This is a genomic window from Citricoccus alkalitolerans, assembly GCF_039528175.1.
GTDB classification, from domain to species: domain Bacteria; phylum Actinomycetota; class Actinomycetes; order Actinomycetales; family Micrococcaceae; genus Citricoccus; species Citricoccus alkalitolerans.
This window is the reverse complement of record NZ_BAAALH010000001.1, coordinates 1,032,450-1,116,422: the sequence shown is the minus strand read 5'-3', so window position 1 is coordinate 1,116,422 and position 83,973 is coordinate 1,032,450. Positions and strand designations below refer to the sequence as shown.

Here is an 83,973-nt window from a genome sequence, read left to right as displayed (position 1 = left end):
CGTCGTGGAGCGTTGCGGCGCCGAGTCCGCCAAGTCCGAGATCGTCCACAGCATGGACGAGGCCCTCGCCGCCGCGGAGAAGCTGGGCCTGGCCGGCGTCGACCTGTTCGTCCGTACCCCGGCCAAGGCCGCCGAGCACGCCGACCTCGCGCGCGGCTTCGGCCTGACGCCCCGCGTCCGCCTCCTGGAGGACTTCCCGACGGCGGCCGGCGGCTTCCGCGCCGTCGTCGCCACGCTGCCCCCGCGCGCCGCGGACCCCACCGCCGGCTCCCTGGCGGCCGCTGTGCCGGGAGCGCAGGACGGTGAAACAGTGGGGAGTTCAGAACCCGCACCGTTGCCCCCCCTGCTGGACGCCGCCTACGACCCGTGGCCGTCCGCGCTGGCGCTGGCCTGGCAGCAACAGGGAGGCCAGGTGGTCAGCGGCCTGGAGATGCTGCTGTATCAGGCCGTCGAGCAGGTCCGCCTGTTCACGGAGCGTATCCGCCCTGACGGGACGGAGCCCGACTGGTCCGCCGTCATCGCCGCGATGGCCTCCGCCATCGACCTTCCTGAGCGCTGAATCTGGTCACACGGTCCGGAAGCCTGTGCGGACCATGAGAGAATCGAATCCATGGTGCGCTGGTTGACAGCGGGCGAATCACATGGGCCCGCACTCGTTGGAATCATTGAAGGGATGCCTGCGGGCATCCCCCTGACCACCTCTATGGTGCAGGACGCCCTGGCGCGCCGGCGCCTGGGCTACGGCCGTGGTGCCCGCATGAAGTTCGAGCAGGACCGGGTCACCCTCGTCGGTGGTGTCCGCCACGGTTCCACCCTGGGCTCCCCGGTCGCCATCGAGATCGCCAACACCGAATGGCCGAAGTGGGAGAAGGTCATGTCCGCCGATCCCGTGGACGCGGACGAGCTCGACGGCCTGGCCCGCAACGCCGCCCTCACCCGCCCCCGCCCCGGCCATGCTGACCTGGCCGGCATGCAGAAGTACGGGTTCGATGAGGCCCGGCCCCTGCTGGAACGCGCCTCCGCCCGTGAGACCGCGGCGCGCGTGGCCCTGGGCACCGTGGCCTCCTCCTTCCTGGCGGAGCTCGGCATCCGCACCGTCTCCCACACCACGGCGGTCGGCACGGTGTCCGTGCCGGACGGCGCCGAGCTGCCCGCGCCGGAGGACGTGACCGCGCTGGACGCGGATCCGCTGCGGTGCTTCGACAAGTCCACGTCAGACGCCATGGTCGCCGAGGTCGATGCCGCCCACAAGGAGGGCGAGACCCTCGGTGGTGTCGTCGAGGTCCTGGCCTACGGCGTGCCCGTGGGGCTAGGCAGCCATGTCCACTGGGACCGCCGTCTGGATTCGCTGCTCTCCGGTGCCCTCATGGGCATCCAGGCCATCAAGGGCGTGGAGGTCGGAGACGGCTTCACCACGGCCGCCCGCCGTGGCACCGCCGCCCACGACGAGATCGTCCGGGGCCCAGGCGGTCATCCGATCCGCACGTCCAACCGGGCCGGCGGCATCGAGGGCGGCATGAGCACCGGGGGAGTGGTCCGTGTGCGCGCGGGCATGAAGCCGATCGCCACGGTTCCCAAGGCCCTGCGCACCGTGGACACGGCCACCGGCCAGGACACGAAGGCCCACCACCAGCGCTCGGACGTGTGCGCCGTGCCGGCGGCCGGCGTCGTGGCCGAGGCCATGGTCAGTCTCGTCCTCGCCCAGGCCGTCCTGCAGAAGTTCGGGGGAGACTCCGTGGCGGAGACGAAGCGGAACCTGGACTCCTTCGTGGCCTCGCTCGAACCGCTGCCGGTCTCTGAGGCGGACACGGCGGCCGAGCTGGCTGAGGCGCCCATGGGTGACCCGCTGCAGTGAGTTCCACAACCGGAGGCGGCCCTGGGTGGTCACCTGGCCGGCGGATCGTCCTCGTGGGGCCCATGGGCTCCGGCAAGTCGACCGTCGGACTCGTCCTGGGCCGCGAGCTGGGCCTGCAGCGCCTGGACGCCGACGACCTCTTCGTGGCCCAGCACGGTGCCATCTCGGACTACTTTTCCCGCCATGGTGAACCCGCCTTCCGCCAAGCGGAGGAGGAGGTCATCGGCGAGGTACTCTCCCGCGCCGAACCCTGCGTTCTGTCCCTGGGTGGAGGAGCGGTGCTCAGCGCCCAGACCCGCGACCGGCTGCAGCACGGATCCCATGTCGTCTACCTCACGGTGGCGGAGGACGCGGCCCTGGCACGCCTCAACGGCGGCCTCGGCCGGCCGGTCCTCGCGGGGAATCCCGGCCGCACCTGGCGCCGTATTCTCGCCGAACGCCATGCCTTGTACCGTGAGGTGTCGCAGTGGACGGTGGACTCCACCGGCCGCTCCACCGAAGAACTGGCCACCCATATCATCAGCCTCGTCCGCCAGGCCGAGACGACCACCCCGACCACAGGAGCTGTCCATCCATGACTGAGCCGAACACCCCGTCCACCGAACCCGTCCCGGACGATGCCACCGTCATCCCCGTGGCCGGCGGATCGGGGTCAGCGGGCACCGGCGGCTATGACGTCGTGGTGGGCAAGGGCCTGCTGGGGCGCCTGCCGGGCATGCTGGGACCCTCGGTTCGCCGGGTTCTGGTCATCCACCCCCGGGCGTTGCGAGCCACGGGCGACGTGGTCAAGGCGGACCTGGAGACGGCCGGTTTCCAGGCACTCACCGCGGAGATCCCGGACGCCGAGGAGGGTAAGCACATCCAGGTTGCCGCGTTCTGCTGGCAGGTCCTGGGCCAGAACGACTTCACCCGCTCGGACGCCGTGGTGTCCGTGGGCGGCGGCTCCGTCTCCGACGTCGCCGGCTTCGTAGCGGCCACCTGGCTCCGCGGGGTCCGTGTGGTGCACTTCCCCACCACCCTCCTGGGCATGGTGGACGCCGCTGTGGGTGGCAAGGCCGGCATCAACACCGCTGAGGGCAAGAATCTGGTGGGTGCGTTCCACCCGCCCGCCGGCGTCCTCGCCGACCTGGACACGCTGCTGACCCTGCCGCCGAACGAGCTGGTGTCCGGACTCGCGGAGGTCGTCAAATGCGGCTTCATCGCGGACCCGGAGATCCTCACCATCATCGAGTCCTCCCCGGAACAGGCCCAGAACCCGCACTCGTCCCAGCTGCGCGAACTGATCGAGCGTTCGATCGCCGTCAAGGCGCAGGTGGTGTCCAATGACCTGCGGGAGGCCGGCGCGCGGGAGATGCTCAACTACGGCCACACCCTGGCGCACGCCATCGAACTGGCCGAGCGCTATCAGTGGCGCCATGGCGCCGCCGTGTCCGTCGGCCTGGTGTTCGCGGCCGAACTGGCGCGCTCCGTCGGACGTCTCGATGATGCCACCGCCGATCGTCACCGCACGATCCTGGAGTCGCTCGGCCTGCCGACGTCGTACTCCTCCGGCCGCTGGGAGACGCTGCTGGACGGTATCCGCAGGGACAAGAAGAACCGCGGTGACCAGCTGCGGTTCGTGCTCTTGGACGGCCTGGGCAAGCCGACCACCTATGACGTCCCGGACGCCTCGCTGCTGTTCGCGACCTATCAGGAGATAACTGAGTGATCGCCGGGTAGACCGGTGATGATCCGGCGTGCCGACGCCATCGCCTAGAATGGTCGACTGGACTTCCAGCGAGACCCGCCGACGCCATCGACTGGCCCCTTACCGACAGACGGAGATTGACAGTGGCAACCAGCAACGACATCAAGAACGGCACCGTGCTGAAAATGGACGGCCACCTGTGGAACGTCATCGAGTTCCAGCACGTGAAGCCGGGCAAGGGCGGGGCGTTCGTCCGCACCAAGATCCGGAACATCACCACCGGCAAGCTGGTGGACAAGACCTTCAACGCCGGTGCCAAGATCGAGACCGCCACTGTGGACCGCTCGGACTACGAGTACTTGTACATGGACGGCGAGGACTACATCTTCATGGACACGGACACCTACGACCAGATCCCGGTGAACCCGGCTGTCGTGGGCAACGCCGCCAACTTCATGCTGGAGAACCAGAAGGTCACCATCGCCATGAACGAGGGCACCCCGCTGTACCTGGACATGCCGCCGTCCGTGGTCTTGGAGATCACCTACACCGAGCCGGGCCTGCAGGGTGACCGGTCCTCCGCCGGCACCAAGCCCGCGACCCTCGAGACCGGCTACGAGATCCAGGTCCCGCTGTTCGTGGATCAGGGCACCAGGGTCAAGGTGGACACCCGCACGGGTGACTACCTGGGCCGTGTGAACGACTGACGGGACGACTGACCAACTGTGAGCGCACGAGGCAAAGCCCGGAGGCGCGCGCTGGAGGTCCTCTTTGAGGCCGAACAGCGCGGGACCAGTCCGGATGAGGGCATCACCTCCCGCAGGGCATCCACGGCACAGGTGATCAACCCGTACACCGTGGAGATCATCCGGGGCGTGGTGGCCGAACAGGAGAGGATCGACGAGATCCTGTCCTCCTACGCCCAGGGCTGGACCCTGGACCGCATGCCGGCAGTGGACCGCGCCATCCTCCGGATCGGTGCCTGGGAACTGCTGTTCAACGACGAGGTTCCGGACCGCGTGGCGGTGGCCGAAGCGGTCACGATCGCCAAGGAACTGTCCACGGACGATTCCCCGGACTACGTCAACGGCCTGCTCGGCCGGATCCAGCAGCTCAAGCCGACGCTGTTGGACTGACCGGCCCGCCGGGCCTGATCGCGCCGAAGAGCTCCTGCCGCTGCTGGACCGTCTCCTGGAGTAGCCGGAGCTCTTCGGCGCTGTTGGCCTGGACATCGTGGCCTCGTTCGATCCGGTGCCGCAGGGCCGCCAGGCGTAAGACGGTCTGCTCGAAGGCGCGGTGCTGGCTCCGGGCCCCGTGCCTGCCGGCCCATCGACGGCCCTGCCGCCGTCCCGGGGCCGTGCCGAAGAGGGCGATCTCCTCCGGCCACAGCCATCCCGCCGCTTCGTAGCGGCCCAGCATGCTCTGGGTGAGGCGTCTCTCGGCCCGCAACAGCAGCACGACGGCGGCGATCGCCGCGATGAAGAGCGGGACCTGCAGCACCAGGTAGAACGTGAAGAAGTCGTCGAAGATTAGGGCCAATCCGCCGTTCCACAGGAAGTGCCCGGCTACGGCCGGGACCAGTCCCACCAGGAACCAACCGATCCAGCCGGCCCGGCCGAGCCGGTCCCTGGTGACCTGCCGCTGCGCGGCCACCCCCAGGAAGAACCCGATCCACACGGTGAACAGCACATGGGCGAAGGGCGAGAACAGTCCCCGCAGCACGAAGGTGAACGCCAGCTCGGTTCCCCACCCGGCCTCGGTGTAGGCCGTGCCGAAGTACAGGATGTTCTCCGTGAACGCGAAACCCGCCGCCACCATGCCGGCGTAGACCACCCCGTCCACGGGACCGTCGAAGTGCCGGCGGGCCGCCAGGAAGATCACCACGAGGCCGGCGCCCTTCATGGCCTCCTCGATCACCGGGGCCTGCACCACCGTCCCGAAGGTGTCCGAGTCCAGCGAGGACAGCCCGCTGAAGGTCTCCATGAACACCTCGCCCAGTGCGAGGGTGCCGAGCACGGACACCCCCGCGCCCCACAGGAAGGCGAAGGCCAGCCAGCCGCGGGGCTCAGGATCCCAGCGGTCGACCCACAGCAGCGCGGCCACCACGATGCCGAGGGGGACCAGGGCCAGCAGCCCGACCACGAAGAGCGTCTCGGTGCCCAGGACGCCGACCAGGAACAGAACCACCAGTGCGCCGACGGCCGCGGCCGCCACGAGCAGGGCGATGTCCCAGGCGTTGGAGCGGCGGTTGCGCCGAGCGATCAGGTGCGCCGGGGGATAGGCGGCGGACGACGGGCCGGAGGACCCCGGGTGGCCGGCCGGGGTCAGTGGTCCTGGCCTGTTGGGCGGGAGTGGTGTGGAGCGGTTCACCGGCTGCGTCATGGAACCATCCTGACACCAGGTCGCCCCGCCGCGGTGATAGTGTTGACGCCGGACCAAACACACCCCACCCGGGGTTGCGTTTCCTTTAAGTTCCGTCCTGTGAGGCGGGGAAGGAGGCATGTGTGCAGGCTGAGAGCCGCGCTGTGCGCACCGTCCGGAATGTCCTTTCCGCGGCGGATATCGATCGGGCACTGACCCGGATCGCCCACGAGATCCTCGAGGCGAACCGTGGGCCCTCCGGCCTGGTCATCCTGGGCATTCCCCGCCGCGGCGTCCCCCTGGCCGAGCGTCTGGCCCGCAAGCTCGCCCGCATAGAACCGGACTTCGACGCCGGCTCCTCGACCGGTGAACTGGACGTCACCCTCTACCGGGACGACCTGCGCCGCTCCACCTCCCGCACCCCCGCGCCGACCCGCCTGCCGGACACCGGAATCGACGGCGCCACCGTGGTGCTCGTGGACGATGTGCTCTATTCCGGGCGGACCATCCGTGCCGCCCTGGACGCCCTCAACGACTTCGGCCGCCCGGCCGCCGTCCGTCTCGCCGTCCTCGTGGACCGTGGCCACCGTGAATTGCCGATCCGTGCCGACTTCGTGGGCAAGAACCTGCCCACCTCCACGGCCGAGCGCGTCCAGGTCCGACTCGTGGAGATCGACGGGCCGGGCGGCACCGCCGAGGTCACCGAGGACGCCGTCTCGATCACCGACCACGCGGAGGCCAGCGTCCGGGGTGAGGCCCGGTGAAGCACCTGCTGTCCACCCAGGACCTCTCCCACGCCGACGCATTGCGCATACTCGACACCGCCGAGGAGATGGCTACGGTCTCCGGGCGCGAGGTCAAGAAGCTTCCCGCCCTGCGCGGCCGCACCGTGGTCAACCTCTTCCTCGAAGACTCCACCCGGACCCGGATCTCCTTCGAGGCTGCAGCCAAGCGCCTCAGCGCGGACGTCATCAACTTCTCGGGGAAGGGCACCTCCGTCTCCAAGGGCGAATCCCTGAAGGACACCGTCCAGACCCTCGAGGCCATCGGCGCGGACGCGATCGTGATGCGCCACTGGGCCTCCGGGGCAGCAGCCCAGCTCGCCGACTCCGGCTGGATCCGGTCGGCCGTGGTCAACGCCGGGGACGGCACGCACGAGCACCCCACGCAGGCGCTGTTGGACGCCTTCACGCTGCGCCGCCACCTGGCGCTACGGAACGGCACGGAGCCGCACGGCGCGGACCTGGCCGGGATGAAGGTCGTCATCGTCGGGGACATCCTGCACTCACGGGTGGCCCGCTCCAATCTGTGGCTGCTGACCACGCTCGGGGCCGAGGTCACCCTGGCCGCCCCGCCGACCCTGGTACCGGTGGGTGTGGAGGACTGGCCCTGCACGGTGACGTACTCACTCGACGAGGCCCTGGCGGGCGCACCGGACGCCGTGATGATGCTGCGCGTCCAGTCCGAGCGCATGCATGACGCGTTCTTTCCTTCGGCCGCCGAGTACACCCGGTCCTGGGGACTGACGGATGAACGGCTCGGGATGCTGGAGGCCAGCGGTGTGGAGGACGCGGTCATCATGCACCCGGGTCCCATGAACCGCGGCCTGGAGATCTCCGCGGCGGCCGCGGACTCCGCGCGCAACACGGCCCTGGAACAGGTCGCCAACGGCGTCTCCGTCCGGATGGCCGTGCTGTATCTGCTCCTGTCGGCCTCCGACAGCCCCGACCCGTCCACCCCGACCACACCGTCCAACCGGAAGGCCACCGCATGAGCGCCACCTTTGACCCCCGCAACAGGTACCTCATCACCGGCGGCACCCTGCCGGATGGCACCACCTCGGATGTCCTCATCGAGGACGGCCTGTTGGCCGCCGTCGGGCAGGACGCCCGCGCGCGCGGAGGCGCGACGCCCTCGGCTGAGGCAGCCGAGACCATCGACGCCACCGGCCGCATCATCCTGCCCGGGCTCGTGGACCTGCACACCCATCTGCGCCAGCCTGGCCGTGAGGATTCGGAGACCGTGGAGACGGGCACCCGGGCGGCCGCCCTCGGCGGCTTCACCTCGGTGCACGCCATGGCGAACTCGACGCCGGTCGCGGACTCGGCGGGCGTCGTCGAGCAGGTGTGGCAGCTGGGCCGCGAGGCCGGCTGGTGCGATGTCCATCCCGTGGGCGCCGTCACCGTGGGCCTGGGCGGCGAACGCCTCGCGGAGCTCGGTGCCATGGCGCAGTCCCGGGCGGAGGTCCGGGTGTTCTCTGATGATGGCATGTGCGTCTGGGATCCGGTGCTGATGCGCCGGGCACTGGAGTACGTGAAGGCCTTCGACGGCGTGATCGCCCAGCATGCCCAGGAGCCGAAGCTCACCGACGGCGCCCAGATGAACGAGGGCGCCCTGTCCTCGGTCCTGGGCCTGGCCGGTTGGCCCGCCGTGGCGGAGGAGGCCATCATTGCCCGGGACGTGCTGCTGACCCAGCACGTGGGCTCTCGGCTGCACATCTGTCACGTCTCCACCGCCGGCTCCGTGGAGATCATCCGCTGGGCCAAGGAGCGCGGGATCGAGGTCACCGCCGAGGCGACCCCGCACCACCTGCTGCTGACCGAGGAGCTCGTCCGCACCTACAACCCGGTCTACAAGGTCAACCCGCCACTGCGCCGCGAGGAGGACGTGATGGCGTTGCGCGAAGGCCTGGCCGACGGCACGATCGACACGATCGGCACCGACCACGCCCCGCACACCGCGGAGAACAAGGAATGTGAGTGGACGGTCGCGGCCATGGGCATGACCGGCCTGGAGACCGCACTGCCGGTGGTCCAGCAGGCGCTCGTGGACACCGGGTTGATGGACTGGGCGGGGATCTCACGGATCCTCAGCTCGACGCCGGCCCGCATCGCCCGTCTGGCGGACCAGGGCCGGATTTCCCCGGAGGGCGTCTTCGAGCTCGGCGCCCCCGCCAACCTCACCGTCTACGATCCCTCGGTCACCCGGGCCGTGGACCCGGAGTCGCACGCCACAAAGTCCCGCAACAGCCCCTTCCGGGGGATGGAGCTGCCCGGCCAGGTCACCGACGTCTTCAACCACGGGCACCCGGTGGTGCGTGACCGCGCCCTGGCCACGTCCCGGGCGCAGAACCAGCAGAACCAGCACCAGCAGCAGACAGGAAGCGCTCAGCAGTGAACGATGATTTCAGCGCCGAATACACCCTCATCGCGTTTCTGACCGGCCTCGGACTGGTGGTGATCGTGGCCCTCATGTGGTGGGGATGGCGCAACCGCAAGCGACGCCAGCAAGACATCGCAGCCCCCGCCTCTGTGCCCGCCGACGTCCTGGAGTCCGAGCCCCTCGCCGGGGCCGAAGGCATGTACGTCACCACGGTGCGGGGGCGGGACTACCTGGACCGGATCGCCGTCCATGACCTCGGATTGCGCACCAACGCCCGGTTGGAGGTGCATCGTTCCGGCGTGGCCCTGCTGCGGGAGGGCGGGTCCAACCTGTTCATCCCGCAGGCCGACCTGCGCCAGGTAGGCCTCGACTCCGGCATGAGCGGGAAGTTCGTGGAGAAGGGCGGCCTGCTGGTGGTCTCGTGGAGTTTGGGTGACCACGAGGTCTCCACGGGGTTCCGGACCCGCAGCGCCGATGACCGTGACCCGCTGCTGACCGCCATCCAGGCCCTCGTCGACGGTGGGCTCCCGGCCGCCCCGATGGCCGCCTCCGCGCCCTCACCCGACGCCTAGAACCGGCCTATGCAGCACACGCCGCACACCACCCCGCACACCACCCCCCACACACCCGCAGACCCACCCGCAGATGGAGAACAACTCGTGAGCCTCTTGAACCGCGAGCCGGCCGTACTGGTCCTGGCCGATGGAACCGTCCATCACGGCCAGGCCTATGGCCAGACCGGAACCACCCTGGGCGAGGCCGTCTTCACCACCGGCATGACCGGCTACCAGGAGACGCTGACCGATCCGTCCTACGCCCGCCAGATCATCGTCCAGACGTTCCCGCACATCGGCAACACCGGAGTCAACACCGAGGATGCCGAGTCCCGGGCCATCTTCGCCGCCGGCTACGTGGTCCGCGAGGCGGCCCGCGTCCCGTCGAACTGGCGCTCCGAGCGGAACCTGGACGATGAGCTGGAAGCCCAGGGCGTCGTCGGGATCCAGGGCGTGGACACCCGTGCGGTGACCCGGCACCTGCGCTCCGCCGGTGCCATGAAGGCCGGGATCTTCTCCGGCGCGGCCGCCCGGCGTCCGCTCGCCGACCTCGTCGCCGAGGTCCAAGCCCAGCCGTCCATGGCCGGTGCCCGCCTGGCGGATGAGGTGACCACGGAGTCCGCCTACGTCGTCGAGCCAGCCGAGCACGGCTGGGAGGGCGAGCCGCTGCACACCGTGGTGGCGCTCGACCTCGGCCTGAAGGCCGCCACACCGCGACACCTGGCCTCCCGCGGGATCCGGCTCCACGTACTGCCCGCCACCTCATCCTTCGAGGACATCACCGCCTTGAACCCGGACGGCGTGTTCCTCTCCAACGGCCCCGGCGACCCCGCCACCGCCGACGACCAGGTGTCGTTGCTGCGGCAGGTCCTCGACGCCGGGCTGCCGTTCTTCGGCATCTGCTTCGGCAACCAGGTCTTCGGCCGGGCCCTGGGCTTTGGCACCTACAAGTTGCCCTTCGGCCACCGCGGTCCGAACCAGCCCGTCATGGACAAGTCCACCGGGCGCGTGGAGATCACCTCGCAGAACCACGGCTTCGCCGTGGACGCCCCGCTGGGTGAACCGGTGATGGCACCCGAGGCCGTCTATGGCCGCGTGGAGGTCTCGCACTGGTCCCTGAACGACCAAGTGGTCGAGGGCCTACGGCTGCTGGACCGCCCCGCCTTCTCCGTCCAGTTCCACCCCGAATCGGCCGCCGGCCCGCACGATTCGGTTCCCTTGTTCGACCGGTTCATCGCGATGATGACCGAGCAGTCCTCTACCTCCGAAGGAGCCTGAGCCACGATGCCCAAGCGCACCGATCTGAAGTCCGTCCTGGTCATCGGCTCCGGCCCGATCGTCATCGGCCAGGCCGCCGAGTTCGACTACTCCGGCACCCAGGCGATCAGGGTCCTCAAGGACGAGGGCCTGCGCGTGGTGCTGGTCAACTCGAACCCTGCCACCATCATGACCGACCCCGAGCTGGCCGACGCCACGTACGTGGAGCCGATCACCCCCGAGGTCGTCGAGAAGATCATCGCCGCGGAACGCCCGGACGCCTTGCTGCCGACCCTCGGCGGCCAGACCGCCCTGAACACCGCGATCGCCCTGGACAAGAACGGGGTGCTCGAGAAGTACGGCGTCGAGCTGATCGGTGCCAACATCGCGGCGATCGAACTCGGCGAGAACCGTGAGTTGTTCAAGGGCGTCGTGGAGCGTTGCGGCGCCGAGTCCGCCAAGTCCGAGATCGTCCACAGCATGGACGAGGCCCTCGCCGCCGCGGAGAAGCTGGGCTATCCCATGGTGGTCCGCCCCTCCTTCACCATGGGCGGCCTGGGCTCCGGCCTGGCCTACAACGAAGATGACCTGCGCCGCATCGCCGGCGCCGGCATCCAGTACAGCCCCACCTCCGAGGTCCTGCTCGAGGAGTCCATCCTCGGCTGGAAGGAATACGAGCTGGAGATGATGCGGGACCGCAACGACAACGTCGTGGTGGTCTGCTCCATCGAGAACTTCGACCCGGTCGGCGTCCACACCGGCGATTCCATCACCGTGGCGCCGGCCATGACCCTGACCGATCGCGAGTACCAGGCGATGCGGGATATCTCGATCGCCGTGATCCGCGAGGTCGGTGTGGACACCGGCGGCTGCAACATCCAGTTCGCCGTGGACCCGGCCACCGGGCGCATCATCGTGATCGAGATGAACCCCCGCGTCTCCCGGTCCTCCGCCCTGGCCTCCAAGGCGACCGGGTTCGCCATCGCCAAGATCGCCACCAAGCTCGCGCTCGGCTACACCCTGGACGAGATTCCGAACGACATCACGCGGAAGACCCCCGCCTCCTTCGAGCCGGTGCTGGACTACGTGGTCGTCAAGGTGCCGCGCTTCGCCTTCGAGAAGTTCCCGGCGGCGGACCCCACCCTGACCACCACCATGAAATCCGTGGGCGAGGCCATGGCGATCGGCCGCAACTTCTCCGAGGCCCTGCAGAAGGCACTGCGGTCCCTGGAGCAGAAGGGCGCCGAGCTCTCGTTCGACGTCCCGGACGCGGACGAGGTCGCCACCCTGATCGAGCAGTCCAGAATCCCGACGACGGATCGCCTCGCCCAGGTCCAGCGCGCCCTCCTGGGTGGCGCGAGCCTCGAGCAGCTCTTCGAGGCGACCAAGATCGACCCCTGGTTCCTCGACCAGCTGGTACTGATCAACGAGGTCGCCACGGACGTGGCCGCGGCTCCCGAGCTGGACGCCACCGTCCTGCAGTACGCCAAGCGCCACGGCTTCTCGGACACCCAGATCGGCCAGCTGCGTCACCTGGACCCGGCCGTGGTGCGCGGCGTCCGGCATGCCTTGGGCATCCGTCCGGTGTACAAGACCGTGGACACCTGTGCCGCCGAGTTCGAGGCCTACACCCCGTACCGGTACTCCAGCTACGACCTCGAGGACGAGGTCACGGACCATGCCAAGCCCTCGGTGATCATCCTCGGCTCCGGTCCGAACCGGATCGGCCAGGGCATCGAGTTCGACTACTCCTGCGTGCACGCCACCATGGCCCTGCGCGAGGCCGGTCACGAGACCGTGATGGTCAACTGCAATCCCGAGACCGTCTCCACGGACTACGACATCTCCGACCGCCTGTACTTCGAGCCGCTCACCCTGGAGGACGTGCTCGAGATCATCGCGGCCGAGGAGCGCAGCGGCGGCGTGCTGGGCGTCTTCGTCCAGCTCGGTGGCCAGACCCCGCTGAAGCTGGCCCAGGAGTTGGCGGACGCCGGCGTGCCGATCCTCGGCACCTCGCCGGCGGCCATCGATCTCGCCGAGCACCGTGGCGAGTTCGCCCGCGTCCTCGACGAGGCCGGGCTGGTGTCCCCGAAGAACGGCACGGCCGTCTCCTTCGCCGATGCCAAGCGCGTGGCCGACGAGATCGGCTACCCCGTCCTGGTCCGTCCGTCCTACGTGCTCGGCGGCCGCGGCATGGAGATCGTGTATGACGAGGAATCCCTGCTGCGGTACATCACCAACGCCACGGAGATCACCGCGGGCCACCCCGTGCTGGTGGACCGCTTCCTCGAGGACGCGATCGAGATCGACGTGGACGCCCTCTTCGACGGCACCGACCTGTACATCGGCGGCATCATGGAGCACATCGAGGAGGCCGGCATCCACTCCGGCGACTCCGCCTGCGTGCTCCCGCCGATCAACCTCGGCCCGGACACCCTGGCCCGCGTGCGCGAGGCCACCCGCGGTATCGCCGCCGGCGTCGGCGTGCGCGGACTGATCAACATCCAGTTCGCCCTGGCCTCGGACATCCTCTACGTCATCGAGGCCAACCCGCGAGCCTCGCGGACCGTGCCGTTCGTCTCCAAGGCCACCGGTGTCCAGCTGGCCAAGGCCGCCGCGCTGATCGGCACCGGGCGGTCCATCGCCGACCTCAAGGCCGAGGGCAGGCTGCCCTCCGGTCATGACGGCTCGTCCCTGCCCCTCGACGCCCCCGTGGCCGTCAAGGAGGCAGTGCTGCCGTTCGCCCGCTTCCGCACCAGCGAGGGCCGGGTCGTGGACTCCCTGCTCGGGCCGGAGATGCGCTCCACCGGCGAGGTGATGGGGGTCGACAAGTACTTCGACACCGCCTTCGCCAAGAGCCAGGCGGCAGCGAACAACCCGCTGCCGACCTCCGGACGGGTCTTCGTGTCCGTGGCGAACCGAGACAAGCGTGGTCTCGTGATGCCCGTCAAGCGGCTGGTGGACCTCGGCTTCACCATTGTCTCGACCGGCGGCACGGCAGAGGTCCTGCGCCGCAACGGCATCCATGCGGACGTGGTGGACAAGATCGCCGACGCCGGCACCGGCACGGATCCGGCGAACACTGGTGCCGGCACCATCCTGGAGCAGATCGAGGCCGGGGAGATCGCCCTGGTGGTCAACACGCCCTCCGGAGGTGATGCCCGCGGTGACGGCTATGAGATCCGTGCGGCGGCGACCTCGATGGGGATCCCCACGATCACCACGCTCGCCCTCTTCGGTGCCGCCATCCAGGCCATGGAGGCGCTGCGTGAGTACACCTGGGACGTCACCTCCCTGCAGGAGCACGACGCGCGGCTGGCCGCGGCCGTCGCGCGCTCCGGCTCCGGGGCATGACGGCGCCGGTGACCGGATCCGTCGACGCCGGTCGGGCACCGTGGGGTGCCCGGCTGGCCGCCGCGATGGATGCGGCCGGTCCGCTGTGCCTGGGCATCGATCCCCACCCGCAGCTACTCCACGACTGGGACCTTCCGGACACGCCCGTGGGCCTGGAGCGATTCTCGATGACGGCCCTGGAGGCCGCGGCGGGAGAGGGCGGGTCCTCCGCCGTCGCCGCCATCAAGCCGCAGGTCGCACTGTACGAGCGGCATGGCTCGGCCGGCTTCGCCGTGCTGGAGCGGCTGCTGCGGGAGGCCCGAGACGAAGAGGTGCTGACCATCGCCGACGCCAAGCGCGGGGACATCGGGTCCACGATGACCGGCTACGCCGAGGCGTGGCTCTCGGACGACTCACCGCTGGCCGCCGACGCCGTCACCCTCAGTCCCTATCTCGGCTATGGCTCGTTGGCCCCGGCCCTCGAACTGGCCGAGGCCACAGGGCGGGGCGTCTTCGTCCTGGCCCTGACCTCGAATCCGGAGGGCTCCTCGGTCCAGCACGCCGTCGGTGTGGAGGGATCCGTGGCTCGGACCATCACCGCCTCGGCCGCCCGGGACAATGTGCGGGCGCTGACCTCCAGTCACGTCACCGGCACGAAAGGTATCGCCGGCACGGCCGGCACGGCCGGCGCCGATGTGGGTACCAGGGCCGGGGCCACGGTCCGACCGGCCCTGGGGCCGGTCGGTCTCGTGGTCGGCGCCACCGTGGCCGGCGAGGCCGAGCGGCTGGGCCTGGACCTGGCCGGCGTCCGAGGTGCACTGTTGGCTCCGGGGTTCGGCGCCCAAGGCGCCTCGGGGGCGGGCATGCGAGCCGGGTTCGGTTCGGCCTGGCCCTCCGTGCTGGCCACCTCCAGCCGCGCCATCCTGCGCCGGGGACCGTCCGTCGGCGGACTGCGCGAGGGCATCCGGGAGGCGCTGGAGGATCTGGGTCGGTAGCGGTGTGGCTCCTGTACGCGGCATGGACGGCATAGCCGTGACCTGATCGTGATCTATTGGGGCGTACCGGAGTCCCTGAGTGAGACCTGCATCACCGTTCGATAAACTTCAGCACCCCGATAGTGGGCTGCAGACCTGGCCGGGGTTGATCGGGTACTTTACGTCCAAGTCACGGCGATATCGCCGTGACGGTTGAAACCTAGTCCCCGAGGTGGAACGTCATGGCCCTGAAGGAATTGTCTGCCGCAGAACGGGAAGCGGCCCGGAGTAAGGCCCTGCAGGCACGCACGGCGCGTGCGGACCTGAAGGAGTCCTTCCGGTCGGGCGAGTCCAGTCTCGAATCGGTCTTCGCAGCGGCGGACGAGGACGCCGCCATCGGGCGGATGCGCACGGTGGACCTGTTGCAGACCCTGCAGGGAGTGGGCGAGGTGCGAGCCGCGAAGATCATGGAAGCGTGTGGGATTTCCCCCAATCGGCGCCTCCGCGGCCTCGGCCGCAGGCAACGGGAGGCGTTGATCGCCTATATTGGCCGGTAGCCCTTTTCCGGGCCGCGCCATTCCCACAGGAGGTTCATTGACCACCCCCGACGTCCCTGCCGCCCGGCCGGTCAGCCTCCGCCCCGAGCACCGGTCCGCCGCGGGTGCGGAACGCCCGCGCGTCACGGTGCTCGCGGGCCCGACCGCCGTCGGCAAGGGCACGGTCTCCCAGTTCATCCGGGAGCACTATCCCCAGGTGTGGCTCTCCGTCTCGGCCACCACGCGGCAGCCGCGGCCCAATGAACGGGAGGGGCAGCACTACTTCTTCGTGGAGCCTGAGCACTTCGATGAGCTGGTGTCCCGGGACCAGATGCTGGAATGGGCCGTGGTCCATGGCGTGAACCGCTATGGGACCCGCCGAGACACGGTCCAGCGGGCCCTCGATGACGGCCAGCACGTGCTGTTGGAGATCGACCTGCAGGGGGCGCGGCAGGTCAGGCAGGCCATGCCGGAGGCGACGTTCGTCTTCCTCTCCCCGCCGAATTGGGACGAATTGGTCCACCGGCTGGTCGGCCGCGGCACGGAATCTCCGGAGGAACAGCGCCGACGGCTGGAAACGGCTAGAATGGAACTCGCTGCCGAGCCGGAGTTCGATGCCGTGGTGGTCAATGACACCGTGGAACGCGCCGCACGGGAGTTGGTCCGCATCATGGGATTGGACCCCGACGACCACCTCTAGGCCGTCCGGCCGGACCCCAGCGCGACGACCGTGAGCGGTCGTCGGCAGCGGCGCAGACAACGCATCAGCAACAGAATCACCAACCGTGGAGAACTAGTGACCGAACAGTACGAAGGCATCGTCAACCCGCCCATCGACACCCTGCTGGAGAAGGTTGACTCGAAGTACGCCCTGGTGCTTTTCGCCGCCAAGCGTGCCCGCCAGATCAACGCGTACTACTCGCAGCTCCATGAGGGCCTGTTCGAGTACGTCGGCCCGTTGGTGGACACCAAGCTCAACGAGAAGCCGCTGTCCATCTCCATGCGGGAGATCGAGGAGGACCTCCTGGAGGCCACCCCGATGACCGAGGAGCAGATCGCCGCTGAGACCGAGGGCGACTTCGGCACCTTCGAGCTGCAGAGCTCGGCCGAGGCAGCCTTCTCCGACGACGCATTCTCCGCCGAGGGCGTGGGTGGAGAGGCTGCAGTGGAGATCACCGAGATCGCTGACACCGAGACCGCCGACGAGGACGAGCAGCAGGCCTGACCTCGTTTTCGACTCCGGGAACGAGCCGACTAGGTTTGACCCATGAGGATCGTTCTCGGAGTCACCGGCGGTATCGCCGCCTACAAATCCGCACTGCTGTTGCGGCTCATGACCGAAGCCGGTCACCAGGTGGACGTGGTCCCCACGCCTGCCGCCCTGAATTTCGTGGGACAGGCCACTTGGGAGGCGCTCTCCGGCCGCCCCGTGCGGACGGACACCTTCGAGGCCGTCGAGACGGTCAACCACGTCAGGCTGGGCCGTGAGGCTGAGATGGTCGTGGTGGCTCCCGCCACCGCCGATTCTCTCGCCCGCACCGCCGCCGGGCTGGCCCCGGACCTGCTCGGAAACGTCCTGCTGACCGCCACCTGTCCGGTGCTGATGGTCCCGGCCATGCACACCGAGATGTGGACCCACCCGGCCACCGCCGCCAACGTCGAACTGCTTCGTTCCCGCGGTATCACCGTGCTCGATCCAGATTCCGGGCGGCTCACTGGCCGGGACACCGGCCCCGGGCGGTTCCCGGAGCCGGACCGCATCTGGGCCGAGGCACAGTCCCTCGTGGCTGACGGTCTGCGGTCCAGCCGTCCCGCCGCCCAGCAGAATGGGGCGCTGGCCGGACGTACCCTCGTCGTGACCGCCGGGGGCACCCGGGAAGCCCTCGATCCGGTGCGCTATCTCGGCAACCGTTCCTCCGGCAAGCAGGGCGTGGCCGTGGCCGAGGCCGCCCTGGCCGCCGGAGCCCGGGTCACCTTCATCGGGGGCGCCATGAGCGTGGAACCGCCCGCGGGGGCGGAGGTGGTCCGGGTGGAGTCCACCCAGGAGCTGCGTGATGCGGTCATGGCCCACGCGCCAGGTGCCGAAGCCCTGGTGATGGCGGCCGCCGTCGCCGATTTCCGTCCCGCGGAGTACGTGGACACCAAGATCAAGAAGGCCGAAGACGGCTCCAACCCGGTGATCCGCCTGGAGCGCACCCCGGACATCCTGGCGGAGGCGGTGCAGGCCCGGGCCGCCGGACTGCCGATGCCGGGCACCATCATCGGATTCGGTGCCGAGACCGGTGACGCCACCGCCTCCGTCCTGGAGTTCGGGGCTGCCAAGCTCGCCCGCAAGGGCTGTGAGATGCTCGTGGTCAACCAGGTCGGCCGGGACAAGGTCTTCGGCCAGGACACCACCGAGGTCACCATGCTCTTCGCCGACGGGCGTGAGCCGGTGGCCGCGGCGGGAGACAAATCGGAGGTGGGCGTGGCGATCGTCACCGAACTGGCGGGCTTGCTGGGCCCGATCGGCCGGCTGGATAGGATGGATCAGTGACTGACGCACAGATGGCAAAAGATTCCGGGACCACCGGCTACGAGTCCTACCAGGGCATCGGGGGAGGCGAGCTCCGGCTGTTCACCTCCGAATCCGTGACGAGCGGTCATCCGGACAAGATCTGCGACCAGATTTCAGACTCCATCCTGGACGCGATCCTGGCCCAGGACCCGAACGCCAAGGTGGCCATCGAGACCCTGACCACCACGGGCCTCGTGCAGGTCGCCGGCGAGGTCAACACCTCCGCCTACGTGGAGATCCCCCGCATCGTCCGGGACACGATCCTGGCGATCGGCTATGACTCCTCGTCCAACGGCTTCGACGGGTCCAACTGCGGCGTCAACATCTCGATCGGCCAGCAGTCCTCCGACATCTCCGATGGCGTGCTGAAGTCGCTGGAGAACCGGGAGGGCTCCGCGGACGACATCGACCTGCAGGGCGCCGGGGACCAGGGAATCATGTTCGGTTACGCCTCGAACGAGACCCCGGTGTACATGCCGGCCCCGATCTACCTGGCGCACCGGCTCTCCGAGCGGCTCACCGCCGTGCGGCATCTCGAGCAGACGCCCATGCCGTACCTGCTACCGGACGGCAAGACGCAGGTCACCGTCGGTTACGGCGAGGACGGTCTGCCGAAGACCGTGGAGACCGTGGTGGTCTCCACCCAGCACCTGGACGAGGTCACCCTGGATGAGTTGCGCCAGGACGTGGTGGAGCACGTCATCCGGCCCGTGCTGGCCCAGTCCGGGCTGGAGACCTCCGGCGCCGCGTTCATCGTCAACCCCGGTGGCAAGTTCGTCATCGGTGGGCCCGTGGGTGACGCCGGCCTCACCGGGCGCAAGATCATCGTCGATACCTACGGGGGCATGGCCCGCCACGGCGGCGGTGCCTTCTCCGGCAAGGACCCGTCGAAGGTGGACCGCTCCGCGGCCTACGCGATGCGCTGGGTCGCCAAGAACGTGGTTGCCGCCGGCCTCGCCGACCGCGCTGAGTTCCAGGTCGCCTACGCGATCGGCAAGGCCCGGCCCGTCGGCCTGTACGTGGACACCTTCGGGACCGAGAAGGTGGACCAGGCCACGATCATCGAGGCCGTCAACGAGGTGTTCGACCTGCGCCCGCTGGCCATCATCCGGGACCTCAACCTGCTCCGACCGATCTACCGCAAGACGGCCGCCAACGGTCACTTCGGCCGCGAGGACCCCGACTTCACGTGGGAGCGGCTGGACCGCGTCGACGCCGTGCGTGCTGCCGTCGGTTGGTGACCGGCGAACCCCTCTTCGACCTGCCCGTACCCCCGCCGGTCACGGGACTGCCGGAGGTGGCCGGCGGCTGGCCTGACGATCCCGTGGCACGGGTGCTGCTCGACTCGGGCGTGCCGCACCTGGACCGCGAATTCGACTACCTGGTGCCCCGCTCCCTCGATGACTCGGCCCGGCCCGGCGTGCGCGTCCGCGTGCGTTTCGGCCACCAGGACGTCCTTGGCTGGCTGACCTCCCGCGGTTCTGAACCCTCCACCGGGGCGAAGCTGCTGCCGTTGCGCTCGGTGGTCTCCCCGGAACCGGTGCTGACCCCGGAGATCCTGGACCTCGCCCGAGCTGTGGCGGCGCGCTACGCGGGAAACGTGGCCGACGTGCTGCGGGTGGCCGTGCCGCCGCGCGTCGCGAAGGTCGAGAAGGCTCTGAACGCCGAGGCGGCGGCGCCGGAGGCCACGGGCATCCCGGCCCCGGACACGAAGGGAAGCCCGGCGGCCGGTGGTCCCTCGGGCGCGACTGCGGCCGAGGGCTTTGACTGGTCCCCGCTGCGGGGCGCCGAGGCCTTCTTCCAGCAGGTCCGGGCCGGAGACGGCCCCCGCGCGGCCCTCACCGTGCCGAGCGCCCACGGCGCGTGGGACACCGCCACCCTCCTGGCGGATGCCGCCGCCCGGACCGCGGAGGCCGGCCGGGCCGCCGTCGTGGTGGTGCCTCACCAACGGGACCTCGAACGGCTGTGCCGTGCCCTGGACCGCCGGGTGGGGCCGGAGGGTTATGCCCGTCTGACGGCTGACGACGGCCCCACCCCCCGGTACCGTGCGTTCCTGCAGCTGCGGCGCGGCCTGCGCCAGATCGCGGTGGGCACCCGCTCGGCCATCTGGGCACCCGTGGAGCACCCCGGCCTGGTCGCGGTCTGGAACGACGACGACTCCCTGCACGCCGAACAGCGGTCCCCGTACCAACATGTGCGGGACGTCGCCCTGGTGCGGTCCGAGCTGGCCGGCGCCGGCCTCCTGCTAGCCTCCACGTCGCGCACCCCCGAGGTGCAGCGGCTGGTGGAGTCCGGGTGGCTCGGGGAGCTGGGGGTGGGCCGCGAGACCATCCACGCGGTGACTCCGCGCGTGGTGTCCACGGCGGACTCCTGGGAGACGGAGCGTGACCCGCTGTTGGCCCGGGCCCGGCTGCCCCAGGCGGCATGGAAAGCCGCGCGAGAGGGACTGGAGGGCAAGCACGGCATGCCCGGACCGGTCCTGGTGCAGGTCGGTCGGAGTGGTTTCATCCCAGCCCTGATCTGCCGGGATTGCGGGACCCCGGCCCGCTGCCGTCATTGCACCGGCCCGCTGGGGTTTCCGGACCGCACCGCCTCGGCCCGCAATGAGGCCGCCTGCCGGTGGTGCGGACGGCGGGAGCGGCACTTCGAATGCCCCGAATGCGACTCCTCACGGCTACGCGCCGGCTCCCGCGGCGTGGACCGGACCGCCGAGGAACTGGGACGCGCGTTCCCGAACACCCCGGTGCTCTCCTCCTCCGGGGACCACATCCTCTCCACCGTGGACGACACTCCGTCCCTCGTGGTCGCCACGATCGGCGCTGAGCCGGTGGTGCCGGGCGGCTACACCACGGCACTGCTGCTGGATGGCGACTCGCAGCTGCAGCGCGAGGGGCTGCGTACCCCCGGGCAGGTCCTCTCCCGCTGGTTCGCGGCGGCAGCCCTGGTGCGCTCACGCCAGGACGGGGGAGTGGTGGTGGTGACCGCCTCCCAGGAGGACGTGGTGGGGGCTCTCGTGCGGATGGACCCCGCCGGGTACGCCTCACGCCAGCTGGCCGAGCGGCGGGAGCTTCACCTGCCGCCCGCCGTCCGCATGGCCGAGGTCACGGGCCCGGCGAATGCGGTGACGGCGTTCATGGATCTCGTGGAACTGCCGGGCGCCTCGAAGGACCTGCCGTGGATCGGGCCGGTACCGGTGGAGGACTGGTCCGGCGGCGAGGGACGGGGTGGTGCCGGCGGCTCAGGGCCTGCCGGCCATGCTGAACCGCTGCGTCACCGGGCGCTGCTGTTCTTCCCCTACGGTGCGGCGCGGAGCGTCGTCGAGGCACTGCGGGCAGCCCGCTCCGCCTCGAGCGCGCGGCGACTGACCGAACCCGTCCGTCTGCGGATCGATCCCTTCGACCTTCCGTAGGAGTCCTGCCGTGGTCAGCACCGGCCGAGCTCCGCCCGGAACGCCGAGATCAGCGCGGCGGCCTCGGGGGCGCGCTCGTAGTGGATGAGGTGGCCCACGCCGTCGAGAACCTCCAGCTGGGCGCGAGGAGAGGCCCTGCCGATGCGGCGGGCGAGCTTCCTCTGTCCGCGGACGGAGCCCAGCTCGTCATCAGCGCCGGCCACGAGCAGCACCGGGAGCCGCAACTGCTCGGCCACGTCCAGGACCGATCCTGAGGTGGAGGCCCGGTAGGCCTCGACAAGCACCTGACGGTGGTCATAGGCGGAGAAGTAGTTCTGGTGCTGATCGTGGAGGTAGGCCAGGGTATGGCGGTCCTCGGTCTTGGCCATGACGGTTCCGGTGATCCAGACGACGAGGGGGGAGGACAGCAGGGCGCTCCCAAGCCGTTCGGGCAGGGCCGCCGACACCTCGTAGTAGCCTTCCGCGATGCGGGACATCAGGGCCTTGGAGGTGGAGTCGTCCGCCGTCAGGGCAGGTTCACAGATCGGGTTAAGCAGCACCAGGCCGTCCCAGCGGTCCGGGTCGGCAGCCGCCAGCTGGGCGGCGATCACGGAACCGAAGGAGTGTCCCAGCAGGGTTGGACGTCGCCACCTGCCGGGTGGGGAAGCCGCGTGGCGACCGGCGGAGGTGCCCGTCACCAGGCCGAGGGCCTCCACGGCGCTGCCGAGGACCGTCACATAGTGGGCGACGGTGTGTGGGGCGTCCGGGAAGGCCGGCGAATGGCCGAAGCCGGGCAGTTCGGGCAGGAAGATCTCGCGGCCGGGCAGGCAGTCCGCCAGCAGGGCCAGGCCGTGGTGGTCCCCCCGGAACCCGTGGATGGCCACCATCGGCGTCCGGTGCCGGCCGTGCCCGCCTGGTTCGTCGGCGGACCCGTCGGCGGGGGCGTCCCCGTCCGGAGACTTCACCCCGTAGTGCCACACCGCCAGCGGTGTAGGCCGGCCGGACAAGGGGTCCGGGACCTCGACCATGATCCGCTCCGGGGTCCGCGCGGAGAACCCCGTGATGATCGAGGTGTCCCGCGGGGCCGGGGGGACCACCACGCGATCACGGAGGCGGATGGGCAGGGGACGCGCGGCGGGGGCAGGCAGGGGAGTGCTCACCCCTTCAGGTTAACCAGCTTTTCGCCGGCGTCCTCCGTGTTGTTCCGCCGTTGCGTCCGGTGCGGATGAGCGGGGGTGGATAGGCTTCCGACATGCAGCCAGCCAGCACTGACGTCTCCACGGCCATGGCCTCGCGGCGTGCCGTCATCAGCATAGACCAGGGCACCACCTCGACCCGGGTGGTCGTCATGGCCGAGGACGGGTCCGTCCTGGCCAGCGCCCAGCGGGAACATCGCCAGTACTTTCCGCATCCCGGGTGGGTGGAACACGATCCGGTCGAGATCTGGGAGAACACCCGCGAACTCACCGGCCTCGCCCTCACCCGCGCCCGCCTGCGCACCGCGGACGTGGCCGCCGTCGGGATCACGAACCAGCGCGAGACGACCGTCCTGTGGGACGCGGTCACGGGCCGTCCGGTCCATCGGGCGCTCGTCTGGCAGGACACCCGGGCGGATGCACTGATGGACCGGCTCAAGGCGGACGGACACGAGGACGCCGTGCGCGCCCGGACCGGGCTGCCCCTGGCCTCCTATTTCTCGGCCGGCAAGGTCAGCTGGATCCTGGAGAACGTGCCCGAGGCCGGGGAACTGGCACGCGGTGGCCGCCTGCGGGCCGGCACCATGGACAGCTGGCTGCTGTGGAACCTCACGGGCGGTCCTGACGGCGGCGTTCACGCCACGGATGTCACCAACGCCTCACGGACCCTCCTGATGGACCTGGAGACCCTGGACTGGGACGATGACCTCACCGGACTGTTCGGGATCGATCCGGAGCTGGCGGCGGGCATGCTTCCTCGGATCCACCCCTCGGTGGGGGAGTTCGGGACCATCATCGGTGCCGAGCCACTCAGCGGGCTCTCGGTGTGTGGCATCCTCGGCGACCAGCAGGCCGCGACCTTCGGCCAGGGGGCCTTCAACCGGGGGGACGTGAAGAACACCTACGGCACCGGCTGCTTCCTCCTCCAGAACATCGGCACGACGCCGGAGATCTCGGACCACGGCCTGGTCACCACGGTCGCGTACCAGCTGGAGGACGGGCCCGCCTACTACGCCCTGGAGGGTTCGGTGGCGGTCGCCGGCTCGCTGGTCCAGTGGCTGCGGGACAACCTCGGGATCATCCGGAGCTCGGCCGAGGTGGAAACCCTCGCCGCCTCGGTCCAGGACAACGGCGGAGTATTCTTCGTGCCGGCGTTCTCCGGGCTGTACGCGCCGTACTGGCGCCCGGACGCCCGCGGGCTCATCGCCGGGCTCACCGGCTTCGCGACCGCCGGCCACCTGGCCAGGGCGGCCCTGGAGGCCACCGCCTATCAGTCACGGGACGTCCTCGAGGCCGTGGTGGCGGACGCCGGCCACCGGCCAGAGGAGCTGCGGGTGGACGGTGGCATGACCGTCAACGATCATCTCATGCAGTTCCAGGCGGACATCCTCGGCCTGCCCGTGGTGCGTCCGGAACTCGTGGAGACCACTGCGGTTGGTGCCGCACATGCGGCCGGCCTGGCGTCCGGACTCTGGCGGGACCTTGACGAGGTGGCCGGACTGTGGCGGGAGGGCCGGAGGTGGGAGCCGGCCCTGTCCTCCACGGAACGGGATCGACTCCTGGGCCAGTGGGACAAGGCCGTCCAACGGTCCCTCGGATGGGCGGACCAGGCCTGATCGACGCCGGTCCGGCAGCAGCTCCGGATTCAGAGGGGAACTGTCCGCCGGAGTAGGATGGCTAGGCGCGTCGACCGCCCGGGGGACCGGGCCGGCGTCGTTCTCCGACCATCACACTTAAGGACAGGACCTCCGTGAGCCAGCCAGCGCAAGGTACTCCCCAGCAGGACGAGACCGAGGAGTACTCGTTCGCGGCGCTCGAGGAGCGCTGGGGCGGCTACTGGGAGCAGCACCGCACCTTCGCGCCGCTGGATGACGGCTCCCGCGAGCGCCGCTACGTGCTGGACATGTTCCCGTACCCCTCGGGGGATCTGCACATGGGCCATGCCGAGGCGTTCGCCATGGGGGACGTGGTGGCCCGGTACTGGATGCAGCAGGGCTATGACGTCTTGCACCCCATCGGCTGGGACTCCTTCGGACTGCCGGCCGAGAACGCCGCGATCAAGCGCAACGCGCACCCGGCGGAGTGGACCTACAAGAACATCGACACCCAGAAGTCCTCCTTCCAGCGGTATGGGATCTCGGCGGACTGGTCCCGAGAACTGCACACCTCGGACCCGGAGTACTACCGGTGGACCCAGTGGCTGTTCCAGCAGTTCCACGCCAAAGGCCTGGCCTACCGCAAGGACTCCCCGGTCAACTGGTGCCCCAAGGACCAGACCGTGCTGGCCAACGAGCAGGTCGTCAACGGCACCTGCGAACGCTGCGGCACCCCGGTCACGAAGAAGTCCCTGAACCAGTGGTACTTCCGCATCACCGAGTACGCGGACCGCCTGCTGGAGGACATGCAGCAACTCGAGGGCCATTGGCCCGAGCGCGTGCTGGCCATGCAGCGGAACTGGATCGGCCGCTCCGAGGGGGCCCATGTGGACTTCCGGGTGGAGCCCACCGCTGCCGCCGCCGGGCAGAACGGCCAGCAGGGCCGGGACATCACCGTCTTCACCACCCGCCCGGACACCCTGTTCGGCGCCACCTTCATGGTGGTCGCCGCGGACGCGGACCTGGCACTGGAGCTCGTGGACGCCGAGCACCGCGAGGCGCTCGAGACGTACCGCGAGGGACTCAAGAACGTCTCGGAGATCGAACGCCAGGCCACCGACCGCTCTAAGACGGGCGTCTTCCTGGGCCGTCACGCCGTCAACCCGCTCACCGGGGAGAGGCTGCCGATGTGGGCCTCGGACTATGTGCTGGCCGACTACGGCACCGGCGCCATCATGGCCGTGCCCGCGCACGATCAGCGTGACCTCGACTTCGCCCGCACCATGGGTCTGGACATCCGCCGCGTCCTGGACACCGGTGAGGAGGATCCGGCGGTGACCGGGACGGCCACCACCGGGGATGGAACCCTGGTCAACTCCGGCGAGCTGGACGGATTGGCCAAGGCCGAGGCCATCTCGCGCGCGATCGAGATCCTGGACGAGCGTGGCACCGGGCGAGGCACCGTCAACTACCGGCTGCGTGACTGGCTGCTGTCCCGTCAGCGCTTCTGGGGCGCACCCATCCCGATCGTGCACTGCCCCGACTGCGGTGAGGTTCCGGTGCCTGAGGACCAGCTGCCGATCCTGCTGCCGCAGGACGTGGCCGGCGAGCAGCTCGCCCCGAAGGGCAAGTCGCCGCTGGCCGGCATCGAGTCCTGGGTCAACACCACCTGCCCCCGCTGCGGTGGGACCGCCCGGCGGGACACGGACACCATGGACACCTTCGTGGACTCGTCCTGGTACTACATGCGTTTCGCCTCCCCGAACGATGACGATCACGTGTTCGACCGTGCCGCCGTGGACAGGTGGCTGCCGGTCGAGCAGTACGTGGGCGGCGTGGAACACGCCATCCTGCACCTGCTGTACTCGCGCTTCTTCACCAAGGCGCTGTATGACATGGACCTGATCTCCTTCACCGAGCCCTTCAAGGCGCTGCTCAACCAGGGCCAGGTGCTCAATGGCGGCAAGGCGATGTCCAAGTCCCTCGGCAACGGCGTGGACCTGGGCGATCAGCTGGACACCTTCGGTGTGGATGCCGTCCGTCTGACCATGATCTTCGCCTCGCCACCGGAGGACGACGTGGACTGGGCGGACGTCTCACCCGGTGGTTCGGCCAAGTTCCTGGCCCGCGCGTGGCGTCTGGCCCAGGACGTGGAGTCCTCCGGGGTGGCGCCGGGTACGGATCCCGACGGCGGCTCAACGTCCCTGCGCCAGCTCACCCACCGCACGGTGGCGGACGCGGCCCGACTGTTGGACGATCACAAGTTCAACGTGGTTGTGGCCCGCACCATGGAGCTCGTCAACGGGGTCCGTAAGGCCATAGACGGGGTGGCCGGGGGCGCCGGCGGTACGTCCGGCCTGGGGGCCGGCGATCCGGCCGTCCGCGAGGCCGTGGAAGCTGTGGCCATCCTGCTGAGTCTGTTCGCCCCTTATACCGCCGAGGACATGTGGGCCAAGCTCGGCCACGAGCCGTCGGTGGCGCGTGCGGGCTGGCCCGCCGTGGACGAGGCGCTGCTGGTGCAGGACACCGCCACCGCCGTCGTGCAGGTCAAGGGCAAGGTCCGCGACCGCCTCGAGGTCCCGATGGACATCTCGGCCGCTGACCTCGAGCAGCTGGCGTTGGCCTCCGAGGCCGTGCAACGATCCCTGGACGGCGCCGAGATCCGCAAGGTGATCGTGCGCGAGCCCAAGCTCGTCAACATCGTCGTCTGAAGACCCCCGTCGGAACACGGACGGAGTACAGCGGGAAGGAGCGGGCATGGCCGATCTGGCCGAGTGGCAGAGCGCCATGCTCACGCACATCCGGCAGGTGCGCAGCACGCAGTCGGGATGGGTCCGCTTCGGCCTGCCGCCCTCCCGTAAGGGCCGTACCGCGATCGTGACCGACTCCTCGGCCTCCATCCCCTCGGAACTGCTGGCGCACCCCTTGGCCAAGGGGCTGCGTCAGGTGCCCATGCCGGTCATGGTGGGCGAGCAGATTCACGCCGAGGGCACGGCGGAGCTGATGCGTGAGCTGCCGTTGGCGCTGGCAGCGGGCACCGCCGTCAAAACCTCCCGGCCCTCACCCGGGTCCTTCAGTGCGGTGTACCAGGAACTGGCGGAGTCCGGCTTCGAGCAGGTCATCTCGATCCACATCTCCGGGCAGCTGTCCGGCACGGTGGAGGCCGCCCGGCTCGCTGGGCGGGACGCGCTGATCCCCGTGACGGTGGTGGACTCCCATCTCACCGGGTTCGCGCTCGGGACCCTGGTGCTGGACGCGGTGATCTCGGCCGGCTTCGGGATGGCGCAGGAGCAACTGCTGGCGGACGTGGACGACGCCACCCAGGAGGCCGGGGTCTTCTTCACCGTGCCCAACCTGGACCAACTGCGGCGCGGCGGACGTATTGGCACTCTGGCCGGACTGCTGGGGACGCTGCTCCACGTGAAGCCGGTGCTGACACTGGACAACGGGATCGTCTCCCTCGTGGACCGCCCGAGAACCTCTGCCCGGGCCACCGAGCGGCTCGTGGAACTGACGCAGGAGTTCGTGTCCGGGTCGGAAGGACGGGGCGAACGGATCACCGTCCACGGGTTCGGCAACGAACCCGCCGCCCACGAGCTCGCCGGACGACTGCAGAGCCTCTCGTCCATGCCGGTGCCGGTCATCCGCCTCCCGGCCGTACTGGCCGCCCACCTCGGCCTGGGCGCCCTGGGGGTCACACTGAACCCGATGGCTCCTGCACAGCACCCCCACTAGCCGCGAGCCGTCCCCATCGTCTGACTCCGCCCCTGCCGATCCCGTCCTCCGGCGGCCAGGGTGGACCCCATGGGACGCCACAATCACGCGCTCAGCGATCCGGACGAGGACGACTGGGAGGAACCACCGCCGCCGGCGCCCCTGTGGCGTACCCGCGTCGTCCGATCGGCGGTGCTGCTCCTGGCTGTCGTCGCCGGGACGTGGTGGGCTGTCGGCTGGCTGACATCACCGGCCGGCCCGGGTGGTCCGGGTGCTCCCGTGGCCGCCTCCGTGGAGCACGGCCCGCCCCGTTCGGCTGACCCCGCTCCTCCCGGGCCGGCAGCGGGTGCTGCCAGTTCGGGCGCCGCGCCACCGGTCCCGGTGGAGGATCGCGCATCGTCTTCCGGAGAGGACGCCGGTCCGGCAGGGACCGAGGAAACCGTCACCGTCCATGTGGCCGGAGAGGTCCAGGACCCCGGACTCGTGGCCTTGCCGGCCGGCGCCCGCGTCGACGATGCCCTGCAGGCCGCCGGCGGTCCGACCGAGGAAGCCGTGCTGGACCTGCTGAACCTGGCCGCCCCCGCTGTGGACGGCAGTCAGATCCTCGTGCCCGGTCCTGAGGGTCTGGCCGGGGGAGCGACAGGGGCTGAAGGGGCCGGCGCTCCTCTCTCCGGAGAGGAGTGGAACGGAGGTTCAGGCGCCGGACCGGAGACTGCGGGAGCCGTCAACCTGAACACGGCGGATGTCGCCGCTCTGGAACAGCTGCCCGGTATCGGACCGGCCCTGGCCGGACGCATCGTCGAGCACCGTGACCACGTGGGGCCGTTCGGCTCCCTGGAGGATCTCGACGCCGTGTCAGGGATCGGTCCGGCCATGATGGAGCGCCTCGACGGCCTGGTCAGCTGGTGACGGTCGAGGCCCGGGGCAGCGTTCCGGCGGCCGTCGACCTCCGTTTGGTCCCCGCCGTGGTGCTGACCCTCGCGGCCTGTCTGGCCATACCGTTGATTCCCTACCAGGCGGCCCTCATGGTGCCGTGGATGCTGGCGATCCTGGCCGTCGGAGCCACAGGCTTGATGATGTGGGCATCAGCTGGTCAGGGCCAGGCTCAGTTTCCGGGTCAAGGGCATAGACCGGAGGAGAGCCCGGCCCGAATCGTGGGCCGTCGACTCCGCGGAACCGCCGCCATCACGGCCCTGGCCGCCATCGCCCTGTGGATCGCGGCCGTCGCCGCCGTCCAGGCCGTGGGCGATCGTACGCCGGTCCGCGATTCGGGCTGGGAGGATGCGGTAGCGGCCGAACGACCGTTGCGGCTGTCAGGCGAAGCTGCTGGGCCGGCGGTCCTGCGTGCCGGGACATTCGGCGACAGCTGGCACCTCACGGTGTCCGTGCAGGCGTTCGGGCATCCGTCCCGTGAGATTCCGGGCGGTGTGGAGGTGGTGGTGTCCGGGGGCAATGAGTGGGAGGGGTTGCAGTCTGGCACGGCCGTCTGTTTCACCGCGTCACCGGAGGCCGAGGGAGCCACGGTGTTCGCCCGGGCCTCCACCGCGCCGCAGACCGGGTCATGCACCACTGACGCCGGGGAGCCCGGCCTGGGCGGAGCGCCTACGGGACGGGACATCGTCCGCGCGGCCGTACACCAGGCGGCTGCCGGAACCGTCGGCGCGGCGCCCCAGTTGTTGCCCGGACTGATCCTGGGTGACCGGTCCGCCCAGGATCCCACGCTGGATGAGTCCATGAAGACGTCCGGGCTCAGCCACCTGAGTGCCGTCAGCGGGGCCAACTGCACGCTCATCGCCGGCGCCGTCACCATGGTGTTGAGGTCGCTGCGGGTCCGCCGCCCGGTCGTCCTCGGCGCGGTCCTCGGGGTACTGGTCGTCTTCGTGATCGTGGTGGGCCTCGAACCGTCGGTGATCCGGGCCGCCGTGATGGGCGCCCTCGGCGCTTGGGCCGTGTTCTTCGGCCGGGGCCGCCAGGCGCTGCCCCTGTTGTGCCTGGCGGCTTGCGTGCTGCTGTGCTGGCAACCGGGGCTCGCCGGGGAACCGGCCTTCCAGCTCTCCCTGGCGGCCACGGCCGGTATCGTGTTGGCGGCCCGGCCTGTGGAGCAATGGCTCACCGCCGTCCTGGGCCGCGTCCTGCCGGGTCCCGTGGCCGGGATCCTGGGCGCCGCCCTCGCCGTGACCGCCACCGCGCAGGTCGCCTGCCAGCCCATCCTCGTCGGGATGACCGGCGAGTTCAGTGCCTACTCGGTGCCGGCCAACCTGCTGGCGGCACCGCTGGTCCCGTTCGTCACCGTGCCCGGCACCTTCGCCGCCGTTCTGGCGGTGCCGTGGCCCGGGCTCGCGGCCGCGGTCTTCTGGGTGGTGGGCTGGCCGGCTGCGGGCATCGGCTGGATCGCCTCCGAGGTCTCCGGCTGGCCGGGGGCCCTCCATACGTGGCCGGAGGGGATCCTGGGTGCAGGCCTGGTGCTGATGCACGTGGCCGCCGCCCTCGCCCTCTTGTGGCTGCTGATGCGGTGGGAACGCAGCCGTCCGGCCCGGGTACGGCGCCTTGGCCTTGACAGCAGGCCACGCCCGGCGCCGCCCGGTCACCTCCGCTGGTCCCTCGCCGCGGCATGGACCACGGTGTGCGCGGCCGCCGGAAGTCAACTCGGCTTGGTCATCGCACCGCCCTCCGGATCCCTGCCGGCCGACTGGTCCCTGGCGGCCTGTGACGTCGGCCAGGGGGACATGCTCGTCCTACGGACGGGGGAGCGTGCCGCCATGGTGGTGGACACGGGGCCGGATCCGGTCGCGGCGACCACCTGCCTGGACGGGATCGGCGTGGACCGGGTGGACGTGTTGGTGCTGTCCCATCTGCACCAGGATCATGCCGGGGCCGCGGTGGACATCGTCGGATGCTGTCATCCCACCGAGGTCTTGTACTCAACCCTGGAGTCGACGCCCGGCCCGGGCGTCCCTGGCGCCCGGCAGCCGGCCACGGGGGAGACGGGCAGGGCCGGCGACCGGCCGGCGTCGGGATACTGGGTGGACTGGACCGTGCTGGCAGCGGACCCGCACGCGGACAATGAGAACGATGCCTCGCTGCAGATGACCGCCACCGTGCACACCCCCGAGGGTCACTACACCGTCCTGTTGACGGGGGACATGGAGGAGGAGGCCAGCCGGGCACTGCTGGGACAGCACGTGCTGCCGGAGTCCGTGGACGTTCTCAAGGTGGCCCACCACGGTGCCCGCAACGGGGGCCTGGACGTGGTGCGCGCCGTGGACCCCGCGCTGTCGGTGGTGCAGGTCGGCCGGGACAACGGTTATGGCCACCCGCATCCCTCCGTCATCGGGGAACTGGAGCGGCACGGGCCGGTGATCCGCACCGACCACCACGGGACCACGGTGGTGTCCCTGCGAGACGGGGCACTGGTACCCACCCTCACCGGTGCCCGGGCATCCGAGTTCTCCCGAACCCGGTCGACGGGCGAGGCCGGATAGGATGGCAACCATGCCCGCACCGAGTCGAAGCCGACGATCCACGAGTTCCGGAGCGGACTGGCGCACCGTGAGTCCTGCCTCGATGATGCTGCTGAAGGGCCCCGAGGATTTCATCGCCGCCCGGGTGGTCGACCGGGTCCGCACGGCACTTCGGGAGCGGGACCCGGGCCTTGAGGTCCATCGCCTGGACGCGGCGGACTACGAGGGTGGCCAGCTCTCCGTCCTGGCCAGTCCATCCCTGTTCGGTGAAGCCAAGATCCTGCAGGTTGAGGGACTCCAGGACATGAATGAGGCGTTCCTGACGGACTGCCTCGACTATGTCAAGAGTCCGGCGGAGGACGTCACGCTGATCCTGCGGCACACCGGAGGCAACCGGGGTAAAAAGCTGCTGGATGCCGCCACCGCCGCCGGTGTTCTCGTGGACTGCCAACCGATCAAGTCCGACGCCGAGAAGTCCGATTTCGTCCAGGGCGAGTTCCGGTCCCGGCGCCGTTCGATCGATCCGGAGGCGGTCCGCTCCCTGCTCGATGCCGCCGGTGGCTCGCTCACGGACCTGGCGGCCGCCTGCAAGCAGCTGGCCGAGGACACGGAGGGCACCGTCACGAGCCAGATCGTGGACCGTTACTACGGCGGCCGCGTGGAGGCCACGGCCTTCCGGGTGGCCGATGCCGCCATCGAGGGGCGAGCCGGGCAGGCTACAGCCCTGTTGCGCCATGCGCTGGCTACGGGGGTGTCCGCGCCGGCCATCACCGGTGCCCTCGCCATGAAGACGCGCCAGATCGCCCGGATCGTGGATGCTCGCGTGGGCCAGGGCCAGATCGCCGGTGTGCTGGGCATGGCCCCGTGGCAGGCCAAACGTGTGACCGAGACCGTCCGGTTCTGGAACCCCGCCACCATTGCGGCCGCGATCGAGTGGGTCGCCCAGGCTGACGCCGAGGCCAAGGGCCTGTCCAAGGACGCCGACTATGCGGTCGAGCGGGCCGTCACCCGGATTGCCCTGACCGCTCGACGGTAGTCCTTAACCACGAAGCCCCCGTCCACCAGGACGGGGGCTTCGGTGCCTCGGCACCCTCAGGGGCCGGGCCAGGTCTGAGAGGCTCAGGCCTCGACAGCGTTCACGCGGTTCACGCGCTTGGCGATACCGGACTTGCGGTTGGCAGCCTGGTTCTTGTGGATGACACCCTTGCTGGCTGCCTTGTCCAGCTTCTTGCTGGCCACGGCGACGGCGGAAGTGGTGGCGGCCTGGTCGCCCGCGGCGACGGCCTTGTCCACGGCGCGGATGGCGGTGCGCAGTTCGGACTTCACCGCGTTGTTACGCAGGCGGGCCTTCTCATTGGTGAGAATGCGCTTCTTCTGGGACTTGATGTTTGCCAAGGAAAGGTCTTTCTGTTGTCTTCTGACGTGGTCGGTGAGGGGTAATCCCGAATCCGGCGACTGAGCGGCGTGGGGATACCTGTTGAGCCGTTCCGGGAGTGCCCGTCGACCTGCGCGGACACACAGCTAGTTAGTCTATCACGACCATCCGTTGCGGTTCCGGAGCCCCCGGGACACGGTCTCGAACACCCGCTGATCCAGCACGCCGCCCTCACGGCGGACGTCGCGAGGATTGACCTGCAGGATCCGGTCCAGCTTGACCTCGGAGTTCCGGCCCTGCGGATCCCACGGGCCCGTACCGATATCAATGTAGTCGGCATCCCGGGACGCGGCGTTGTTGCGGTCCCTGCTCGTCAACTGAGCGGCGAGCAGGTGGCCCCCGTTGCGGCCCACCACGAGGACCGGACGGTCTTTGCCCCGGCCGTCCAGCTCCTCAAAGGGCACCCAGGTCCAGACGATCTCGCCTGGCCCGGCCTCCGGGCCGGGAAGGGGGGAGTAGTCGACCTGCGCCCGGCCGTGGAAATCACCGGGGTAGTCAGAGACGCCGCCCGGGCTGCTGGCCTGGCCGCCGCTGTGCTGGCGGGGCGGGGACGGCCGCTGCACCTGCCGGGCGAGGCGGGCCACCCTCCGTCCGATGGACAGGAGCTGGTTGAAGTTCAAAGCCATGGCCTCAAGGTAGCAACCGACGGTCATGCGGGGCCGCCGTCTCTGCGGAAACGTGGAAGAATGGTGGATTAGCCACCCGCTGGTTCCAGAAGGCTGGCCCGCCCTGTTGTCAGAGTTGAAGGAAGATGCCCGTGTCGCCCATGGCGAGCAACGCCCCCGCGCCCGCCGCCACCGATCCCGCGGTTATCAGGAATTTCTGCATCATCGCGCACATCGACCATGGCAAGTCGACCCTGGCGGACCGCATGCTCCAGTCCACCGGCGTGGTCCAGCCGCGGGACATGAAGGCGCAGTACCTCGACCGGATGGACATCGAGCGCGAGCGTGGCATCACCATCAAGTCGCAGGCCGTGCGCATGCCCTGGAGCCTCGACGGCACGGACTTCACACTCAACATGATCGACACGCCGGGGCACGTGGACTTCACGTACGAGGTGTCCCGGTCCCTCGCGGCCTGCGAGGGCGCCATCCTGCTGGTGGACGCGGCCCAGGGCATCGAGGCGCAGACCCTGGCCAACCTCTACCTGGCCATGGAGAACGACCTGGCCATCATCCCCGTGCTGAACAAGATCGACCTGCCCTCCGCTGATCCTGACCGCTATGCCGCGGAGATCTCGGGACTCATCGGCTGCGAGCCGGAGGACATCCTTCGGGTCTCCGGCAAGACCGGCGTCGGGGTCGAGGAACTGCTCGATCGTGTGGTGGAGGCGATCCCCGCTCCCACGGGCAAGCCTGACGCCCCGGCACGGGCCATGATCTTCGACTCCGTGTATGACACCTACCGGGGCGTGGTCACCTATGTCCGCGTGGTGGACGGCAAGCTGTCCCCGCGGGAGAAGATCAGGATGATGTCCACGGGGGCCACCCACGAACTCCTCGAGATCGGCGTGTCCTCCCCGGAACCCAAGCCCTCCAAGGGGCTGTCCGTCGGCGAGGTGGGCTACCTCATCACTGGTGTCAAGGACGTCCGTCAGTCCAAGGTCGGTGACACGGTGACAGGTGCCGGCAATCCGGCGCAGGAGCAGATCGGCGGCTATGAGGATCCCAAGCCGATGGTGTTCTCCGGGTTGTATCCGATCGACGGTTCCGACTATCCCGTGCTGCGTGACGCCCTGGACAAGCTCAAGCTCAACGACGCCGCGCTGGTGTACGAGCCCGAGACGTCCGTGGCCCTCGGCTTCGGGTTCCGCGTGGGCTTCCTCGGCCTGCTCCACCTGGAGATCATCCGTGAGCGCCTCGAGCGCGAGTTCAACCTGGACCTGATCTCCACCGCTCCGAACGTGGTCTACGAGGTCACCAAGGAGGACAAGACGGTCGTGACGGTGACGAACCCGTCCGAGTTCCCCGAGGGAAAGATCAACGAGGTCGCCGAGCCCATGGCCTCGGCGACGATCATTGTCCCCAGCGAGTTCATCGGCTCGGTCATGGAGCTCTGCCAGGGCAAGCGCGGCCAGATGAAGGGGATGGACTACCTCTCCGAGGAGCGCGTGGAGATCCGCTACTGGATCCCTCTGGCGGAGATCGTCTTCGACTTCTTCGACCTGCTCAAGTCACGCACCAAGGGCTACGCCTCGCTGGACTGGAAGGCCGACGGCGAGCAGACCGCGGACCTGGTCAAGGTGGACATCCTTCTCCAGGGTGAGACCGTGGACGCGTTCAGCTCCATCACCCACAAGGACAACGCCTACGCCTATGGCGTGATGATGACCGGCAAACTCAAGGAGCTGATCCCGCGCCAGCAGTACGAGGTGCCGATCCAGGCCGCCATCGGCTCGCGCATCATCGCCCGAGAGAACATCCGCGCCATCCGCAAGGATGTGCTCTCCAAGTGCTACGGCGGCGACATCTCCCGTAAGCGGAAGCTGCTGGAGAAGCAGAAGGAAGGCAAGAAGCGCATGAAGATGGTCGGCCGCGTGGAGGTCCCGCAGGAGGCCTTCATCGCCGCGCTGTCCTCGGACGGCGCGGGTTCCGAGACCGGCGCCAAGAAGTAGGGCGGGGACGAACACACCTTGCCTTCGATCCTTCCCCTCGGCGATCCCGCGCCCGACGACGGCCGGTTCCCCGCAGCGGTGGGGGACCGGGTGCGGGAGGCGGCCGAGGCCGGCCAGCCGCGCACCTTCAGCCTCTACGTACACGTCCCGTTCTGCTCGGTGCGGTGCGGTTACTGCGACTTCAATACCTATACCGCCGAGGACCTGGGTCCCGGCGCGTCCAGGACGTCCTACGCGGACACCGTGGTCGGTGAGCTGGACTTCGCGGCGCAGGCGCTGGCTGGTTCGGGGGTCCCCCCGCGCACGCTGGAGACCGTCTTCTTCGGCGGAGGCACGCCGACCCTGCTGCCCGCCGTAGACCTGGTCCGGATCCTCGGAAGGGCCCGGGACATCTTCGGGATCACGCCCGGAGCCGAGATCACCTCGGAGGCCAACCCCGACTCCGTGTCCCTTGAGTCGTTGCGGGAGATGGCCGCCGGTGGATTCACCCGGGTCTCCTTCGGCATGCAGTCCGCCGTCCCGCACGTGCTGGCGACGCTGGACCGCACGCACCGGCAGGAGAACGTCCCGGCCGCGGTCGGCTGGGCCCGCGAAGCCGGCCTGGAGGTGTCCTTGGACCTGATCTACGGCACGCCGGGGGAATCCCTGGAGGACTGGCGCACCACCGTCGAGGCCGCACTCGCGCTGGCACCGGACCACATCTCGGCCTATTCGCTGATCGTGGAGGACGGGACCAAGTTCGGGGCCTCCGTGAAGCGGGGGACCGTGGCCGACGTGGATCCGGACGACCAGGCTGACAAGTACCTGTTGGCCGAGCGGCTGTTCGCCGCGGCGGGCTACCGCTGGTACGAGATCTCGAATTGGGCCCATGACCCCGAGGACCGCGGCATCCACCGGGCACGGCACAATGTGGCCTACTGGCGTGATCAGGACTGGTGGGGAGCGGGCCCCGGGGCACACTCCCACCTGGCCGGCGTCCGGTTCTGGAACGCCAAGCATCCGGCGGCCTACGCGCAGCGGTTGGCCACCGGTATCTCGCCTTCCGTCGGCCGAGAGCACCCCGACGCCGAGGCGCGATTCCTCGAGCGCGTCATGCTGGGCGTCCGGCTCTCGGACGGGCTCCCGACGGCGGCCTTGGACGAAGCGCCCGACGGTGGCGCCCAGGCCCGAAGGGAGATCGCCGCCATGATCGGTGAGGGGCTGCTCGATGGACGAGCGGCCCTGGCCGGACGCGTGGTGCCCACCCTGCAGGGGCGGCTGCTGGACGACGCGATCGTGCGCCGGCTGGCCGGGTTCTGACTTGTCCGTCCACAACGAGAGGACATTGCACCTCTGGGTCCCCCAGTGGCAATGTCCTCTGGATGTGGATGAAGTGGACCAGCATCGGACCGGCGGACTACGGGATTGGCTACCGGAGTACTACTGAATCAGGCGGAGGTTCAGCGGGTAGCGGTAGGGGCGGCCCTTGTTGCACTGGATGCCTGCTGCAACGCCGGAGACCGTCATGAACAGCCACAGGAGCATGGCGACGATGCCGAAGATGCCCCCGACGATCGGGATGAGGGCCAGCAGGTTCGCCACGATGGCGAGTGCCGTGGGCGGCAGAGTGAAGTTCAGCGCCTCCTTGGCCTCCTGGGCCGTGAACGGTCCGCGGTGGCGGAACACCAGGTAGATCACCAGGGAGGGGATGCATCCAAGGAAACCGCCGAAGTGCGCGAGGGTGGCCCACTGACGGTCCTCGGCCGGCGTCAGCGGCTCGGCCTGGTCCGGTGACCCCTGCAGCTGCTGGTCTCGCCTGGGGGCGGCGCCGGGGCGCGGGCGGTGCGGACTGCCGGGCTGCTGCTGGGACACGTCCTGGGCCTTTCCGTTCGGAGGTGATGGGTGGCGTTCGGTCGTCAGTGTACCGCCGCATTCCGGGAGTTCCCTGCAGGTCGGTATGCGGTCAGTGCTCGACGGCGGTCAGGAAATCGATGACCTCTTCCACTCTCCCCAGCAGGGTCGGCTCCAGGTCGGCATAGGTCCGCACCTGGGACAGCAGCCTCTTCCAGCCCAGGCCGATGTCCTCCTTGGTCCGGTGTGGCCAGCCGAGGCCGGCGAGGATGCCCGTCTTCCAGTCCTGTCCTCGGGGCACCACCGGCCAGGCGCCGATGCCCAGGACGGCGGGCTTGATGACTTGCCAGACGTCCACATAGGGATGGCCGACGATCAGCACGTTGCCGCGGGCCCCGGGCACCTTCATGGCCTCGGCGGCGATCCTCTCCTCCTTGGAGCCGGTCACGAGGTGGTCCACGAGGATGCCGAGCCGGCGCTGCGGACCGGGCGAGAAGTCCTTGATGGCGCCTGCCAGGTCGTCCACCCCGTGGAGCGGCTCAACGACGATCCCCTCAAGGCGCAGGTCCTCACCCCAGACCTTCTCCACGAGCTCGGCGTCATGCAGGCCTTCGACCCAGATGCGGGAGGCCCGCGCCGTGCGGGCGCGGGCATGGTCCACGCGGACGGAGCCCGACGCCGTCCGGGCCGGCTTCGCGGGGGAGGCACCCGAGGTGCCGCCCGGTGCGGGGGGCACCACCTCGACGGGCTCGCCGTCCACGAGGAAGCCATAACCCAGGGGGAAGGACTTCGTGCGTCCCCGGCGGTCCTCCAGGACGACCAGGTGCACGCCACCGGACTTCTCGACCCGCAGGACGGCACCGGTGAATCCGGTCTCCGTGTCCTCCAGGACGGCGCCCTGGTTCGCGGGGACCTTCTCGACGGTGCGGGCGGTCGGGCGGAAGCCGCCGTCGAGGGTGCCCGGGCCCCAGTTGTTCCATTCCACGGGCATCGACGCTAGCAAGAGGAGTCGGCGTAACCGCGCAGCGGCTCGCGCGGCACGCGGTCGGTACCGGGCTGGCGCACGCGGTTGGTGCGGGGCCGGCGATGGAGGGCCGCGGGTCGACACTCTCAGAGGTCAGGGCAAGTGGTGGTACGTCGATTGGACACAAGGTCTAGACTTGGCACTTCAAAGCGTCGAGTGCTAAGCCGGAAGACAGGCAGGAGGAATCGATGAGCGAACAGCCGCGCCGCATGCAGGTGCTGCAGGCCATCGTGGAGGACTACGTGTCCTCCCGCGAGCCCGTCGGCTCCAAGGCCCTGGTGGACCGCCACCAGTTGGGCGTGTCCTCGGCCACCGTCCGGAATGACATGGCCGCCCTGGAGGAGGAGGGGCTCATCGTGGCCCCGCACACCTCTTCCGGACGCATCCCCACGGACAAGGGCTACCGCATCTTCGTGGACCAGATCTCCGAAGTGAAGCCGCTGTCCGCTGCGGAGAAGCGCGCGGTGCAGACGCTGCTGGATGCCAATGGCGACTTCAACGAGATGATGGCCCGCACCGTGCGGCTGCTCGCACAGCTCACCAACCAGGTGGCCGTGCTGCAGTACCCCCATGTGGACTCCTCCACCATCCGGCACATCGAGTTCGTCTCCCTGGCGCCCCGCCGGGCCCTCGTCGTGGTGATCCTGTCCACCGGACAGGTCGACCAGCGGGCCTTCGGTCTCGAGGTCGAGGCCAACGAGACGTCGCTGACCGTGCTGAAGCAGCAGTTCCTGCGCTATCTGGACGGGCTGACCCCGGTCCAGGCCGCGGAGGGACTTCGGCTCGCGCTGGCCGAGGTGCCGGCGGAGGATCGCGATCTTGCCCTGGCCTTCGCCGTCCAGCTGGACCAGATGTTCGCGGCACGCCGGGAGGACCGAATCATCATGGCCGGCACCGCCAACCTGGCACGCTCGACGGGGGACTTCCCGTTCTCGATCGGCCCCATCCTGGAAGCCCTCGAGGAACAGGTCGTGTTGTTGCGTCTGCTGACCGAGATGGAGCAGGATGTGCGTGGCCTCAGCGTGCGCATCGGCTCCGAGAACACCGGCTCCCTGTCCGAGGCGTCTGTCGTCGCCGCCGGATACGGCCCCGGCTCCGGCGCCAAGCTCGGCGTCGTGGGCCCCACCCGCATGGACTATCCGGGCACCATGACCGCCGTGCGGGCGATCGCCCGGTACTTGTCCCGGATCCTGTCGCAATAGCGGCCAGGACCGACATCCACCACCCCACCACCGGAAGGAACACCGCAGACCGTGGCTGACCATTACGAGGTGCTCGGCATTGGCCGAGACGCCTCCGCCGAGGAGATCAAGCGCGCCTACCGCAAGTTGGCCCGCAAACTCCATCCCGACGTGAACCCGGCTCCCGACGCCTCCGAGGAGTTCAAGAACGTCACGCGTGCCTACGAGGTCCTCTCGGACCAGGAGAAGCGCCGCAACTATGACGCCACGGGCCATGAGAACGGCACCGGCGGCATGGGCGGCGGTTTCGGCGGCGCCGATTTCGGTGGTTTCCAGGACATCTTCGAGACGTTCTTCGGCGGTGGCGGTTCCGGCGGCATGGGCGGTGGCCGGGGCGGTGGTCCCGCCAGCCGTGCGCGGCGGGGACAGGACGCCCTCATCACTGCCAAGCTCGATCTCAGCGATGCGGTCTTCGGCACCGAGAAGACCCTCGAGGTGGACACCGCCGTGGTGTGCCCCACCTGTGACGGCAGCTGCTGCCAGCCCGGCACGCATCCGGAGACCTGCACCATCTGCAACGGCCAGGGCGCCATCCGCCGGCCGGTGCGTTCCATCCTCGGCACCGTCATGGCCGCCGAGACCTGCTCTGCCTGCCAGGGCTTCGGGACCGTCATCCCGGACCCGTGCCGGGAGTGCTCCGGCCAGGGCCGCATCCGTGAGCGCACCTCACTGACCATCAAGATCCCGGCCGGGGTGGCCACGGGGACCCGGATCCAGCTCGCCGGCCGCGGCGAGGCCGGCCCCGGTGGTGGCCCCAATGCCGATCTCTACGTGGAGATCGAGGTGCGTCAGCATGAGGTGTTCGTTCGGGACGGGGACCATCTGCTGGCCACCATGAGCGTCCCGATGGCGGCCGCCGCCCTGGGCACCACGCTCACGCTGGACACCTTCGACGGTGAGAAGGAGGTTCCGGTGAAGGCTGGCACCCAGTCCGGAGAGGTACAGACCCTCAGGGGCCTGGGCGTCGGCCGGTTGCGGGGCTCCGGCCGGGGCGATCTCAAGGTCACCCTGCGGGTGGAGACCCCCACCAAACTCGACGACGAGCAGCGCGCCCTGCTGGAGCAGCTGGCCGGTCTGCGCGGTGAGGACCTGGTGCACGGCACCACAGAGCACCGCGGGTTGTTCTCCAAGTTCCGGGACAACCTCAAGAACCTGTGAGCAACCCCCTCTTCTACGTCGGCGACGGCGATCTGGCCCCCGCCTCCGCGGGGGCCACCGTCGTGGTCTCGGGTGCCGAGGCCCGGCACGCAGCCCAGGTCATGCGGCTGTCGCCGGGGGAGCGCGTGGACGTGGCGGACGGCTCCGGCCGGCGCGTGAGCGGCACCGTGCACTCCGCGGCGCCCGACCGGCTGGAGGTCACCGCCGAGACCGTCCATGACGAGCCGGCACCGAACCCTGAACTCGTGCTCGTGCAGGCCCTCGCCAAGGGCGACCGGGACCTGCTGGCCATCCAGACGGCGACCGAACTGGGCCTCGACGCCGTGCACCCCTGGCAGGCCGAACGTTCCATCGTGCGGTGGAAGGGTGACAAGGCGGCCAAAGCCGTGGCCAAGTGGGAAGCGGCCCTGCGCTCGGCCGCGAAGCAGGCGCGCCGCGTCCGGGTGCCGCGCACGGAGAAGATGCTCGACGGCGTCGGTGTCGCCTCGGTCTGTGGCGCCGGTACCCTTGTGCTCGTCCTGCATGAGGACGCGCAGCAGTCCTTGGGCGAAGTCGTCGCCGAGGCGGGGATGCTGACCGGAGGGGCCGTGGAACGGATCGTGCTGGTGGTCGGCCCCGAGGGTGGCATCAGTCCGGCCGAGACCGCAGCCCTGTCCGAGGCCGGCGGGCGTCCCGTGCTGTTGGGGCGCCATGTTCTCCGGTCCTCCACCGCCGGCCCGGCCGCCGTCGCAGTTCTCCAGCAGCTGCTGGGACGGTTCGGGCCTCGGACGTAGACTGGCCTCGTAGTCCACCTGTCCCACCCCTTGTCCCACCAGCCAGGAGCTGAAGCACCTCCCTTGAGTCTTTCCACGGAACGTGACCACATCACCATCACCTTCGCCTCCGCGGAGACCATGGTGCGGACCTTCGGGCCGCAAGACCTGTTGCTGCGAATCCTCGACGGCCTCTATCCGGATCTGACCGTGTCCGTACGCGGTGAGGACCTGGACGTGGAGGGCCCCGCGCCGGACGTGCAGCAGGCACGCCAAGTGATCGAGGACCTGCACGGCCTAGCCCGGCGCGGCACATCGATCACCCCCGAGGTCATCGAACAAGTGTCCAGCCTGGTGCGGGGTGGTTCCGGTGCCCACGCCTCCGGACTGCTCTCCGCCTCGATCCTCTCCAGCCGGGGGCGCAAAATCCGGCCCAAGACGGCGAACCAGCAGCATTATGTGGAGAGCATCGACCAGAACACCATCACCTTCGGACTCGGTCCCGCCGGCACCGGCAAGACCTACCTGGCCATGGCCAAGGCGGTCCAGGCGTTGCAGGCCAAGGAGGTCAACCGGATCATCCTCACCCGGCCGGCGGTCGAGGCGGGGGAGCGGTTGGGGTACCTGCCGGGCTCCCTGAGCGAGAAGATCGATCCGTACCTGCGGCCGCTCTACGATGCGCTGCATGACATGGTCGAGCCCGAGTCCATCCCGCGGCTCATGGCGGACGGGACGATCGAGGTGGCGCCCCTGGCCTACATGCGCGGGCGCACGCTCAATGATGCGTTCATCATCCTCGACGAGGCTCAGAACACCACGGTCGAGCAGATGAAGATGTTCCTGACCCGTCTCGGCTTCGGCTCTCACATGGTCGTCACCGGCGACACCAGCCAGGTCGACCTCCCGCGGGGGACCAACTCGGGCCTGACCCAGTCCGTCTCCATCCTGGAGGGAGTGGAGGACATCGCCGTCATCCGGCTGCAGTCCGCCGACGTGGTCCGCCACCGCCTCGTGAGTAGGATCGTGGACGCCTACGAGAACGCTGGGGGGCGCACCGATGGCCATTGAGATCGTCAACGAGTCCGGTGCTGAGGTCGACGAGGAGTCCCTGCTCGCGCTGTCCCGTTCCGTCCTGGAAGCGCTGCACGTGCATCCGGGGGCCGAGCTCTCCGTGGTGTGCGTGGACGAGGCCGCCATGGAACAGCTCCACCTGGAGTGGATGGACCTGCCGGACGCCACGGATGTCATGAGCTTCCCCATGGACGAGCTCCGCCCGGGCACGGCCGAGGACCCGAGCCCGGAGGGACTGCTGGGCGACGTGGTCATCTGCCCGCAGGTCGCCGCCGTCCAGGCTGCCCGCGGCGGGCACTCCGCCGCGGACGAGGTCCTGCTGCTGCTGGTCCACGGATTGCTCCACCTGCTCGGCTTCGACCATGAGGAGCCCGAGGAGAAGGACGAGATGTTCGCTCTCCAGCGCCAGCTGCTCGGCGACTTCCTCGGCCGCCCGGCTCCAGATCCCACCGAAGCCTGATGCTCACCTCGCTCGTCCTGGCGGTCCTGCTGGCCGCGTTTCTGTTCCTGTCCTGGATCCTCGGTGTCGCCGAAGCGTCGTTGGGCTACCTGTCCCGCAAGGAGGCCGAGGGGATCGCGATGCGCCGCCCCCGCAGCCCGATCCTCACGGTCATGGCCCGGCTGCCGGAGCACCTGCACGCCCTGCGGTTCTGGCGGCTGTTCGCCGAGACCACCGCCGCGGTGGCCGGCACCCTGTTCATCCACTCCCTCACGGGGACCATCTGGATCACCGCGCTGTTGTCCCTCCTGCTGATGGGACTGGTCGCCCTGTTGCTGACCGTGCTCTCGCCGCGCCAGGTGGGGACCAAGCACGATGTCGCCGCCGCCCAGCGCACCGCAGGCCTCGTCCGCTTCCTCACCGCCCTGCTCGGCTCGCTGCCGGCCCGCGTGGCGGCACCCGGCCCCAGGTCGGAGGACGAGGAGGAGGAGGCCGCCGAGATCGAGGAGCGCCACTTCCGTGAGTTCGTCGCCCGGGCCAACGACGCCGATGTCCTGGAGGATGCCGAGGCCGAGCTCATCCGCTCCGTGTTCGATATGGGTGACACCCTGGTGCGCGCCGTGATGGTGCCGCGCACCGATGTCGTCACCGTGGAGACCGGGACCACCCTGGAGGACGCGATGAACCTGTTCCTGCGCTCCGGCTGCTCCCGCATCCCGCTCATCGGGGACAACGCGGACGAGGTCTTCGGCATGGTCTACCTCAAGGACGTGGCCCGCGCGCTGCATCGCGGCCTGGGGGATGGCGCGGCGGATCCGGCCAGCCCCGTGGACGCTGTGGCCCGGGACGTGCGCTTCGTCCCCGAGTCGAAGCCGGTGTCCGTGCTGTTGCAGGAGCTCCAGCGCGAATCCACCCACATCGCGGTCGTGGTGGATGAGTACGGCGGCACCGCCGGCCTCGTGACGCTCGAGGACCTCATCGAGGAGATCGTCGGCGAGATCTCGGACGAGTACGACCGCCAGGACCGTCCCGAGATCGAACCCCTCGAAGACGGCTCGTTCAGCGTGGACGCCCGCATGGGCATTGACGACTTCGCTGAGCTGTTCGGCATGGACCTGGACGACGAGGAGGACGTGGACACCGTCGGCGGCCTGCTCGCCAAGACGCTGGGCCGCGTCCCCATCCAGGGCTCGCATGTGGCCGTCCAGGGCATCGAGCTGACGGCCGAATCCCTGCAGGGCCGGCGCAACCGCGTCGCGCGCCTGGTGGTGAGGGAGTCTCCGCGGGACGGTGGCCACACCCGACGCCGGCCTGGCACCGACCTGCTGCCAGCCCGCCTGACCGATCGCAACGCCGCCTCGGCATCCACCCCAGCCTCCCGGGAGACCCCATGACGACCCTGTTCGACCCCAGCAACGCCCCGGAGGACTTCCGCGCCGGTTTCGTCTCCCTGGTGGGCCGGCCCAACGCCGGCAAGTCCACTTTGACCAACGCCCTGGTGGGGGAGAAGGTGGCCATCACCTCCTCCAAGCCGCAGACCACCCGGCACACCATCCGCGGGATCGTGCACCGTGACGCCTTCCAGCTGGTCCTCGTGGACACCCCCGGGCTGCACCGTCCCCGGACGTTGCTGGGTCAGCGGCTCAATGACCTCGTCACCCAGACCCTCGGCGAGGTGGACGCGGTCGGATTCTGCATCCCCGCTGACGAGAAGATCGGGCCCGGCGACCGCTACATCGCCAGCCAGCTGGCCCTGCTCAACCGCAAGCCCGTGATCGCCCTGGTGACCAAGACGGACAAGGTGAAGCCGGACGCGATCGCGGCCCAGCTGCTCGCCGTCGCCGCCCTCGGCGACGAGGTGCTCGGGCCGGAGAACCAGGGGGCCGGTTTCGCCGCCGTCGTGCCCGTCTCCGCCGTCCAGGGCCACCAGGTGGAGGACGTGGCGAAGGTCCTGGCCGAAAGGCTGCCGCTGTCCCCGCCGCTCTATCCGGACGGCGAGCTCACGGACGAGCCCGAGCTGACGATGGTGGCCGAGCTCATTCGGGAGGCGGCCCTGGAGGGTGTGCGGGACGAGCTGCCGCACTCGGTGGCAGTGGTGGTCGATGAGATGAACCCACGCGAGGGACGGCCTGCCGACCGTCCGCTGCTGGACATCCACGCCAACGTCTTCGTGGAGCGGGACAGCCAGAAGGCCATCATCATCGGCAAGGGGGGCTCCCGACTCAAGGCCATCGGCTCCCAGGCGCGGGGCTCCATCGAGAAACTCCTCGGGACTGCCGTGTACCTGGACCTCCGGGTGAAGGTGGCCAAGGAATGGCAGCGGGATCCCAAGCAGCTGGGCCGGCTCGGTTTTTGATCCCGTCGGTTCCGGCGGTGCTAGGCTGAAATCATGTTCGACCGACTGGACCTCGCCGGGATCACCCCGGACGCCGTTGAAGGGCTGCTACTACGCCGCCGCAACGGGGCTGAGCCGTCGGTCGTGGCGCCCGCCACGCTCTGACGCACTGGGGGCATCGCACCCTGGCCGGGCCGGAACCCCGTTGCGGAGGTAGCTCCACGGTCCTTCCAGCAGCCAGACCCCTCCGGTGCACGCACCGGGTTTCATGAAAGGCAGGCGTCCAGCCCCATGCGCAACTTCCAGAAGTCCTCCGGGATGAAGTTCCAGAAGTACACCCCCTTCCAGGACCAGATCGAGGTCCATCTGCCGGACCGCACATGGCCGGACCAGGTCATCACCCAGGCACCCCGGTGGTGTGCGGTGGACCTGCGGGACGGCAACCAGGCCCTCATCGATCCCATGGGCCCGGACCGCAAGATGCGGATGTTCGAACTGCTCGTCTCCATGGGCTACAAGGAGATCGAGGTCGGCTTCCCCTCCGCCTCACAGACGGACTTCGATTTCGTCCGTCAGCTGATCACCGAGGACCGCATCCCCGAGGACGTCACCATCCAGGTGCTCACCCAGTCCCGTGAGCACCTCATCGAGCGCACCTACCAGGCGCTCGAAGGCTGCCACCGGGCGATCGTGCACCTGTACAACTCCACCTCGGTACTCCAGCGGCGAGTCGTGTTCCGCGAGGACATGGACGGGATCGTGGACATCGCCACCACCGGCGCCCGCCTGTGCCGGAAGTACGAGGAGCAGATGACGGGCACGGAGATCGTGTACGAGTACTCGCCGGAGTCCTTCACGGGTACCGAGCTGGAGTTCGCCGCCCGCATCTCCAACGCGGTCGGTGAGATCCTCGAGGCCTCCACGGACCGCCAGATGATCCTGAACCTGCCCGCGACCGTGGAGATGGCCACCCCGAACGTCTACGCGGACTCCATCGAATGGATGCACCGCAACCTGGAGAACCGCAGCGGCATCATCCTCTCGCTGCACCCCCACAATGACCGCGGCACGGGCGTGGCCGCTGCCGAGCTGGGCTACATGGCCGGAGCGGACCGCATCGAGGGCTGCCTGTTCGGCAACGGGGAGCGCACGGGCAACGTGGACCTGGTGACCCTGGGCATGAACCTGTACAGCCAGGGGATCGACCCGATGATCGACTTCTCCAACATGGATGAGATCCGCCGCACCGTGGAGTACTGCAACCAGCTCCAGGTGGCCGAGCGCGTGCCCTACGGGGGAGACCTCGTCTTCACCGCCTTCTCCGGCTCCCATCAGGACGCCATCAAGAAGGGCTTCGAGTTCATGGACGCGGATGCCGCGGAGGCCGGCACCGACCGGGACGGCATCCCCTGGGGGGTCCCCTACCTGCCGATCGACCCGCAGGACATCGGCCGTTCCTACGAGGCCGTCATCCGGGTGAACTCCCAGTCCGGTAAGGGCGGCGTGGCCTACCTGCTCAAGAGCGAGCACAACCTCGACCTGCCCCGCCGCGCCCAGATCGAATTCTCGCACGTCATCCAGAACATGGCTGACGCCCAGGGCGGGGAGGTCACCGGTGACCAGCTGTGGCAGGTCTTCCAGGACGAGTACCTGCCGGCCGAGTCTGACGCTGACCACACGTCCCGCTGGGGCCGCTACCGCCTGGGCCTCGTCAGCTCGACGACGGAGGAGGACGGCAGCTTCACCATGACCGCCGAGGCAGAGGTGGACGGCGAGAAGCGAGAACGCACCGTCACCGCCAACGGCCCGATCGCCGCCCTGGTGAAGATTTTCGCCGACGATGGCCTGGACATCCGGGTACTGGACTACTCCGAGCACGCGCTGTCCGAGGGCGGATCGGCGATGGCCGCCGCCTACGTCGAGTGCGCGGTGGGGGATCGGGTGCTCTGGGGTGCCGGCCTGGACTACAACACGACCATGGCCTCGCTGAAGGCGGTCGTCTCCGCCGTCAACCGTGCCCTCCGGGACGATGCGGAACTCGCTCAGGCCGTGACCGGTCCGGGGGCCGGGATGGACGCCAGGGCCTAGTGTCCGGTTCGGGTGGACGCTCGACGGGGCGGGGAGGCGCAGGCTATGCGGCGAACAGCTATCGCACACACGCCCTGGTCCTGCGCACCTACAAACTCGGTGAGGCCGATCGCATCATCGTGGTGCTGACCCCCGGTCACGGCCAGATCCGGGCCGTGGCCAAGGGGGTCCGCCGGACGACATCCAAGTTCGGCGCCACCCTGGAACCCTTCATGCTCTCCCGGCTGCAACTCGTGCACGGTCGGAACCTGGACATCATCACCCAGGCCGAGTCCGTCACCCCCTACGGCCAGTGGATCGCCCAGGACTATGACGCCTACTCCGCCGCCTCCGCCATGGTCGAGACCGCCGAGCGACTGACCGTGAGCGATATCGCGGAGGTGCGCGAGGACGGTGGCGGGGTGGAGGGCCCCAGCCAGTACCGGCTGCTCCACGGGGCACTGGCGGCCCTGGCCCGCGGCACCCATGCCCCGAGGCTGTTGTTGTACTCCTACCTGCTGAGGTCCCTGGCCACCGCCGGCTGGGCCGCCAGCTTCACCACCTGCTCCAGATGCGGAGCCCCCGGTCCCCACCGCTCGGTCAACGTCACCCTCGGCGGCAGCGTCTGCGACGATTGCCGCCCGCCCGGCTCGGCCACGCCGGCCCCGGCCACCGTGGAACTGCTCGCGGCCCTGCAGTCAGGCCGCTGGGAGGTCGCCGACGCCGCACCGGAGCCGGCGCGCCGGGAGGCGGCCGGTATCGTGTCCGGGTACCTCCAGTTCCACCTGGAACGACACCTGAAGTCCCTGTCCGTCATGGACCAGAACCCCTGAACCCGAGGACCGAGCACATGCCCTCCCGCCCCTCTGCCCGCCGGCCTGCCCTTGCCGAACCGTATCCGCACCCGTCGGGGGCCCGGCCGCCGCAGATGGATCCGCGGTTCATCCCCCGCCACGTGGCCATCGTCATGGACGGCAACGGGCGGTGGGCCAATCAGCGCGGCCTGCCCCGCACCGAGGGCCACCGGGCCGGGGAGGCCGCACTGCTGGACGTCATGGCCGGTGCCGTGCAGCTGGGCATCGAGCACGTCTCCGTCTACGCGTTCTCCACCGAGAACTGGAAGCGGTCTCCGGACGAGGTCCGCTTCCTCATGGGCTTCTCCCGGGACGTGCTGCGCCGCCAGCGGGACACCCTCGATTCGTGGGGCGTGCGGATCCGCTGGAACGGCCGCCGGCCCCGGTTGTGGACCTCAGTGATCAAGGAGCTGGAGGCCGCGGAGGAGCAGACCCTCGGCAATACCCGCTGCAACCTGACCATGTGCGTGAACTATGGGTCCCGCGCCGAGATCACCGATGCCGTCAAGGCCGTCGCCCGCGAGGTGGAGGCGGGCCGGCTGACGTCCTCCGGGATCCGCGAGGAGACGATCGCCCGGCACCTGGACGAGCCCGACGTTCCGGACGTGGATCTGTTCCTGCGCACCTCCGGTGAGCAGCGGCTGTCCAACTTCCTGCTCTGGCAGTCGGCGTACGCCGAACTCGTCTTCCTGGACACGCTGTGGCCGGACGTGGACCGCACGACCCTGTGGGACGCCGTCGAGGTCTATGCCCGCCGCGACCGCCGGTATGGGGGAGCGGTGGATCAGGCAGGACCGGCGTAGGCCCCCAGCCAGCGGAACATCTCGCGGGCGGCGTCACGCCGGATGGACTGGGGGGAGGCCATCACGTCATGCAGGGCACCGGCGTGCCGGACGACCGTGACGTGCCGGCCGAGCCGGGTGGCGCGCTGGGCCAGGATCTCCACGTCCAGGACGATGTCCGCGGCCGTCATGTCCTGCCGCCACCCCGCTGCGAAGACCGTGCGGTCCGAGAGCATCACGTAGACGGGCTCCGCCAAGGCGAGCCCGTCGGCGACGGCGGCATGGCCTGTCATCACCGCCTTGAGCCAGCCGCCGGGCACCTCGAAGGCGTACTGCGGACGCCACAACGGGTGCAGGTCCCAATCACCGTCAGCGGCGGAGGACACCGTGCGCCAGTAGTGGTCGACCCGGGGCAGCTTGAGGAAGTTCTTCGGCTGCAGCCGCACCACCGGGTCCAGGACGGCCGCGGCCATGTGGCGGACCAACGCTGAGCCCTGCATCTCCAGCCATGGGCTGTTCAGCACGAGTGCCCGGGCCCGGCCTGGATGCCGTGACGACCACAGGGAGAGGATGAGCCCGCCGGTGGAATGGCCCATCAGCACGGGGGTCTGCGGGTGTTCGCGGCCGATGACCCGCAGGGCCTGGCCGATCTCGTCGTCGTACACCTCGAGGTTGTCCGCCCACCCCGGCGTCTGCCCCGGCCGCAATGAGCGACCATACTTGCGCAGGTCCAGCGCGTAGAACGCGTAGCCATGCTCCTCGAAGTGGCCGGCGAGCGGCGCGTTGTAGAAGTAGTCAGACCAGCCGTGGACGTACAACACCGGAATGCGCGACGCCGGCCGGGCACCGATCGCGTCGGCGTCGCCAAGGGAGTCGCCCGTCTCGAACTGGGGGTCATCCGCCGTCGCGCGGACCGGGGCGCGGGAAGGTGTGCGAGCCGTCCGGACCAAGGTCGCCGCGTTGGGTCCCTCCTCGTCCACCTCGAGGGGGATCGTCAGGCGCTCGAAGCCCTCCAGCAGATCCGGAACCCAGACCCCGGGCGGGGAATCCGCCAGGAGCGTGGCCTCCGTGGAAGGGGAGTAGGGGGTGTCCCCGGCGGGCTGGTCGGTGGCGCTCATATGAACGCCATGCTAGAGCCGAAACGTGGGCCGGACCAGCACCGGAATCGTGGTTCCATAAGTGCATGACTGGTCTGCCGCGCGAAACCCGCCTTTATCCCGCCTTCTTCAACACGTTCTTCAAGGGCATGGACGCCGAGAAGGCGCATCACATGGGCTTCTCGATGATCCGTGCTGCGGAGTCCACCGGGGCCTCGGTGGCTCTGCGCCGGGCCACGCGGCCGGCGCAGGCACTGACAACCCGGGTGATGGGCCTGGACTTCCCCTCGCCGTTCGGGCTCGCGGCAGGCTTCGACAAGCAAGGCCTGGGCACGGCGGCCCTGGCAGACCTCGGCTTCGGACACATCGAAGTCGGCACCATCACCGGTGAGGCACAGCCGGGCAACCCCGCTCCGCGGCTGTTCCGTCTGGTCGAGGACAGGGCGCTGATCAATCGGATGGGTTTCAACAACGACGGCGCCCGCGCGGTGGCTCCGCGGCTGAAGGCCACCCGACAGACGCTGACCCGGCGTTTCGGCCGGCGTCGGCCGGTGCTTGGAGTGAACATCGGCAAGACGAAGACGGTGGCCCTCGAGGACGCGACACAGGACTACCTGGCCTCCACGTCCGCCCTGGCCGTCCACGCCGACTATCTCGTGGTCAACGTGTCCTCACCCAACACACCCGGACTTCGTCAGTTGCAGGACATCGAGGCGCTGGCACCGCTGCTGGTCGCAGTGCGCCAAGAGGCAAACCGGACCACGGGCCGTCACGTGCCGCTGGCCGTGAAGATCGCCCCGGACCTGGCCGACGAGGACGTGGACTCCGTGGCAGCGATGGCCGTGGATCTGGGCTTGGACGGAATCATCGCCACGAACACGACCATTGCCCGGGACGGTCTGGCGACGCCCGCCGCGGAAATCGAGACCATGGGGGCCGGGGGCCTGTCGGGGGCGCCGCTGAAGGAACGGTCTCTTGAGGTGCTGTCCAGGCTGCGCGGCGCGCTGCCGGAATCGGTGGCCCTGATCTCCGTGGGTGGGGTCACCACCGGTGCGGACGTCCGTGAGCGGCTCGAGCTGGGGGCGGACCTGGTGCAGGGTTACACCGCGTTCCTCTACGAGGGACCGTTCTGGGCGGCCCGGATCAACCGCGAGCTGGCGCGGTAGTCGCGGCCAGCCGGCGTGGATCAGTCGGGGAAGTGACCGCGCTTGGTCTGCGGCTTGGGCAGACGCAGCTTGCGAAGCTGCATGGCCCGCATGACGCCGTACCAGCGCACGCCGCGCTCGACCTCCCCGAACTTCTCCGCCAGACGTTTCTTCAACTGGAAGGAGATGAGGACGCCCTCCAGCACCACCAGCAGCACGATGGCCCAGAGGGAGAAGGTCAGCCAGATCTGCAGGTCGGACTGGGGCAGGAACGCCAGGAAGACGTATACCAGCACGATCACCATGAGCCATTCGCCCACGCCGGTGCGGGCGTCCACCCAATCACGCGCGTAGCGCTTCTGCGGGCCGCGGTCGCGCAGCGGCATGTTCCGGTCATCGCCGGTCTCCATGGCCACGCGCATCTTCTGGCGCTCGACCATCTCCGCATCGCGAGCGGCCTTGCGGGCCGCCTTGCGATCCTCCGGCACCAGCGGACGGCGGCGGGCGGCCTCCCGCTCCGCGCGCGTCGGCGTCGGTCCCTTCTTCGCCTGATGGCGCGCGGCCGTCTGCTCGGGGGTCTCGATCACGGGCGCCGACTCAGGGGCGGGGGTCTCGGTCTTCTTGCGTCCAAACACCCATCCATTCTAGGCGGAACCGAAGCCTCGCGGAGTCAATGCTGTGACCGCTGTCATCTCGCTAGGCTGGACCTTATGCCTGAGACGCCCCAGACACCGCCCGCCCTGCCCCTCGATCCCGAGACCATCGCGCGGATCACCGCTGCCGTGGAGGAGCGGCTGCCGCAGACGGTGGCCACGCTCAAGGAGCTCGTGGCCATCCCCGGTATCGCCTGGGACTCCTTCGACCGCGCCCCGCTCGAGCGCTCGGCCCAGGCCGTCGCCGCACTCATCCGGTCGCTGGGGCTGGAGGACGTGGAGATCCTGACGGAGACTCTGATGGAGTCGGACGGCACGGAACGCCCGGGGGGACCGGCCGTCGTCGCGCGCCGACCGGCCCAGCCGGGGAAGCCGACAGTGCTGCTCTACGCGCACCACGATGTCCAGCCGGTGGGGGAGCTGGCGCTCTGGGAGACTGAGCCGTTCACCGCCGTCGAGAAGGACGGCCGGCTCTTTGGCCGCGGGGCGGCTGATGACAAGGCCGGGATCATGGTGCACCTTGCCGCCCTGCAGGCCATGCTCGACGCCGGCGCCGACTCGGGCGTGGGCGTCACCTTCTTCATCGAAGGGGAGGAGGAGGCCGGCTCTCCGACCTTCCGGACCTTCCTCGAGCGACACCGGGAGAAGCTGGCCGCCGATGTCATCGTGGTGGCCGACTCCGCCAACTGGAGGGTCGGCGTCCCGGCGTTGACCACCTCATTGAGGGGCCTCGTGGATGGCACCATCGGCGTCCGGGTCCTGGACCACGCCGTCCACTCCGGCATGTTCGGTGGCCCGGTGCTCGACGCTCCGACCCTGCTGGCGCGCCTGATAGCGACCCTGCATGACGAGGAGGGGAATGTGGCCATCGCCGGCCTCGAGCAACAGCACCACTCGTCGATCGAGTACCCGGAGGCGGACTACCGCGCCGACTCCTCCCTGCTGGACTCCGTGCGGCTGGCCGGCACGGGATCCTTGGCCGACCGCCTGTGGAACAAGCCGGCCCTGAGCATTATCGGCACGGACGTGACCCGGCTGGACGTCGCGTCCAACACCCTGCAGCCCGAGGCGCGCGCGAAGTTCAGCCTGCGCCTGGGTCCCGGGATGGATCCGGTCACGGCGATGTCCGCAGTGCGTGCTCACGTGGAGTCGGTCCGGTCCACGGCACTGTTGGGCGCGGAAGTCGTCTTCGAACCCGGGGAGTCCGGACAGCCCTTCGCCACGGACACCTCCGCTCCTGCCGCCCGGACGATGATGGCGGCCCTCCGAGAGGCCTTCGGGTCCGAGCCGGTCGAGGCGGGCATGGGCGGGTCCATCCCGTTCACGGCCGACCTCGTGGAGATGTTCCCGGAGGCGACCCTGCTGATCACCGGCGTCGAGGACCCGGATTCCCGGGCTCATTCGGCCAATGAGTCCCTGCATCTGGGCGACTTCCGACACGCCGTACTGGCGGAGGCCCTGCTGTTGGCCGCCGTCGGCCACTGACCTAGACTCGGCAGATACCGAAGGTCTCGATCCGGTCGTCGGGAATGAACCGTCCGGACCGGGTGTTGGGACCGGGGAGAGTGGCCTCCGGGCCGCCCCACCGATCGGCTCGTTGCCGAGCCGGGGGAGCACGCACGCAGACGAAGGAGCGAGCATGAGCGTTTCCGCAGAATCCACCGAGACCGAGATCCCGACTGCCCAGCCGGCAGAAGGCCTGGACGCCCACGAGGTCCAGTTGAGTGATGTGGCCGCCGCCAAGGTGCGCACCCTGCTGGAGCAGGAGGGGCGCACCGATCTTCGTCTGCGCGTCGCCGTGCAGCCGGGCGGTTGCTCCGGACTGATCTACCAGCTCTACTTCGATGAGCGTGTGTTGGACGGCGACACATTGCGAGACTTCGACGGCGTCGAGGTCATCGTGGACAAGATGAGCGTCCCCTACCTCAGCGGCGCCTCGATCGATTTCGAGGACACCATCTCGAAGCAGGGCTTCACCATCGACAATCCGAACGCCGGCGGCTCCTGTGCCTGCGGTGATTCCTTCCACTAGGTCCTCAGGACCACGCGACGTCGGGCGTCCGAGCCAGGGATTGGCACGGATGCCCGACGTTTTTGCGTGTCATAGGGCAGACGACCAGGGCGGTAAGCTCTACAGTAGGTAGTAAACCTAGGGGTCCCCCTGTGGCTTGCCCGCTCCAGCTCTGACACTGACATTGTCCGGATGGAGTGCGGTCACAGGAGGCATTCGCACTCGAGATTGAAGAGGAAGGGCCGTCTGTGAGATCGCAGAATCAAGCCGGCAGCCGTGGTAGGCGTCTCCTGAAGGGGGGAGCGCTTGCCGTCATGGCAGCCATGGTCCTGTCCGGTTGTTCGGAGCAGGTTCAACGAGGATTCCTGCCCGGAACCCGAGAGACCACCAACCAGTCCGCCCAGTTGACCGACTTGTGGGTCAACTCCTGGATCGCCGCATTGATAGTCGGCGTCGCAACGTGGGGAATGATCCTGTGGTGCATGGTCGCCTACCGTCGGCGGAAGCATGACCGGGGATACCCCCGTCAGATGGCGTACAACGTCCCGATGGAGACGTTGTTCACCGTCGTGCCGATCATCACGGTACTGACCCTGTGGGGCTTCACCGACCGCGTTCAGCGTGAGGTCGACACCCCCGTGGAGGACTCCCCGCTGACCGTCGAGGCCTACGGCAAGCAGTGGGCCTGGGACTTCAACTACAGCTACGACGGCGAGGAGAAGCACTACCAGGGCGTCCAGGCGCAACTCGATGGCACCGAGGGTGTCGAAGAGACCCTGCCGACGCTGTACCTGCCGGTCGATGTTCCCGTCGAATTCGAGTTGAAGTCGCGTGACGTCATCCACTCATTCTGGGTTCCCGCCTTCCTGCGCAAGCTGGACATGGTCCCGGGCAAGACGAACTACATGTACCTGACTCCGACTGAAGAGGGCACCTTCCAGGGCAAGTGCGCGGAGCTCTGCGGTGAGTACCACTCCGAGATGCTCTTCAACGTCGAGGTCGTCTCCGAGCAGGAGTTCACCTCACAGCTGTCCCAGATGGAAGACGGCCATGTGGGCGACGAGTACAACCGCAACCCGAATGAGCACCCGGACGGCGCCCGGAACCAAGAAGTGCCCCGCCAGGGTGACGGAACCACCCGCGAGGATGCCGGCGGCCCGACCGGCGGCGAAGACTCGACGGGCGAGGGAGAGAACTGATGACCACTTACGAATACGCCACGGATGACGCCGCTGCGGCTCAGCCGCGGGTGGTGCCCGAGTCCAAGGGCAAGATCATCGTCAACTGGATCACCAGTACCGACCACAAGACCATCGGGTACATGTACCTGATCACCTCGTTCATATTCTTCTGCATCGGTGGCGTCATGGCGCTGTTGATCCGCGCCGAGCTCTTCGAACCGGGCATGCAGTTGCTGCAGACCAAGGAACAGTACAACCAGCTGTTCACCATGCACGGCACGATCATGTTGCTGATGTTCGCCACCCCACTGTTCATCGGCTTCGCCAACGTCATCATGCCGCTGCAGATTGGTGCACCCGATGTGTCGTTCCCGCGCCTGAACGCCCTCTCGTTCTGGTTCTTTCTGTTCGGGTCGACCATCGCCGTGGCTGGCTTCCTGACGCCGCAGGGCGCCGCGTCCTTCGGTTGGTTCGCCTATGCGCCGTTGTCCAACACCACGTATTCACCGGGTGTGGGCGGTGACCTCTGGGTCTTCGGACTGTTCCTGCAGGGCTTCGGCACCATCCTCGGTGGCGTCAACTTCATCACCACCATCCTGACCATGCGCGCCCCGGGCATGACCATGTGGCGCATGCCGATCTTCACCTGGAACACCCTGATTACCGCCATTCTCGTGATCATGGCGTTCCCCCCTCTTGCTTCGGCACTAGGTGCACTGGGCATGGACCGTCGTTTCGGTGGTCACATCTTCGATCCGGAGAATGGCGGCGCCATCCTGTGGCAACACCTCTTCTGGTTCTTCGGGCACCCCGAGGTCTACATCATCGCGTTGCCGTTCTTCGGCATCGTCTCCGAGATCATCCCCGTCTTCAGTCGCAAGCCGATCTTCGGCTACAAGACACTGGTCTTTGCCACCGTTTCGATCGCCGCCCTGTCCGTGACCGTGTGGGCACACCACATGTACGTCACCGGCTCCGTGCTGCTGCCGTTCTTCTCGCTGATGACCATGCTGATCGCCGTCCCTACGGGTGTGAAGTTCGTCAACTGGATCGGCACCATGTGGCGGGGGTCGATCACCTTCGAGAACCCGATGCTCTGGAGCCTCGGCTTCATGATCACCTTCCTCTTCGGTGGCCTGACCGGAATCATCCTGGCCTCGCCGCCGTTGGACTTCCACGTCTCTGACACCTACTTCGTGGTGGCTCACTTCCACTATGTCGTCTTCGGCACCGTGGTGTTCGCCATGTTCGCGGGCTTCTTCTTCTGGTGGCCCAAGTTCACCGGCAAGATGCTCAATGAGCGTCTGGGCAAGATCCAGTTCTGGATGCTGTTCATCGGCTTCCACGGAACCTTCCTGATCCAGCATTGGCTGGGTGTCATGGGTATGCCGCGCCGCTACGCCGACTACATGGTCGAGGACGGCTTCACCCTGATGAACCAGTTCTCCACGATCTTCTCCTTCGTCCTGGGCGCCTCGCTGATCCCGTTCTTCTGGAACGTCTACATCACGGCGCGCAAGGCCAAGAAGATCACCGTGGACGATCCCTGGGGCTTCGGTGGCTCCTTGGAGTGGGCGACGTCCTGCCCGCCGCCGCGCCACAACTTCCACTCCTTGCCGCGGATTCGTTCGGAGCGTCCGGCGCTGGACCTGCACCACCCCGAACTGTTGCCGACGTCTCCGCAGCATGAGCCCGAGGTCTTCGGAGAAAAGGCGGCTGCCAAGTGAGAACCAATGTCAAGCTGTTCACGCTCCTCGGAGTCTTCCTGATCGTCGTGGCCACGGTCTACGGCTTCTGGGTCCGGTGGACCGAGTGGGCCGGAATTCCCGCGCTCTACGCCGTGGCCGGACTCTCCCTGATGGTCGCCGTCTTCCTCTGGCTCACCGAGCGTAAGTTCGGCCAGGGGCCGGACGACGATGAGCACGGTGAGATCTCGCAGTACTCCGGCACCTACGGCAGCTTCGCTCCGTGGAGCTGGTGGCCGCTGGGCCTCGGCCTGGCGTGTGCCGCATTCGTGCTCGGTCTCGCCATCGATGCGTGGATCGCCTTCATCGGCGTCGGCGCGGGTATCTTCTTCCTGGTCGGTTGGGTCTTCGAGTATTCGAAGGGCGACCACGCGCACTGATACCGCGTGAATGCCAGGAGTAGCAGCGGCGGAGGCCGGGAAATCCCTTGCGGGTCTCCCGGCCTCCGCCGTTCTATCGTCCCCCGGGATCGGCGTGGCCAGAAAAAACAGCGTCCACGACGCCATAGATGCCCCTGAGCCGCGCCAGCAAGCACCGGAGGGGTGGGGACCCGATACGTTGTAACTGCTGAGGTAGGCGAAGACCGTCGGACAGGGTGTGGGTATCACACTCACCATCCTGACCACGGAGGTCGTCAAGGACGGTTAATCCGTGCCCTGGGCCGCAGAACGCTTCTACATCTCGCGGCCATGGCATACACATGGGCTCGTCGCCGCCGTGCCGGTGCACCTTGGATCGATCGATCGAGCCGTCCGGAACGCTCACCTCGGCGTCTTTCGCTGCGGCTGGAGCGGCGCCTCGTCGCACTGCAGCACCGACGGTGGGGCCCGCACCGGTTCGGCCAGCACTGGGGTGGTGTGCCCCGCTCGGCGGCCGGAAGGGTGCAGGCCCGGTACGGGTTGCCGTTGCTGGCGCATCTGGACCGGGCCACCGGGCTGCCGGTGGGCGATCGTTCCGACCATCTAGGAGTCCAGCGCCGCCCGAGCCGTCACTGGTCAGGACTGGATTCACCACGACAGCCACCACAGACGCCCGTACCGGCATGCAGGCAAGTCCCTTCAGCGCGCGTCCACGATCTCACAAGGTACCGCAAGCAGCCCTTGATCAGTGGGTTTGGCCGGGACCAGTCCAGGTGAACAACCGATGTGGTGGCGAGCGACTCATGCACGGGCATCACCCAGGCAACTGCGGCTGGGACGCGCCGTCGCCCTGACACGGAGGGACAGTCCGCACAGCAGAAGGGCCCCACCGTGGTGGGGCCCTTCTGCTGTGCGGATGCTCTCGATCAGCGACCGATGGAGGACGGGATGTCCTGGCCCTCCACGGCGCTCGGAACGTCTGAGTGATCGTGGGTCTTGGCCACAGCCAACTCCTCCCGGGTCACAGGCTCGACGCGCTCCTCGTAGAACCAGCGGTGGAACTTGGCCCGCTGCTTCTCTGTGGCCTTGATCTTGCCGTCCCGGCCCGGCTGAGCCGGAATGGGCTTCTTGTTCTCAAAGCTGACGAGCTTGTAGAGCCGGTAGTCGTCCAGGCGCTCATGGCGCTCACGGAACTCGCCCTCCGGTGTCATCTCGATGACACCGGCCTCGCGACCATGCAGCGCGATCTCACGGTCCTTGCGCTGCAGGGCGAGGCACACCCGCTTCGTGATGATGAAGCCGATGAACGGACCCACCACGAACAGTGCGCGGAGCCAGTACGCCACGTCGTTCAGCGAGACCGAGAAGTGCGTGGCGATCAGGTCCGAGGAGGCCGCAGCCCACATGACGCAGTACCAGACGACGCCGGCCACACCGACACCGGTGCGGGTCGGGGCGTTGCGCGGGCGGTCCAGGATGTGGTGCTCACGGTTGTCCTTGGTGACCCAACGCTCGATCCAGGGCCACCCGAACATGACGGCGAAGAGTATGCCGGCAGGAACCAGGGCCGGCAGCAGAACGCCGAGCGCGAGGGTATTGGTGCCCCACGGGAAGGGAATAACCCACTCGAAGGAGAAGTCACCCAGCCAGCCGGGCATCAGGCGCAGGGCACCATCGACGAAGCCGATGTACCAGTCCGGCTGGGTGCCTGCCTGGACGGGGGAGGGATCGTACGGACCGTAGTGCCAGATCGCGTTGATGGTGAACATGGAGGCGAGCAAGGCCACGACGCCGAACACGATGAAGAAGAAGCCGCCGGCCTTGGCCGCGTATACCGGGCCGACCGGGTAGCCAACCACATTGTTCTCCGTGCGTCCGGGACCGGGGTACTGGGTGTGCTTGTGCACGACGACCATGAACAGGTGCATCACGATCAACAGCAGGATCAGGGCCGGAACCACGAGCACGTGCAGGATGTAGAGGCGCCCGATGATGTCGTCGCCCGGGAACTCGCCACCGAAGAGGAAGAACGAGATGTAGGTACCGATCAACGGGATGGCCTTCACCACGCCGTCGATGATACGCAGGCCGTTGCCGGACAGCACATCATCGGGGAGTGAGTAGCCGGTGAAACCGGCGGCCATACCGAGGATGAGCAGCACGCACCCGACGAGCCAATTCAATTCGCGGGGACGCCGGAAGGCACCGGTGAAGAACACGCGGAGCATGTGCACTGACATGGCGGCCACGAACAGCAGGGCCGCCCAGTGGTGCACCTGGCGCATGAACAGGCCGCCACGGATGTCGAAGGAGATGTCGAGGGACGAGGCGTAGGCCACGGACATCTCCACGCCGTAGAGAGGCTTGTAGGAGCCCTCGTACGTGGTGTGCGCCATCGACGGGTCGAAGAAGAACGTCAGGAAGGTTCCCGACATCAACAGGATGACGAAGGTGTAAAGGGCGACTTCACCGAACATGAAGGACCAGTGGTCCGGGAAGATCTTCCGGCCGAACTCCTTCACTATCGGGGACAACCCGGCACGGGTGTCCATGAAGTTCGCGATCTTCCCCGTGGGGGTCGAAGCCTGGTACTCGGTGGTGGTAGAGGTGTTCATGAGTATCAGCCACGCTCCCAGTAGGCCGGTCCAACGGGCTCATGGAAGTCGCTTTGGGCGACTAGGAAGCCCTCTTCATTTACTCTGATCGGCAGCTGCGGCAGTGCGTGGCCGGCCGGGCCGAAGATCACCTTGCACTCCTGCGTCAGGTCGAATGTCGACTGGTGGCAGGGGCACAGCAGGTGGTGCGTGTGCTGTTCGTACAGCGCGACGGGGCACCCGACGTGCGTGCAGACCTTGGAGTAGGCCACGATGCCGTCGACATTCCAGTCCTCGCGTTCCGGGGAGACCTGCATGGACTCGGGATTGAGTCGCATGAGCAGCACCACGGCCTTGGCCTTCTGGTTGAGCATCTCGTGCGGGGGAAGCTCGTTGAGGCCCTCGGGGATCACGTGGAAGGCGGAGCCCATGGTGACGTCGGAGGCCTTGATCGGTGTACCGGTGGGGTCGCGCACGAGGCGGACATCTGTGGCCCACATGGTGTGACGCAGGCGCTCCGGCCCGAAGTTCTCGGCAGCCAGATCGCTCCGGTTGTCCGTGTCGTCCAAGTCTCTGAATATCGCGATCGCGGGCAGGACGGCGAGGATGCCGGCGCCGATCAGAGTGTTGCGCAGCAGGGGGCGGCGCTTCACCTGGGTCTCGTCGATGATGTCCTCGATCATGCCGACGGCCACCTGGCGGTCAGCCTCGGTGCGGACCTCGTGACGCAGCTCGGTGGTCTCGTGATCCGGCATCAGGGTCTTGGCCCAGTGGACGATGCCCACGCCGATGCCCAGCATGGCGAAGGCGGTGCCGAGGCCGAGGAGCAGGTTCTGGAGACGCACGGTGGTGATCGGCGTGTCCGGTCCGATCTGACCGACCACGAAGTAGCCCACGAAGAACAGGAGCGTTCCCACGATGGAGAGTCCGAAGAGGAACGCGACCTGGCGCTCGGCTCGCTTGGCGGCCTTCGGGTCCTCGTCCGCCAGACGCGGCCGGTGCGGCGGGAGGCCGGGGTTGTCGATGGCGTACTTGCCCGACTCCTCCACACCGGCATGCTCAACGGCGCCCGTGTGGTCCGGGCCTCCGTGGCTTTGGTCAGACATAGATCTGAATCCTTTACTTGAGTGATGGTGACGTTGTGTGCGGCTGGCGCCCCCACGGCGCCGTCAGGTCAGGAGGACCGTGAGGTCAGCCAGACCATGAAGCCGATGAGAACCGCAAGGCCTCCGGTCCAGGCCAGAAGGCCTTCGGACACAGGTCCCAGTGAGCCAAGCGAGGCACCGCCGGGGGAACCCTGGCTCTCGATCTGCTTGAGGAACGCGATGATGTCCCGCTTGTCCTCCGGCTTGATGTTGGCGTCGCTGAAGACCGGCATGTTCTGGGGGCCGGTCAACATGGCCTCGTAGATGTGCTGCTCGGAGACGCCGGCCAGTGCCGGGGCGTACTTGCCACGCGTCAGGGCACCCCCGGCGGCAGCGGCGTTGTGGCACATGGCACAGTTCACGCGGAATAGCGTGCCGCCGTTGCCGAGGTCCACGTCTTCGTGGTCGGCGTCCAGGTACTGCTCGTCCGGGATAGCCGGCCCGGCACCGAGGGAGGCGACGTAGGCGGCCAATTGGGCGGTCTGTTCGTCACTGAACTGATTCGGCTTGGCCTGGGCCTGGGGCCCCTGCATCTGCATCGGCATACGGCCGGTGCCGACCTGGAAGTTCACGGAAGCGGCTCCGACACCGACCAGGGTCGGCCCGTCCTCGGTGCCGACCGCTCCGGCACCGTGGCAGGTGGCGCAGTTGGCGTTGAACAGCTTCTCGCCCTCAGTGATGTCCTCTGCGCTGTAGCTCGAACCCGTGTTGGAGGCCTCGGCCTGGTTCATGGTGCTGGCGACGGAGTACAGGCCGCCGGTGATGAGAAGTCCCAGAAGCAGCAGCGCGATCCCGGCGATGGGGTGGCGCCGTTTCTGTGAGATTGCCTTCACGGTTGGTTCCTAACGTTTCTTTTGTGACCGGAGGAGGGTGACGTTCCGAATCCGGTCTACCTCGGTGTGGTGCGGGTGGGCCGGGAGGACGGCCTGGCCTATTTCAGGAAGTAGACGATGGCGAAGAGCGCGATCCAGACGACATCGACGAAGTGCCAGTAGTAAGAGACGACGATCGCCGAAGTCGCCTCGTGGTGACCGAAGCGCTTGGCCAGGTAGGCGCGTCCGATGATGAAGAGGAAGGCGATGAGTCCGCCGGTCACGTGGATGGCGTGGAATCCGGTGGTGATGTAGAAGGCTGATCCGTACGCATTGGCGTCGATCGTGATGCCGTGGGAGACGAGCACCGCGTACTCGTAGCACTGCACTGAGACGAAGATCGCACCCATGATGAAGGTCAGGATGAACCACTCGACCATGCCCCAGCTCTTGAGCGCGAGCGGACCCCCGGTGCGGCGCGGCTGAAGGCGCTCGGCAGCGAATACGCCTGCCTGGGCCGTGAAGGAACTGGCCACGAGGATCAGGGTGTTCACGAATGCCAGGGGCACGTTCAGGGTCGCAGTACTCTCGGCCCACAACTCGGGTGAGGTGGACTTCAGAGTGAAGTACATGGCGAAGAGGCCGCCGAAGAACATGAGCTCGCTGGAAAGCCAGACCATGGTGCCCACTTGCACCATATTGGGTCGGCTGGGGAGCCCTGTCGCGGGCCGGGGGAGGGCATGGGTTGCAGTCGTCACCCAGCCATTATGGCCCTAAAACACCCCACGGCTCCAATGCGACGAACGTTTCGGCGTTTCTCGTTCTTCCCGTGTCGATCGTTTTCCCACCCACTTGGCCCGGAATGTCCAGCAATTTCGCAGGTTCGCAGATCAGTCGGTGAATCAGCCCTGGCCCGCCATGAGGTCACGAGTCACGAGTATGTCGTCCTGCGGCCCGCCTGGGAAGAGGGGCGGGACAACAATGTGTGTCCATGACCTCGGTCTCCCTCATCGGCCGCCCGCAACTGAGAGTATGAGCCGTACCATGGCGCCTGCAATAGACGGACGCACGCTTCGGTGGCCTCCAGCCGCAGGGATAGCATGATTCTCGTGAGTACTTCGTCGACTGCATCCCTGTCCTGGCCCTTCGTCTTCGGGCGACTGGTGTCCCGTCAGGATCTCTCCACCGACGAGGCTATGTGGGCGATGCGGGAGATCATGTCCGGCAACGCCACGGACGCGCAGATCGCCGGGTTCCTGGTGGCCCTCGCCGCCAAGGGGGAGACGGTCGGTGAACTGCTGGGCCTGACGCAGGTCATGCTGGAGAATGCGGTGCATCTTGAGGTCCCGGGGGAGACCTTGGACATCGTGGGCACGGGCGGGGACAAGCTCGGAACGGTCAACATCTCCACCATGTCGTCACTGGTGGCTGTGGGCGCGGGGGCAACGGTCGTGAAGCACGGCAACCGTGGTGCTTCCTCCACGGCGGGCGCTGCGGACGTGATCGAGGCGCTCGGGGTCGACCTGTCCATGTCAGTGGACAAGGTGCTCGAGTGTGCCACGACGTCGGGGATCACCTTCCTGTTCGCGCAGGGGTATCACCCGTCCATGAAGTATGTGGCCCCGGCACGCAAGCAGCTGGGCGTGCCGACCGTCTTCAACTACCTCGGACCGCTGACCAATCCCTCTGGCGTGCGTGCGCAGGCGCTGGGGTGCGCCAGCGCCCGTATGGCGCCGCTGCTGGCCGGTGTGCTGGCGGACCGTGGACTGCGTGGACTTGTCTTCCGCGGCAGTGATGGCCGCGACAAGATCACCACGTCCGGTCCCTCCGCGATCTTCGAGATTCGCGAGGGTCTCGTGACCGAGCATGAACTCAATCCGCAGGACTTCGGGATCGACCTGGCGGACGTCGAGGCGCTGGCCGGCAGGGATGGCCAGCACAACGCCCGTATCGTGCGTGATTTGCTGGCGGGCCAGCGGGGCCCGGTCCGCGACGCTGTGCTGCTGAACGCGGCCGCTGGACTCACGGCCTTCGATACCTCGGCGGAGGGGCATCTCTTCGACCGGATCAAGGCGAACATGGTGCGGGCGGCCGAATCGATCGATTCCGGCGCCGCCCAGGACACGCTGGATTCCTGGGTGCGGGTCTCGCATTCGTGAGCCGGGTCATCGAGGTGGCCCCGCCGCACCTCGGCGGCACCCGGTTCGCCGGACGCTGTAGACGCTCGTCCTGTCCGGCTGTGAGCTGCTACTGCTCGATGTTCTCGAAGCCGAGGGCGAATCCCTCTTCCAGATCATGGCGTGAGTACGCGCGGAAGGCGAGCATGGTCTCGGTGTCCCGGACGCCCTCCACCTTGGACATCTGGTCCGCGATGACGTCGGCCAAATCCTCGTATCGGCGCAATCGGACCATGGCCACGAGGTCCCAGTTCCCGGTCACCGAATAGACGGACGTCACGCCATTGAGGTCGGACAGCTGTTCCGCACACTCTGGGATTCGGTCCGGGTCGGTCTTGATCATGACGAAGGCTGTCACCATCGTGGTTCCTCCTGGGTGCTTCTCTTGGTCTCGTCTGGTCTCGATGCCATCCTAGGACCGGCGTCGACGTCGTGACCGCAGGATAAGCGCGGTGACGGCGCGGCGGCCTAGGACGAGCACGGCCAGGGAACCTGCCGCCACCCACTGGAACGCCGGGGCGGCCGTGCCGCCGAAGGCCACCCGCAGGGCGAGGCCGCCCGCCGCAGTCACCAACCACACCACGACGCCGGCCGGCCAGATCTGCGCCCAGGTGCGGTGCGGGCGGGTGAATGCGGTGGCGATGGCCCAGGCCAGCAAGAAGGGAAGCGCGGTGAAGAGAAGGCCGCCGACGTCCGCGCCGGACTCGTGCGTCTTGCGCCCCAGCGCGGCGAAGAGCACGATCAACACTGCGTCCAGTGACAAGGTCATCCACATCCAACGCGAGGTCCGGGTGTGCGCGTGCAGCGTCGTCCGTGCATCGGTCGGCGGTGGGGTCTCGGAAGAAGCGGGCATCCCTCCACCCTAGACGCCCCCTCGATAACAATATTCAATCCTTGTTCGCGAGCATACCAACCGCTAGGATTGTGAAATGTTCGTCATGACAATGGATCAGCGTGCTTCCAGCCGGGGCCCGGATCGGGTGGCCGCCCTCATCGAGGGCCTCATTGACCAGGAGGAGAACGAGTCCAGCCGTGGCATCGTCCGCCCGTTTCAGCGCACGGCGGGAGACGAGGTGCAGGGCGTGGTGGATCGGGCCGAGATCGTGGTGGGCATCGCCCTCTCGGCGGCGCGGTCCGGTCATTGGAGCGTGGGAATCGGGGTCGGCCAGGTGCGCCAGCCCCTGCCTGCGGAGACCCGTGCCGGCGCCGGACCCGCCTTCGAGTACGCCCGCATCGCCGTCGAACGAGCCAAGCATTCACCCGGCCGGGTGGCCGTGGCCGGTCCGGTCACGCCAGGTGGCCCCACTGACTCCACCGACTCGACCGGTTCGGCTGGATCTCGCACCGCGGCTGCTGGCGGGAACGAGGTGGCCGAGCTGCTGGAGGGAATCGAGGCGGGCCTGCAGTTGCTGGCAGAACTCGAACATCGGCGCAGCGAGGAAGGCCAGGATGCTGGCCGGCTGGTGGACGCCGGCAAGACTCAACGCGAGGCCGCTCATGCGTTGGGTGTCACCCAGCAGGCGGTGAGTTCGCGCCTGCGCACGGGACTGTGGGGTGAGTCCCGACGCCTGGCGGCCGTGGTCTCTGGCATGCTGGAGCGCGTTGACCGGCTGGTCGATGGCGGAGGTGGACCAGGGGGACAGGGATGACAGGCTTAGCCGCGGTGTCAGTGGCGCTGCTGGTGGTGTCCGGCCTGATCGGAGTGCCCCAGTATTCCGAGCGATGGCGAGGGACGCCGAACCGTCCACAGGTCTGGTTGTACAGCTCTGCGGTGATCCAGATCATCCTGCTGGGTGCGGCAGCCGTGGTGGCGCTGCTGTCCGGCGGGGGAGCGGGGTGGGCCGTCTCCGGGCCTTTGGCCGTTCTGGCGGCGACGGTGGGTGGGGGTTCTCCCACGGTGGCGGTCTTGCGGCTGTCCTTCAACTCGTCCCACCCGGAGCACCAGCGGGTCCTGACAGGACCAGAGGGCGAGAAGGTCTTCAACGAGGAGATCAACGCACAGCCCGTCTTGCGAGGCGGGGCCTGGATCGGTGTCCTCGAGCGATTGGCCGTGGCCTCAACGCTGATCATGGGCTGGCCCGAAGGACTGGCGATCATTCTGGCGGTCAAGGCGCTGGGCCGGTATTCGGAACTGGGAAAGTCCGGCGCCGCTGAACGGTTCATCCTCGGGACCTTCGCGAGCCAGCTGTGGGCGTGCGCCTGTGTGGGCGTGGCTGTTCTGCTGGCCTGATGCCCTGAGATCCCACGGGGCTCACGATGAGGGGGGAGTTGGCGCCGGGTTGGGACTGACGCTCAGCACCTAGAGACAGAATTCGTTGCCCTCCGGGTCCTGCAGAACGGTCCAGGACCATGGGCCCTGGCGTCCTGAGCCGACCTGCGTGGCACCCAAATCGATGAGCCGTTGCAGTTCACCGGTGCGGCGCTGGTCGTCGGCGCCGGGTTCGCGCAGGTCCCAATGGACCCGGTTCTTGACGGACTTGGACTCGGGGACGGCCTGGAAAACGATGCGCGGCTGATCGCCTGCTCCGTCAGCTTGCCCGGGTGGGTTGATGGCGGTACCGCTCGCCCACACCAGCCGGCCACGGTGCGTCGTGGTCTTGGCGTTGCTCGCCTGCCCCTCAGTCACCATGCGGCGGATGAATTCCTCGTCCTGCGGCTCGACCTCCCAGCGAAGGGCCTCGGCCCACCAGTCGGCGAGCTCGTGTGGGCGTGCGCTGTCAACGCAAAGCTGGAGTCCATAGGCGGGCCCCACGGGACCCGAGGGCATGTCGGTGGTCATCAACACAGCTTAAGAGTGAGGCAGGCCAGCGGAACAGGCTCAGGCGACGGACTCTGCGGTGGGTGCGTGTCCGGCGTCGAACACTGATCTCTCAGAAGATTCCCGAGACCGAGCCTTCCAGTTCTGCCAGCCGGCATAGGACCCCTCCAGTTCGGCGACGGTGAAGCCGGCGCGACGCAGGGCCGAGGCGGCTACGGCGTTGCGGATGCCAGTCTGGCAATAGGTCACGATGACTCGTTGGCGAGGGAGCGCGTCCTGACTCCACAGAACCTTGCCGGCATTGAGCTGCCGGGCGCCGGGGATGTGCCCGTCGGCGTACTCGCCCTTGCTGCGCACATCCAGCAGAACTGCGTGGTCAGCGGACTCGAGGTCGGCGGGGGAGAGGAGAAGGGGTGGGCTGCCCGGTAGCCCCTCGATGCTCCGGACGTAGCCCTCCACCCGGTCGATGCCGACGCGGACCAGGTGGTCCCAGAGCCGGTGGGCCTGCTCGCCGCCCTCGGCCAGGAGGATGATCGGGGTCGAGTCCTGCTCGGGGTCGTAGGCCCACGCGCCGTGGCTGGCCACCTTGCCGGGATTGGGCAGGGACAGCGCATCCCGCACTGTCCGGCGGTGGACCGCCTCTACCGGGCGGGTGTCCACAAGCACGAGGGACCCGTTGTCCAGGCCTGCTGCGACCGTGGCGATGTCCCGTTCGGCCAGCGCCTCCCTGGGTCCCATGACTTCTGGCCCCTCGCGGTTCTGGCGCTTCATGCGTCCGAAGTACGCGTGGGCGTCCGGTTGACCATCGAGCAGCTCATGGATGAAGCCGTCCTCGTCCCCGGCCGCCACATGCCTGCCCCACCACGAGTACAGCCGCTCATACCCCACGGAGGTTGACGGCAGCGCACCGAGCGCCTTGCCACACGGCGATCCGGCGCCGTGGCCCGGGAAGACCTGCACGTGGTCAGGGAGCGCGAGGAAGACGTCTCGGAGGGACGCGAAAAGTTGCCGGGCCCCCTCGAAACGGGTGTCCACGCCATCGGCCGCCTCGTCGAGGAGATCGGGGCGGCCGAGATCGCCCGCGAAGACGAAATCTCCGGAGAGGAGATATCCCGGCTCGGAGGTGACGGCGCCATCGGTGACGAGGAACGACAGGTGCTCTGGGGTGTGTCCGGGGGTGTGCAGTGCCTGGAGGGTGATGTTGCCCACGGTGATGGTGTCACGGTCATGTAGACGCTCGGCCTCGAAGCCGTACTGCCAGTCCGGGCCACCCTCCGCCGAGACGCAGAGCGTGGCGTCGGTTGCGCGCGCGAGTTCTCGGGATCCCGAGAGATAGTCGGCATGGATGTGGGTCTCTGTCACTGCGGCGATCCGCATTCCGTTCTGGGCGGCAAGGTCCAGGTACTCCTGGATGTCCCGGCGGGGGTCCACCACGATGGCTTCCCCGGTCTTCTGGCAGCCGATCAGATAACTTGCCTGGGACAGGTCGTGGTCATAGATCCGTTCCAGCAACATGGCAATGCTCCTTGAAGGCGGTGGTGGCCACATTAGTGGACGGTAGAGCTTCGGTGGAGAGTTGGGCGTCGCTGTCCTCCCTCGCCGGGCTGTCCTGTACTTCGGAGACTGGTACGCGGGAACTGGAACGCCCGCCTGGTCACCGGAGACCCTGTCACCGAGATCACCAAGCTCAAGACTGAGGGCGGCGGCATCATGGACGTCGGCGGAGCCACCCTCGCCGCGGCGGCCGTGCGGGCAGGGCTGATCGACGAGTACGCGATCGTCACGCATCCGGTCCTGGTGGGCGGCGGCACACCGTTCTTCCCGACCCTGGATCAGTGGGTGAACCTGATCCTGGTGGAGACCCGGACGTTCCCCGGGGGTGTGCTTCTGACCAGGTACGAGACACCGCGCTGAGTACCCGTCCATCCAGTAGTTGACATAATGTAGATTATCGGCGCTTTAAGAGAACGACTGAATAGGTATCCTTCGCGCCCTAGGCCTACGTCACGGCACGACGCAAGACTGCTCACTACATCGTCCAGAGCTACGGCTCCGCCTGTCAGTCGAGCCGATTGAGCGCCTTCGCCGGCCACCTCAACCCTTGACGTCATCTTGAACATCTGTTTAGTGTCTTGAACATGCGTTCAGGACCTGACGATCAGACCGCCAAGGCGCGGATCAGGGACGCCGCCATCCTGCGATTCGCCCAGGACGGCTTGGATGCTCCACTGCGCTCCATCGCCTCGGACGCCGGCGTCAGCGCGGGGCTGATCATGCACCACTTCGGTTCCCGCGCCGGGCTGCGCAGCGCCTGCGATGAGTTCGTCCAGGCCTCGATCAGGGTCAACAAGGCCGAATTGATGCTGCCCGCCGGTGCTCCCGCGGCGATGTTGGCCCAGTTGGCCCAGTTGGAGGGGTATGCCCCTCTCGTCGGATACATCCTGCGCTGTTTGCAGGCCGGTGGAGAGCTCACGAGCCGGCTCGTCGACGGAATGGTGGCGGATACGGTCGAGTACCTCCGGGACGGTGTGCGTGCTGGCACCGTCTCCCCCAGTCGGGACGAAGCCGCCAGGGCACGTCTCCTCACCGACTTCGCACTCGGGTCTCTGCTGCTGAACCTTCCCGCGGGGAAAGATCCCCTGGACCTTGCCGCATTGCCCGCCTGGTTCGCCGCCTATGTGGACCGCATCCTCTTGCCCACCCTGGAGCTCTTCACCAAGCCACTCCTCACGGATTCCACCCTGTTGGACGCCTACCTTGAGGGACAGGGCTCCGCCCAGAGCACCGAAAGGACCACATCATGACCTCCCAACCAGTTGCGCCAGCGGTCGCCGTCGAAGCGAAGGGCCTGGTCAAGACCTTCGGCATCACGCGTGCCCTCGACGGTTTCGATCTCGAGGTGCCCACCGGCCAGGTCACGGGCTTCCTCGGTCCGAATGGTGCCGGCAAGTCCACCGCGATCCGGATCCTGCTGGGCCTACTCCGACCCGATTCCGGCACGGCCACGGTCCTGGGTCAGGATGCCTGGGCGGATCAGGTCGCGATCCACCGTCGGCTCGCCTATGTTCCCGGTGACGCGAGCCTGTGGCCCAACCTGACCGGCGGTGAGGCCATCGACGTGCTGGCCCGTCTGGGTGGCCAGGAACGCCGTCGGGCGGGCCAGCGCGCGAACAGCTCCCGCCGCGAGGAACTGCTCGAACGCTTCGAGTTGGATCCGACCAAGAAGGCCCGCACGTACTCCAAGGGCAACCGGCAGAAGGTGGCACTTGTGGCCGCTCTCGCCTCCGATGCCGAGCTGTTCGTCTTCGACGAGCCCACGTCCGGGCTGGACCCACTGATGGAGGCCGTCTTCCAGGCCGAGGTTCGCGCCCTTCGGGACGTTGGCAGGACCGTGCTGCTGTCCAGCCACATCCTTGCCGAGGTGGAGAAGCTCTGTGACACGGTCACGATCATCCGTGCGGGAAAAGCCGTGGAAAGCGGCACCCTGAACGACCTGCGTCATCTGACCCGGTCCACGGTGAACGCCACCCTCGACGCCGGCCCGCCCGCTACCGCAGGTTCATCCGGGGTACATGGGCTGGAAAGCCTGGAGGGCATCCACGACCTGGCTGTGGATCAAGGGCGCGTCCGCTTCGACGTCGACCACCACCACCTGACCCGGGTGCTCGGAGTCCTGGCTGCTACAGGGGTCCAGAACCTGACGATCACGCCGCCGTCGCTGGAGGATCTCTTCCTGCGCCATTACGGCAATGAGGACCAGGACCGTGACCGCCAGTCTGTGCAGGACCAGCGGGAGGGATCGCGATGACGGCCCTCGACCGGCGTCGACCTCTGGTGGCGGGCCCCGCCCATGCGGTGCCCAAGGCCGGTTCCCCGTTCACCGGGACCGGGGAGCTGTTGAGGCTCAACCTTCGACTCGACCGGGTCCGTATCCTTCTCTGGACAGTGGCGGTGGGACTCGGCGTCTACGGCTCGGTGTACTCGCTGGACCAGGCCTTCGCCACCGAAGAGGCCATCCAGGCGCGCGGTGCACTGCTGACCAACCCGGCCACCATCATGATGACCGGGCCGGCCTTCGCTGCGGACGACTACACCTTCGGTGCCATGGTGGCCAACGAACTCAGCCTCTATGTGTTCCTCACTGTAGCCATCATGGCTATCCTCCTGGCAGTCCGCCACACCCGCGCGGAGGAGGAATCCGGACGGTTGGAGATGATCCGAGCCCTGCCAGTCGGCCGTTTCGCTCCGGCCACTGCGGCAGTCGCGACCGTGGCCCTGGCCTGCATCCTCGTCGGCGTGGCCACCACCTTCGGGCTGGTATCCATCGGCCATGAGGACCTGGAGCTGAACAGCTCGCTAGCCCTCGGCGCCGGCACCGCCCTGACAGGGTTGGTCTTCGCCGCCCTGGCCATGGTGGCCGCCCAACTGACGGAACACGCCCGCAACGCCACCGGCATGGCCATGGCGGGCGTTGCCGTGGCCTACCTGCTCCGGGGCGTGGGAGACGTGATCGAGAACACCGGCTCCTGGCTGTCCTGGTTCTCCCCCTTCGCCTGGGCCCAACAGACTCGTCTCTTCGTGGACCTGCGATGGTGGCCGCTGGCCGTGTCCCTTGCCGTAACCGTCGTCCTGTTCGCGCTGGCCATCATCTTGTCCCAGCGGCGTGATCTCGGTGCCGGACTGCGTCCGGCACGCCGCGGACCGGCGACGGCGTCCAGTGGCTTGCACTCCCCCGCCGGCCTGGCCGGGCGACTCCAGCGAGGCTCGGCATTGGCATGGGGCGTTGGCGCGTTCTTCTTCGCCATCGCGATGGGCTCTCTGGCCAACTCGCTCGACGGCATGCTGGAGGAGAACCCGGCGCTCGCCGACTGGATCGCCGTGGACGGTACGGACCTGACCGCGGAGTTCGCAGCGGTCATCCTGTCCTTCGTGATGATCGCCCCGCTGATCCTCGGGGTCTCCGGCATCCTGGCCCTGCAGGGTGAGGAGTCCACCGGAAGATCGGAACTGCTGCTCGTCTCCGGTCGAACGCGTACTGGCTATCTGGCAGGGTGGTCGGCCACGGTGGGATTGCAGATGATCGTCCTCACCCTGCTGGGAGGCGTCGGAGTCGGTGTGGGCGTCTGGGCGGGCACCGGAGACCGGCATTGGGTTGGTGAGATGGCCCTCGCCGCCGCGGCCTACCTGCCGGCGTTGCTGGTGGCGTCCACCCTGTCCCTGGCCTTGATCGGATTCCTGCCTCGGTGGACCGTGCTGGCCTGGCTGTTCGTCGTGTGGATCGCACTGGCTCTGTTCCTCGGCGACCTGCTTCAGCTGCCGGACTGGGCCATGGACCTCTCCCCCTTCTCACACACACCGGCTCTACCTGCGCAGGACATCGAGGCGGCCCCGTTGCTGGCGATGATGGCCATCGCCGTGGCACTCACCGCGGTGGGGCTCTGGGGTTACCGCCGCCGAGACCTCCAGTCCCGGTAGCGCTGCTGTTCCTCTCGCCACTGCTGCTCCACCGCTCGACCGTCGATCGACGAAAGCCGCCGGAGCCGGATCATCGTGATCTCCGAGCCCAGTGGTGGCTCTAGGACACGACGTACTCGGCCAGGTGCCGCCCGGTCAGGGTCTCATGCTCGGTTCCGGCCCCACTCACCAGCTCCGCCGGCGTGCCCTCGAAAACGATGCGGCCGCCGTCGTGCCCGGCACCCGGACCCAGATCGACGATCCAGTCGGCGTGGGCCATCACCGCCTGGTGATGCTCGATGACGATCACGGTCTTGCCCGAGTCCACCAGACGGTCCAGCAGGCCGAGGAGGTTCTCGACGTCGGCCAGGTGGAGGCCGGTGGTCGGCTCGTCGAGGATGTAGACTTCGCCCCTCTCCCCCATCTCGTTCGCCAGTTTAAGCCGCTGCCGCTCACCGCCAGAGAGTGTCGTGAGCGGCTGGCCCAGCTTCAGGTATCCCAGCCCGACGTCGGCCAGGCGTGCCAGGATCTTGTGGGCGGCGGGGAGGCGCGCCTCACCTTCGGCGAAGAATTGCTCGGCCTGGGCCACGGACATGCCGAGGACCTCGGCGATGTTCTGCCCGCCGTCGGGGCCGAAACGGCATTCCAGGACCGCGGCCTGATACCGCTGGCCGTCGCAGTCCTGGCAGGTGGAGGCCACCGTGGACATGAATCCCAGCTCGGTGTAGATCACGCCCGCACCCTTGCAGGTGGGGCAGGCGCCCTCGGAGTTGGCGCTGAACAGTGCCGGCTTGACCCCGTTGGCCTTGGCGAAGGCCTTGCGGATCGGCTCCAGCAGGCCGGTGTAGGTGGCCGGATTGGACCGGCGGGACCCCTTGATGGCGGATTGGTCCACCACCACCACGCTCTCGCGGCCGGCCACCGAACCGTGGATCAGCGAGCTCTTGCCGGAGCCGGCCACCCCGGTGACGGCCACCAGCACGCCCGTGGGCAGGTCGACGTCGACGTCCTGCAGGTTGTTGGCGTCCGCCCCACGGACCTGCAGGCGACCGGTGGCGGTCCGCACCGCCTCCTTGAGGCGGGCACGGTCGTCCAGATGCCGTCCGGTGAGGGTGCCCGAGGCACGCAGGCCCTCCAGGTCGCCCTGGAAGGTGACCTGGCCGCCGTCGGTCCCGGCGTGCGGGCCCAGATCCACCACATGGTCGGCGATCCTGATGCTCTCCGGCTTGTGCTCCACCACCAGGACGGTGTTGCCCTTGTCCCGCAGCTCAAGCAGCAACTGGTTCATCTTCTCGATGTCGTGTGGGTGCAGCCCGATCGTGGGCTCGTCGAAGACGTAGGTGACATCGGTCAGCGACGAGCCCAGATGGCGGATCATCTTGGTGCGCTGGGCCTCGCCGCCGGACAGCGTTCCGGCGGGGCGGTCGAGGCTGAGGTAGCCCAGGCCGATGTCCACGAAGGAGTCCAGGGTGTCGGTGAGGTTCGCCAGCAACGGGGCTGCGCCGGGCAGGTCCAGGCCCCGGAGCCACACGGCGAGGTCGGAGATCTGCATCTGACAGAGCTCGGCGATGTTCTTGGCGTTGATCCGCACCGAGCGAGCCTCCTCGGCCAGCCGGGTGCCCTCGCAGTCCGGGCAGGTGGTGAAGGTGACGGCCCGGTCCACGAAGCGGCGGATGTGTGGCTGCATGGCATCCCGGTCCTTCACCAGCATGGACTTCTGGATCTGCGGGATCAGGCCAAGGTAGGTCAGGTTGATGCCCTCGACCTTGATCTTGGTGGCTTCGCGGTACAGCAGGTCGTGCAGCTGCTTCTTGGTGTACTTCTTGATCGGCTCGTCCATGTCGAAATACCCAGATCCCTCGAAGATCCGGCCGTACCAGCCGTCCATGGAGTAGCCGGGAATGGTCAGGGCCCCCTCGCGGAGCGACTTCTCCTCGTCGTAAAGGGCTGTGAGGTCGAAGTCGGTGACCGAGCCCCGCCCCTCGCAGCGGGAGCACATGCCGCCAAGCCGGTTGAAGCTCGCCTTCTCCGCGATGGTCTTGCCCCCACGCTCCACCGTGATGGCCCCGGAAGCGGAGACTGAGGGCACATTGAAGGAGAAGGCGTTGGGCGGGCCGATGTGAGGCTCACCGACGCGGCTGAACAGGATCCGCAGCATCGCGTTGACGTCCGTGGCCGTACCGAGGGTGGACCGCGGATTGGCGCCCATCCGCTCCTGATCCACGATGATCGCGGTGGTCAGCCCCTCGAGGACATCCACCTCCGGTCGGTCCATGCTCGGCATAAAGCCCTGCACGAAGGACGAGTACGTCTCGTTGATGAGCCGCTGCGATTCGGCCGCGATGGTGCCGAAGACCAGGGAGCTCTTACCGGACCCGGACACTCCCGTGAAGACTGTCAGCCGCCGTTTCGGCAAGTCAACGCTGACGTCCTTCAGGTTGTTCTGCCGTGCACCGACCACGCGGATCGTGTCGTGTGAATCGGCCTCGTGAACCGTTGCTGTTCCGGTGGACTGGTCAGTGAACGTGCTCATGCGGACTCCGATGCGGGACGTGAGTGCTGGACGGGACATGCTGTGGGGATGAGGGGCCCGCCACGGTGGGATGCTGATGCGGTGGGATCAGCGGGACTGCTGGACGCGAACCATATTCCCGGATGGATCACGGAAGGCGCAATCACGCAGACCGTAGGGTTGCTCGATGGGCTCTTGGACCACCTCCGCCCCGCCGTCCTGGACTCGCTCGAAGAAGCCGTCCAGATCGTCAGTGGCGAGGTTGATGCCGGCGTAGGTGCCTTTCGCCATCATCTCGGTGATGGCTTGACGCTCTGCCTCGCTGAGGCCCGGATCCACCGCCGGCGGGGTCAGCACGATGGCCGTGTCTGGTTGGCCGGCCGGGCCGACCGTGATCCACCGCATGGTGCCTGAGCCCACGTCGAGGCGCACCTCGAATCCGAGCAGGTCACGGTAGAAGGCCATGGCCTCGCGGCGGGCCAGTGCCTCCACATCGAGTGGCTCGCGGTACTCCCGGTCGATCCGGTCCCGGACCCGCCGGAGTCGCACCAGGTCTTCCACCGGGATCCGTCGGCTGGCCGAGTCTGAGGCTCTCGGCTCCGTAGTGGACGCGGCACTGGACGCGGTGCGGGGGCTCACCGTCACCATTCTGTCAGGTGGTTGCCCCAGCGCGCCGAGATTCACCATGCGTCTACCCGGGTTCCCCCGCAGATCCAACGCGACACTTGGATTTCTGCATGACCGATATGAAAGGCCCGTGGCCGACTCTGGTGACATATGAGGCGTCGATGCCACACTGTGGGCCATGGCGACCATCCCCCAGCAGGACGGACCGGACAACGAGACGGTCGAGCACTACCGCGCGGCGTCGACGGCCTTTCTGGTGGTCTGCCGCGGCATCACTGACTGGGAGGCGCCCGGACTGGGCGTGTGGACGGTTCGGTCCCTGGCTGGCCACACCAATCGCTCCCACACCAATGTGACCCGCTACCTGGAGGCCGGACCGGATCCCGGTGCCGTCCCGGTGGACGGACCCGTTGGATACTTCGCCGCGTTCTGGGAACCTCAGCCGGGCCGGACCATCAGTGACGACGAGGAGGTCGCCGATCGAGGCCGGCAGGCAGGCGAGGCACTCGGCCGGGAACCGTTATCCGTCATCGAACGAGACCGCACGGAGGTGCTGGCCCTCCTCGAATCCACGGGACTGGACGCTGAGCTGCGCACGCCGGCGGGCACCATGACCCTGGCCGGCTACTTGGCCACGCGGATCTTCGAGCTGACAGTGCACACCATGGATATGGCGCGGGCCACCGGGCAGGCGATGCCCACCGCCTTGGCTCCCGTGGTGCCGAGAGTCGTGCGGTTGGCCGCCGATCTCGCGGTTGCCCGAGGCGCAGGCGTGGTGGTTGCGGAGGCCCTGACGGGCCGAGGTCCGCTCTCGGACGGATTCACCGTGCTCTGACCGGCGCTCCTTGGCGCTGCCGGGCAACGGCTCAGGCGGGGTCGTCCGTGTTGAGGCTGAAGATGATGCCGCCGCCACCCGGCCAGGTGGCCCACAGTCGGCGGGACTCGGCGAGGTGCTCGGAGCCGGCCGTCTCCGGGTCGGCGACCACCCGGTGGACCTGGACCCGACCCGCCTGGTCGGCCAGCGGACCCAGGACGGTCACGCTCACCTCGTCGGCCTCGTGGCCGATGTACTGGCCATCTTCCTCGTAGAGGTGCACCTCAGCCTGCTGCTGTAGTCCGTCGAGTGCCCGCTGGAAGCAGGCGGTGGCCACCGGGTCCGCCATGGCGTCGTAGACCCACCGTTGTCCGAGCACGGAATGGTCCACGGTGCCGATCAGGTAGGGCTCCGCGCCCTCGAGCGGGGCGCCGCGGTAGGACATGGGCACGTGCAGGACCTGATCGCTGCCGTCCCGGTGGACCAGATGTCCCTCGACTCCCACCTCACCGTCCGGATCGTCATAGCGGTAGGCGCCGACCCTGACCAGCTCGCCCTCACCGGACCACGGTTGCTGGGCCAGCCAGGACTCCAGGAGCTCCTGCTTCGAGGGCACCAGGGTTGCTTGGTAGACGGTAGCCATGGGCCCCAGTGTACGGGGAAGCCGGGAGGGGCCGCAGGCCGTCAGAGGGCCGCGGCCACCCGCGTCGCCTGCTCGATGGCCCGCTTGGCGTCCAGCTCGGCGGCCACATCGGCTCCGCCGAGGAGTACGACGTCGGCCCCGGCGGCCTCCAGCGTTCCGTGCAGCTCGCGCTGGGACACCTGTCCGGCGCACACCACGACATCGTCCACCGCGAGAACGCGGCGGGTACCGTCGATGTCCAGGTGGAGGCCGTCGTCGTCGATCCTGACGTAGCTGGCACCAGTGATGAAGTCGACACCGCGGGCCTTCAGAGCGGCGCGGTGGACCCAGCCCGTGGTCTTGCCGAGGCCCGCCCCCGGCTTGGTGGTCTTGCGCTGGATGAGGTGGACGGTCCGGGCCGGTTCCGCCAGCTTGGCCGATGCCAGGCCACCGCGTCCGGAGAACTCTGGGTCCACACCCCATTGCCGCTGCCAGTCCTCGAGCGGTTGGGCGCCGACCAGGGCTCGGGGCTCCGGCCGGTCCCGTTGATCTCCACCGTCGCGGTCTAGCCGATCTTCCCGGTCTGCCGGATCTTCCCGGCCCTCACGGTGCGGCTCGGTGAGCAGTTCGGACACGTCGAAGCCGATGCCGCCGGCGCCGATGACCGCCACGCGCGGACCGCACTGCACCCTGCCGTCCACCACATCCGGATAGGCATGGACATTGGGCCGGTCCATCCCGGGGAGGTCCACGGTGCGTGGCACCACACCGGTGGCCAGCAGAATGCGGTCATATCCGCCATCGAGCAGCTCGGTGGCGGTGACGCGGTGGGCCAGGCGCAGGTTCACCCCGGTTGCCACCAGCTCGTGTTCGTAGTAACGCAGGGTCTCGGCGAACTCCTCCTTGCCGGGGATCTGCCGAGCGAGACGGAACTGTCCGCCAATGGTGTCCGAGGCTTCGAACAGGTCCACCTCGTGACCCCGGGCGGAAGCCTGGGTGGAAGCGGCCAGCCCGGCCGGTCCGGCGCCGACGACGGCCACGCGCAAGACCGATGTCCGGGCGCGGAGGGCGGTTGTGGGGGCCGATCCACGGTGCGGTGCAGGGGTCGAGCGACCTGTGGCCACCGGGATCAGCGGCAGAAGCGCCCGTTCCGGCAGCGGCGGGAACGCGGGATCGGTCTCCCGGCCGGCGCGCGGATTGACCAGGCAGGAGGCGGGCTTGTTCTGGAACGTGTGGTCCAGGCACGCCTGGTTGCAGCCAATGCAGGAGTTGATCCGTTCCGGCATCCCGGCATCCGCTTTCATCACCCAGTCCGGATCAGCGAGGAACGGCCGGGCCATGGTGACGAGGTCGGCCCGGCCCTCGGCCAGGATCTGCTCCGCTGTGTGGGGCATGTTGATGCGGTTCGAAGCGGCCACGGGAACCGAGACCGCCTCCCGGATGCGGCCCGTGAAGTCCGCGAACGCGGCACGGGGCACCGACGTGACGATGGTGGGCACCCGCGCCTCATGCCAGCCGATCCCGGTATTGAGCAGGCTCACGCCTGCCCCCTCGAGCTCCCGCGCCAGGTCCAGCGTCTCCTCGAGAGTCTGCCCGTCCGGGACCAGATCGACCATGGACATCCGGAACGTGATGACGAAGTCCTCTCCGGCGGCCTCGCGGATGCGGCGGACGACCTCCGTGGCGAAGCGGCGGCGCCCCGCTGCCGAGCCACCCCATGCATCGGTGCGTGAGTTGGTCCGGGGTGAGAGGAACTGGTTGATCAGGTATCCCTCGGAGCCCATGATCTCCACACCGTCATAACCGGCCTGGCGGGCGTACCCGGCAGACCGGACGAAGGCCTCGACGGTGCGCTCCACGGCCATGGTGGAGAGGGCTCGCGGCGTGAACGGGGTGATGGGGGACGGAGATGTCCCGGGGGCAGCCGAGAAGGGGTGGTAGGCATAACGGCCGGCATGCAGGATTTGGAGGACGATCCGCCCGCCCTCGGCATGCACCCCGTCGGTGATGACGCGATGGGTGGTGGCATCCCGCCTCGAGCGCATGGTCCCGGCGAAGGGCGTGAGGCGTCCCGTGAGGTTGGGCGCGTAGCCGCCGGTGACGATCAGTCCCACTCCCCCGCGGGCCCGCTCGGCGTAGAACGCGGCCAGCTTGGTCGCATCGGCACGCCGGTCCTCGAGGCCCAAGTGCATGGAGCCCATGATGATCCGGTTCGGCAGGGTTCCCCCGAGAACCTCGAGGGGGCGGAACAGGTGCGGGTACGGCGAGGACGGACTGGCCGGGGCGGCCTCGGCGGAGAGGGTCATGCTCCTATACTACTCGTCAGTAACTTTCCTGGCGAGGTGCCGGTCCCACCACCGGAGGATGTGGTCGAAACGCACCCGCCGGTGCCAGGGCGTTCCGGACCGGGACAGCTCGTGGTCCTCCCCCGGGAAGATCAGGAGTTCCGCCTCCACTCCCTGGGCCCAGAGGGCCTGGTAGTAGCGCTGCGCATGCTCGATGGGGCAGCGCAGGTCCTCTTCAGAGTGGATGACCAGGGTGGGCGTGCGGACCCGGTCCACGTGGTGCAGCGGACTCTGCTGCCGCAGGCGTTCGGGATCCGAGCCCATGTACTGCTCGCTGAAGAACCAGCCGATGTCGCTGGAACCCAGTGCCGAGACGGGGTCCAGGTAGCCGCGTTCCACGATGGCCGCGGTGAACCGATGGTCATGGGCGGTGATCCACGCGGTCATGTAGCCGCCATAGGATCCGCCCTGGATGCCGATCCGGCCGGCGTCCAGCTGCCCGCTGCCCTCAGGCCCGAACTCTTCGAGTGCCCCGTCCAGGAAGGCGATGATGTCCTGGTGGTCGACCGTTCCCATGCGCCCCTGGATCGAGGCTCCGTGGGCGGCTCCGTAACCGTCGGATCCACGCGGATTGCACATCACCACGGCAAAACCCGCGGCCACGAGCACCTGGGTCTCGTCGAACCAGGACCAGGTGTACTGGGCGTACGGCCCGCCGTGGATGGTGAGGATGACGGGGTGCGGCCCGGGGCCCTCGGGTAGGAACACCCATCCGTGGACGGCAGGCTGGTCCTGGTCCTGGTCCTGGTCCTGGTCCTGGTCCTGGTCCTGGTCCTGGTCCTGGTCCTGGTCCTGGTCCTGGTCCTGACCTTGGTCCGTGCCCTGGAGCTGCTCCATCACCTGCTCCGGATCCGGGGCCCGGCCCGGTCGAAGACGGCCCGGACCGCCGTACTCGCGCTCCTGCCCGGCAGCCGGTGGGAGGTCCGCACGCCAGGCGGCATTCGGGTCGGAGAGCTCCAGGAGGCCGCTGCCCCGGCGCTGGATGCCCACCGTGCCCGGAGAGGCCGCACTCGTGGAGGAGACGGCGAGCGTGCCGCCCGCCTCGCAGGCCCCGGTCACCTCACCTTGCCGGTCCACGATCACCTCGGAGTGGCCCTGGTGGGACACCCCCACCAGGATGGTCCTGCCGCGGCTCACCCCCAAGGCCAGCACCTGGTCCTGTCCGGACGGCCGCAGGGGGCCGTCAAAGCCCATGGCCTCGGGGTCCGTCAACGACCGCGGTTGCAGGCCAGTCGCAGGGCGCTTCCATCCGGTGACGGCCTCCCGTACGGCGCTGGCCGCCGGAAGGGCATATACGGCACCATTGGACGCCACGAACTCCAGGCCGGACTCCCCCAAGTCCTGGCCCAGCAGGTAGAGCCACTCCCCGTCCCGGGAAACGCACGGGGACCCGAACCCGACGCTCATCTCGGTGCCGCCGGCCACGAGGCGCACTGGGCCGGCGTCGGGGTCTGCCGCAGGCCCGGAACCCGCCGGCCGTGGTTGTTCGGCAGGACCGCGGCGCGCCGCCACCACGGCGACGGCGGTGCGCAGACTCTGTCCGAACCCCGTCTCCGGAGTGGTGGCGAAGAAGACATGGCGACTGTCCGCAGCATAGACAGGATCAGAGGCAGCCCGCTCTCCCCCGGTCAGCGGACGCGCCGCGGGCAACGCCGGGGCACCGGCCTGCGCGTCCTCAGGTTCCGCCATCCGGCCCTGGGCCGGGAAGACCGGTTCGCCATGCGGATCCGGCACCTCGATCTCGAACAGACGGGGACGCTTGTCCGCCGTGTATCCCTCCCCGTTCAGCCGGTGATCCGGGCCCGTCATCAGACGCGGATCCTCCTGCCGTGGCCCGACGCCGGCAACGGTCCCATAGCGGCCCGGTTCCGGTTCGGCAGACGAGAACGTGATCCAGCGGGAGTCCGGAGACCAGGCGAACCCCGTGACTCCCAGCCGACGATCGGTGACGATCCGGCCCTCGCCGCCGTCCAGCGGGATCAGGGCCAATTGTGGAGCGGACGCTGTCCCGGAGTCAGCACCCGGCGCCGGAGAACGCAGGAACGCCACAGTGGTGCCGTCCGGGGACAACTGCGCCCCGGAGTCCCGGTAACCCCGGGTGAGGCGCCGCGGCGGCGCGGAACCGTCCGTGGGCATGACCCACAACTGTCCGGTGTAGCCGTCTGTCCTGAAGTCCGGGCGGGACGCGCCGACCACCAGCCGGCCGCCGTCCGGAGTCAGGGTCGGCGCATCCACGGTGGTGAGGAGATCCAGTTGATCAGGTCGCATGTCCATAACCTACGTTGTCCCCTGCCCGTTCAGCAGGCAGGATGGGGGGAGAAGGTTAATCGAGGAGGCCGCAGTGATCGAATGGGTGGGTGACAACCTGTGGGTGCTGTGGCTGAGCCTGGCCGTGGTGTTCGCCGTCGTCGAGACCATGGTCCTGGACCTGGTCTTCCTCATGCTGGCGGCGGGTTCCGCCGCCGCGCTGGCCACCGCCCTCGTGGGCGGGGAGGCCTGGCTGCAGATCGTGATGTTCGCCGGGGTCTCGCTGCTGATGCTGGCTGCCGTCCGGCCCACGGCGCTGAGGCAACTGAGAAAGGGCTCAGCGGACCAACTGACGAACGTGGACTCGATGCCCGGCCGCACTGTGGTGGTCCTGGAGGACACTGGGTCCACCGCCGGCCTGGCGAAGATCGACGGGGAGACCTGGACGGCCCGCTCGGCCACCGGCGTGACCATCCCCGCCGGCAACGAAGCGGAGATCGACGAGGTGGACGGTGCCACGCTGATCATCCACCCGAAAGCCGCCATTGACTGGGATTCCGGCACCGCCGGGCTTCCTGAGGGAACCTGAAGCCGCGACCGCCGCGGCACAACGTCTGCACCACCAGCAGACTCACAACGTGGCCCGAACGGGGCCGCAGGAGGGAGCACCGGCGTGGAAGTCCTCATCGTGCTCATAGTCGTCGCGGTCCTCGTGGCCATCATCCTGATCCGAGCGGTGCGCATCGTGCCCCAGGCGCGGACCGGCATCGTGGAACGCCTGGGCAAGTACCAAGCAACCAAGGGCGCCGGCCTGACGCTGATGATCCCCTTCATCGACCGCATGCGTCCGCTCATCGACATGCGTGAACAGGTGGTGTCCTTCCCACCACAACCGGTGATCACGGAGGACAACCTCGTGGTGTCCATCGATACCGTGGTGTATTTCCAGGTCAACGACGCCAAGGCCGCCACCTACGAGATCAACAACTACATCCACGCAGTGGAACAGCTGACCACCACCACGTTGCGCAACGTGGTGGGCGGCATGAACCTGGAACAGGCCCTCACCAGCCGCGACTCGATCAACAACCAACTGCGCGGGGTGCTGGACGAGGCCACCGGCAAGTGGGGCCTACGTGTCTCCCGCGTGGAACTGAAGGCGATTGATCCGCCCCTGTCCATCCAGGACTCCATGGAGAAGCAGATGCGCGCCGAGCGTGACCGCCGTGCCGCCATCCTGACTGCGGAGGGCACCAAGCAGGCCGAGATCCTCACCGCCGAGGGCCAGCGCCAGTCCGCCATCCTCGAGGCGGAGGGTGACGCCCAGTCCCGCATCCTGCGGGCCAACGCGGAGGCTGAGGCGATCCACGTGGTCTTCGAGGCCATCCATGAAGGCCGTCCGGACCCGGATCTGCTGGCCTACAAGTATCTGGAGACCCTGCCGAAGATCGCCGAGGGCGACGCCAACACGATGTGGGTCATCCCGGCCGAACTCACCGATGCCCTCGGCCGCCTGGGAGACGCCTTCGGCGGTTCCGGCGGCGGCGCGGCGGTCACCGATCTGCAGTCTCCGTCCCGGAGCTCCGGTTCCGGAACCGACGACGGCTCGGACGAGGTGGGCGACGCCGATCGTCCGGGTGAGGTGACCGCCGGTGCCCGGCGCCGGCGCCGGGAACCCCGTCCGACCACGGCCGCGGAACTGAACGAGTCGAGCCAGAGTGTGGCCAAGATCGTCGACACCCCGTTGGAGGAGGCGCTGGCGCCGCCCGCCATCCTGGAGGATGAGCACTCGGAGACGGCGGAACGTGCGCTCCGGGCGAAGTCCGTCCCTGCTGATCTTCCCTCCCGGCCGGCACAGGCCCCGGCTCAGGGCGTCGGATCGGATCCGGAGCAGGCACCGGAACCGGGCCAGGGCGGCCAGCCGGCCTGAGCCTCTGGCCATCATGGTGCGCGCCCAGGGGGCGGGAACAAAACCCGCCGCCGGGGCGTTGGCCCGGAGAGCACCCCCACACCCACTAGACTGGGTGGTCGACGTTGTACCGCCCCGCCGACGGGGCCGGAAGGAGATCGAATGAGCGACCGTAGCCTGCGCGGCATGCGCCTTGGTGCCCAGTCCATGGAGTCCGAGGCCGGAGTCGAGCCCGCACCGCGCCAGCGGGTCGAGTACCGCTGTGAGGACGGGGAGAAGGTTCTCGTGACCTTCGCCACCGATGCGGATATCCCCCCGACCTGGACTTCCAAGACCGGCAAGGTGGCCTTCCTGGTCAACGGTGACAAGCCGGACGAGTCCGATGCCAAGCCCGTGCGCACCCACTGGGACATGCTGCTCGAACGTCGCAGCATCGAGGAGCTGGAAGACACCCTCAAGGGACAGTTGGACAAGCTGCGCGAACGCCGCGGCGAGAAGGTCTCCTGACCTTCCCGCCACTCGTGTGAACGC

73 protein-coding genes and 2 pseudogenes are annotated in these 83,973 nt (G+C 68.4%); 54 read left to right on the top strand and 21 right to left on the bottom strand.

Annotated features, from left to right (window positions below; genetic code table 11):
• The 6 genes and pseudogenes from ABD134_RS04985 to nusB form a co-directional block, all read left to right on the top strand.
• Positions 1–559 (top strand): annotated as a pseudogene (locus ABD134_RS04985) (hypothetical protein); the annotation flags it as partial.
• 51 nt (positions 560–610) lie between these two features.
• Positions 611–1,855 (top strand): chorismate synthase, encoded by a 1,245-nt coding sequence (aroC, locus tag ABD134_RS04980; RefSeq protein ID WP_344227216.1) that lies wholly within the window; start codon positions 611–613, stop codon positions 1,853–1,855.
• Complete coding sequence (locus ABD134_RS04975; RefSeq protein ID WP_344227214.1) at positions 1,852–2,433, top strand: shikimate kinase; 582 nt, start codon at positions 1,852–1,854, stop codon at positions 2,431–2,433. Before aroC ends, ABD134_RS04975 begins: the two co-directional genes overlap by 4 nt.
• Positions 2,430–3,563: a 3-dehydroquinate synthase gene (gene aroB, locus ABD134_RS04970; protein WP_344227212.1), complete on the top strand. Its 1,134-nt coding sequence runs from the start codon at positions 2,430–2,432 to the stop codon at positions 3,561–3,563. Before ABD134_RS04975 ends, aroB begins: the two co-directional genes overlap by 4 nt.
• A gap of 122 nt (positions 3,564–3,685) precedes the next feature.
• Complete coding sequence (efp, locus tag ABD134_RS04965; RefSeq protein WP_344227210.1) at positions 3,686–4,249, top strand: elongation factor P; 564 nt, start codon at positions 3,686–3,688, stop codon at positions 4,247–4,249.
• A gap of 18 nt (positions 4,250–4,267) precedes the next feature.
• Complete coding sequence (gene nusB, locus ABD134_RS04960) at positions 4,268–4,678, top strand: transcription antitermination factor NusB (RefSeq protein ID WP_344227208.1); 411 nt, start codon at positions 4,268–4,270, stop codon at positions 4,676–4,678.
• On the opposite strand, the gene ABD134_RS04955 is transcribed toward nusB, so the two are convergent.
• Positions 4,656–5,924, bottom strand: coding sequence for a PrsW family intramembrane metalloprotease (locus ABD134_RS04955; protein WP_344227206.1), 1,269 nt, complete (start codon positions 5,922–5,924; stop codon positions 4,656–4,658). The genes nusB and ABD134_RS04955 overlap by 23 nt on opposite strands.
• A gap of 122 nt (positions 5,925–6,046) precedes the next feature.
• Between ABD134_RS04955 and pyrR the strand changes: the two genes are divergently transcribed.
• The 13 genes from pyrR to ABD134_RS04890 all read left to right on the top strand — a co-directional run bounded on the left by pyrR (position 6,047) and on the right by ABD134_RS04890 (position 21,685).
• Entirely contained in the window at positions 6,047–6,667 is a 621-nt protein-coding gene (gene pyrR, locus ABD134_RS04950; protein ID WP_344227204.1) for a bifunctional pyr operon transcriptional regulator/uracil phosphoribosyltransferase PyrR, read from the top strand.
• Complete coding sequence (locus tag ABD134_RS04945; protein ID WP_344227202.1) at positions 6,664–7,677, top strand: aspartate carbamoyltransferase catalytic subunit; 1,014 nt, start codon at positions 6,664–6,666, stop codon at positions 7,675–7,677. Before pyrR ends, ABD134_RS04945 begins: the two co-directional genes overlap by 4 nt.
• Entirely contained in the window at positions 7,674–9,080 is a 1,407-nt protein-coding gene (locus ABD134_RS04940; RefSeq protein WP_344227200.1) for a dihydroorotase, read from the top strand. The genes ABD134_RS04945 and ABD134_RS04940 overlap by 4 nt, the downstream gene beginning before the upstream one ends.
• On the top strand, positions 9,077–9,637 hold the full coding sequence (locus ABD134_RS04935; RefSeq protein ID WP_344227198.1) for a PH-like domain-containing protein: 561 nt from the start codon (positions 9,077–9,079) through the stop codon (positions 9,635–9,637). The genes ABD134_RS04940 and ABD134_RS04935 overlap by 4 nt, the downstream gene beginning before the upstream one ends.
• A gap of 87 nt (positions 9,638–9,724) precedes the next feature.
• Positions 9,725–10,897 carry a glutamine-hydrolyzing carbamoyl-phosphate synthase small subunit gene (carA, locus tag ABD134_RS04930; protein ID WP_344227196.1) on the top strand — a complete coding sequence of 391 codons (1,173 nt, stop codon included), beginning with the start codon at positions 9,725–9,727 and terminating at the stop codon, positions 10,895–10,897.
• A gap of 6 nt (positions 10,898–10,903) precedes the next feature.
• Positions 10,904–14,230 carry a carbamoyl-phosphate synthase large subunit gene (carB, locus tag ABD134_RS04925; RefSeq protein ID WP_344227194.1) on the top strand — a complete coding sequence of 1,109 codons (3,327 nt, stop codon included), beginning with the start codon at positions 10,904–10,906 and terminating at the stop codon, positions 14,228–14,230.
• The gene (pyrF, locus tag ABD134_RS04920) at positions 14,227–15,204 is read left to right on the top strand and encodes an orotidine-5'-phosphate decarboxylase (protein WP_344227192.1); all 978 of its coding nucleotides are present in this window, start codon (positions 14,227–14,229) and stop codon (positions 15,202–15,204) included. Before carB ends, pyrF begins: the two co-directional genes overlap by 4 nt.
• 221 nt (positions 15,205–15,425) lie before the next feature.
• Positions 15,426–15,740 (top strand): integration host factor, actinobacterial type, encoded by a 315-nt coding sequence (gene mihF / locus ABD134_RS04915; RefSeq protein WP_344227190.1) that lies wholly within the window; start codon positions 15,426–15,428, stop codon positions 15,738–15,740.
• A 37-nt stretch (positions 15,741–15,777) separates the two neighbouring features.
• Positions 15,778–16,419, top strand: a complete 642-nt coding sequence (gene gmk / locus ABD134_RS04910; protein WP_378108344.1) for a guanylate kinase — start codon at positions 15,778–15,780, stop codon at positions 16,417–16,419.
• A gap of 96 nt (positions 16,420–16,515) precedes the next feature.
• Positions 16,516–16,944 (top strand): DNA-directed RNA polymerase subunit omega, encoded by a 429-nt coding sequence (rpoZ, locus tag ABD134_RS04905; protein WP_344227188.1) that lies wholly within the window; start codon positions 16,516–16,518, stop codon positions 16,942–16,944.
• Between the two features lie 42 nt (positions 16,945–16,986).
• Positions 16,987–18,255, top strand: a complete 1,269-nt coding sequence (gene coaBC / locus ABD134_RS04900) for a bifunctional phosphopantothenoylcysteine decarboxylase/phosphopantothenate--cysteine ligase CoaBC (protein ID WP_344227186.1) — start codon at positions 16,987–16,989, stop codon at positions 18,253–18,255.
• A gap of 11 nt (positions 18,256–18,266) precedes the next feature.
• Complete coding sequence (gene metK / locus ABD134_RS04895) at positions 18,267–19,517, top strand: methionine adenosyltransferase (RefSeq protein WP_344227711.1); 1,251 nt, start codon at positions 18,267–18,269, stop codon at positions 19,515–19,517.
• On the top strand, positions 19,514–21,685 hold the full coding sequence (locus tag ABD134_RS04890) for a primosomal protein N' family DNA-binding protein (protein WP_344227184.1): 2,172 nt from the start codon (positions 19,514–19,516) through the stop codon (positions 21,683–21,685). Before metK ends, ABD134_RS04890 begins: the two co-directional genes overlap by 4 nt.
• A gap of 14 nt (positions 21,686–21,699) precedes the next feature.
• Here ABD134_RS04890 and ABD134_RS04885 read toward each other — a convergent pair whose 3' ends face one another.
• On the bottom strand, positions 21,700–22,824 hold the full coding sequence (locus ABD134_RS04885; RefSeq protein ID WP_344227182.1) for an alpha/beta fold hydrolase: 1,125 nt from the start codon (positions 22,822–22,824) through the stop codon (positions 21,700–21,702).
• 92 nt (positions 22,825–22,916) lie between these two features.
• Between ABD134_RS04885 and glpK the strand changes: the two genes are divergently transcribed.
• From glpK to holA, 6 genes are all read left to right on the top strand, one after another.
• Positions 22,917–24,476 (top strand): glycerol kinase GlpK, encoded by a 1,560-nt coding sequence (gene glpK, locus ABD134_RS04880; protein WP_344227180.1) that lies wholly within the window; start codon positions 22,917–22,919, stop codon positions 24,474–24,476.
• Positions 24,477–24,610: 134 nt separating this feature from the next.
• The gene (gene leuS, locus ABD134_RS04875; RefSeq protein ID WP_344227178.1) at positions 24,611–27,166 is read left to right on the top strand and encodes a leucine--tRNA ligase; all 2,556 of its coding nucleotides are present in this window, start codon (positions 24,611–24,613) and stop codon (positions 27,164–27,166) included.
• A gap of 46 nt (positions 27,167–27,212) precedes the next feature.
• Entirely contained in the window at positions 27,213–28,190 is a 978-nt protein-coding gene (locus ABD134_RS04870; protein ID WP_344227176.1) for a DegV family protein, read from the top strand.
• A 69-nt stretch (positions 28,191–28,259) separates the two neighbouring features.
• A complete protein-coding gene (locus ABD134_RS04865) occupies positions 28,260–29,078 on the top strand; it encodes a ComEA family DNA-binding protein (RefSeq protein WP_344227174.1) in 819 nt (272 codons plus the stop codon).
• A complete protein-coding gene (locus ABD134_RS04860; RefSeq protein WP_344227173.1) occupies positions 29,075–31,651 on the top strand; it encodes a ComEC/Rec2 family competence protein in 2,577 nt (858 codons plus the stop codon). Before ABD134_RS04865 ends, ABD134_RS04860 begins: the two co-directional genes overlap by 4 nt.
• Positions 31,652–31,661: 10 nt before the next feature.
• Complete coding sequence (gene holA, locus ABD134_RS04855; RefSeq protein WP_344227172.1) at positions 31,662–32,666, top strand: DNA polymerase III subunit delta; 1,005 nt, start codon at positions 31,662–31,664, stop codon at positions 32,664–32,666.
• 83 nt (positions 32,667–32,749) lie between these two features.
• On the opposite strand, the gene rpsT is transcribed toward holA, so the two are convergent.
• Together rpsT and ABD134_RS04845 are read right to left on the bottom strand one after the other, a co-directional pair.
• Positions 32,750–33,025 (bottom strand): 30S ribosomal protein S20, encoded by a 276-nt coding sequence (gene rpsT / locus ABD134_RS04850; RefSeq protein ID WP_344227171.1) that lies wholly within the window; start codon positions 33,023–33,025, stop codon positions 32,750–32,752.
• 138 nt (positions 33,026–33,163) lie between these two features.
• Complete coding sequence (locus ABD134_RS04845) at positions 33,164–33,691, bottom strand: type II toxin-antitoxin system PemK/MazF family toxin (RefSeq protein WP_344227169.1); 528 nt, start codon at positions 33,689–33,691, stop codon at positions 33,164–33,166.
• A 131-nt stretch (positions 33,692–33,822) separates the two neighbouring features.
• Between ABD134_RS04845 and lepA the strand changes: the two genes are divergently transcribed.
• Both lepA and hemW read left to right on the top strand, forming a co-directional pair.
• Entirely contained in the window at positions 33,823–35,682 is a 1,860-nt protein-coding gene (gene lepA / locus ABD134_RS04840; RefSeq protein ID WP_344227167.1) for a translation elongation factor 4, read from the top strand.
• Between the two features lie 18 nt (positions 35,683–35,700).
• On the top strand, positions 35,701–36,981 hold the full coding sequence (gene hemW, locus ABD134_RS04835) for a radical SAM family heme chaperone HemW (protein ID WP_344227164.1): 1,281 nt from the start codon (positions 35,701–35,703) through the stop codon (positions 36,979–36,981).
• A gap of 120 nt (positions 36,982–37,101) precedes the next feature.
• Here hemW and ABD134_RS04830 read toward each other — a convergent pair whose 3' ends face one another.
• Together ABD134_RS04830 and ABD134_RS04825 are read right to left on the bottom strand one after the other, a co-directional pair.
• A complete protein-coding gene (locus ABD134_RS04830; protein ID WP_378108345.1) occupies positions 37,102–37,533 on the bottom strand; it encodes a DUF4870 domain-containing protein in 432 nt (143 codons plus the stop codon).
• Positions 37,534–37,624: 91 nt separating this feature from the next.
• Positions 37,625–38,497: a DUF3097 family protein gene (locus ABD134_RS04825; RefSeq protein ID WP_344227162.1), complete on the bottom strand. Its 873-nt coding sequence runs from the start codon at positions 38,495–38,497 to the stop codon at positions 37,625–37,627.
• A gap of 227 nt (positions 38,498–38,724) precedes the next feature.
• Between ABD134_RS04825 and hrcA the strand changes: the two genes are divergently transcribed.
• The 10 genes from hrcA (at position 38,725) to ABD134_RS04775 (ending at position 49,256) form a co-directional block, all read left to right on the top strand.
• Positions 38,725–39,738, top strand: a complete 1,014-nt coding sequence (gene hrcA, locus ABD134_RS04820) for a heat-inducible transcriptional repressor HrcA (protein ID WP_344227160.1) — start codon at positions 38,725–38,727, stop codon at positions 39,736–39,738.
• A 51-nt stretch (positions 39,739–39,789) separates the two neighbouring features.
• Entirely contained in the window at positions 39,790–40,935 is a 1,146-nt protein-coding gene (gene dnaJ / locus ABD134_RS04815; protein ID WP_344227158.1) for a molecular chaperone DnaJ, read from the top strand.
• Positions 40,932–41,708 carry a 16S rRNA (uracil(1498)-N(3))-methyltransferase gene (locus ABD134_RS04810; protein WP_344227156.1) on the top strand — a complete coding sequence of 259 codons (777 nt, stop codon included), beginning with the start codon at positions 40,932–40,934 and terminating at the stop codon, positions 41,706–41,708. The genes dnaJ and ABD134_RS04810 overlap by 4 nt, the downstream gene beginning before the upstream one ends.
• Positions 41,709–41,726: 18 nt before the next feature.
• Positions 41,727–42,755: a PhoH family protein gene (locus tag ABD134_RS04805; protein ID WP_378108459.1), complete on the top strand. Its 1,029-nt coding sequence runs from the start codon at positions 41,727–41,729 to the stop codon at positions 42,753–42,755.
• On the top strand, positions 42,745–43,218 hold the full coding sequence (ybeY, locus tag ABD134_RS04800; protein WP_344227154.1) for an rRNA maturation RNase YbeY: 474 nt from the start codon (positions 42,745–42,747) through the stop codon (positions 43,216–43,218). The genes ABD134_RS04805 and ybeY overlap by 11 nt, the downstream gene beginning before the upstream one ends.
• Positions 43,218–44,591, top strand: coding sequence for a hemolysin family protein (locus ABD134_RS04795; RefSeq protein ID WP_344227152.1), 1,374 nt, complete (start codon positions 43,218–43,220; stop codon positions 44,589–44,591). The genes ybeY and ABD134_RS04795 overlap by 1 nt, the downstream gene beginning before the upstream one ends.
• Complete coding sequence (gene era / locus ABD134_RS04790) at positions 44,588–45,553, top strand: GTPase Era (protein WP_344227150.1); 966 nt, start codon at positions 44,588–44,590, stop codon at positions 45,551–45,553. Before ABD134_RS04795 ends, era begins: the two co-directional genes overlap by 4 nt.
• A 270-nt stretch (positions 45,554–45,823) precedes the next feature.
• Positions 45,824–47,620: a 2-isopropylmalate synthase gene (gene leuA, locus ABD134_RS04785; RefSeq protein WP_344227148.1), complete on the top strand. Its 1,797-nt coding sequence runs from the start codon at positions 45,824–45,826 to the stop codon at positions 47,618–47,620.
• A complete protein-coding gene (gene recO, locus ABD134_RS04780) occupies positions 47,620–48,432 on the top strand; it encodes a DNA repair protein RecO (RefSeq protein ID WP_344227146.1) in 813 nt (270 codons plus the stop codon). The genes leuA and recO overlap by 1 nt, the downstream gene beginning before the upstream one ends.
• Before the next feature lie 17 nt (positions 48,433–48,449).
• Positions 48,450–49,256 carry an isoprenyl transferase gene (locus ABD134_RS04775; RefSeq protein ID WP_344227144.1) on the top strand — a complete coding sequence of 269 codons (807 nt, stop codon included), beginning with the start codon at positions 48,450–48,452 and terminating at the stop codon, positions 49,254–49,256.
• Here ABD134_RS04775 and ABD134_RS04770 read toward each other — a convergent pair.
• Positions 49,238–50,353, bottom strand: a complete 1,116-nt coding sequence (locus tag ABD134_RS04770) for an alpha/beta hydrolase (protein WP_344227142.1) — start codon at positions 50,351–50,353, stop codon at positions 49,238–49,240. The two genes, ABD134_RS04775 and ABD134_RS04770, sit on opposite strands and share 19 nt — an antisense overlap.
• Positions 50,354–50,418: 65 nt before the next feature.
• On the opposite strand from ABD134_RS04770, the gene ABD134_RS04765 reads away from it, so the two are divergent.
• Positions 50,419–51,498 carry a quinone-dependent dihydroorotate dehydrogenase gene (locus tag ABD134_RS04765; protein WP_344227140.1) on the top strand — a complete coding sequence of 360 codons (1,080 nt, stop codon included), beginning with the start codon at positions 50,419–50,421 and terminating at the stop codon, positions 51,496–51,498.
• Between the two features lie 20 nt (positions 51,499–51,518).
• On the opposite strand, the gene ABD134_RS04760 is transcribed toward ABD134_RS04765, so the two are convergent.
• Entirely contained in the window at positions 51,519–52,112 is a 594-nt protein-coding gene (locus ABD134_RS04760) for a DUF3043 domain-containing protein (RefSeq protein ID WP_344227138.1), read from the bottom strand.
• 75 nt (positions 52,113–52,187) lie between these two features.
• On the opposite strand from ABD134_RS04760, the gene ABD134_RS04755 reads away from it, so the two are divergent.
• From ABD134_RS04755 to ABD134_RS04735, 5 genes are all read left to right on the top strand, one after another.
• On the top strand, positions 52,188–53,615 hold the full coding sequence (locus ABD134_RS04755; RefSeq protein WP_344227136.1) for a dipeptidase: 1,428 nt from the start codon (positions 52,188–52,190) through the stop codon (positions 53,613–53,615).
• Between the two features lie 154 nt (positions 53,616–53,769).
• Positions 53,770–54,162, top strand: coding sequence for a HesB/IscA family protein (locus ABD134_RS04750; protein WP_344227134.1), 393 nt, complete (start codon positions 53,770–53,772; stop codon positions 54,160–54,162).
• A 227-nt stretch (positions 54,163–54,389) separates the two neighbouring features.
• A complete protein-coding gene (gene ctaC, locus ABD134_RS04745) occupies positions 54,390–55,340 on the top strand; it encodes an aa3-type cytochrome oxidase subunit II (protein WP_465251318.1) in 951 nt (316 codons plus the stop codon).
• Positions 55,340–57,049 (top strand): aa3-type cytochrome oxidase subunit I, encoded by a 1,710-nt coding sequence (gene ctaD / locus ABD134_RS04740; protein ID WP_344227132.1) that lies wholly within the window; start codon positions 55,340–55,342, stop codon positions 57,047–57,049. Before ctaC ends, ctaD begins: the two co-directional genes overlap by 1 nt.
• Positions 57,046–57,447: a cytochrome c oxidase subunit 4 gene (locus ABD134_RS04735; protein WP_344227130.1), complete on the top strand. Its 402-nt coding sequence runs from the start codon at positions 57,046–57,048 to the stop codon at positions 57,445–57,447. Before ctaD ends, ABD134_RS04735 begins: the two co-directional genes overlap by 4 nt.
• A 905-nt stretch (positions 57,448–58,352) precedes the next feature.
• On the opposite strand, the gene qcrB is transcribed toward ABD134_RS04735, so the two are convergent.
• From qcrB to ctaE, 4 genes are all read right to left on the bottom strand, one after another.
• Entirely contained in the window at positions 58,353–60,041 is a 1,689-nt protein-coding gene (qcrB, locus tag ABD134_RS04730) for a cytochrome bc1 complex cytochrome b subunit (RefSeq protein WP_344227128.1), read from the bottom strand.
• A 5-nt stretch (positions 60,042–60,046) separates the two neighbouring features.
• Positions 60,047–61,126: a cytochrome bc1 complex Rieske iron-sulfur subunit gene (qcrA, locus tag ABD134_RS04725; protein ID WP_378108346.1), complete on the bottom strand. Its 1,080-nt coding sequence runs from the start codon at positions 61,124–61,126 to the stop codon at positions 60,047–60,049.
• 68 nt (positions 61,127–61,194) lie between these two features.
• A complete protein-coding gene (gene qcrC / locus ABD134_RS04720) occupies positions 61,195–61,998 on the bottom strand; it encodes a cytochrome bc1 complex diheme cytochrome c subunit (RefSeq protein WP_344227126.1) in 804 nt (267 codons plus the stop codon).
• 98 nt (positions 61,999–62,096) lie between these two features.
• Positions 62,097–62,735 carry an aa3-type cytochrome oxidase subunit III gene (ctaE, locus tag ABD134_RS04715; protein ID WP_378108347.1) on the bottom strand — a complete coding sequence of 213 codons (639 nt, stop codon included), beginning with the start codon at positions 62,733–62,735 and terminating at the stop codon, positions 62,097–62,099.
• Positions 62,736–63,077: 342 nt separating this feature from the next.
• On the opposite strand from ctaE, the gene trpD reads away from it, so the two are divergent.
• Positions 63,078–64,136 carry an anthranilate phosphoribosyltransferase gene (trpD, locus tag ABD134_RS04710; RefSeq protein ID WP_344227125.1) on the top strand — a complete coding sequence of 353 codons (1,059 nt, stop codon included), beginning with the start codon at positions 63,078–63,080 and terminating at the stop codon, positions 64,134–64,136.
• A gap of 88 nt (positions 64,137–64,224) precedes the next feature.
• Here trpD and ABD134_RS04705 read toward each other — a convergent pair whose 3' ends face one another.
• Positions 64,225–64,515 (bottom strand): Lrp/AsnC family transcriptional regulator, encoded by a 291-nt coding sequence (locus ABD134_RS04705; protein WP_344227123.1) that lies wholly within the window; start codon positions 64,513–64,515, stop codon positions 64,225–64,227.
• 51 nt (positions 64,516–64,566) lie between these two features.
• The gene (locus ABD134_RS04700; protein ID WP_344227121.1) at positions 64,567–65,007 is read right to left on the bottom strand and encodes a DUF3054 domain-containing protein; all 441 of its coding nucleotides are present in this window, start codon (positions 65,005–65,007) and stop codon (positions 64,567–64,569) included.
• A 76-nt stretch (positions 65,008–65,083) separates the two neighbouring features.
• Here ABD134_RS04700 and ABD134_RS04695 point away from each other — a divergent pair, with 76 nt between their 5' ends.
• Positions 65,084–65,803: a hypothetical protein gene (locus ABD134_RS04695; RefSeq protein ID WP_344227119.1), complete on the top strand. Its 720-nt coding sequence runs from the start codon at positions 65,084–65,086 to the stop codon at positions 65,801–65,803.
• On the top strand, positions 65,800–66,384 hold the full coding sequence (locus tag ABD134_RS04690) for a hypothetical protein (protein WP_344227117.1): 585 nt from the start codon (positions 65,800–65,802) through the stop codon (positions 66,382–66,384). Before ABD134_RS04695 ends, ABD134_RS04690 begins: the two co-directional genes overlap by 4 nt.
• 69 nt (positions 66,385–66,453) lie before the next feature.
• On the opposite strand, the gene ABD134_RS04685 is transcribed toward ABD134_RS04690, so the two are convergent.
• Positions 66,454–66,933, bottom strand: coding sequence for a VOC family protein (locus ABD134_RS04685; protein WP_344227116.1), 480 nt, complete (start codon positions 66,931–66,933; stop codon positions 66,454–66,456).
• 39 nt (positions 66,934–66,972) lie between these two features.
• Complete coding sequence (locus tag ABD134_RS04680) at positions 66,973–68,427, bottom strand: MBL fold metallo-hydrolase (protein ID WP_344227115.1); 1,455 nt, start codon at positions 68,425–68,427, stop codon at positions 66,973–66,975.
• Between the two features lie 120 nt (positions 68,428–68,547).
• Here ABD134_RS04680 and ABD134_RS04675 point away from each other — a divergent pair.
• The 4 genes and pseudogenes from ABD134_RS04675 to ABD134_RS04660 form a co-directional block, all read left to right on the top strand.
• A pseudogene (locus ABD134_RS04675) lies at positions 68,548–68,826 on the top strand (dihydrofolate reductase family protein); the annotation flags it as partial.
• Between the two features lie 224 nt (positions 68,827–69,050).
• On the top strand, positions 69,051–69,716 hold the full coding sequence (locus ABD134_RS04670; RefSeq protein ID WP_344227113.1) for a TetR/AcrR family transcriptional regulator: 666 nt from the start codon (positions 69,051–69,053) through the stop codon (positions 69,714–69,716).
• Entirely contained in the window at positions 69,713–70,720 is a 1,008-nt protein-coding gene (locus ABD134_RS04665; protein ID WP_344227111.1) for an ABC transporter ATP-binding protein, read from the top strand. Before ABD134_RS04670 ends, ABD134_RS04665 begins: the two co-directional genes overlap by 4 nt.
• Positions 70,717–72,387 (top strand): ABC transporter permease, encoded by a 1,671-nt coding sequence (locus tag ABD134_RS04660; protein ID WP_344227109.1) that lies wholly within the window; start codon positions 70,717–70,719, stop codon positions 72,385–72,387. Before ABD134_RS04665 ends, ABD134_RS04660 begins: the two co-directional genes overlap by 4 nt.
• Before the next feature lie 100 nt (positions 72,388–72,487).
• On the opposite strand, the gene ABD134_RS04655 is transcribed toward ABD134_RS04660, so the two are convergent.
• Positions 72,488–74,899 (bottom strand): ATP-binding cassette domain-containing protein, encoded by a 2,412-nt coding sequence (locus ABD134_RS04655; protein ID WP_344227108.1) that lies wholly within the window; start codon positions 74,897–74,899, stop codon positions 72,488–72,490.
• An 87-nt stretch (positions 74,900–74,986) separates the two neighbouring features.
• Positions 74,987–75,526, bottom strand: a complete 540-nt coding sequence (locus ABD134_RS04650) for a VOC family protein (RefSeq protein WP_378108348.1) — start codon at positions 75,524–75,526, stop codon at positions 74,987–74,989.
• Positions 75,527–75,683: 157 nt separating this feature from the next.
• Between ABD134_RS04650 and ABD134_RS04645 the strand changes: the two genes are divergently transcribed.
• Positions 75,684–76,340 (top strand): maleylpyruvate isomerase N-terminal domain-containing protein, encoded by a 657-nt coding sequence (locus tag ABD134_RS04645; protein WP_344227107.1) that lies wholly within the window; start codon positions 75,684–75,686, stop codon positions 76,338–76,340.
• 31 nt (positions 76,341–76,371) lie between these two features.
• Here ABD134_RS04645 and ABD134_RS04640 read toward each other — a convergent pair whose 3' ends face one another.
• The 3 genes from ABD134_RS04640 to ABD134_RS04630 are packed head-to-tail and all read right to left on the bottom strand — an operon-like array spanning position 76,372 to position 81,554.
• Complete coding sequence (locus ABD134_RS04640) at positions 76,372–76,962, bottom strand: CG0192-related protein (RefSeq protein WP_344227105.1); 591 nt, start codon at positions 76,960–76,962, stop codon at positions 76,372–76,374.
• Positions 76,963–77,003: 41 nt separating this feature from the next.
• On the bottom strand, positions 77,004–79,247 hold the full coding sequence (locus tag ABD134_RS04635; RefSeq protein ID WP_344227103.1) for an oxidoreductase: 2,244 nt from the start codon (positions 79,245–79,247) through the stop codon (positions 77,004–77,006).
• Positions 79,248–79,256: 9 nt separating this feature from the next.
• The gene (locus ABD134_RS04630) at positions 79,257–81,554 is read right to left on the bottom strand and encodes a prolyl oligopeptidase family serine peptidase (protein WP_344227101.1); all 2,298 of its coding nucleotides are present in this window, start codon (positions 81,552–81,554) and stop codon (positions 79,257–79,259) included.
• A 73-nt stretch (positions 81,555–81,627) separates the two neighbouring features.
• On the opposite strand from ABD134_RS04630, the gene ABD134_RS04625 reads away from it, so the two are divergent.
• The 3 genes from ABD134_RS04625 to ABD134_RS04615 all read left to right on the top strand — a co-directional run bounded on the left by ABD134_RS04625 (position 81,628) and on the right by ABD134_RS04615 (position 83,949).
• Complete coding sequence (locus ABD134_RS04625) at positions 81,628–82,122, top strand: NfeD family protein (protein ID WP_344227099.1); 495 nt, start codon at positions 81,628–81,630, stop codon at positions 82,120–82,122.
• A gap of 84 nt (positions 82,123–82,206) precedes the next feature.
• Positions 82,207–83,463 carry an SPFH domain-containing protein gene (locus tag ABD134_RS04620; RefSeq protein WP_344227097.1) on the top strand — a complete coding sequence of 419 codons (1,257 nt, stop codon included), beginning with the start codon at positions 82,207–82,209 and terminating at the stop codon, positions 83,461–83,463.
• 141 nt (positions 83,464–83,604) lie between these two features.
• Entirely contained in the window at positions 83,605–83,949 is a 345-nt protein-coding gene (locus ABD134_RS04615; RefSeq protein ID WP_344227095.1) for an RNA polymerase-binding protein RbpA, read from the top strand.
• Positions 83,950–83,973 lie beyond the last annotated feature (24 nt).

What these genes read in the sequence shown, in the direction of transcription:
- ABD134_RS04615 (WP_344227095.1), top strand. Translation starts at nt 83,605, where the DNA reads ATGAGCGACCGTAGCCTGCGCGGCATGCGCCTTGGTGCCCAGTCCATG.
- ABD134_RS04665 (WP_344227111.1), top strand. Translation starts at nt 69,713, where the DNA reads ATGACCTCCCAACCAGTTGCGCCAGCGGTCGCCGTCGAAGCGAAGGGC.
- pyrF (WP_344227192.1), top strand. Translation starts at nt 14,227, where the DNA reads ATGACGGCGCCGGTGACCGGATCCGTCGACGCCGGTCGGGCACCGTGG.
- hrcA (WP_344227160.1), top strand. Translation starts at nt 38,725, where the DNA reads ATGAGCGAACAGCCGCGCCGCATGCAGGTGCTGCAGGCCATCGTGGAG.
- ABD134_RS04770 (WP_344227142.1), bottom strand. Translation starts at nt 50,353, where the DNA reads ATGAGCGCCACCGACCAGCCCGCCGGGGACACCCCCTACTCCCCTTCC.
- trpD (WP_344227125.1), top strand. Translation starts at nt 63,078, where the DNA reads ATGATTCTCGTGAGTACTTCGTCGACTGCATCCCTGTCCTGGCCCTTC.
- ABD134_RS04645 (WP_344227107.1), top strand. Translation starts at nt 75,684, where the DNA reads ATGGCGACCATCCCCCAGCAGGACGGACCGGACAACGAGACGGTCGAG.
- ABD134_RS04680 (WP_344227115.1), bottom strand. Translation starts at nt 68,427, where the DNA reads ATGTTGCTGGAACGGATCTATGACCACGACCTGTCCCAGGCAAGTTAT.
- ABD134_RS04690 (WP_344227117.1), top strand. Translation starts at nt 65,800, where the DNA reads ATGACAGGCTTAGCCGCGGTGTCAGTGGCGCTGCTGGTGGTGTCCGGC.
- ABD134_RS04685 (WP_344227116.1), bottom strand. Translation starts at nt 66,933, where the DNA reads ATGACCACCGACATGCCCTCGGGTCCCGTGGGGCCCGCCTATGGACTC.
- ABD134_RS04775 (WP_344227144.1), top strand. Translation starts at nt 48,450, where the DNA reads ATGCCCTCCCGCCCCTCTGCCCGCCGGCCTGCCCTTGCCGAACCGTAT.
- ABD134_RS04865 (WP_344227174.1), top strand. Translation starts at nt 28,260, where the DNA reads ATGGGACGCCACAATCACGCGCTCAGCGATCCGGACGAGGACGACTGG.
- ABD134_RS04955 (WP_344227206.1), bottom strand. Translation starts at nt 5,924, where the DNA reads ATGACGCAGCCGGTGAACCGCTCCACACCACTCCCGCCCAACAGGCCA.
- ABD134_RS04695 (WP_344227119.1), top strand. Translation starts at nt 65,084, where the DNA reads ATGTTCGTCATGACAATGGATCAGCGTGCTTCCAGCCGGGGCCCGGAT.
- ABD134_RS04755 (WP_344227136.1), top strand. Translation starts at nt 52,188, where the DNA reads ATGCCTGAGACGCCCCAGACACCGCCCGCCCTGCCCCTCGATCCCGAG.
- leuA (WP_344227148.1), top strand. Translation starts at nt 45,824, where the DNA reads ATGCGCAACTTCCAGAAGTCCTCCGGGATGAAGTTCCAGAAGTACACC.
- ABD134_RS04650 (WP_378108348.1), bottom strand. Translation starts at nt 75,526, where the DNA reads ATGGTGACGGTGAGCCCCCGCACCGCGTCCAGTGCCGCGTCCACTACG.
- ABD134_RS04670 (WP_344227113.1), top strand. Translation starts at nt 69,051, where the DNA reads ATGCGTTCAGGACCTGACGATCAGACCGCCAAGGCGCGGATCAGGGAC.
- mihF (WP_344227190.1), top strand. Translation starts at nt 15,426, where the DNA reads ATGGCCCTGAAGGAATTGTCTGCCGCAGAACGGGAAGCGGCCCGGAGT.
- aroC (WP_344227216.1), top strand. Translation starts at nt 611, where the DNA reads ATGGTGCGCTGGTTGACAGCGGGCGAATCACATGGGCCCGCACTCGTT.
- ABD134_RS04845 (WP_344227169.1), bottom strand. Translation starts at nt 33,691, where the DNA reads ATGGCTTTGAACTTCAACCAGCTCCTGTCCATCGGACGGAGGGTGGCC.
- holA (WP_344227172.1), top strand. Translation starts at nt 31,662, where the DNA reads ATGCCCGCACCGAGTCGAAGCCGACGATCCACGAGTTCCGGAGCGGAC.
- qcrA (WP_378108346.1), bottom strand. Translation starts at nt 61,126, where the DNA reads ATGTCTGACCAAAGCCACGGAGGCCCGGACCACACGGGCGCCGTTGAG.
- ybeY (WP_344227154.1), top strand. Translation starts at nt 42,745, where the DNA reads ATGGCCATTGAGATCGTCAACGAGTCCGGTGCTGAGGTCGACGAGGAG.
- metK (WP_344227711.1), top strand. Translation starts at nt 18,267, where the DNA reads ATGGCAAAAGATTCCGGGACCACCGGCTACGAGTCCTACCAGGGCATC.
- ABD134_RS04655 (WP_344227108.1), bottom strand. Translation starts at nt 74,899, where the DNA reads ATGAGCACGTTCACTGACCAGTCCACCGGAACAGCAACGGTTCACGAG.
- ABD134_RS04660 (WP_344227109.1), top strand. Translation starts at nt 70,717, where the DNA reads ATGACGGCCCTCGACCGGCGTCGACCTCTGGTGGCGGGCCCCGCCCAT.
- coaBC (WP_344227186.1), top strand. Translation starts at nt 16,987, where the DNA reads ATGAGGATCGTTCTCGGAGTCACCGGCGGTATCGCCGCCTACAAATCC.
- ABD134_RS04750 (WP_344227134.1), top strand. Translation starts at nt 53,770, where the DNA reads ATGAGCGTTTCCGCAGAATCCACCGAGACCGAGATCCCGACTGCCCAG.
- ABD134_RS04795 (WP_344227152.1), top strand. Translation starts at nt 43,218, where the DNA reads ATGCTCACCTCGCTCGTCCTGGCGGTCCTGCTGGCCGCGTTTCTGTTC.
- glpK (WP_344227180.1), top strand. Translation starts at nt 22,917, where the DNA reads ATGCAGCCAGCCAGCACTGACGTCTCCACGGCCATGGCCTCGCGGCGT.
- carB (WP_344227194.1), top strand. Translation starts at nt 10,904, where the DNA reads ATGCCCAAGCGCACCGATCTGAAGTCCGTCCTGGTCATCGGCTCCGGC.
- aroB (WP_344227212.1), top strand. Translation starts at nt 2,430, where the DNA reads ATGACTGAGCCGAACACCCCGTCCACCGAACCCGTCCCGGACGATGCC.
- era (WP_344227150.1), top strand. Translation starts at nt 44,588, where the DNA reads ATGACGACCCTGTTCGACCCCAGCAACGCCCCGGAGGACTTCCGCGCC.
- ABD134_RS04870 (WP_344227176.1), top strand. Translation starts at nt 27,213, where the DNA reads ATGGCCGATCTGGCCGAGTGGCAGAGCGCCATGCTCACGCACATCCGG.
- ABD134_RS04765 (WP_344227140.1), top strand. Translation starts at nt 50,419, where the DNA reads ATGACTGGTCTGCCGCGCGAAACCCGCCTTTATCCCGCCTTCTTCAAC.
- qcrB (WP_344227128.1), bottom strand. Translation starts at nt 60,041, where the DNA reads ATGAACACCTCTACCACCACCGAGTACCAGGCTTCGACCCCCACGGGG.
- ctaD (WP_344227132.1), top strand. Translation starts at nt 55,340, where the DNA reads ATGACCACTTACGAATACGCCACGGATGACGCCGCTGCGGCTCAGCCG.
- ABD134_RS04640 (WP_344227105.1), bottom strand. Translation starts at nt 76,962, where the DNA reads ATGGCTACCGTCTACCAAGCAACCCTGGTGCCCTCGAAGCAGGAGCTC.
- ABD134_RS04700 (WP_344227121.1), bottom strand. Translation starts at nt 65,007, where the DNA reads ATGCCCGCTTCTTCCGAGACCCCACCGCCGACCGATGCACGGACGACG.
- ABD134_RS04940 (WP_344227200.1), top strand. Translation starts at nt 7,674, where the DNA reads ATGAGCGCCACCTTTGACCCCCGCAACAGGTACCTCATCACCGGCGGC.
- ABD134_RS04630 (WP_344227101.1), bottom strand. Translation starts at nt 81,554, where the DNA reads ATGCGACCTGATCAACTGGATCTCCTCACCACCGTGGATGCGCCGACC.
- ABD134_RS04705 (WP_344227123.1), bottom strand. Translation starts at nt 64,515, where the DNA reads ATGGTGACAGCCTTCGTCATGATCAAGACCGACCCGGACCGAATCCCA.
- ABD134_RS04635 (WP_344227103.1), bottom strand. Translation starts at nt 79,247, where the DNA reads ATGACCCTCTCCGCCGAGGCCGCCCCGGCCAGTCCGTCCTCGCCGTAC.